General features: G+C 69.0%; 36 protein-coding genes. 24 read left to right on the forward strand and 12 right to left on the reverse strand.

All coding sequences use genetic code 11. From position 1 onward, the window contains the following. From ACAM49_RS03630 to ACAM49_RS03645, 4 genes are all read left to right on the forward strand, one after another. Nucleotides 1-12,833: amino acid adenylation domain-containing protein (locus ACAM49_RS03630; protein WP_369634021.1), on the forward strand; the 12,833-nt coding region annotated here is incomplete at its 5' end. Then, entirely contained in the window at nucleotides 12,826-13,044 is a 219-nt protein-coding gene (locus ACAM49_RS03635) for an MbtH family protein (protein ID WP_040813122.1), read from the forward strand. The genes ACAM49_RS03630 and ACAM49_RS03635, both read left to right, overlap by 8 nt. Before the next feature lie 69 nt (nucleotides 13,045-13,113). Next, entirely contained in the window at nucleotides 13,114-13,260 is a 147-nt protein-coding gene (locus tag ACAM49_RS03640; RefSeq protein ID WP_157514241.1) for a hypothetical protein, read from the forward strand. A 58-nt stretch (nucleotides 13,261-13,318) separates the two neighbouring features. Beyond that, nucleotides 13,319-13,441 (forward strand): hypothetical protein, encoded by a 123-nt coding sequence (locus tag ACAM49_RS03645; RefSeq protein WP_369634022.1) that lies wholly within the window; start codon nucleotides 13,319-13,321, stop codon nucleotides 13,439-13,441. A 167-nt stretch (nucleotides 13,442-13,608) separates the two neighbouring features. Here ACAM49_RS03645 and ACAM49_RS03650 read toward each other — a convergent pair whose 3' ends face one another. Further along, nucleotides 13,609-14,088 carry an ester cyclase gene (locus tag ACAM49_RS03650; protein WP_369634023.1) on the reverse strand — a complete coding sequence of 160 codons (480 nt, stop codon included), beginning with the start codon at nucleotides 14,086-14,088 and terminating at the stop codon, nucleotides 13,609-13,611. Between the two features lie 102 nt (nucleotides 14,089-14,190). On the opposite strand from ACAM49_RS03650, the gene ACAM49_RS03655 reads away from it, so the two are divergent. Both ACAM49_RS03655 and ACAM49_RS03660 read left to right on the forward strand, forming a co-directional pair. Continuing rightward, a complete protein-coding gene (locus ACAM49_RS03655; RefSeq protein ID WP_369634024.1) occupies nucleotides 14,191-14,838 on the forward strand; it encodes a TetR/AcrR family transcriptional regulator C-terminal domain-containing protein in 648 nt (215 codons plus the stop codon). Nucleotides 14,839-14,920: 82 nt separating this feature from the next. Next, the gene (locus ACAM49_RS03660; protein WP_369634025.1) at nucleotides 14,921-16,363 is read left to right on the forward strand and encodes a DUF222 domain-containing protein; all 1,443 of its coding nucleotides are present in this window, start codon (nucleotides 14,921-14,923) and stop codon (nucleotides 16,361-16,363) included. 10 nt (nucleotides 16,364-16,373) lie between these two features. Here ACAM49_RS03660 and ACAM49_RS03665 read toward each other — a convergent pair whose 3' ends face one another. Then, nucleotides 16,374-18,146, reverse strand: coding sequence for an FAD-dependent oxidoreductase (locus tag ACAM49_RS03665; protein ID WP_369634026.1), 1,773 nt, complete (start codon nucleotides 18,144-18,146; stop codon nucleotides 16,374-16,376). A 117-nt stretch (nucleotides 18,147-18,263) separates the two neighbouring features. Then, nucleotides 18,264-19,106 (reverse strand): esterase/lipase family protein, encoded by an 843-nt coding sequence (locus ACAM49_RS03670; protein ID WP_369634027.1) that lies wholly within the window; start codon nucleotides 19,104-19,106, stop codon nucleotides 18,264-18,266. Nucleotides 19,107-19,247: 141 nt separating this feature from the next. Between ACAM49_RS03670 and ACAM49_RS03675 the strand changes: the two genes are divergently transcribed. Continuing rightward, nucleotides 19,248-19,454, forward strand: coding sequence for a hypothetical protein (locus tag ACAM49_RS03675; RefSeq protein ID WP_157514240.1), 207 nt, complete (start codon nucleotides 19,248-19,250; stop codon nucleotides 19,452-19,454). Here the strand turns inward: ACAM49_RS03675 and ACAM49_RS03680 are convergent. Then, the gene (locus ACAM49_RS03680) at nucleotides 19,423-20,640 is read right to left on the reverse strand and encodes a TetR/AcrR family transcriptional regulator (protein WP_369634028.1); all 1,218 of its coding nucleotides are present in this window, start codon (nucleotides 20,638-20,640) and stop codon (nucleotides 19,423-19,425) included. The two genes, ACAM49_RS03675 and ACAM49_RS03680, sit on opposite strands and share 32 nt — an antisense overlap. A gap of 108 nt (nucleotides 20,641-20,748) precedes the next feature. Here ACAM49_RS03680 and ACAM49_RS03685 point away from each other — a divergent pair, with 108 nt between their 5' ends. Together ACAM49_RS03685 and ACAM49_RS03690 are read left to right on the forward strand one after the other, a co-directional pair. After that, nucleotides 20,749-21,192, forward strand: coding sequence for an SRPBCC family protein (locus ACAM49_RS03685; protein ID WP_369634029.1), 444 nt, complete (start codon nucleotides 20,749-20,751; stop codon nucleotides 21,190-21,192). A gap of 20 nt (nucleotides 21,193-21,212) precedes the next feature. After that, the gene (locus tag ACAM49_RS03690; protein ID WP_369634030.1) at nucleotides 21,213-21,974 is read left to right on the forward strand and encodes an enoyl-CoA hydratase; all 762 of its coding nucleotides are present in this window, start codon (nucleotides 21,213-21,215) and stop codon (nucleotides 21,972-21,974) included. Here the strand turns inward: ACAM49_RS03690 and ACAM49_RS03695 are convergent. Further along, nucleotides 21,971-22,573: a TetR/AcrR family transcriptional regulator gene (locus ACAM49_RS03695; protein WP_369634031.1), complete on the reverse strand. Its 603-nt coding sequence runs from the start codon at nucleotides 22,571-22,573 to the stop codon at nucleotides 21,971-21,973. The two genes, ACAM49_RS03690 and ACAM49_RS03695, sit on opposite strands and share 4 nt — an antisense overlap. 88 nt (nucleotides 22,574-22,661) lie before the next feature. Between ACAM49_RS03695 and ACAM49_RS03700 the strand changes: the two genes are divergently transcribed. From ACAM49_RS03700 to ACAM49_RS03725, 6 genes are read left to right on the forward strand one after another with little or no spacing between them, the layout of a single operon-like run. Further along, nucleotides 22,662-24,224, forward strand: a complete 1,563-nt coding sequence (locus tag ACAM49_RS03700; RefSeq protein WP_369634032.1) for a carboxyl transferase domain-containing protein — start codon at nucleotides 22,662-22,664, stop codon at nucleotides 24,222-24,224. A gap of 8 nt (nucleotides 24,225-24,232) precedes the next feature. Continuing rightward, nucleotides 24,233-26,236: a biotin carboxylase N-terminal domain-containing protein gene (locus ACAM49_RS03705; protein WP_369634033.1), complete on the forward strand. Its 2,004-nt coding sequence runs from the start codon at nucleotides 24,233-24,235 to the stop codon at nucleotides 26,234-26,236. Then, nucleotides 26,233-27,393 (forward strand): acyl-CoA dehydrogenase family protein, encoded by a 1,161-nt coding sequence (locus ACAM49_RS03710; protein WP_369634034.1) that lies wholly within the window; start codon nucleotides 26,233-26,235, stop codon nucleotides 27,391-27,393. Before ACAM49_RS03705 ends, ACAM49_RS03710 begins: the two co-directional genes overlap by 4 nt. Beyond that, nucleotides 27,390-27,890, forward strand: coding sequence for a MaoC family dehydratase (locus ACAM49_RS03715; protein ID WP_369634035.1), 501 nt, complete (start codon nucleotides 27,390-27,392; stop codon nucleotides 27,888-27,890). The genes ACAM49_RS03710 and ACAM49_RS03715 overlap by 4 nt, the downstream gene beginning before the upstream one ends. Continuing rightward, nucleotides 27,887-28,720: a CoA ester lyase gene (locus tag ACAM49_RS03720; protein WP_369634036.1), complete on the forward strand. Its 834-nt coding sequence runs from the start codon at nucleotides 27,887-27,889 to the stop codon at nucleotides 28,718-28,720. The genes ACAM49_RS03715 and ACAM49_RS03720 overlap by 4 nt, the downstream gene beginning before the upstream one ends. A gap of 11 nt (nucleotides 28,721-28,731) precedes the next feature. Continuing rightward, nucleotides 28,732-30,678: an acetoacetate--CoA ligase gene (locus tag ACAM49_RS03725; protein ID WP_369634037.1), complete on the forward strand. Its 1,947-nt coding sequence runs from the start codon at nucleotides 28,732-28,734 to the stop codon at nucleotides 30,676-30,678. Here the strand turns inward: ACAM49_RS03725 and ACAM49_RS03730 are convergent. The 4 genes from ACAM49_RS03730 to ACAM49_RS03745 form a co-directional block, all read right to left on the reverse strand. After that, nucleotides 30,672-31,097, reverse strand: coding sequence for a DUF4254 domain-containing protein (locus ACAM49_RS03730; protein ID WP_369634038.1), 426 nt, complete (start codon nucleotides 31,095-31,097; stop codon nucleotides 30,672-30,674). The two genes, ACAM49_RS03725 and ACAM49_RS03730, sit on opposite strands and share 7 nt — an antisense overlap. A 149-nt stretch (nucleotides 31,098-31,246) precedes the next feature. Next, a complete protein-coding gene (locus tag ACAM49_RS03735) occupies nucleotides 31,247-32,008 on the reverse strand; it encodes an SDR family NAD(P)-dependent oxidoreductase (RefSeq protein ID WP_369634039.1) in 762 nt (253 codons plus the stop codon). A gap of 80 nt (nucleotides 32,009-32,088) precedes the next feature. Beyond that, nucleotides 32,089-32,670, reverse strand: a complete 582-nt coding sequence (locus tag ACAM49_RS03740; protein ID WP_369634040.1) for a TetR/AcrR family transcriptional regulator — start codon at nucleotides 32,668-32,670, stop codon at nucleotides 32,089-32,091. Nucleotides 32,671-32,716: 46 nt separating this feature from the next. Then, complete coding sequence (locus ACAM49_RS03745; RefSeq protein WP_369634041.1) at nucleotides 32,717-33,826, reverse strand: epoxide hydrolase family protein; 1,110 nt, start codon at nucleotides 33,824-33,826, stop codon at nucleotides 32,717-32,719. A gap of 62 nt (nucleotides 33,827-33,888) precedes the next feature. Here ACAM49_RS03745 and ACAM49_RS03750 point away from each other — a divergent pair, with 62 nt between their 5' ends. Beyond that, nucleotides 33,889-34,848 (forward strand): helix-turn-helix transcriptional regulator, encoded by a 960-nt coding sequence (locus tag ACAM49_RS03750; protein ID WP_369634042.1) that lies wholly within the window; start codon nucleotides 33,889-33,891, stop codon nucleotides 34,846-34,848. On the opposite strand, the gene ACAM49_RS03755 is transcribed toward ACAM49_RS03750, so the two are convergent. Both ACAM49_RS03755 and ACAM49_RS03760 read right to left on the reverse strand, forming a co-directional pair. Further along, nucleotides 34,841-35,476, reverse strand: coding sequence for a response regulator transcription factor (locus ACAM49_RS03755; RefSeq protein ID WP_040813000.1), 636 nt, complete (start codon nucleotides 35,474-35,476; stop codon nucleotides 34,841-34,843). The two genes, ACAM49_RS03750 and ACAM49_RS03755, sit on opposite strands and share 8 nt — an antisense overlap. Next, on the reverse strand, nucleotides 35,473-36,627 hold the full coding sequence (locus tag ACAM49_RS03760) for a sensor histidine kinase (RefSeq protein WP_369634043.1): 1,155 nt from the start codon (nucleotides 36,625-36,627) through the stop codon (nucleotides 35,473-35,475). Before ACAM49_RS03760 ends, ACAM49_RS03755 begins: the two co-directional genes overlap by 4 nt. 129 nt (nucleotides 36,628-36,756) lie before the next feature. Here ACAM49_RS03760 and ACAM49_RS03765 point away from each other — a divergent pair, with 129 nt between their 5' ends. Further along, complete coding sequence (locus ACAM49_RS03765; protein WP_369634044.1) at nucleotides 36,757-37,806, forward strand: ABC transporter permease; 1,050 nt, start codon at nucleotides 36,757-36,759, stop codon at nucleotides 37,804-37,806. Nucleotides 37,807-37,844: 38 nt separating this feature from the next. Beyond that, entirely contained in the window at nucleotides 37,845-38,570 is a 726-nt protein-coding gene (locus ACAM49_RS03770; protein WP_369634045.1) for an ABC transporter ATP-binding protein, read from the forward strand. A 5-nt stretch (nucleotides 38,571-38,575) separates the two neighbouring features. On the opposite strand, the gene ACAM49_RS03775 is transcribed toward ACAM49_RS03770, so the two are convergent. Further along, a complete protein-coding gene (locus tag ACAM49_RS03775; RefSeq protein WP_369634052.1) occupies nucleotides 38,576-39,178 on the reverse strand; it encodes a Uma2 family endonuclease in 603 nt (200 codons plus the stop codon). Between the two features lie 22 nt (nucleotides 39,179-39,200). Between ACAM49_RS03775 and ACAM49_RS03780 the strand changes: the two genes are divergently transcribed. The 6 genes from ACAM49_RS03780 to ACAM49_RS03805 all read left to right on the forward strand — a co-directional run. After that, on the forward strand, nucleotides 39,201-39,626 hold the full coding sequence (locus ACAM49_RS03780) for a PPOX class F420-dependent oxidoreductase (protein WP_369634046.1): 426 nt from the start codon (nucleotides 39,201-39,203) through the stop codon (nucleotides 39,624-39,626). A gap of 88 nt (nucleotides 39,627-39,714) precedes the next feature. Beyond that, the gene (locus ACAM49_RS03785; protein ID WP_369634047.1) at nucleotides 39,715-40,284 is read left to right on the forward strand and encodes a TetR/AcrR family transcriptional regulator; all 570 of its coding nucleotides are present in this window, start codon (nucleotides 39,715-39,717) and stop codon (nucleotides 40,282-40,284) included. Then, the gene (locus ACAM49_RS03790) at nucleotides 40,281-40,637 is read left to right on the forward strand and encodes a DoxX family protein (protein WP_369634048.1); all 357 of its coding nucleotides are present in this window, start codon (nucleotides 40,281-40,283) and stop codon (nucleotides 40,635-40,637) included. The genes ACAM49_RS03785 and ACAM49_RS03790 overlap by 4 nt, the downstream gene beginning before the upstream one ends. 22 nt (nucleotides 40,638-40,659) lie before the next feature. After that, on the forward strand, nucleotides 40,660-41,418 hold the full coding sequence (cobM, locus tag ACAM49_RS03795; protein ID WP_369634049.1) for a precorrin-4 C(11)-methyltransferase: 759 nt from the start codon (nucleotides 40,660-40,662) through the stop codon (nucleotides 41,416-41,418). A 298-nt stretch (nucleotides 41,419-41,716) separates the two neighbouring features. Further along, on the forward strand, nucleotides 41,717-85,417 hold the full coding sequence (locus ACAM49_RS03800) for a non-ribosomal peptide synthase/polyketide synthase (RefSeq protein ID WP_369634050.1): 43,701 nt from the start codon (nucleotides 41,717-41,719) through the stop codon (nucleotides 85,415-85,417). A gap of 173 nt (nucleotides 85,418-85,590) precedes the next feature. Beyond that, nucleotides 85,591-86,418: family 1 glycosylhydrolase (locus ACAM49_RS03805; protein ID WP_369634051.1), on the forward strand; the 828-nt coding region annotated here is incomplete at its 3' end.

The raw sequence follows: 86,418 nt of genomic DNA on the forward strand, positions 1-86,418 counted from the left end.
GCCCCCGCCCCGCCGTCCCCACCAATGCCGGTGCGTCCGTGCCGCTCTCGATCGACCCGGCCGTCGCCGCCGGACTGCGGGAGCTGGCGCGCGCCCACGGCGTCACCATGTTCATGGTCGTGCACGCCGCCTTCGCCGCCCTGCTGGCGCGCAGCACCGGCACCGCCGACATCGCGATCGGCTCCCCGATCGGCGGCCGCGGTGAACGCGAACTCGACGCCCTGATCGGCATGTTCGTCAATACGCTGGTCCTGCGCAGCCGGGTCGAGCCGGACCAGTCCTTCGCGGACCTGCTGGCCCGGGTGCGCGCCGCCGACCTGGCCGCCTTCGCCCACGCGGAGATGCCGTTCGAGCGCATCGTCGACGCCTCGGCCGTGGATCGCACCACCGGCGCGCCCCCGCTCGCGCAGGTCATGCTGACCTACACCGACGCGGTCCGCATGGGCGGCGCCGACACCTTCGCCCTGCCCGGGTTGACGGTGAGCGCGATCGAGATCGACGACCCCACCGTGAAATTCGACCTGCACCTGGTGGTCGGCGACCTGGGCGCGGAGGCGGGCCTGTCCGGGAGTCTGCGCTACGCGACCGAACTGTTCGACCCCGCCACGGCGGCCGAGCTCGGCGAGCGCTTCTGCCGGGTGCTGGCCGCCATGGCCGCCGATGCCACCACCAAGGTCGGCGACCTCGACCTGCTCGATGCCGACGAGCGATCCCGGATCCTGCACGAGTGGAACGAGACCGGTGTCGTGCTGAACACCGCGTCGACCCTGGTATCGCTGTTCGACGCGCAGGCCGAGCGCACCCCCGGCGCGACCGCGATCACCTTCGAGGGGACCGGTCTGTACTACGCCGAGTTCGCGGGCCGGGTGCGGCGGCTCGCGCGTTGGCTGGTCTCCGAGGGCGTCGGTCCGGGTTCGCTGGTGGCGCTGGGCATGCGGCGTTCACTCGACCTCGTCGTCGGCATGTACGCCGTGGTCACGGCGGGGGCCGCCTACGTTCCGCTCGACCCGGACCATCCGGCCGAGCGCACCGAATACATTCTCGCGACGGCCGATCCGGTGACCGTGCTGACCTCCGGTGAGGATCTGCTGGTCGACACCGCGCAGGTGCGGATCGATCTGCTGGACCTGGACGCCTTCTCCGATGACCCGCTGACCGACGCGGACCGCGTCGCGCCGTTGCGGGAGTCGAACCACGCGTACGTGATCTTCACCTCCGGTTCCACCGGCCGTCCGAAGGGCGTGGCGGTGCCGCACTCGGCCATCGTCAACCGCCTGGTGTGGATGCAGTCCGAATACCGGCTGACCGCCGACGACCGCGTCCTGCAGAAGACACCGGCCACCTTCGACGTGTCGGTGTGGGAGTTCTTCTGGCCGTTGCTGATCGGCGCGCGCCTGGTCGTGGCGCGCCCGGACGCCCACCGCGATCCGGCCGAGCTCGCCGAGGTGATCAGCCGCGAGGGCATCACGGTCACGCACTTCGTGCCCTCCATGCTGGAGGTGTTCGTGGCGGCGGATCGGGAATCCGGGGTGGCGGCGGCCGCGCGGTGCACCGGCCTGCGCCAGGTCTTCGCATCGGGCGAGGCGCTGTCCCCGCGGTCGGCGCATCGACTCCGCGAGTTGACCGGCGCCGAACTGCACAACCTCTACGGACCCACCGAGGCCGCGGTCGACGTCACCTATCACGAGGTCACCGATGCCGACGTCGACACGGTGCCGATCGGCCGCCCGGTCTTCAATACCCGGGTGTACGTGCTGGATTCGCGGCTGCGGCCGGTGCCGGCGGGTGTCGCGGGTGAGCTGTACCTGGCCGGTGACCAGCTCGCGACCGGCTATGTGGCTCGTCCGGACCTGACCGCGGATCGCTTCGTGGCCAACCCGTTCGGGACCTCCGAACGCATGTACCGCACCGGTGACCTGGTCAAGTGGAACCGGGCCGGGGAACTGGAATATCTGGGTCGCACCGACTTCCAGGTGAAGTTGCGCGGCCTGCGGATCGAGCTCGGCGAGATCGAATCCGCGCTCACCGCACTGGACTCCGTCGCCCAGGCGGTGGTCCTGGTCCGCGGCGCCAATCCCCAGCTGGTCGCCTACCTGGTGCCCGCCCCCGGCGCGGAGGTTTCCACCGGTGCGGTGAAAAAGGCACTGTCCCAGCGTATTCCGGCCTACATGGTGCCCGCGGTCTACCTGTGGCTGGACGCCCTCCCGCTCAATGCCTCCGGCAAGCTCGACCGCGCCGCCTTGCCCGCGCCGACCGCCGCGACCGCGTTGCGGGCGCCCACCGGTCCCGAGGAGCGGATCGTCGCGGAGGTGTTCTCCGCCCTGCTCGGCGTGGAGCGGGTCGGTGCGGACGACGACTTCTTCGCCCTCGGCGGCAATTCGCTCATCGCCACCCAGTTGATGGCGCGCCTGGGCAAGGTCGCGGGCGTGCGCCTGCCGCTGCGCGCGGTCTTCGACGACGCCACCGTCGCGGGTCTGGCGGCCCGGATCGCCGCGGCCGACGCCGAGTCCGTGGTGGAACTGCCGCCGGTCGTCGTGCAGCAGCGCGGCGAGCGCATTCCGCTGTCCATCGCCCAGCAGCGCATGTGGTTCCTCAACCGCTTCGACATTCGCGACGGCTACACCATCCCGTTCGCGCTGCGGCTCACCGGCGCGCTGAACCTCGAGGCGCTGCAGGCGGCCGTCGCCGATGTGGTCAACCGCCACGAGACCCTGCGCACCCTCTACCCCGAGCACGACGGCGAGGCCAGCCAGCTCATCCTGCCGGCCGGTACTCGCCTCATCGACCTGGTGCCCGAGCCGGTCTCGGCGGATCGGCTGCCCGGCCTGGTGGAATCGGTGGCGCGCACGGCCTTCGACGTCACCGCCGAGGTGCCGTTCCGGATCCGGCTGTTCGAGCTCACCGACGAACCCGGCACCCACCTGCTGGTCATGGTGGTGCACCACATCGCCGCCGACGGCTGGTCCTTCGGCCCGCTCACCCGCGATATCGCCAGCGCCTACGTGGCCCGCTGCGCGGGGGAGACCCCCAACCTCGCGCCACTGCCGGTGCAGTACGCCGATTTCGCGCTCTGGCAGCGCGAAGCGCTCGGCAGCGCCGACGACCCGGACTCGGTACTGGCCCGCCAGCTGACCTACTGGACGCGGCGCTTGCACGGAGTCCCGGATGTCCTGGCCTTGCCGACCGATCGTCCCCGCCCGGCGGTCGCCACCGGCCGCGGCGCAGGGTTCGAGACCCGCTTCGACGCCGAATTGCATTCGGCCATCCTCGATTTCGCCGCGGCGCGCCGGGTGTCGCCGTTCATGGTGCTGCACACCGCGCTCACGGTCACCCTGGCCCGGCTGTCCGGCACCGCCGACATCGTCGTGGGCACCCCGGTGGCCGGACGCGGTGACGAGGCCCTCGACGATCTGGTCGGCATGTTCGTCAACACCCTGGTGCTGCGCACCGAGGTGCGGCCGGACGCGCCGCTGGGCGAGCTGCTCACCCAGGTCCGCGACACCGACCTGGCGGCCTTCGATCACGCGGTGGTCCCGTTCGAGATGCTGGTCGAGGCCGTGAATCCGGTCCGCTCCCAATCGCATTCGCCGCTGTGCCAGGTCACCCTGACGCTGCAGAACCACAACCGTCCGAGTGTCCGGCTCAACCGGCTGTCCATCGAGGCGCTCACCGTCGAGGCCACCGCGGCCCAGTTCGATCTGGACTGGACCATGGCCGAGTCCACCGACGCCGAGGGCGCGCCCGGCGGCATCGAGGTCTACATCACCTACGCGACAGACCTTTTCGACGCGGGGACGGTCGGCGGCTTCCAGGCCGCCTACGAACGGGTGTTGCGTGCCCTGCTCGCGGACCCGCGCACGGCCGCCGGGGATGTGGATCTCATGTCGCGCGCCGAGCGCGGCGAGCTGCTGGTGAACCGGAACGCAACCGGTCGGAGCCTGCCGGTCGAGACACTGGCGGACCTGCTCGACGGCCGGGCGGCGGCGGACCCGGCCGTGGACGCGCTGTTCTTCGAGGACGAGCGGGTCACCTACGGCGAGCTGGCCCCGCGCGTGAATCGCCTGGCACGGCTGCTGATTTCGAAGGGCGTAGGCCCGGATGCCGTCGTCGGTGTCACCGCGCAGCGGTCGATCGACATGGTGGTCGCGCTGTACGCGGTCGTCGCCGCCGGTGCCGCCTATGTGCCGGTCGATCCCGCACATCCGGCCGATCGCCTGCGCCACATCCTCGACACCTCGGCGGTGTCGCTGGTGTTGTCCGTCGGCGGCGCGACGCTGCCGGAACTCGACGGCATCACTGTCCTTGATGTCGCCGAACTCGGTGCGCTGGAAGGTTTCTCGTCCGAGCCGGTCACCGACGCCGACCGCCTCGGCGACCTCCGCCCCGACAACCTCGCCTACGTCCTCTACACCTCCGGCTCCACCGGCCTCCCCAAGGGCGTGGCGACCAGCCACCGCGCCATCATGAACCAGCTCCGCTGGCTCGAGCACCGCTACGGCGTCACCTCGGCCGACCGCATCATGCAGCGCGCCCCGCTGGCCTTCGACGTCTCGGTCTGGGAATGCTTCCTGCCCGCCATGGTTGGTGCGCCCCTGGTGATTCCGCGCCCGGGCGGCCACCAGGACCTGGACTACCTGGCCGGTCTCATGCGCGACTTCGGCGTCACCATCGCCGAGCACGTCCCGTCCGTGCTGGCCGCGCTCATCGCGGAGGGCCACGGCGACGCCCTGGCCTCCTTCCGCCACCTGCACACCGGCGGCGAGGCGCTGCCCGTCGACCTGCTCGGCGAACTGCGGGAACTGGTCGGCGGCGCGGTGCACAACGCCTACGGCCCGACCGAGGCCGCGATCTCGACGATCTATCACGAATTCTCCGACGCCGACGCGGATTTCGAGGTCGCCATCGGCCGCCCGAACTGGAACACCCGCGCCTACGTGCTCGACTCCCGGCTGCGCCCGGTCCCGACCGGCGTCATCGGCGAGCTCTACCTGGCCGGTACCCAGCTGGCCCGCGGTTATCAGGGCCGCGGCGGACTCACCGCCGACCGATTCGTGGCCGACCCGTTCGGCGTCCCCGGCGCGCGCATGTACCGCACCGGCGACCTGGTCCGCTGGAACCGCACCGGCGACCTGGTGTACATGGGGCGCAACGACTTCCAGGTGAAGCTGCGCGGTCAGCGCATCGAGCTGGGGGAGATCGAATCCGCGCTGCTGTCGGCCGCGGGTGTCGCGAACGCGGTCGTGCTGCTGGCCAAGGACACCGCCGGGACGGATTGCCTGGTCGGCTACGTGTCGGGTCCGGACCTCGACGCCGATGCCGTGCTGGCCCACGCCCGCACCCAACTGCCCGCCTACATGGTCCCCGCGCACCTGGTGACCCTGGCCGAGATGCCGCTCACCAGCGTCGGCAAGCTCGACCGGAACGCCCTGCCCGCGGTCGAATTCACCGCCGCCACCGTCGCCTACCGCGCGCCCGCGGCGGGCACCGAGGCCGTACTGGCCGCATTGATCGGCGATCTGCTCGGCGGCGTCACCATCGGCGCGGACGACGACTTCTTCGCGCGCGGCGGCAATTCGCTGCTGGCCATGCGCCTGGTGGCCCGCGCCAATGCCGCACTCGGCGCGGACCTGACCGTGCGCCAGCTCTTCGACGCCCCGACCGTCGCCGAACTCGCGGCGCGGATCGGGAACGGCGGAACGGGTCTGCCGCTGCGGCGCATGCCGCGGCCGGAGCGAATCCCGCTGTCGCCGGCCCAGACCCGCATGTGGCTGCTCAACCGCCTGGACCCGGAATCGGCGTCCTACAACGTGCCCGCCGCCGTGCGGGTCACCGGCGAGATCGACACCGCGGTGCTGGAGGACGCCTTCGCGGATGTGGTCGCCCGCCACGAGACGCTGCGCACCATCTACCCGGCCGACGCGGACGGCATCGGCTACCAGTTGGTCCTGCCCGTCGAGGAGGCCCGGCCCACCCTCGAACTGCGGACCGGGGCCGACGCCGCGGACCTGAGCTGGATCGAGAGCTTCGTGGCGCGCGGGTTCGACGTCACCACCACGGTTCCGGTGCGGGCGACACTGATTCGCGAATCCGCGCACAGCCACGTGCTGGTCGTGGTGCTGCACCACATCGCCGGTGACGGGCAGTCGCAGGATCCGCTGCTGCGCGACACCATCGCCGCCTACCTGTCCCGCGCCGCGGGCCAGGCCCCGGTGTGGTCGGAACTGCCCGTGCAGTACGCCGACTACACGCTGTGGCAGCGGGCCACCCTGGAACAGTCCGGCGAGCGCGAACTGGCGTTCTGGAAGGAGACGCTGGCGGGACTCCCCGAGCTGCCGCTGCCCACCGACCGGCCCCGCCCGGCCGTGGCCTCCGGCGTCGGCGCGCGGGTCAAGGCCCGGCTGGACGGCGGCGGGCTGGCCGCCGCGATCAAGCGAATCGCCGAGGCGCACAATGTCACCCCGTTCATGGTGTGGCATGCCGCGCTGTCGGTGCTGCTGGCCCGGATGTCGGGCACGGACGATATCGCCATCGGCACCCCGCTCGAGGGGCGCGGCAATGCGGCGCTCGACGATCTGGTCGGCATGTTCGTCAATACGCTGACGCTGCGTACCCGGCCGGAGCCCGAGCTCGGGTTCGACGAGCTGCTGGCGCAGACCCGCGAGGTCGATCTGGCCGCCTTCGATCACGCTGTCGTCCCGTTCGATCAGGTCGTGGACGCGCTCGGCGTGCCGCGATCCGAGGCCCGCAATCCGCTGTTCACGGTGGCGCTGAGCTACATGAACCTGGGCTCGCAGACCTACGCGGTACCCGGACTGGTGCTCGAGGCGGTCGACTTCGAGCATCGGGTGGCGCGGTTCGATCTGCAGTTCACCGTGTCCGACGAGCCGGATGTCGACGGGCATCTGGCTCTCGAGTTGAACTACGCCACGGATCTTTTCGACGAGGCCACGGCGGCCGCGCTGCTGCGCCGCCTGGGCCGGGTGCTCGGCGCGGTGACGGCCGATGCCACCGTGCGGATCGGTGATATCGATCTGCTGTCGCCGTCGGAGCGGAATGCGCTGCTGGATCGCAGTGCGACACAGCCGGTTACGTTGCGTACCCTGGGCGACTACTTCGCCGAGGCCGCCGCGACGTACCCGGAGAATGTCGCCCTGCGCTACCGGGACCGCGAGCTCACCTACCGCGAACTCGATGCCGAATCCACCCGTCTGGCCCGGGTCCTCATCGATCGTGGCATCGGCGCGGAGGACTATGTCGCGCTGGCGATCCCGCGCTCGGACCTGACCCTGGTCGCGGTGTGGGCCATCACCAAGACGGGTGCGGCCTTCGTCCCGGTCGACCCGAACTACCCGGCCGACCGCATCGAGCATATGCTGTCCGACTCGGGCGCGACCTTCGGTCTGACGGTGGGCGAGAGCCGGGACCGGTTGCCCGGTGCGGCCGAGTGGCTGGTCATAGACGCACCCGAATTCATCGCGGCGACAAGTGAACTCGATGCGACTCCGCTCGCGCCGAGCGAGCTGGTCCGCCCGGTCCGCATCGCCCACCCGGCCTGGATGGTCTACACCTCCGGCTCCACCGGCCTGCCCAAGGGCGTCGTCGCCACCCACAGCGGTGTCGCCGGTGTCGCCGTCAGCCAGAAGGAGCGCTACCGGGTCGGCCCCGATGCCCGGGTGCTGCAGGTGTCCTCGCCGAGCTTCGACGCCTACCAGCTCGAGATCCTCATGGCCACGGCCGCGGGCGCCCGCCTGGTGATCGCACCGGCCGGGGTCTTCGGCGGCGCCGAACTCACCGACCTGATGGCGGCCGAGGGCGTCACCCACGCCTTCATCACCCCGGCGGTCCTGCAGACCCTGGACCCGGCGCGACTGCCGGAGTTCCGCGAATTGTCCGTCGGCGGTGAGGCTTACGGCCCGGAGCTGGTGGCACGCTGGGCGACCGGAACCCGCGCCGTGCACAACGGCTACGGCCCGACCGAGACCACCATCACCTCGAACATCAGCGCACCCATGCTGCCGGGCGAACCGGTCGAACTGGGCGCGCTGACCGACGGCATGACCGCGGTCGTGCTCGACTCCCGGCTGCGGCCGGTGCCGGTCGGGGTGACCGGCGAGCTGTACCTGAACGGTCCGGGCGTGGCCCGCGGATACCATGCGCGGCCGGGCCTTTCGGCCGAACGCTTCGTGGCCGACCCGTACGGTGCGCCCGGCGAGCGGCTCTACCGCACCGGTGACCTGGTGCGCTGGACCGCGCGGACCGACGGGCGGCGCGGGCTCGAATACGTCGGGCGCGCCGACTTCCAGGTGAAGGTGCGCGGCCTGCGCATCGAGCTCGGCGAGATCGACGCGGCGCTCATCGCACACGAGAGCGTCGAATTCGCGGTGACGCTCGGCCACACCGACGCCTCGGGCACGGTGTCGCTGGTGTCGTACGTGGTAGCCGCGCCCGGCCACACCGTCGATGTCGACGAACTGCTGGCGCACGCGGGCGGCTCGCTGGCGGCGTACATGGTGCCCGCCGCGATCATGGTGCTCGACAGCATCCCGCTCACGCCGGTCGGCAAGCTGGATCGAAAGGCGCTGCCGGAACCGGTCTTCCGCGCCGCCGAGTTCGTGGCACCGCGCACCGACGCCGAGCGCACGGTCGCGGAGATCGTCGCGGCGGTGCTGGGCACGGAAGGCCCGGTCGGCGTCGCGGACGACTTCTTCGGACTCGGCGGAAACTCACTCACCGCAACGCAGTTGGCCGCACGGCTGAGCGCCGCGTTCGGGGTGAGGGTGGCTGTCCGGACGGTCTTCGAGAACTCGACCGTCGAGGCACTGGCGGTGGCCGCGCTCGCGGGCGACCCGCAGGGTGCGGAACGTCCGGCCCTGCTGCCCCGCACCGGCGACGGTCCGGTCCCGGTTTCCCTTGCGCAGCAGCGCATGTGGTTCCTCAACCGCCTGGATCCGGATTCCACCGCCTACAACATCCCGCTGCCGATTCGCCTGACCGGCCCGCTGGACGTGGCGGCGCTGCACGCGGCCATCGCCGATGTCGTGCTCCGGCACGAGGTGCTGCGCACGGTCTACCCCGAGACCGAATCGGGCCCGGTACAGGTGGTGCTGCCCGCCACCGTAGCCACGGAACTCCCTGCGCTGGAGCCCATTCCGGTAACCGAGGAGACGGTGACCACCGCCGTCCTCGAGATCATCGACCAGGGCTTCGACGTCACCGCCACCGTGCCGCTGCGGGCCGCACTATTCGAACTGGCGCCCGAGGACCACGTCTTCGTCGTGGTCATGCATCACATCGCCGGTGACGGCAGCTCGCTGGCGCCGCTGGCCCGCGATGTCATGACGGCCTACGCGGCGCGCAAGTCCGGTGTCGCCCCGGCCTGGACGCCGCTGCCGGTGCAGTACGCCGATTACGCGGTCTGGCAGCGCGAACTGCTCGGCTCGGAGGACGATCCCGCCTCGCTGGTGTCCAAGCAGCTGAGCTTCTGGACCGAGACCCTGGCCGGACTGCCGCCGCTGCTCACCGTTCCGGCCGACCGGCCGCGACCGGTCGTCCTCGACACCACCGGCCGCCGCGTCGACTTCACCATCGACGCCGAAACCCACGCGGCCCTGGCCGAATTGGGGCGCGACAGCGGGGCCACGCTGTTCATGACGGTGCACGCCGCCTTCGCGGCACTGCTGTCGCGGCTCACCGGATCGACCGATATCGCGGTCGGCACGCCGGTCGCCGGGCGTGGCGAGGCGGCGCTGGACGACCTGGTCGGCATGTTCGTCAACACGCTCGTGCTGCGCACCGAGGTCGCCCCGGGCGAGAGCTTCGCCGATCTGGTCCGCCATGTCCGGGCCCGCGATGTCGCGGCCTTCGATCACGTGGACGTGCCGTTCGAGCGGCTGGTCGAGGTGCTCAACCCGGAGCGCTCCACCGCGCGGCACCCGCTGGTGCAGGTCGGGTTCTCCTTCCACAACCAGGATCAGGCGGCCTTCGACCTCGACGGGCTCGGGGTCGCGGCCTTCGAATTCGATACCGATGTCTCGCAGTTCGATCTGCACCTGGTCGTCATGGACCGTTATGACGCCGACGGCGCGCCCGCGGGCATGACCGCGACCATGACCTACGCCACCGCGCTGTTCGACGAGGCCACCGTGGCCGGATTCGCCGATCGGCTGCGGCGGCTGCTGGCCGGGGTCATCGCCGATCCGCAGGCGCCGGTCGGGGACGTGGACATCCTGGGGACGGCGGAATCCGCTCGCCTGCTGCGGGATTGGAACGCCACCGGACCCGCCTTCCCACGCAGCGGGCTGCTGGACGCCTTCGACGCGCAGGTGCGGCGCACGCCCTTCGCCATCGCGGTGGTCGAGCAGGGGCGGGCGCTGAGCTACCGCGACTTCGCCGAGCGGATCGACCGGCTGGCCCGGGTCCTCATCGGCGAGGGCGTGGGGCCGGAAACGCTGGTGGCGCTGGCGCTTCCGCGCAGCATCGAGCTCTTGACCGCCATGTACGCGGTGGTCCGGGCGGGCGGCGCATATGTGCCGCTGGATCCAGCGCATCCGCTCGAGCGCACGGCGATGGTGCTGGAGACGGCCGCGCCCAGCGTGGTGCTGACGAGTACGGCCCGGCCTATGGAATTGCCCGCTGTGCTGCCGGAAACGGCAACCGTGGTGGATGTTTCGGTGGCCGAGGATCAGACGCTGCCCGCCAACGCGATTCGCGATGACGAGCGGCACGCTCCGCCCTCGCCCGCCGATCCCGCCTACGTGATCTTCACGTCGGGTTCGACCGGCAAGCCCAAGGGCGTGTCCGTGCCGCAGGCGGCGGTCGCGCACCAGATGGATTGGATGCAGTCGGAATACCGTCTCGCCGAGGGCGATTCGGTGCTGTGGATGACATCCGCGGCCTTCGACCTGTCGGTGTGGGAACTCTGGTGGGCATTGCGCACCGGTTCCCGGATCGTGCTGGCTACCGAAGGCGCGCAACACGATCCAGAAGGACTGCTCGACCAGATCCGCCGGGAGTCCGTCACCACCCTGACCCTGGTTCCCTCGCTGCTGGGCATGCTGGTCGATGTCGCCGGGACGGACGGGCTGCCGGAGTCGCTACGCCGCCTGCTGGTGATCGGTGAGGCGCTGCCCGCGCGGACCCTGTCCCGCGCCAAGGCGGCGACCGGCGCGCGCATCGACAACCTGTACGGCCCGACCGAAGCGGCGGTATCGGTCACCCGATTCCGCACCGACACCGAGATCCGCCAGGCCGTGGTGCCGATCGGCACGCCGGAGGCGGGCAGCCGGGTGTACGTGCTCGACGACCGGCTGCGGCCGGTGCCGGTGGGCGTCACCGGCGAGCTGTACCTGGGCGGCGCGCAGCTGGCCCGCGGGTACCACGATCGGCCGGAGCTGACGGCGGAGCGGTTCGTGGCCGATCCGTTCGGACCGGCGGGGACCCGGCTCTACCGCACCGGCGACCTGGTGCGCTGGACTCGGGGAGCCGAAGAGGGCAGCGGTGTCCTGGAATTCGTGGAGCGCCGGGACTTCCAGGTGAAGGTGCGCGGGTACCGCATCGAGCCGGCCGAGATCGAGCACGCGTTGCGCTCGGCTCCGGGAATCACGGATGCCGTCGTCGTGGTCGACGGCGCCGCCGATGCGGCACGGCTGGTCGGATACTTCAGCGGCACAGATGATCTGGATCCGGCGCAGGTTCGTGCGCGCCTGGCCGGACTCCTACCCAGCTACATGGTGCCCGAGGCGCTCGTGGCGCTGGACGCGGTGCCGCGCAATGCCAATGGCAAGGTCGATCGCGCCGCGCTTCCGGAACCCGAATTCGCCGTCCGCGAATACCGCGCTCCCGCAACCGAAGTGGAGACCGCCGTGTGCGCCGTCTTCGCCGAGGTGCTGGGTGCCGAGCGAGTCGGCCTGGACGACAACTTCTTCGAGCTCGGCGGCAACTCGCTGCTCGCGGTCCGGCTGGCCACGCGGCTCGGCGAGACCCTCGGCCAGAAGGTTCCGGTCGTCCTCGTCTTCGCCGCGCCGACGCCCGCCGAGATGTCGGGACCGTTGAGCGCGCCGGGCGGCTTCGACGCCGACGCGGCGTTCTCGGTCCTGCTCCCGCTACGGCCGTCCGGCACGGGCGCACCGCTGTTCTGCGTCCACCCGGTCGGCGGCATCTCCTGGTCCTTCGCGGGCCTGGCCGCCCACCTGGACGAGGACCGGCCGATCTACGGCCTGCAGTCGCCCACCCTGATCGGCGATGCGCCGCTGCCGGATTCGATCGAGGACTGGGCCGCTCGCTATGTCCGCGAGATCCGCGCCGTGCAGCCGGAGGGGCCGTACCACCTGCTCGGCTGGTCGCTCGGCGGTGTGATCGCGCACGCCATGGCGGTGCAGTTGCAGGAGGAGGGCCAGGAGGTCGCGACCCTGGCCATGCTGGACAGCTCGCTGGAAAGCGATGTCGATCCGGACACCGCGGTCCCGGTGGCCGAACTGCTCGGCGAGGCGGCCGGACTGGTCGACGCCGAATCCGAGGTCGGCGCGGAACGCATGGCCCGGATCGTGGACAGCGCGCTGGCTTCATTCCCGCTGATCGGCGCCTACCAACCGCGCCGGTTCAAGGGCGATCTGCTGTATTTCCATGCCGCACTGGACGATCCGAGCGGCGCCTGGGGCGTCTCGAGCTGGACCGACGCCGTCGACGGCGTCCTCGAGAACCATGCCGTCCCGGCCACCCACTGGCAGATGACCTCGCCCGACGCGCTGGTGCACATCGCCCGCGCGATAAATGGCACGGCCCGCGCGCTGAACGCCACCACCCCACGGATTCAGAAAGGCAACTCGCATGAGTAATCCCTTCGATGACGAAGACGCCCAGTTCTACGTGCTCGTCAACGAGGAGGCCCAGCACTCGCTGTGGCCGGTGTTCGCCGCCATCCCGGGTGGCTGGACCGCCGCGCACGGTCCGGCCAAACGGCAGAGCTGCCTGGACTACGTCGAAGCGCACTGGACCGATATGCGGCCGGCCTCCCTGGTTCAGGCCATGGCGGTCGAGCCCGAATAGTTCCGCGGCACAAGACTTCCGCGCACCAGACCCGGGGTCGAATCGGCTCCGTCGAGAAAGGGAAAACACATGACCACCACTCCTCCCGACACTGGCGGCGGCACCACCGTCGACATCGGCGCCATCATCTCGCAGGTGCTGAAGTTCCTCGGTAGCGGTTCCACCACCAGCTACAACCCCAAGGGCCCGAAGCTCAAGAGCGACATCGCCAAGTAACAAGCACACCGCGAAGCAATTCGCGTAGCACGACACAATTCTCGAAAGGTTTCATCCCATGCCCGTGTACAGCGGCAGCGGTTTCACCGATCTGCTGGTGGCCATCGCCCACCTGGTGAGCTCCGGTTCCTCCACGTCGATCACCCAGCCCACCCCGCCGGCCACGACGCCGACCGTCTAGGAGGCCAGCATGTTCAGTGGCAGCGCTGTGAACGAACTGTTCGAAATGATGGCCAAGGCGCTGGGCACCGGCTCCTCGTACACCCTCCCGCCGTTCAACAACTGACGAGCGCGCAGGTGTGAAGGCCGCCAGGGCGATTCGTCCTGGCGGCCCCCAGGCCGGCGATTTCAGTCCGCGGTCGGCCAGTCCCAGCCCAACTGCAGAAACATGCCCAGCCGGTCGCTGACCGCGCGGATCTCGCTGATGCGCGAGTCGGCGAGGGTGAAGATCCAGATCTGCTCGACATCACAGGTGCGGCCGGTCGGCTCGGGCATGCGGGCGTGCGCGCCGGTGTGGCGGCCGATCACCCGCAGGCGGGCGACGATGCGATCGTCCTCGCCGATCAACTCCTGCACCAGGATTCCGCTCTGCTCGTCCTCGGTGGGGCTGAAGGCGGCGAGTTGCTGCCGGAAGCCCTCGATGGCCGCGCCGGGGGCGTCCTCCTCGCCGAAGATCACCTTGTTGTGGTCGATCACCTGCGGGGACAGGTAGTTCACCCAGTCGGTTCCGCCGTCGAGGCCGTGGTTCAGCGCGTCTACGAACGCGGTGATGACGGCCTTGTTGGCGGCGATTGCCGCCTTCTCGGTGGCGACTGCGGTGGTGTTCATGAGGTTCTCCCGATCTCGATAACTCTTACGTCGTAAGAGTTCGTGGCTGTGCACTATGCTCCACTTACGACGTAAGAGTTGTCAACACCGGAGGGAAACTCGATGGCAGCCAAGCGCACCCGCGCCGAACGGGCGGGGATCTCGCGGGAGCAGGTGCTGGACGCGGCGCTGGCCTTCGCGGACCGCGAAGGGGTGGCGGCGCTTTCCATGCGCAAGCTGGGGGCCGAGTTGGGTGTGGAGGCCATGACGCTGTACCACTACGTGCCCAACAAGGACGCGCTGCTGGACGGGATGGTGGAGCGCGTCATGTCTCAGGCCGACGCCGGATTCTCCGACGGGCCTTGGCAATCGGCGCTGTCAGATTACGCGCATGCGCTCCGCGCGGCCGTTCTCGGGCATCCGGGTGCCCTGCCGCTGATCGCGACCCGTCCGGCCGTCACGCCGCGGACATTGCGGACTGCCGAACGTGGCTTGAAGCTTCTGGTGGATGCCGGATTCGAACTGGGCACCGCACTAGATGCGCTGAATTCACTCACGCTATTCGTTGTGGCGCATGCCAATTCGGAGGCGCGGATCGCGCCGATCAACGAGGCGGGGGAGGCGGGCTCTGTCGAGTTCCTGAAAACGCTTGATCCCGAAGAGTTTCCGCTGATTCTGCGGGCCGCCGAGACCTCTGCTGGCACCGATGATCGGGCTCGGTTCGATTTTGCCATTGGGGCATTGATCAACGGGTTCGCCGCCGCGCTCTAATATGTTGGTAGCCAAGGATATACCCGGCATGTTGGGCTGATCATGGTTCCGTGTCGCGGAGATCGAAACTATTATCGAATGTATGGGTGAATTCGCTGATCGCTGGGCCAACACCTTCGAGGTGGTGGAACAGCTTCGCGTTGTGCACTCACGGATAGCTGCGTTGCAGGCTGAAGAGGCTGCGTTGATGACGCGGCTGTATGAGGCCCGCCGTGCGGAGCAGATCGACCTCGGGGTCGGGCTGCTCTACGCGGGGGAGAGCACCGCTACCGAAATCGGTGTCGCCCTGAAGATGTCACAGCGTTCCGCGGACAACCTGATCAATATCGGGCTCGATCTCGAGCACCGCCTCCCGACTACTGCGGAAGCCTTCGCTGCCGGGCGTATCGACCTGGCGCAGGTGCGTGCGATCCGGGAAACCCTCACCAACGTGCGTGGGGACCAGCTGGCGGAGTTGGAGCCGAAGATCGCCGCGTATGCGGAAAACGCTGACCCGCAGCGGGTTCGCCGCACCGCGCGCCGCTGGATCGCCGAGGCCGACCCTGAAGGCCAGGCCGTGCGCCGTAAAGAGGCCGAGGCCGAGCGGTATGTCAGTGTCAATGCGGCCGACAATGGCACCGCTGTCGTCGATGCGGTCCTGCCTGCCGCCGGGGGACGCACCCTCTACGAGAAGCTGCGCGAGATGGCTTGCACTCAGGTGTGCGGCGAAGATCCCCGCACGCAGAACCAGCGTCGCGCTGATGCTTTGGTCGCCCTCGCTGACGGCACCGGGCGTTTGACCTGCCAGTGCGGGCGTGCTGATTGCCCGCGCGCCCCCTTCGACGCGGTCGCGCCGATGCCGCGTAAGGCGTTGGTGCAGGTGGGTGTGTCGGCGGAAACCCTTGCGGGACTGCAGGACAACCCGGCGCTGCTGGCTGGGTTCGGGGCGATCGACGCCGATCTCGCGCGTCAGATCGCCCGCTACGCCCGGTTCCAGATCATCACCGACGCCGACACTGCGGTCGAGAAGGGCAGTGGCGTCAAGGAATTGACCTACCGGCCGACGGCTCGCGTCGCTGCCCGGGTGCGTGCCCTGGATGGGATCTGCCGTGCCCCCGGCTGCCAGGTGCCCGCCGCCGACACCGATCTCGACCACCAGGACCGCTTCGACCACGACAATCCCGACAACGGCGGCCCCACCACCGAACACAATCTCGGGGCGCGGTGTCGACGCCATCACCGGCTCAAGACCCTCGCCGACAACAATCGCAACGGCTGGAAAGTTGATCATCTCCCGGATCGAGAGGTGCATTGGACCACGCCCACCGGCGATTCGATCACCACCACCCCCGAAGGCACCCCATACCTGTTCCCCTCAGAACCCGTGCCACCGGTCACCGCCGCCGGTGTCCCCGACGCGGAAACCATTTCCCCGTTCATCGATGCGGGGCCGGTCATCGACGGCCTGATGGAGATGATGCACGTCTACTGCACGCCCTCCCAGCGCAAGGCGTACTGGCGGACCCGCCGGGCCAGCCTCACATAGAGCTCCGTTGTTACCGGACTGTGGGGTAGCGGCGGTCTATTAGGTCGAAGGCGTTGGGTTGGCCTGTGCGGTAGAGCTGTTGGTCGACTGCTTTCAAGGGTTCCCACAGGGGCATTCGGTAGCGGGGTGTGATTTGGGCGGCGGGTTGTGACGAGCCTGACGCATGGAGTACGGCGTTGGCTGCTAATCGGCCGCCCTCGTTGGCTCCTTCCATGCAGGCTACGTTCATTTGGGTCTTGATCCAGTCGCCGGCGAGGAAGAGGTTGTCCAGGTTGGTCCAGGCGTTGGGGCGGTCGTCCCAGGAGCCGGGGTTTTGGATGAAGATGGCGTCGTCGTAGTCGATGTCGGGGGTTCCGGCGGCGGTGAGGGCGGGGTCGATCAGCCAGGAGTGGAGCATGTCGTCGGTGAGTGGGTTGTCGCCGTCGTGATTCACGTGGGCCTTGATCTGGGCCCAGGTCTCCTGCGCCAATTCCTCAGGGCTGCACTGTTTGGCGGTCTTTCGATTGAATGTGCCCGGTTCGTCCCATTCGGAGATGATGGCCGACAGGACCTCCTGCACGCTGCCGTCTCCGTAGCTGCTGAGCGGTCGGTGCCAGAACTGCGCTTCGCTGATGGAGGTCAGCCCCCACGGCGCGTCGTTGTATCCGACGTGGCCGTTGGCGAGCGGTGCCGAACGGGTGAGGAAGAACTGGATGCCGACCATCCAGGCGGCTTGGAGGTTGCGGATGCGGTCCAGGGTCGGGTCGGCGGCGGTCAGGTCGTCGGTGAGGACGGCGGGGAATTTGTCCAAAGGGATTGCGGCCACGTAGTAGTCGGCGTCGACCGTGTGGCGTGCGCCGTTGGCGTCGGTGACCGTGGCGCCGGTGATGTGGCCGCCGTCGTTGGACAGGGCGGTGAGTTTGTAGCCCTGGTTGAAGGTGACGCCGATCGAGCGGAGGTAGGCGATCCACGGGTTGATCCAGGTTTCGCTGGTGGGGCCGTTCATGACCCGGTCGTTGCCCTTGCCGTCGCTGTCGTTGTTCAGGTTGAGCAGGGACCAGACGTATTCCTCGCCGACCAGGCCGATCGAATGGGCGCTGCAGTTGCGGGATTTCGTGGCCACCAGTTCCCGGATGAAGCCGTCGCCCAGGAAGCGGTTGTATTCGGGGGAGGAGTTGTCCAGGCGGGCGAAGTCGGTCCAGGTCATCTTCTCCCACTGGCCGAGTTTGCGTTCGTCGCAGCTGGAGACGTAGACCGCCAGGCGTTCCGCGGCGAAGATCGCCTCGTGCGGTGGGAGGCGGAAGAGGGTTTCGAATACCGCGACGATGGTGTCGACGAACTGTTTGGGGGTCTCGGGGAACTGGCTGAACGGGAGTGGGAACGGGAGCGGGACGGTCAGGTTGTGGCGTCCCATGCCCGCGATCATGGCGGCGTTCAGGCGGGTCAGGTTGTCCCACACGCCGTGCGGGTTGCCGGGGAACGGTATGCGGCGCAACGTATCCGGCAGGTTGTGATAGAAGCCGAAGAAGCTGCGGAAGCCGTGTTCGCCGGGTAGCCCGTCGGGTGTGTAGATGCTGCGGGTCTTACCGCCGAAGTCGGCGAGCTTCTCGAAAACCGTGACGGCGAAGCCCCTTTCGGCCAGCTCGTGCGCCACCGTTAGGCCGGCCGGTCCGGCGCCGAAGACCGCCACCGTGCGGCCGGGGTCCGCGTGGGCCCGGCCGCCGGTGGGTGCGAGGGTCAGCGCCGCCGCGACCCCGCCCGCCTTGGCTGCCGTCTGGATGAACTGTCGTCTGGTCCGGCGCATGGGAGCCTCCGCCCGTTGGGTTCCAACTGGCGGCTATGTTAATAACAATTCTCGGTTGGAATTGGCGGTTTCTCAGGATCTTTCGGCGCTAAGTCGATGGATATTCTTGTTGATGTGTCAGCGCTGAAGTTGCTGGAGAACCCATCCGGCGGTGTTGTCGCTGGAGCGGATCAGGGAGTGGTCGACGGGGGCCGCGCCGGGGAACAGGTCCTCGTAGACCGCGTTCACCACGCCGGGCTCGTCGAGGGTGGAGCAGGCGGGGGCGGGGGTGGCGATCTGGTCGTTGCGGGTTGCGATGAGCGAATAGGTGACGCCGGGCTGGGCCACCGTGGTGTCGAAGATGGACCGATAGACCGGGGAGGCGGGTGTCATCTGCATTGCGGTCGCCATTTCCGGTGAGCTCGCGGCCATTACAGTCGCGAGGAACGGCAGGGCGGTGATCAGCTGCAGCGGTGTGACGGGCGGGTTCTTGATTCCGAGCACCCCGGCCCCGTCGCAGCCGCGGACTTCGGGGGTGATGAAGACGGCGTGGCTCACGGTCGGCGCTCCGCCGAGCAGCTTCAGGTAGTAGTTGGTCACGATGGTTCCCGCGGAATGCGCGACGATCTCGACCTTGTCGGTCCCTGTGGTCTGCCGGACCTTCGCGATGAAGTCGCCGACTTGCTTTGCCTCGCCGGGGATGTCGCCGTTCCAGCGCTTGTCGTTCACGATGCCGCCCTGGAAGAGGACAGTGCAGGAGCCCGCGCCACGCAGTGTGCCGAGCATGGTTGCCCACTGCGCGTCGGTCTGCTCGGGGCTGCCGTCGCCGCCGGGCAGGACGACCACCGGATACGGATGCGCGCTGCTCGGCACGCAATCGATTGACGGCTCGATGGTGGTGCCCGCTGTCAGCGTCTGCGAACCCGACCCCGAATCCGGTGCGGCCTGCGCCGTTGCGGTGGAGGCCAGTGCCCCGATCACGACGGCGGCGATTGTTGCGGTGATTCCCCTGTGTGCCAAAAGCCTTCAATTCGACTCGCGCCCTCTGCTTCCTGCATGGGCGAATGTTTGCCAAATATATTTGCTCTGAAAATACCTTTCGTCCCGACCGAGAGGAATGTCATGAGCCGGAGTGATACGGCCGAACCGCGCATCATCGGACTCTATTGGGATCGCGATGGCGATGTCTGGCAGCGGGAGGATGGTGGTTGGCGGCTCATTCTGCAGAGCGGCGTGGCCGTCGATCCGATTTCGCTGTGGGAGTGGGACAACGGGCATGTGCGCGATTACGCGCCGTTCACTCCGATGGAGGTGCTCCGAACAGGGTAGCTTCCATCAGCCGGATCACCCGGGGCTGCGGGCAGATCGACGGATGCCCGCCGAACTCCCGGCCCAGGTCCACCACCAGGCCGAATCCGGCCTGCACCAGGATCCGCGCCTCGCCCTCGGACAATTCCGGGCGCACCGCCACGAGTAGCCGCACCCATTCGGCGACGATGAGCCGCTGCACATTGCGGAGCATGGTGCGCTCCTCGGCGGAAACATGGCCGAATTCGGCGTAGTAGACGAAAGTCAGCTCGCGTTCGGCGAAGGATCCGGCTACATACAGGTCGATCAATTTGCTCAGCGCTTCCGCCGGACTCGATGACGAGGCCACGGCGGGGCCGATCGCGCCCGATACCCGATCCGCCGCCCGGCGGAATGCGGCGGCCAGCAGATCGCCCTTGCTGCGGTAATAGCGGTAGACCGCCGAGGCCGCCGACAGATCGGCGGCCGAGGCGATGTCCTCCACGCTGACATTGGGGTAGCCGCGGTCGTGGAAGAGTTCCACGGCCTTCTTCAGCAGTAACTCGTGCTTGAACGACTGCGGGATCTCGGCCGCGCGCGGCGGCAGGGCCGCGGCGCCCTCCGGCGGCAGGTCGACGGCGAGGATGGCGGCGCAGGCCGAATGGAGCTGGGCGGTCAGGGATTTCGCGGGCAGGGTGGCGTGGTGGTCGCCGATGCTGGAGATCACGCTCAGGATGGAGACCGCGCGCACGGCGCGATCGTGGCCGTCGAGCTCGGGGCGGACATCGCCGATCAGCGCGCGCAGGGTGGTGAGCGCGGCGGTGAACTGGTCCTCGAGGGTCTGGCGGTCGGCCTCGTCGAGGTAGCGGCGCTCCCAGCGGACCAGGGTCACCGTGGAGCGGTTGGCGATGGTCTCGGCGATCATCCGGTCCAGCACCCGGTCCAGCCGCTCGCGCGGGGACAGGCCCTCGGTCTCGTCGGGCGGGGTGGCCGATTCCGCGGTAATTGCCGCCAGGCGCAGCAATTCCTCGCGGAACAGGGAGTATTTACTCGGATAATGCCGATACAGTGCGGCCGAGGAAATTCCGAGCCGAGCCGCGATGTCCTCCATGCTCACACCGTGATATCCCAGCGAACCGAAGGCGGCGGCCGAGGTGGCGGCGATCTGGGCGCGCCGGTTCTTCGGGCGGCGGCGGATCACGCGCTGCGGCTGCTCCTCGACGGTCATAGCGCAATGGTAATCACCAGCGATAATCGTGTCGGCACCGTGATCGACCTCGCGCCGCCGATCTCGTAGGCTGCCCGGAGGATCCGCGTCCATAGAACGGAGTCCGGCATGCGCACGGTCGATGTCGAACGCACCATCCCGGCTCCCGCGCCCGATGTGTTCGACTGGCTCACCGATGTCGCCAATTATCAACGGGTTCCATTGGTTCGGCGGGTCACGCTGGTCCGGCCGGGCGATACCGCGGGCAATGGCGCGGGTGCGGTGCGGCTGGTGGTAACCCCGCTATTGCGGCTCACCGAGGAGATCGTGGAATACGATCCGCCCCGGCTCATGCGCTATCGATTGCTGAAATCCGTTCCGCCGCTGCGGCATCAGGAGGGGCACATCAGCTTCGAGCCGGTCGCCGCCGGGACCCGGGTGCGCTGGTCGTCGACGTTCGAGATCGCCGCGCCCTTTCTCGCACCGATGTGGACGCGGATGTTCCTGCCGGTAGTGCGGGGCGGGTTCATCATGGTGTTGCGTACGGCCGAGCGCGAACTGCGGGGCGGGTGAGCGAGCTACCATCTCTGGCCATGGCGGAGATCAAGGTGGAGCGCCGCGGCTCGGTGGCGCTCGTGACGGTGCACGACCCCGACAAGCGGAATGCGTTGACGCTGGACCTGTCCGCCGATCTCGCGGACGCGGTGGCCGACGCCGAGGCCGATGAATCGGTACACGCCCTCGTGGTGACCGGTACGCCCCCGGCGTTCTGCGCGGGCGCGAATCTCACCGCGCTGGGCGAGGCCAAGGAGGAGGGCCTGCGGGCCATCTACGAAGGCTTCCTCGCGGTGTCGCGCTGCAAGCTGCCGACCGTCGCGGCCGTGGGCGGGCAGGCCGTCGGCGCCGGTCTCAACCTGGCGCTGGCCGCGGACATCCGGTTCGCGAATCCCAAGGCGCGCTTCGACGCTCGCTTCTTGAAGCTGGGCATCCACCCCGGCGGCGGCATGACCTGGATGCTGCAGCGCGCCGTCGGGCCGCAGCAGGCGGCAGCCATGACCCTGTTCAGTGAGATCCTCGACGCGATCGCCGCCGAAAAGGCGGGCCTGGTTCACCGCGTCGTCGACGGCGACCACGACGCGCTGGTCGACGCGGCGGTCGAATTCGCCTCCGGCACCGCCGATGTTCCTCGCGACCTGCTCATCACCACCAAGCGCACCATGCGCGCCACCCGGGCCTTGCCCGCGCACGCCGAAGCCGTCAGCACCGAGGTGGTCCCGCAGTTGGCCTCGCTGGAATCGCCGGAGTTCGTGGCCCGGCTGGCCGCGATGCAGGCGCGAATCAGCGGTTCCGCCTAGGGCTTTCCGCTGAGCGCGGCCAGCGCCATCTGCCGCAGAATCGGCCTCGCCCGGGAGGCGAGGGTGGCCGGGGCGCTGTGGGGGGTGGAGTTGATGAGGCCGAAGGTCGCGTGCGCCTGGACGCGCGCGGCCGGCTCCGGCAACTCCGGGTGGAGGTCGCGCAGGACGGCGACCCACACCTCGACGTATTGACGCTGGGTGCGGCGGACCTGGCGGCGGGCCGATTCGGGGAGGTTCTCGAGGTCTCGGTCCTGGATGCGGATGAGTTCGGGCTCGCCGAGGGCGAAGTCGAGGTGGAAGTCGACCAGGCCGTGGAGGGCCGCCTCGGGGGACTCCGCTTTTTCGGCGACGGCCCGGCCGCCGTCCAGTAGTCGCTGACTGATGCCGACCAGCAATTCGACCAGCAGCGCTTCCTTGTTGGGGAAGTGGCGATAGACCGCCGGGCCGCTGATGCCCACCGCCGCGCCCAGATCGTCCAGCCGCATGCCGAGGAACCCGCGGTCCGCGATGAGCCGTGCTCCGGCGTCCAGCAGTTGTTCCCGCCGCTGCGCCTTGAGCTGTTCTCGACGGGTAGGCGTGACGGCTTCCGTGCTGCTCACCGTGGCTCCCTTCGTCGATGCTGGACAACTCAGTTAGTGAAGATTATCTTATTTTCCAGTTATTGGTGACTAACCGAGCGGGGAGCGAATGACGCTGACCGAGGACACCCGGACCCCCAACCGGGTCGCGCACCAGGCATTGGTCGGCGAGCTGCGCGAGCGGCTGGCCGTCAGCGCCCTGGGCGGGCCCGAGAAGAGCCGGGAACGGCACCTGGCCCGCGGCAAGCTGCTGCCGCGCCAGCGGGTGGACCAGCTGTTGGACACCGGCAGCCCGTTCCTGGAACTGTCGCCGCTGGCGGCCAACGGCATGTACGACGACGAATGCCCGGGCGCGGGCGTGATCGGCGGCATCGGCCGGGTGTCGGGGCGTGAATGCGTGATCATCGCCAATGACGCCACGGTCAAGGGCGGCACCTACTACCCGATGACGGTGAAGAAGCACCTGCGCGCGCAGGAAGTCGCGCTGCAGAACAATCTGCCGTGCATCTACCTGGTCGATTCCGGCGGCGCCTACCTGCCGCGGCAGGACGAGGTATTCCCGGACCGCGAGCACTTCGGGCGGATCTTCTACAACCAGGCGACCATGAGCGCCAAGGGAATCGCGCAGATCTCCGCGGTGCTCGGCTCATGCACCGCCGGCGGCGCGTACGTGCCCGCCATGAGCGACGAGACCGTCATCGTGCGCAATCAGGGGACGATCTTCCTGGGCGGCCCGCCGCTGGTGAAGGCCGCGACCGGTGAGGTGGTGACCGCCGAGGAGCTGGGCGGCGGCGACTTGCATTCGCGCACTTCGGGTGTCACCGATCATCTGGCCGAGAGTGATCAGGACGCGCTGCGGATCGTGCGCAATATCGTGGCCACGCTGGGGCCGAAGACGCCGACACCGTGGGATGTCGCGCCGACCGTGGATCCGATCGCGCCGCAGGACGAGCTGTACGACGTGGTGCCGGTGGATCTGCGGACGCCCTATGACGTGCGGGAGGTCATCACCCGCATGGTCGACGGCGGCGAATTCCATGAATTCAAGGCCGAATACGGCAAGACGCTGGTGACCGGGTTCGCCCGGATTCACGGCCACCCGGTCGGGATCGTCGCCAACAACGGCGTCCTGTTCGCCGAATCCGCCATGAAGGGCGCGCATTTCATCGAACTGTGCGACAAGCGCAAGACCCCGCTGTTGTTCCTGCAGAACATCACCGGCTTCATGGTCGGCCGCGACTACGAGGCGGGCGGCATCGCCAAGCACGGCGCGAAGATGGTGACCGCCGTGGCCTGCGCGCGGGTGCCCAAGCTGACCGTCGTCATCGGCGGCTCCTACGGCGCGGGCAACTACTCCATGTGCGGGCGCGCGTATTCGCCGCGCTTCCTGTGGATGTGGCCCAATGCCCGCATCTCCGTCATGGGCGGCGAGCAGGCGGCCTCGGTGCTGGCCACCGTGCGCGGCGACCAGTCCGAGGCGGATCTGGAGGCGTTCAAGGCCCCGATCCGCGAGCAGTACGAGGCGCAGGGCAATCCCTACTACTCGACCGCGCGGCTCTGGGACGATGGCGTGATCGACCCGGCCGATACCAGAACGGTTGTCGGCCTGGCACTTTCGGTCTGCGCGCAGGCCCCGCTCGAGCCCGTCTCCTACGGCGTCTTCCGGATGTGATGACCTTGATGAACAAAGCGCAACTCGTCGCCTTCGATACTGTGCTGGTCGCCAATCGCGGCGAGATCGCGGTGCGGGTGATTCGCACCTTGCGGGCCATGAGAATTCGATCGGTCGCGGTGTACAGCGACGCCGACGCGGATGCCCGCCATGTGCGGGAGGCGGATACGGCGGTCCGGTTGGGACCGGCACCGGCTCGGGAGTCGTACCTGAACATCGAGAAGGTCGTCGCGGCCGCCGTGCGGTCCGGGGCGCAGGCCGTACACCCCGGATACGGCTTCCTGTCGGAGAATTCGGCCTTCGCGGCGGCGCTCGAAGACGCCGGCATTGCATTCCTGGGGCCGTCGGCGCGGGCCATCGAGGTCATGGGCGACAAGATCACCGCCAAGAACGCGGTGGCCGAATATGGGGTGCCGGTGGTGCCCGGCATCGCCAAGCCCGGGCTCACCGATGCCGAATTGATCGACGCGGCAACCGAGATCGGGTATCCGGTGTTGGTCAAGCCATCGGCCGGTGGCGGCGGTAAGGGCATGCGGCGGGTGGACGACCCGGCCGATCTGCCTGCCGCGCTGGTGAGTGCGCGTCGTGAGGCCGGGGCGGCGTTCGGGGACGACACGCTGTTCCTGGAACGGTTCGTCACCCGGCCCCGGCATATCGAGGTGCAGATTCTGGCCGACCAGTTCGGGCATGTGCTGCATCTGGGTGAGCGCGAGTGCAGTTTGCAGCGGCGGCATCAGAAGGTGATCGAGGAAGCGCCGTCGCCCTTGCTGGACGCGCGGACTCGGGCCCGGATCGGTGCGGCGGCCTGCAATACCGCGCGCAGTGTGGATTACGTGGGCGCGGGGACCGTGGAATTCATTGTGTCCGCGGATGCTCCGGACGAGTTCTTCTTCATGGAGATGAATACCCGGCTCCAGGTGGAACACCCGGTGACCGAGCTGGTGACCGGCGTCGATCTGGTGGAATGCCAGGTGCGCATCGCGGCCGGGCAGAAGCTGGCGGCCGCGCAGGAGGATATCCGGCTGACCGGGCACGCCATCGAGGCGCGGGTGTACGCGGAGGATCCGGGGCGCGACTTCCTGCCGACCGGTGGCACCGTGCTGGCCTTGTCGGAGCCGGAAGGGCCCGGCGTGCGGGTGGATTCGGGGCTGCGGGCGGGGACCGTGGTCGGGACCGACTACGACCCGATGCTGTCGAAGGTCATCGCGCATGCGTCGGATCGGGCCGCTGCCATCGCCAAATTGGATGGGGCGCTGCGGGATACGCAGATTCTGGGGGTGCGGACGAATATTGATTTCGCGCGGTTCCTGCTCGCGGATCCGGATGTGGTGGCGGGTCGGCTGGATACGGGCCTGTTGGATCGGCGAGCGGTGGACTTCACGCCTGCCGCTGTCACGGACGAGCAGTTCATCGCGGCCGCCGCGCAGCTGTGGGTGGGTCGTTTTCCGGACGGTCCGGCCGATCCGTGGCAGCAGCCGAGCGGTTGGCGGGTCGGGGAGCACGTGCCTGTCGGGGTCCGGCTGACCGGAGGCGACCGGACCGCGCACGTGTACATCGAAGGGACCCCGAAGGCGGCCACCGCCTGGGTCGAGGGCGGCGAAAAGCATTCGCTGACCGTTGATTCCGAGGGTTCCACGCTGACGGTGACCCTTGACGGCCTCCGGAACGCCTTCCGCGTCGCCACCCAGCCCGGCCAGATCTGGGTCGCCGACCGGACCGGCACCGCCCTGCTCCGCGAGGTGGCCGAGCTCGACGTCCGGGCCGGTGACGCGCACGTCGGCGACGCCGAAATCCAAAGCCCCATGCCGGGTTCCGTCATCGCCACCCCCGTCGCCGACGGCGCGCACGTCGAGGCGGGCACGGCCATCGTGGTCGTGGAGGCCATGAAGATGGAACACGCCCTCACCGCCCCAATTGCCGGCCGCGTCGAGCTGCTGGTCGAAGCGGGTGCGCAAGTAAAGCTCGAACAGCCGCTCGCCCGCATCATTGCCGAGGAGAACACCCAGTCATGACCGACTTCCTGTCCACCGGAACCCTGCCGGACGAGTACCGCCAGCTCGCGCTCACCGTCCGCGATTTCGCCAACCAGGTGGTGGCCCCGGTCGCCGCCAAGCACGATGCCGAGCACAGCTTCCCGTACGAGGTCGTGGCGGGCATGGCCGATATGGGCCTGTTCGGCCTGCCGTTCCCGGAGGAGTTCGGCGGCATGGGCGGGGATTACTTCGCGCTGTGCCTGGCGCTGGAGGAACTGGGCAAGGTCGACCAGAGTGTGGCCATCACCCTCGAGGCCGGTGTTTCGCTGGGGGCCATGCCGATCTACCGGTTCGGCAATGACAAGCAGAAGGCCGAGTGGCTGCCGCTGCTGGCGTCCGGCCGCGCGCTGGGCGCGTTCGGGCTGACCGAGCCGGGCGCGGGCAGTGACGCGGGCGGCACCCGGACCACCGCCGTGCTGGATGGCGACAGCTGGATCATCAACGGCTCCAAGCAGTTCATCACCAACTCGGGCACCGATATCACCCGGCTGGTGACGGTGACCGCGGTGACTGGCAGCACCGATGGCAAGAAGGAAATCTCCACCATCATCGTGCCGACCGACACCCCCGGGTTCACGGCCGAGCCTGCCTACAACAAGGTCGGGTGGAACGCGTCGGATACCCATCCGCTGTCGTTCGACGATGTCCGGGTGCCCGCGGAGAACCTGCTGGGTGAGCGCGGCCGCGGGTATGCGAACTTCCTGCGGATTCTCGACGAGGGCCGAATCGCCATTGCCGCGCTGTCCGTCGGCGCCGCCCAGGGTTGTGTCGACGAGAGCGTGCGCTACGCCAAGGAGCGGGAAGCGTTCGGCCGCACCATCGGCGCCAACCAGGCCATCGCCTTCAAGATCGCCCGCATGGAGGCGCGCGCCCACATGGCCCGCACCGCCTATTACGACGCGGCCGCGCTCATGCTGTCCGGCAAGCCCTTCAAGAAGCAGGCCGCCATCGCCAAGCTGGTCGCCAGCGAGGCCGCCATGGACAATGCCCGCGACGCCACGCAGATCTTCGGCGGCTACGGCTTCATGAACGAATATGCTGTGGCCCGGCACTATCGCGACAGCAAGATCCTGGAAATCGGTGAGGGCACCACGGAGGTGCAGTTGATGCTGATCGGGCGGGAGCTCGGCTTGTGACCGACCCCGATGCACTTCGTGACGCCGTGAAACGAGTCGTTCAGCGCGGCTTGTGGTTCGACGAGTTCGAAACCGGTGTGGTCTACGAGCACCGGCCGGGCCGCACCATCACCGAGGCCGACAATGTGCTGTTCACGACGCTGACCATGAACACCCAGGCGCTGCATCTGGATGCCGCGTTCTCGGACGCGCTGCCGCCTTTCCATCAGCGGCTGGTGAATTCGATGTTCACGCTGTCCACGCTGGTGGGCCTGTCGGTGGCGCAGCTGACCCAGGGCACCATCGTGGCGAATCTGGGCTTCTCCGATATCGCCTTCCCCAAACCGCTTTTCCACGGCGACACCCTGTACGCGGAGACCGTGGTCACCGACCTGCGGGAGTCCAAGAGCCGGCCGGGCGAGGGGATCGTCACCTTCGCGCACACCGGGCGCAATCAGAACGGTGAGGTCGTGGCCACGGCCGTCCGGAAGACCCTAGTCAGAAAGAAGCCCGCATGAGCTGGGAAATGCCCGGTCCCGCTTGGCTTTTCTGCCCCGCCGACCGGCCGGAGCGTTATGGCAAGGCGCTCGACGCGGCCGATGTGGTGATCATCGATCTGGAAGACGGTGTCGCCGAGGCGGACAAGGCCGCGGCCCGTGAGGCTCTGATCGCCAACCCGTTGGACCCCGAACGCACCGTGGTGCGGGTGAACGCGGCGGGCACGCTCGAGCACATGCTCGACCTCGACGCGCTGGTGCGCACCGAGTATCGGCGCATCATGCTGCCGAAATGCGAATCGGCCGAGCAGATCACGCGGATGTCCGACTACGAGGTGATCGCGCTCATCGAATCTCCGCTGGGCGCGCTCGCGGTCGGCCGGGCGGTCATGGTGCGCAATGCCATCGGCGTCATGTGGGGCGCGGAGGATCTGGTCGCGGCGCTGGGCGGGAATTCCTCGCGGCATGCCGACGGCGGGTATCGGGATGTGGCGCGGCATGTACGGTCGCAGTCGCTGCTGGCGGCCAAGGCGTACGGGAAGTTCGCGCTGGATTCGGTGTATCTGGATATTCCGGATCTGTCCGGTCTGGCGGCCGAATCGGCGGATGCGGTGGCCATCGGGTTCGACGCGAAGGTGGCCATCCACCCTAGCCAGGTACCGGTGATCCGGACCGCGTACGCGCCGGGTGTCGACGAGGTGGACTGGGCGCGCAGACTACTGGCGGAAGCACCGAACCATCGGGGTGTCTTCACCTTCGAGGGGCGGATGGTGGACATGCCGGTCATCCGGCATGCCGAGCGAATCGTGCAGCGCGCGGCCACGGCCGGCAGCGCGGGATTCGCGTCTTAGAACGAACTTCGATGGGGTATGGCGTGGAACCACAGTGGGTGCCGGACGAGGCGGATATCGCCGAGGCGCAGGTGACCAGCTTCGCGCTGTTCGCGGAGAAGCGGACGGGGCTGTCGCTGCCGGACTATCAGGCCTTGTGGCGGTGGTCGATCGAGGATCTGGCCGGGTTCTGGGGCGCGGTCTGGGACTACTTCGATGTGGGCGAGCGGTCCGACGAGGTGCTCGGGTCGAGGGAAATGCCCGGCGCGCAGTGGTTTCCGGGGACCACGCTGAACTACGTGGATCAGATCGTGCGCCAGGTCCGCGACGACCGGCCCGCGATCCTGTCCGTCGACGAGACCGGTGAGATCACCGAAATCTCCTGGGCCGCACTGATAGCCACTGCTGCAGCCTTCGCCGATACCTTGCGTGAGCTCGGTGTCGGGCCCGGTGATCGGGTGGCCGGATATCTGCCGAACATCCCCGAGGCGGTCATCGCCTTCCTCGGCACTGCCAGTATCGGAGCCATCTGGAGTGCTTGCGGCCAGGACTATTCCGCGCAGGCGGCATTGGACCGGCTCGGGCAATTGGAGCCCAAGGTGCTCGTCACCGCCGACGGGTACCGGTTCGGCGGGAAGGCGCACGACAAGACGGCCGATATCGAGGCGCTGCGGGCCGGGCTGCCATCGCTGGCGGCGACCGTGCTGGTGTCGCGGCTCGGCGGTTCGGTCCCCGATGCTCGGGCCTGGCAGCATGTCGAGCCCGGCGACGACGATGTCGATATCGACACCACCGCGGTGGATTTCGCGCATCCGCTGTGGGTCCTGTACTCCTCCGGGACCACCGGCAAGCCCAAGGGCATCGTGCACGGGCACGGCGGCGTGCTGCTCGAGCATCTGAAAGCCGTTGCGCTGCAATCCGATATCGGGCCGGACGACACCTTCTTCTGGTACACCAGCCCGAGCTGGATGATGTGGAACTTCCAGATCGCCGGGCTGCTGGTGGGCGCGACCATCGTCTGTTACGACGGCAGCCCGGCCGCGCCGACCCCGGATGCGCTGTGGCGGTTGGCCGCCCGGACCGGCGCGACCGTGCTCGGCACCAGTCCCGGCTACGTGCTGGCCAGTGCCAAGGCGGGTGCGGTGCCGCGCACCGATCACGATCTGTCGGCGCTGCGGCTGGTCGGCATCACCGGCTCGTCGCTGCCGCCCTCGTCCTCGCTGTGGCTGCGTGACAATGTCGGCGCGGACGTGCCGGTGGCCTCGATCAGCGGCGGCACCGATGTGGTGTCCGCCTTCATCGGCGGGGTCCGCACGGTGCCGGTCTGGCCGGGCGAGCTCTCCGCGCCGTATCTCGGTGTGGCACTGGACGCCTGGGACGAGCGGGGCAATCCGGTGCGCGAGGAGGTCGGCGAACTGGTGATCACCGCGCCGATGCCGTCCATGCCGGTGTCGTTCTGGAATGATCCGGACGGCTCGCGGTACCGGGAAGCGTATTTCGAGATGTTCCCCGGCGTTTGGCGGCACGGCGACTGGATCACCATTACCGAGCGCGGCAGCATCGTCGTGCACGGCCGCTCGGATTCCACCCTGAACCGGCAGGGCATTCGGATGGGCAGCGCCGATATCTACCAAGCGGTGGAACGCATTCCAGAAATTGCCGAGGCGCTGGTGATCGGCGCGGAACAGCCCGACGGCGGGTATTGGATGCCGTTGTTCGTGGTGCTGGCCGGGGACGCGGAATTGAACGACGAGTTGCGATCGCGCATCAATGCCACCATTCGCGCCGAAGTCTCGCCGCGGCATGTGCCGGACGAAATCATTGCCGCGCCAGGCATTCCGCATACCCGCACCGGCAAGAAACTGGAAGTCCCGATCAAGAAGCTGTTCCAGGGGGCGGAGGTGTCGACCGTGGTCGCACCCACCGCCGTGGATGCCCCGGAACTGCTCGAGTGGTACGCGGCGCGGAAGCCTCAGTGAGTTCCCGGTAAACGGCGACGCCCGGTACTCACTTCCGACGCCAAATCCTCGTAGCCGACCGCCAATTCGGCCAGGTGCTCCCACGCCATGGTGAGTTCCACGCCGGATTCGCGGGCGAGCGCGGCATAGGCGGCGGCCGTGAGCCGGGCCAGCCGGTCGATGACCGCGCCCAATGTTTCGGTGTGCACCCGGGCCGCGCCGTGCGACGGGGGCAACTGCGCGGTCACCCAGCAGTCGATCTCGTGCACCAAATCCATTCGGAGAGTGTCGAGTTTGACCAATTCGTCCGGTTCTGCGGCCAGTAATCGCTCGTGTAGCGAGGTCAGATCGTGAGCGGCGCGTAGTAGTGGATGCCTGGGTTGACCGGTCCCTCGACAAGCTTGAAGGACTTGGTTCTTGGAAGGCAGTGTGTCCCTCATCGCGACTGCTCCTAATACCGCGAACTGCGAATTCCCAGCACATTAGTCAGCGCAGATGACAGGGGAATGACTGCCGGTTCAACAACCCACTTCGATTCTGCTATTGAAAGTTCGCAGCGCCCGGCGGTCGGCTGTGAGGAATCGCGGGATCAGGCGGTGGCGCCGCCGTCGATGACGAGATCGTGCCCGATGACGAAACTGGATTCGGGGGAGGCCAGCCACACCACGGCCGCCGCGATCTCGGCGGGATCGCCGACCCGGCCGAGCGGAATCGCGGTGGCCACGCGGGCATCGCGATCCTCGCGGGTTTCGCCGGGGCGGAAGGACATTCGGGTATCGGTCGCGCCCGGGCTGATCGCATTGATGCGAATGCCCTCGCCGATATGATCGCGGGCGGCGGTCTGGCTCAGCACGCTCACGGCGGCCTTGGACGCGGCATAGGCGGCCAATCCCGGACGACGGCCGTGCGAGCCGATATTCGACGCCATATTCACGATGACGCCGCCGCCATTGCCGCGCATATGGGCGATCTCGTGCTTCATGGACAGGAAAACGCCGTTCAGATTGACATCCAGCACCCGGTGCCAGTCGTTGTCGTCCATATCGCCGACCGGCGCGGGGGTGCCCAGGATTCCGGCATTGTTGAAGGCCACGTCCAGGCGGCCGTGGCGGCGCACCACCTCCTCGACCATGGCCGCGACCTGGTAGGCATCGGTCACGTCGGCGACCACCCAGTCCAGTTTGCCGCCGTCGGCGTGGATTTCCGCGGCGGTTTTCGCGAGCTGCTCGGCATTCCGGCCCGCGAGCACCACGGTGGCTCCACGTTCGGCGAAGGCCTGCGCGGTCGCCGTCGCGATGGTGCCGGCGCCGCCGGTGATGAGGACAACTTTTTCGTCGAATCGGGCGCTCATGGGGATCAGCAACTCCTATCTAGAACGATCGGTCTTGAATTTGGACGGCCGGGAAGACTGTGGATGAATCGGAAACCCGTTCAGGCGAGCAGGGATACGGCTGTCTTGGCCGCATCGCGCAGGCGCGCAGCCGAATCCGGCGCGCGCTCGAGTACGCGGACTCCTTGGAAGAAGACCAGTAGGAATCGGGCAAGTGCGCGCGGATCGGAATCCGCGGACAATTCGCCCTGTGCGCGGGCGCGCAGCAGGGCCGATGTCAGGGTCGTTTCGAAGTGGGTCCAGCTGGACTCGACCAGCCTCGCGACGGCCTCGTCGCGGTGCGCCATCTCGACGGCGCTGTTGACCACCATACAGCCCAAATAGCTGTTGGGATTGGAGGCTTCGCGAATAAAGCGCTCCGCCAGCGTCCGCACCGCGGGCAGGACCGGACCCGGCTGCGACAGCTCGGTCATGATCACCGGATCGGTGGTGTCGAGATAGCGCTGCAGGGCCTTCAGGAACAGCTCGCGCTTGCCTCCGAAGGTGGCGTAGATGCTCGCCTTGGCAATCCCAAGATGCTCAACCAGATCCGACATCGACGTCGCGTCGTAGCCGCGCTCCCAGAACAATTCGAGAGCGCGGCGCAGGACGGTGTCGGGATCGAACTCCTTGGTCCTTGCCATGGCGAGAACCCTACGTCTATCTAGACCGATTGGTCAAGAATGGGTGTCAGCGGAGCTTCGCGAAGAAGGTCTGGATGTCGGCGGCGTGGGCCTCCGGGACGTCCATGGCCAGGAAGTGGTTGCCGGTATTGCCCTCGGGCCAGTGCACGATGGTGTTGTCGCGGTCGGCCAGGCGGCGCATGAGCGCGGAGCCGCCCGCGTAGACGCCGACCGGGACCAGTTTCTGGCCGGCGGGCCAGGCGAAACCGTCGTCGCCCAGGCCGTTGTACATGGGCCAGGACGAGGTGGCGGCGGTATTGGTGAACCAGTAGATGCTGACATTGGTCAGCAGATGATCGCGGTCGACAGCCTCTTCGAGATGCGCTGCCAGCGGCGAGAATTCGTTGAACTTGTGGACCAGCCAGGCCAGCAGGCCGACGGGGGAGTCGGTCCAGGCGTGGGCGAAGGTCTGCGGGGCCTGGCGCAGCAGGACATGGTGATTCACGCCCGAATGCCACTTCTGCATGAGGTCCCACTCGGCGAGTTCCTCGGCGTTCATGGTGGGAACGTCGGCCGCGGTCGGCAGGCCGATGCCGCCGTCGATTTGCACGCCCACAATGTGTTCCGGATAGGCGATCGCCATCTCCTGAACCACGTACGCGCCCAGATCGCCGCCCTGCACGCCGTAGCGGTCGTAGCCGAGCCGGGCCATGAGTTCCACCCACATGCGAGCCACCCGCTGCGGCTTCATACCCACCTCGGTGGGCGCCTGCGAGAACCCGAAGCCGGGCACCGACGGGATCACCAGATGGAACGACTTCGTCAGCAGCGGAATGGTTTTGGTGAATTCGACGAAGGTGTTCGGCCAGCCGTGGGTGAGGATCAGGGGCAGTGCGTCCGGGTCCTGTGAATGGATGTGGAGAAAGTGCACATCCAGCCCGTCGATCTCGGTCAGGAACTGCGGGTGGGCGTTCAGCGCCGCCTCCTGTGCGCGCCAGTCGAATTCGCTACGCCAGTATTCCGCCAGTTCGCGCAGGTAGTCGACCGGCACCCCGCGCTCCCAATCCTGGCCGGGCAGCTGGGCCGACCAGCGGGCGCGGGCCAGGCGACCGTGGAGGTCGTCCAGGTCGGACTGCGGGATGTCGATGCGGAACGGGCGGATCGCTGTGCTGTTCATATGTCCACTGTATGAAGCATCTAGGACTATTCTCGTCCTATTTCCGGCGGAGGATGGAGGACATGAGCGATACACCGGCACGGCTGCTACGGCTGCTGTCCCTGCTGCAGACGCCGCGCGAATGGCCGGGCAGTGAACTGGCCGAACGCCTCGGCGTCACCGACCGCACCGTCCGCCGCGATATCGACCGCCTGCGCGAACTCGGCTATCCCGTCGAGGCCACCATGGGCGCCACCGGCGGCTACCGCCTGGTGGCCGGGGCCGCCATGCCGCCGCTGCTGGTGGATGACGAGGAGGCCGTCGCGATCGCCGTCGGCCTGCGCGCCGCGGCGGGCTCGTCCATCGCGGGCATCGAGGAGGCCTCGGTCCGGGCCCTCACCAAACTCGAACAGGTGCTGCCCACCAAGCTCCGCCGCCGTGTGCGCGTCCTCGGCGCCGCCACCACCGCCCCCGGCGCCTCCAGCACCCCGATCGACCCGGAACTGCTCACCGCCCTCGCCGCCGCCGTAACCAACAGGGAGAGAGTCCGTTTCGCGTACCTCTCCGCCGACGGCACCGAATCCCGCCGCAATATCGAGCCGGTCGGCCTGGTCCCGTACAAACAACGCTGGTACCTGGTCGGCTACGACCTCGACCGCGACGACTGGCGCAGCTTCCGCGCCGACCGCATCGACCGCGTCCACGCCACCGGCGCCCGCTTCGCCCCCCGCGACCTCCCCGCCGCCGACCCGGCCGCCTTCGTCGTCGGCGCCCGAACCGACTGGGGCACACCGTCCTTGCGCTACCTGGTCGATATCAATGGCCCGGCGGAGAAGGTAGTCGGTCGACTGGGCGAAGCGCCGGGCGACGTGGTCCCCCGGTCCGACGACACCTGTGTCCTGGACATGCGCCGCGACGACGACCCCGGCTGGGTGGCCCACCGACTACTGGAGCTCGGCTTCGACCTCCAGGTCCACGCCCCCGCCGAACTGGCCGACGAGATCCGAAAGATCGCCGACCGAGCCCGCCGAGCCGTCAAATAGCGCCGCGCTCGCGGGCCCGGGCTACCGCTGAGGTCCGGGATTTGACGCCGAGCTTCGAGTAGATGTGGACCAGGTGGGATTTGACGGTTGTCTCGGAGAGGAACAGTCGCTTGCCTATTTCCCGGTTGGAATGGCCGTCGGCCACCAGGCGGAGGACCTCGATTTCGCGGGGGCTCAGCGTGGTGTCGGGCTTGCGGACTCGGGTCATCAGGCGGGACGCCACCGACGGGGACAGCACGCTTTCGCCTTCGGCGGCCGAGCGGACCGCGGCCAGAAGTTCGGCGGGTGGGGTGTCCTTGAGGATGTAGCCGACCGCGCCCGCTTCGATGGCGCCGAGGATATCGGCGTCGGTGTCGTAGTTGGTGACTACCAAGACATTCGGCGGGTTGGGGAGGGCCCGGAGGGCGGCGGTGGCTTCGGCGCCGGATTTGCCGGGGCCGAAGCGGAGGTCCATGAGCACCAGGTCGACGGGCGTGGTGGAGCAGAAGGACACGGAGTCCTCGGCCGTCGCCACTTCGCCGACGACTTCGATGTCGTCGGAATCGGTTTCGGCGAGCCCGGAGTCGAGCAGGGCGCGCAGGCCCGCGCGGACGATGGCGTGGTCGTCGGCCAGGAGGATGCGGATCACTGGTCCTCCAAGGGGAACGAGACGGTGACGGCGGTGTGGCCGGGTTCGGATTCGACGTCCATGGTTCCACCCTGCTGTTCCACACGATTGCGCATGGCATTGAGACCGAAACTGCCGGAAGGGGATTCGGCCAGTACCGCGGGCTCGATGCCGATACCGTCGTCGACCACGTCCAGGTGCACGGCGTCATCGGCGTAGGTGAGGGTGATGCGCATGCGCTGAGCCCGCGCGTGCCGCACCACATTCGAGACCGCGCCCTGGGTGATGCGCACCAGCGCGGCCTCGATGGGCATGGGCAGCCGTTGCGGGTCGCCCTCCACGAGCACCTGGGTGTCCAGGCCGGGCGCGGCGGCCCGCTCGGCGACGCGGGTGAGCGCCCCGGCCAGCGACTGGCCCTCCAACGGTGCGGGCGTGAGTTCGGCGATGAGATGGCGGGTTTCGACGAGACTGTCCGCGGCGGTCTCGCGCGCCAGCCGGATCTTCTCCAGCGCCGGATGATCCGGCGCGGCGCGCTCCACGGCGTGCAGCAGCAGCTGAATGCTGCTGAGCCCCTGGGCGACCGTGTCGTGGATCTCCTGGGCCAGCCGTTCCCGCTCGGCCATCTTGCCCGCGGTGCGCTCCTGCTCGGCGAGAGTGTTTCTGGTGGCGAGCAATTCGTCGATGAGCCGCTGCCGCTCGGCGGCCTCGCGGAACAGCGCCCCGTACCCGAGTCCGATGGCGACCGCGACCAGCGCGCCCAGCATGGGCCCGATCACCCCGGCCAGCGTCCAGCCGCGATGCGCGGCGAACCCGACCACCGCGACGACGGTCGCGGCGGCCACCGCGACCAGGCCCCAATAGCGCGGCAGCAGATGCAGATAGAGGAAGAACAATCCGAAGACCAGATAGACGGCCAAGGGCGCGACGGTCACCAACCCGAGCCAGAGGACCGTCAGCAGCGCCAGCCATACTCGTGCGCCGACCAGATCGTGGCGGAAGCGGCCGCCCGCGAAATAGACGCCGAGGAAGAGCCCGGCCAGCACGATGACCACCGCCGTGTGCGACCCGGCGACGACCTCCTGCACGGCCACCACCACGGTCAATGCCACCACCAAGGCGTGCAGCCCGAGCTGCAGGGCGGAGAAGACCGGGGTGAGGGGCGAGCGATGCACGCGACCAGCTTATGCCCGGCTATTGGCCCGGCATCCATCGAAAGTAGGAAACGCCGCCGTGCCGTTGGCGGAGCGGGATTCGTTCGGCGGCGCGATGGCCGGAAGGGGTTTCGCCGACAGGGTGTAGGTATGTTCGTCGCACTCCGGGATCTGCGGGCCGCCCGCGGCCGCTTCCTGCTCATCTCCCTGGTGGTCACGCTGGTCGCGCTGCTGGTCAGCTTTCTCAGCGGCCTGACGGCCGGTCTGGCGCACCAGAACATTTCCGCCATCCAGGCCTTGAACACCGATACGGTCGTCTTCTCCGACACCGGCTCGTCGCCGTCCTTCGACGCCTCGACGCTCACCTCGGAGCAGGTGCAGACCTGGCAGCGGTCCGGCGGCACCGTCGACCCGATCGGCATCAGCCGCACCCGTGCCACCGTCGATGGTGCGTCGCCCACCCAGGTGGCTCTGTTCGGCGTCCAGGGAACCCCTTTCGGCAAGCGTGTGGCTACCGATTCGGGCTCGGTCATCCTGTCCAAGGCGGCCGCCAAGGATCTGAACGCGACGACCGGTGACACGGTCGAACTGGGCTCGGCTAGCTACACCGTCAAGGGGGTGACCGACGACGACTGGTACGCGCACACCCCCGTGGTGTGGATGACCTTGTCCGACTGGCAAACCCTCAACCCTCACTCGGGTGCGGCCACCATCCTGGCCGTCTCCGGCGTGAGCGATGAGATGGCGGTCAACGCCTCCGCGCACACGACGACGACCAGCTCCGAGGACTCGCTGTCCGCCATGGCCTCCTACCAGGCCGAGAACGGTTCGCTGACGCTCATGACCGTCATGCTGTTCGCCATCTCGGCCCTGGTGATCGGCGCGTTCTTCACGGTGTGGACGGTGCAGCGGCAGCCGGACATCGCGACCCTCAAGGCGCTGGGCGCGACCACCGGCTCCCTGATCCGAGATGCGTTGAGCCAGGCCCTGATCGTGCTGCTGCTCGGTGTCGATGTCGGCGTCGGTATCACGGTCGTCGCGGGCCTGTTCATGGGCGGCGCGGTGCCGTTCATTCTCAGCGTGAGTACCACGCTGTTCCCCGCCGCGGCCCTGATCGTCCTCGGTTTGCTGGGCGCGGCCTTCGCCCTGCGCTTCCTGGTCACCACCGACCCGCTGACCGCCCTCAACCAAGCCCGCTGATGACCACTCCATTTCCCTTGTCTCCCAGGAGCATTGCGATGACCAACGCACTCACCGTCTCCGATCTGACCCTCACCTTCCCCGACGGCGCGGATCGCATCACCGCCCTCGACCACGTGAACCTGCGCGTGGCGGGCGGCGAGATCGCGGCCATCACCGGCCCCTCCGGCTCCGGCAAGTCGACGCTGCTGGCCACCGTCTCGACCCTGCTGCGCCCGGACTCGGGCCGGGTGGATCTCGAAACTGCATCCGGCACAGTCGATCTCACCTCGCTGAGCCGCGGCGACGCCGCCACCCTGCGCCGCGACTCGATCGGCATCGTCTTCCAACAGTCCAACCTGGTCCCGGCCCTGACCGCCCTCGAACAGCTCGAGGCCATGGTCCACCTCGGCCAGAGCTGGTTCGTCTCACCCGGCAAGCGCCGCGAAGCCCGTTCCCGCGCAAGGGATCTCCTAGCGGCCGTCGGCCTCACCGGTCACGAGAACAAGCGCCCCGCCCAACTCTCCGGCGGCCAGCGCCAGCGCGTCAATATCGCCCGCGCCCTCATGAACAACCCGTCCCTGCTGGTCATCGACGAGCCCACCAGCGCCCTCGACCAGGAACGCGGCGCCGCCATCATCGACCTGATCGTCGGCATCGTCCGCGACCACGGCGCCGCCACCCTCCTGGTCACCCACGACCTGTCCCACCTGGACCAAATGGATTCCGTCTACCGCATGGTCGACGGCGTCCTCACTCACCAGGAAACCGCCCTGGCGGCCTGACCCCCTCAGTCGACCCAGTCTTGAAGTGGCGCGGTGTCGATGGTCAGGTCCAGCGGTACCGGCACGCGGACCTGCAAGCCGAAGGCGTATTGGCAAACCTGTTGGTACACCTCGCCATTCGAGTTGGAGTACACGACGACCTCAGTGTTGTCGCGATCTATCAGCAAGTAGATGGGAATGCCACTCTGCGCAAAGGCCCGTGGCTTCTCGATGCGATCCCGCCGGTTGGTTTCGGAGTCTCGGGAGGTGACTTCGACCACCGTGATCACCTGATCCGAGGGTGCCCATTTGCTGGTGCCCACGAAGGCCTCGAGTGGCGCGAGCACGCCGTCCGGTCGGGCGCGGCCGCAACGGTCGGACTCGACCATCAGGCCCTGGTTCTGGTGCAGGAACAGGCCCGGGCTTCTGGGCATCGAGAGCAGAAGCAGCCAGATGACGATGCGATTGTGGTTGCCATCCGGCAGGGCCTTCATGGTCATTCGCCCATCGATGAATTCGAGCCGCACGCCTTCGGTTTCACGCTCAGTGATGCGGGCTATGGTTTCGAACTCGTCGGTGTCGATTTCGGGCTCCCGGTGATTCCCGTGTGGTTGGCGGCCGCCTGGTATTCGGAGCCGTACGGTGTGGCGTATGGCGACACTGTCTGATCAGCGGGTACGCGAGTTTTTGAGCGAGGGCACCCGGACCGGGAAGTTGGCGTTCGTTGCCGCCGATGGGCGGCCTTTGGTGGCGCCTATCTGGTTCGTGCTCGAGGGGGACGAGATCGTTTTCAATACCGGGAAGGAGACTGCCAAGGGGCGATCGATTTTGCGGGATGGGCGGTTGAGTCTGGTTGTGGATGTGGCTGAACCGCCGTATGCGTTCGTTCAGGTTCAGGGGGTGGCCGAGGTTTCGGAGGACCTGGGTGAGTTGGTGCGTACTGCTACCGAGATCGGTGCTCGCTACATGGGTCGGGACCGGGCGGAAGAGTTCGGGAAGCGCAATGGCGTGCCGGGGGAGCTTGTGGTGCGGTTGCGGCCGACGAAGGTGATCGCGGACTTCAAGGTCAGCGACTGAGATTCGATTTACGGAACCGTTGGTTTCGTTATGTGTTAGATTCGGAACTGTGAGTTCCGTATCTGAGGGGGCGCGGCCGGGGCGGCCTATGTCGGGGGAGACCGATGCGGCGGTGAGGCGGGCTACGCAGGAGTTGCTGGCCGAGGTGGGGTATGCGGGGCTGCGGGTGCAGGATGTGGCTACTCGGGCCGGGGTGGGGAAGGCGGCGCTGTATCGGCGGTGGCCGTCGAAGGCGGCTCTGGCGCTGCATCATCTGATCGGGGATCTGCGGCCGCGGGAGTATCGCGACAGTGGGAGTCTGCGTGGGGATTTGGCGGAGGTCGCGGCGGATTTCGTTGAGCGGATGGCGCATCCGCGGGTGCGGGCCGTGTTGCCGGAGATGATGGCGGATCTGCTGCACGACGGGGCGTTGCAGAGCGTGTTCGAGCAGGTCTGTCTGTTGCCGGAGCAGGAGCTCATCAAGGCCGTGGCCGAGCGTGCGGTCGAGCGCGGGGAGCTGGCTCAACTGCCCGACTTGCGTTGGGCGCATGCGCAATTCGCGGGGCCCGTGTTCTTGTGGCTGACCATGCTCGGCGGGGACGGGGACCAGGCGCTCATTGATCGCGTCGCGGATTCGGTTGCCGCGAGCTGGATGTACGAAAAGGGAAGAAACGCATGAACACTTGGCTGTGGGTCGGGCAGATCGTGCTCGCGGTGTCGTTCGTGCTGGGTGGTGTCGCCAAGGCGGCGATGCCGAAGGACAAGCTGCGCGGCGGGATGCCCTGGGTGGATGACCTGTCGCAGGCACAGGTGCGGGGGATCGGGGCGGTGGAGATCGCGGGCGGGGCCGGCGTGGTGCTGCCGTGGGCCACCGGGATCGCGCCCGTGCTGACGCCGATCGCGGCGGTCGGGCTGGCGCTGGTCATGGTCGGCGGGTTCGTCACACACATTCGGCGCGACGAGTACGGCCGCTCGATGTCGAACGTGGTGCTTTTCGTCATCGCCGTCCTGGTGGCCGCCGGGCGGTTCTGAGGGGGTGTGCGAGACTCGGTCGGTGACAGTGCACTTCATCGGGGCCGGGCCGGGGGCGGCGGATCTGCTGACCTTGCGGGCGGTCGGGCTGCTGCGGCGGTCGCCGGTGTGTTTGTACGCGGGGACTTATCTGGATCCGGAGGTGCTGGCGCACTGTGCGCCGGATGCCGAGTTGATCGATACGCAGAAGCTGGATCTGGACGAGATCATCGGGCACTGCGCGCGGGCGCACGCGGCGGGTATGGACGTCGCGCGGCTGTGTTCGGGGGATCCCTCCTTATATTCAGCGCTCACCGAGCAGAAGGCCCGGCTCGACGCCCTGGGTATTCCGTGGGATGTGACGCCGGGTGTGCCCGCCTATGCGGCGGCCGCGGCGCTGCTGGGTGCGGAGCTGACCGTGCCGGAGCAGGTGCAGTCGGTGGTGTTGACTCGGACACACGCCCGCTCGACCGTTATGCCCGAATCGGAGTCGCTGGCCAACTTCGCGCGGACCCGGGCGACTTTGATCCTGCATCTGGCCATCACCCGGATCCGGATCCTGGCAGAGGAGTTGACACCGGATTACGGGGCCGACTGCCCGGTGGCCGTCGTCTACCGCGCGACCCAGCCTGAACAGCAGGTTTTGCGGGGCACCCTGGCCGATATCGCCGATCGCGTGGAGGCCGCCGGACTGCGGCAGGCGGCGGTGATTCTGGTGGGCGGAGCGCTGGCGGAATCGGTCAACTGCGCGCAGTCGCACCTGTACGATCCTGCTCGCGATAGGTCGCAGATCACTGGCTGAACGGCCGAAATGCGATGATAGCTAAGGGCTATGGCCCTTTCTGGTTGCGGCTTGCACCCTGACGGTAGATTGGACCGAGTGTCCGTCACCAAGATTGCGACTGTGGCCCGGCAAACGCCGGTGGGTGTGGTCGCGCCCATGTAACAAGATCGGCCAGCTGGGGGGATACCCCAGGGAGTCTCAATTTACGGTGAAGTGAGCCCCGAGCACTGGACGCCACGCTGAAGCGGTTGGCGTCCTGTTCGGGTTTATGGCGGGGAACGCTGCCCAGTGCGGTGTTCCGGAAGCGAGGTTTGGGTTGAACCGGCTGGATTTCGGCGGCAACGGCGACGCTGGCAGCGAAATCGCACCGGGAACGGGCGAGCTTTTCCCGTTGTCGCCCGCGCAGCTCGGTATCTGGTACTCCCAGCACCTGGACCCGCAGGTACCGATCAATATCGCCCAGTACGTGGAGCTGCGCGGCGAACTCGACATCGAGTTGCTCGAACGCGCCATGGTGCACGGCTCCGAGGAGTTCGGCTCGGGCTTCCTGCGCATTGTCGAACGTGACGGCGAACCCATGCAGATGGTGGACCACTCGCTGGACCGCACCATCTACCACGAGGACTTCACCGCCGAGGCCGATCCCGCCGCGGCCGCCCACGCCTGGATGCGCGCCGACTACAGCGCCCCGCTGGAGCTGACCCGCGACCGCCTCATCAAGACGGCCATGCTGAAGCTGGCCGACGGCCATTACTACTGGTACGCCCGCATTCACCACATCGTGCTGGACGGCTTCGGCGCGGTGACCTACCTGACCCGCGTCGCCGAGCTGTACACCGCGTTCGTGAAGGGCGTCGAGCCCGCGCCGCACAAGCTCACCGATCTGCCCACCCTGGTCGAGCAGGAATTCGCCTACCGCGACTCCAGCCGCTTCAAGTCCGACAAGGAGTACTGGGCCGAGCGGGTCGCCGGGCTCGAGGACGGCACCAGCCTGGTCGGCCGCTCCGCGCCGCCGGCCGCCGTCAACCGGATCGCCACCGGTGCGCTCACCGGCGAACAGAACACCCTGCTGGAAGAGGCCCTCGCCCGCCACGAGTCCTCGCCCGCCGGTCTGCTCATCGCCGCGTTCGCCGCCTACCTCGCGCAGTGGACCGGCAACGAGGACGTCATCCTCTCGCTGCCGGTGACCGCTCGTACCACCGCGATCATGCGCCGCTCCGGTGGCGCGGCGTCCAATATCGTTCCGCTGCGCCTGCGTATCGCCCACGGCACCACCGTGTCCGAACTGCTCAAGCAGGTGACGGTCGAGGTCTCGGGCGCGCTGCGCCACCAGCGCTACCGGGCCGAGGACATTCGCCGCGACAGCGCGGGCGATTTCACCGGCGGCGAGGTCGGGTCCCAGTTCTTCGGCCCGTGGGTCAACATCATGTTGTTCCACAACGAGGTTGTGCTCGGCGACATCACCGGTGAATACAGCGTTCTCTCAACGGGTTCCATCGAGGACCTGGGCGTCAACTTCTACCAGTCGGTGAAGGGCACCCGGAACCACATCGACTTCGAGACCAACCCGAACCTGTACTCCGAGGACGAGACCCAGCGCCACCACGCGCGGTTCCTGGAGTTCTTCGACCGCTTCCTGGCGGCGGGGGAGGGCCAGGCCGTCTGGAGCCTGCCCATCACCACGGCTTCCGAGCGCACCCGCACGCTGGTCGAGTGGAACGAATCGGCGCACGAGGTGCCGGTCACGACCCTTCCGGCGTTGCTGGACAAGCAGATTCCGCTGCACGCCGATCGGGTCGCCGTCGAATTCGAGGGCGAGCAGCTGACCTATGCCGAGTTCGGTGAGCGCGTCAACCGCCTGGCGCGCTTCCTGATCGCGGACGGGGTCGGGCCGGAATCGCTGGTGGCCCTGGGCATGCGGCGCTCGCTGGACCTGGTGGTCGGCATGCACGCCGTGCTGCGCGCCGGTGGCGCGTACGTGCCGATCGACCCGGATCACCCGGCCGATCGCACCGCCTACATCCTGGAGTCCGCGGGACCGGTCTGCGTGCTGACCACCGCCCGCGACGAGCTCGAGCTGCCGGAGTCCGTGCGGCGCTTGGAGATCGACACCCTCGACGTGTCGGCGTACTCCGCCGAGCCGGTGACCGATGCCGACCGCATCGCCCCGCTGCGCCCGGACAACACCGCCTACGTCATCTACACCTCGGGTTCCACCGGCCGGCCCAAGGGCGTCGCGGTCACCCACCACGCCATCGTCAACCAGGAACTCTGGATGCTCGACGAGTATCCGATGACCGCCGACGACGTCTACCTGCAGAAGACCGCCACCACCTTCGACGTGTCGCTGTGGGGCTACTTCATGCCGCTGCTGGTCGGCGCGAAGCTGATCGTGGCCACCCCCGACGGCCACCGCGATCCGCTGTACGTGGCCGAGATGATCGAGCGCCACGGCGTGACGGTGACCGACTTCGTGCCGTCCATGCTGACGGTCTTCGTCTCGCACGCCACGCGGGCCCAATGTGCCTCGCTGCGCTACGTTTTCGTGATCGGTGAGGCGCTGCCGCCGGAGACCGGCGCGGGCTTCCGCGCGATCTCGGGCGCAGGTCTGCACAACCTGTACGGCCCCACCGAGGCCGCGGTCTCGGTCACCTACTGGGAGAACACCGAGGCCGACACCGTCACGGTGCCGATCGGCCTGCCCGAGTGGAATGTCGAAGTCTACGTTCTGGATTCGCGCCTGCGCCCGGCCGCGATCGGTGCATCGGGTGAGCTCTACCTCGCGGGCCGTCAGCTGGCGCGCGGCTACAAGGGCCGTCCGGATCTGACCTCGGATCGCTTCGTGGCCAACCCGTTTGCCGTTGCTGAGCGCATGTACCGCACCGGTGACCTGGTGCGGTGGAACGAGTCCGGCGCGCTGGAGTACATCGGCCGCACCGACTTCCAGGTCAAGTTCCGCGGCCAGCGCATCGAGCTGGGCGAGATCGAGACCGATCTGCTCGCGCACCCGGCCGTGAGCCAGGCCGCCGTGCTGGTCATGGACACCGCGACCGGTCAGCAGCTGGTCGCCTACGTGGTGCCGATGCCCGGCCTCACCGTGGACCCGGCCGAACTGACCCGCTTCGTCGCCGAGAAGCTGCCGACCTACATGGTCCCGGCGGCGATCATGGTGCTGGATGCCTTCCCGCTCAACACGTCCGGCAAGCTGGACCGCAAGGCCCTGCCGGAGCCGGTGTTCAGCGCGGACGCCGCCGGTTACCGCGCACCCCGCACCGCCGCCGAGGAGATCGTGGCGGGCGTGTTCGCCGATGTGCTCGGCCACGAACGCGTCGGCGTCGACGACAACTTCTTCGATCTGGGCGGCAACTCGCTGGTCGCCACCCAGGTGGTCGCGCGCATCTCGGCCGCGTTCTCGACGCGACTCGGTGTGCGTGCGCTGTTCGAGACCCCGACGGTCGCGGGTCTCGCCGCGCGCGTGGAAGCCGCTGGCCCGTCGGAGCTTTCGCGTCCGCCGCTGGTCGCGCAGGAGCGTCCGGAGCGGGTGCCGCTGTCGCTGGCGCAGCAGCGCATGTGGTTCCTCAACCAGTTCGACCCGACCGTCCCGACCTACAACCTGCCGTTCGTGGTGCGGATGCGCGGGCAGGTCGATATCGAGGCGCTGCAGCTGGCGCTGGGCGATGTGGTCGCGCGCCAGGAATCGCTGCGCACCATCTTCCCCGAGTCCGGCGACGGCGGCTTCCAGCGGGTGCTGCCGGTGGACGAGGTCGATCTGGGCATCGAGATCGTCGACCTCGCCGAGGCCGAACTACCCTCGGCGCTGGCGGAATTCGCCTCGGCGGGCTTCGATGTCTCGACCCAGCTGCCGATCCGCGTGCGGGTGTTCCGCGTCGCCGACGAACCCGACGACGTCGATCTGGCCGTCGCGTTCGTCGTGCACCACATCGCCGCCGACGGCTTCTCGTTCGGCCCGCTCTCGCGCGATATGACCGCCGCCTACCTGGCGCGCATGTCCGGCCAGGCGCCCGCCTGGACGCCGCTGCCGGTGCAGTACCAGGACTTCAGCATCTGGCAGCGCGAGCTGCTCGGCTCGGAGTCGGATGCCGAATCCATGGCCGCCCGCCAGATCGCCTACTGGCGTGAGACTTTGGCGGGCCTGCCGGACCAGCTGGACCTGCCCTCGGACCGCCCGCGCCCGGCCGAACCGACCTTCGCCGGTGATCGGGTGCGCTTCGAGATCGACGCCGATCTGCATCGGCGCCTGGTCGAGCTGGCCCGCGCCAACGGCGTCAGCCTCTTCATGGTCATGCACGCCTCGATCGCGGTGCTGCTGGCCCGCCTGAGCGGCTCCACCGACATCTCGATGGGCACCCCGATCGCGGGCCGCGGCGAGCAGGCACTCGACGATCTGATCGGCATGTTCGTCAACACCCTGGTGCTGCGCTCCGAGGTGGACGGCGACGAGCGCTTCGCCGACTTCCTGCGCCGCACACGGGAATCCGATCTCTCGGCCTTCGCACACGCCGACGTGCCCTTCGAGCGACTGGTCGAGGTGCTCAACCCGGCGCGCTCGCAGTCGCGGCACCCGCTGTTCCAGGTCATGCTGTCGTTCCAGGAGATGTCGCACGCCGCGGTCGAGCTGCCGGGGCTTTCGGTCAGCGCCGACGAGGTCGACGTCGACATCGCCAAGTTCGACCTGCAGTGGACGCTCACCGAAAAGCGCGGCGCCCAGGGCGATCTGCGCGGCATCGAGGCCGTCGCGCAGTACGCGAGCGATCTGTTCGACAAGGCCACCGTCGAGTCCTTCACGACGCGACTGCTGCGCATCCTGGAGACGGTCACCGCCGATCCGGAAGCCGTCATCGGCGATATCGACCTGCTCGACGACGCCGAACTTGCGCTGGTCACCGGCGAATGGATCTCGGCGGGACCGGATTCCGGCCGCGAGCTCACCCTGGTCGACCTGTTCGAGACCGCGGTGGCCGAGCACGCCGACCGCACCGCCGTCGTCTTCGACGGCGAGCGCCTGACCTACAGCGAGCTCGACGAGCGCGCGAATCAGCTGGCGCGCGCCCTGATCGAGGCCGGGGCGCGCCCCGACACCCTGGTCGCGGTGGCCCTGCCGCGCTCGGCCGATCTGGTCGTGGCACTGCTGGCGGTGCTCAAGGCGGGCGCGGGCTATCTGCCGGTCGACCCGACCTATCCGGCCGAGCGCATCGCGTTCATGCTCTCCGACGCCGATCCCATCTGCGTGGTGACCACCGCCCGGCACGAATTGCAGCTGCCCGCAGCGGTTCCCGTGCTCACCGTGGACGATCCGGCTGTCGCGGAACTGGATTCGTCACCGCTGACCGACGCCGATCGCCGCGGCACCCTGCGCCCGGCCGATATCGCGTACGTCATCTACACCTCGGGCTCCACCGGCCGCCCCAAGGGCGTGCTGATCCCGCACCGAAACGTGGTGCGGCTCTTCGACAACACCGATGCCTGGTTCCATTTCGACGAGAACGACGTGTGGACCATGTTCCACTCCTACGCGTTCGACTTCTCGGTGTGGGAGCTGTGGGGTCCGCTGCTGTTCGGCGGCACCCTGGTCGTTGTCGACTACTTCACCTCGCGCTCGCCCGAGCAGTTCCTGGAGCTGCTGCGCGAAGAGCGCGTGACGGTGCTCAACCAGACCCCGTCGGCGTTCTACCAGCTGGCCGAGATGGATCGGATCGCCGGCAAGTCCGCGGATCCGCTGTCGCTGCGCTATGTCGTGTACGGCGGTGAGGCGCTGGAGCTCCGGCGTCTCAACGACTGGTACAAGCGGCACGAGGACGACGCGCCGCGCCTGATCAACATGTACGGCATCACCGAGACCACGGTGCACGTCACCTACCGTGCGCTCGACAAGGCCGCGGTGGCCGCCGCCAACGGCAGCCTCATCGGCCAGGCCATCCCGGGCCTGCGGGTCTACCTGCTCGACACCCGGCTGCGTCCCGTTCCGGTCGGCGTGCCCGGTGAGATCTATGTCGCCGGTGAGCAATTGGCGCGCGGCTACCTGGGCCGCCCGGACCTGTCCGCGGCCCGCTTCGTGGCCAGCCCGTTCGACGGCGAGTCCGGCGCTCGGCTGTACCGCTCCGGCGATATGGCCAAGTGGAGCGCCGAGGGCGACCTGGTCTACCTCGGCCGCGCCGACGACCAGGTCAAGGTGCGCGGCTTCCGCATCGAGCTCGGCGAGATCGAGGCGGCCGTGCTGGCGCGCCCGCAGGTCAGCCAGGCCGCGGTGATCGTGCGCTCGGACGACCGGCTCGGCGACCAGATCGTCGCGTACCTGGTTCCGGCCAGCGGCGTGATCGATCTGGACGCGGTGAAGGCCGGTGTGCAGCGCAACCTGCCGGCCTACATGGTGCCGTCGGCTTACGTTGTGCTGCACGAGATCCCGCTGACGCCCAACGGCAAGCTGGACCGCCGCGCCCTGCCCGCGCCCGCCTTCGAGGTGCGCGAGTTCCAGGCGCCCGCGACCCCCATCGAGGAGATCGTCGCCCAGGTCTTCGCCGAGGTGCTGGAACTCGGTTCCGATCACCGCGTCGGCGCGCACGACGACTTCTTCACCCTCGGCGGCAACTCGCTGATCGCCACCCAGGTGGCGGCCCGGCTGGGCACCGCGCTGGACACCAAGGTGCCGGTGCGCATGCTGTTCGAGGCGCCGACCGTCGCCGCGCTGGCCGCCCGCGTGGAATCGCAGGTCGGCGCGGGTGCGCGCAAGGCCCTGGTGGCCCGCGACCGTCCCGCAGATGTGCCGCTTTCCCTTGCGCAGCAGCGCATGTGGTTCCTCAACCGCTTCGACACCGCCTCGGCGGTGAACAACATCCCGGTCGCCATCCGGCTGACCGGTGAGCTCGATATCGCGGCCCTGCAGGTCGCGGTCATCGACGTCATCGACCGCCACGAGTCGCTGCGCACCGTCTTCCCGGAGACCGCGCACGGCCCGGTCCAGCAGATCCTGGACGCCGCGCAGATCGTGCCCGACCTGACGCCGGTGCCGGTCACCGAGGCCAACCTCATCGACCACCTGGTCGAGCTGGCCACCACGGCCTTCGACGTCACCGACGAAGTGCCCTTGCACGCGGCGCTTTTCGAGATCAGCGAGTCCGAGTACATCCTCGGCATGGTGGTCCACCACATCAGCGCGGACGGCTGGTCCATGGGCCCGCTGGCCCGCGACGTGATGGTCGCCTACGCCGCCCGCACCTCGTGGGAGGCCCCGGCCTGGGCGGAACTGCCGGTGCAGTACGCCGACTACGCGCTGTGGCAGCGCGAGGTGCTGGGTTCGGAGAGCGACCCGGAGTCGTTGATCTCCAAGCAGATCCGGTACTGGACCGACGCGCTGGCCGATCTGCCCGACGAGCTGGTGCTGCCCTCGGATCGGCCGCGTCCGGCGGTGGCCAGCTACCAGGGCGGCACCTACCCGTTCGCCATCTCCGCCGAAACCCAGCAGGCGCTGGTGGAATTGGGCCGCAGCCACAATGCCTCGCTGTTCATGGTCATGCACTCCGCGCTCGCGGTGCTGCTGGCCCGGTTGTCGGGTACCTCCGATATCGCGATCGGCACCCCGGTGCACGGCCGCGGTGAGGCCGCCCTCGACGATCTGATCGGCATGTTCGTCAACACCCTGGTGCTGCGCACCGAGGTGGACGGCTCCGAGACGTTCGCCGATCTGCTGGCCCGCTCCCGCGACGCCGACCTGCACGCCTTCGCGCACGCGGACGTGCCGTTCGAGCGCCTGGTCGAGGTCATCAACCCGGCGCGTTCGCAGGCCCGGCATCCGCTGTTCCAGGTCATGCTGACCTTCCAGAACACCCGCCAGGCCAGCCTGGAACTGCCCGGCCTGTCGGTCAACGGCATCGACTACGACGCCCGCCTGGCCAAGTTCGACCTGCAGCTGACCCTGCAGGAGGCCCAGGACGACCACGGTGAGAACGCGGGCATGTCCGCCGAGATCTCCTACGCGCTGGACCTTTTCGACGAGCCGACCATCGAGGCGTTCGCGCGGCGACTGGATCTGATCCTGGCCGCCGTGGTCGAGAACCCGGAGCTGCCGCTCGGCGATATCGACCTGCTCGTCGGCGACGAGGGCGCGCGCGTCCTGCGCGACTGGAACGAGACCGCGCACGAGATCGAACCGGCCACACTGGTTTCGCTGTTCGAGGCACAGGCTCTGACCAGCCCCGATGCGCCCGCCGTGGAGTTCGAGGGGACAAGTCTGTCCTACGCCGAGTTCTCGGCGCGGGTGCACAAGCTGGCCCGCAAGCTCATCGCCCAGGGCGTCGGCGCGGAATCGCATGTGGCGCTGGCCATCCGGCGTTCGCTGGATCTGGTCGTGGCCATGTACGCCGTGCTGGAGGCCGGCGGCGCGTACGTGCCGCTGGACCCCGACCAGCCGGACGAGCGCATCGACTATGTGCTCGACACCGCGCGCCCCGCCGCCATCCTGACGACCAGCCGCGACGACTTCGTCACCGGCCGCAATGTGCCGGTCCTCGAGGTCGACACCCTCAACCTGGACGCCTACTCCGACGCACCGATCACGGACGCCGAACGGGGACAGGCGATCCGGCCCGAGCACACCGCGTACGTCATCTTCACCTCCGGTTCGACCGGCCGCCCCAAGGGTGTGGCCGTCGAGCACGGCGCGATCGTGAACCGCCTGCTGTGGATGCAGCACGAGTACCCGATCGACGCCGATGACGCTGTGCTGCAGAAGACTCCGGCGACCTTCGACGTGTCGGTGTGGGAGTTCTTCTGGCCGTTGCAGACCGGTGCGCGGCTGGTGGTCGCCAAGCCGGACGGGCATCGCGATCCGGTGTACCTGGCGCAGATCATCGCCGACGCGGGCATCACGACCGCGCACTTCGTGCCGTCGATGCTGTCGGTGTTCGTGGCCACGCTCGGCAACGAGAGCGGCGATTCCGCCATTGCCGCACCGCGTTTGCGGCAGGTCTTCGCCTCGGGTGAGGCGCTGCCCGCGCCGACCGCGCAGAAGCTGCGCGAGCTGACCGGTGCGCGCCTGCACAACCTGTACGGCCCGACCGAGGCGGCCGTCGACGTCACCTACCACGAGGTCGTGGACGCCGACACCGTGTTCGTGCCGATCGGCCGCCCGGTGTGGAACACCCGGACCTACGTGCTCGACTCGCGCCTGAACCCGGTCGCGCCGGGTGTCGCGGGTGAGCTCTATCTCGCGGGCGATCAGCTGGCCCGCGGCTACCTGAGCCGCCCGGACCTGTCCGCGGATCGGTTCGTGGCCAACCCGTTCGGCAACGGCGAGCGCATGTACCGCACCGGTGACCTCGTCTCCTGGACCGCCGATGGCGAGCTGAACTACCTGGGCCGCACGGACTTCCAGGTGAAGCTGCGCGGTCTGCGCATCGAGCTGGGTGAGATCGAGGCGGCGTTGCTGGCGCAGCCGTCGGTGGCACAGTCGGTCGTGGTGGTCCGCACCGACGCGCACGCCGGTGATCAGCTCGTCGGTTACGTTGTCCGCGAGCCGGATTCGGTCGTCGATATCGATGCCGTCAAGGCGTCGCTGAGCGGTTCCCTGCCCGCCTACATGGTTCCGGCCGCGATCGTGGTGCTGGATGCCTTCCCGGTGAACGCCTCCGGCAAGCTGGACCGCAAGGCGCTGCCCGCTCCGGTGTTCGAGGCCAAGCGTTTCCGCGCCCCCTCGACCCCGATCGAGGAGATCATCGCGCAGATCTTCGCCGACCTGCTCGGCATCTCCGGACCGGAGAATGGCACCGGGCGCGTGGGCGTGGACGACGACTTCTTCGAGCTGGGCGGCAACTCGCTGGTCGCCACCCAGGTGGTGGCCCGACTGTCGGCCGCGCTGAACGCCGAGATCGGCGTGCGCGTGCTCTTCGAGGCCCCGACCGTGGCGGCGCTGGCCGCCCGCGTGGAATCGCACGCGGGAACCGGTGTGCGCCAGGCGCTCACGGTGCAGACCCGGCCCGAGTACCCGCCGCTGTCGCTGGCGCAGCAGCGCATGTGGTTCCTCAACCGGTTCGATCCGGAGTCGGCCGCCAACAACATCCCGGCGGCCGTAAGGCTCACCGGCGCACTGGATCTCGACGCCATGCGCGGCGCGATCGCCGATGTGATCGCCCGCCACGAATCGCTGCGCACCATCTACCCGTCGCACGAGGGCGTCGCCTACCAGAAGGTGCTGCCCACCGGCCGCGCCGTGCCGGAGCTCGAGGTCATGGACGTGACCGAGGGCGAGCTGTACGCCGCGGTGTACGCCTTCGCGGCGCAGGGCTTCGACGTAACCGCCGAGACCGCGGTGCGCCTGCGCGCCTACCGCCTGGCCGCGGACGATCACGTGCTGGTGTTGGTGGCCCACCACATCGCCGCCGACGGTTTCTCGATGAACCCGCTGGTGCGCGACCTGATGACCGCCTACATCGCGCGCAGCCACGGCGAGACCCCGGGCTGGACCGATCTGCCGGTGCAGTACGCGGATTACGCGCTGTGGCAGCGGGAGACGCTGGGCTCGGAGGAGGATCCGCGCTCGCTCATCACCGAGCAGCTGGACTACTGGCGGGAGACGCTGTCCGGGCTGCCGGACGAGCTGCGGCTCTCGGCCAAGCCGCGCCCGGCCGTCGCCTCCTACGACGCGGGCACCCACCGCTTCCAGGTGCCGGGCGAGCTCATCGCCGGGCTGAACCGGGTGGCGCAGACCAATGGCACCACTCTGTTCATGGTGGTGCACAGCGCTTTCGCCGCGCTGCTGGCCCGCCTGAGCGGCACCGATGACATCGCCATCGGTATCCCGGTGGCCGGTCGTGGCGAGCAGGCACTCGACGATCTCGTCGGCATGTTCGTCAACACCCTGGTGTTGCGTTCGCCGGTGGACACCGGCGCGAGCTTCACCGACCTGCTGAAGACCGTGCGCGAGCGCGACCTGCAGGCCTTCGCGCACGCGGACGTGCCGTTCGAGCGGCTGGTCGAGGTGCTCAACCCGGCGCGCTCGCAGGCGCGGCACCCGCTGTTCCAGGTCATGCTGTCGTTCCAGAACCTGGGCCGCACCTCGCTGGAGCTGCCGGGTCTGAGCGTGTCCGAGCTGGCCATCGATCAGCAGTCGGCCAAGTTCGACCTGCAGATGACCTTGAGCGAGGTCGTGGACGGTGACTCGGCCATGGATGCCGAACTCGTCTACACCACAGACCTTTTCGACGCCCAGTACGCCGATGTCTTCGCGCAGCGTTTCGTCGCCATGCTCACCGCCGTGGCGGCCGATCCGACCCAGCTGGTCGGCGAGGTCGAGCTGCTCAGCGACTGCGAGCGCCGCAAGCTGCTGCTCGGCTGGAACGAGACCGCGTTCGAGCTCGACACCGCGCTGCCGGAGGTCACCGAAGGCGCCGCGGCGACGCTGGTTTCGCTGTTCGAGGCGCAGGTCGCGCTGACTCCCGAAGCGACCGCCGTCACCTTCGAGGGGACAAGTCTGTCCTACGCCGAGTTCGCGGCGCGCGTCCGCAAGCTCGCGCGCTGGCTGATCGCCGAGGGCGTCGGGCCGGAATCGTTTGTGGCGCTGGGCATGCGCCGCTCCATCGATCTGGTCGCGGGCATGTACGCGGTCACCGTGGCCGGTGGCGCGTACGTGCCGCTGGACCCGGATCATCCGGCCGAGCGCACCCAGTACATCCTCGACACCGCGCGGCCGGTCTGCGTGCTCACCTCCGGTGACGACCTGGAAGGCCTCGAGGCGCGCCAGGTCCGGATCGACGAGCTGGATCTCGACGCGTTCGCCGACACCCCGGTCACCGATGCCGAGCGCATCGCACCGCTGCGTCCGGAGAACACCGCGTACGTGATCTTCACGTCGGGTTCGACCGGCCGCCCCAAGGGCGTCGCGGTCTCGCACGCCGCCATCGTGAACCGCCTGGTGTGGATGCACGCCCAGTACGGGCTGGCCGCCTACGACGTGGTGCTGCAGAAGACCCCCGCGACCTTCGACGTGTCGGTGTGGGAGTTCTTCTGGCCCTTGCAGGTCGGCGCGCGCCTGGTGGTCGCCAAGCCGGACGGCCACCGCGATCCGGCCTACCTGGCCGAGATCATCGTGCGCGAGGGCGTCACGGTCACCCACTTCGTGCCGTCCATGCTGGCGGTCTTCGTGGCCGAGCCCACGGCGGCCGAATGCGTCAGCCTCACCAATGTTTTCGCTTCCGGTGAGGGTCTGCCCGCGCCGACCGCGCAGAAGCTGCGCGAACTGACCGGCGCCCGCCTGCACAACCTGTACGGCCCGACCGAGGCCGCGGTCGACGTGACCTTCCACGAGGTCACCGATGCCGACCTCACCTCGGTGCCGATCGGTGCGCCGGTCTTCAACACCCAGGTGTACGTGCTGGATTCGCGTCTGAAGCCGGTTCCGGTGGGTGTCGCGGGTGAGCTCTACCTGGCGGGCGATCAGCTCGCCACCGGGTATGTCGCCCGCCCCGATCTGACCGCGGATCGCTTCGTGGCCAACCCGTTCGGTGACGGCAAGCGCATGTACCGCACGGGTGACCTCGTCACCTGGACCGGCAACGGCGAGCTGGAGTACCTGGGTCGCACCGACTTCCAGGTGAAGCTGCGCGGTCTGCGCATCGAGCTGGGCGAGATCGAGTCGGCGCTGGTCGCGCTGCCGTCGGTTGCCCAGTCGGTGGTCGTGGTCCGCCACGACGAGCGCACCGGCGATCAGCTGGTCGCCTACCTGATCGCCGCCGACGGCCATCTCGACGTGGATGTCGTGAAGGACTCTGTCGCCGAACAGCTTCCGGCCTACATGGTCCCGGCCGCGTTCATGGTGCTCGACGCCTTCCCGCTCAACGCCTCCGGCAAGCTGGACCGCAAGCAGCTGCCCGCGCCGACCTTCGCCGTGCGCGCCTTCCGCGCGCCGGAGACCCCGGTGCAGCAGACCGTGGCCGGCACCATCGCCGATGTGCTCGGCCTGGACCGGGTCGGCCTGGACGACGACTTCTTCGAGCTCGGCGGCAACTCGCTGATCGCCACCCAGGTGATCGCGCGCCTGTCGGCCGCGCTGGACGCCGACATCCCGCTGCGCACGCTGTTCGAGGCCACCACGGTGGCTTCGCTTGCCGCGCAGCTGGAATCGCGCGTCGGCACCGGGGCGCGCGCCGCCCTGGTCGCCCAGGAGCGCCCGGAGCTGGTGCCGCTGTCGCTCGCGCAGCAGCGCATGTGGTTCCTGAACCGCTTCGACAACCGCACCGCGGTCAACAACATCCCGGTGGCGCTGAAGCTCACCGGCGCGGTGGATCTGGACGCCTTCACCGCCGCCATCGGCGATGTGCTGGCCCGCCACGAATCGCTGCGGACCATCTATCCCGAGGTCGAAGGCGATGGCTACCAGCGCATTCTGCCGCTATCGGAGGTCGAGTTCGAGGTAGCCGCCCAGACGGTCACCGAGGCCGAACTGACCTCGCGCATCGTGCAGCTCGCCAGCGTCCACTTCGACGTCACCCGCGAGCTGCCGTTCCGCGCCACCGTGCTCAGCCTGAGCGAGACCGAGCACGTGGTCGTGCTGGTGCTGCACCACATCAGCGCCGACGGCGCCTCGCTGCGGCCGCTGCTGCGGGATGTGGTGGGCGCGTACCTGTCCCGCGCGAACGGCGAGGCCCCGGCCTGGGCGCCGCTGCCGGTGCAGTACGCCGATTACACGCTGTGGCAGCGCGAGATCCTCGGCGCGGAAACCGATCCCGAGTCGGTGGCCGCCGCGCAGATCGCCTACTGGACCAACCAGCTGGCCGACCTGCCCGAGCAGATCGAGCTGCCCGCCGATCGGCCGCGGCCGGAGGTCGCCACCAATGCCGGTGGCATCTACGACTTCTCGATCGACGCCGAGCTGCACCGCGCCCTGACGAGCGTGGCCCGCGAGCACGACGTCACCCTGTTCATGCTGGTCCACGCCGCCGTGGCGGCCTGGGCAGCGCGCCTGTCGCGCGCCACCGATATCGCCATCGGCACCCCGATCGCCGGCCGCGGCGAGCGGGCGGTCGACGACCTGGTCGGCATGTTCGTCAACACCCTGGTGCTGCGCAGCGAGGTTCGCCCGGACGCCGCGTTCCGCGACCTGCTCGCGCAGGTGCGCCGCACCGACCTGGCCGCCTTCGCGCACGCCGACGTGCCGTTCGAGCGGCTGGTGGACGTGCTCAGCCCGGTGCGCTCGCAGGCGCATCACCCGCTGTTCCAGGTGGCGCTGACCTTCGAGGCCGCCAGCGCCAAGGACGCGCAGACCGTCGAGCTGCCGGGCCTGGAGCTCGAGGTCGTCGAATTCGACGCGGGCACCGCCAAGTTCGACGTGCAGCTCACCGTGAGCGAGCGCGCCGACGGCTCGCTGGGCCTGTCCTGGAACTACGCCACCGATCTGTTCGACGCCGAGACCGTCGCCTCCTTCGCCGACCGCCTGGTGCGCGTGCTGCGCGCGGTCGCCGAGGACCCGGCCGCGCTCATCGGCGATATCGACCTGCTCGGTGAGGCCGAGCGCCACGATGTGGCCGAGAACTGGGTCTCCGCGGGCGAGGATGTCGGGGCCACCGCCTCGACCCTGTCCAGCCTGTTCGACGCCGCCGTGGCCGCGAACGCCGACCGCGTCGCCGTGCGCTTCGGCGACGAGGAGCTCACCTACAACGAGCTCGACCGGCGCGCGAATGTGCTGGCGCGCAGGCTGATCGGCGAGGGCGCGGGACCGGAATCGCTGGTCGCGGTGCTGCTGCCGCGTTCGGCCGATCTGGTGGTGGCGCTGCTGGCCGTGATCAAGACCGGTGCGGGCTACGTGCCGATCGATCCGACCTATCCGGCCGATCGCATCGCCTACGTGCTCTCGGACGCCAAGCCCACCAGCGTGGTCACCGACTCGACCGTGCAGGTCGAGCTGCCCGCGGGGCTGAACACCGTGCTGCTGGACGGCTTCTCGCTGGAGGCGGGCGATATCGAGGACGCGGCCGACGCGCCCGTCACCGATGCCGACCGCCTCGCCGCGCTGCGCCCGGACCACGTCGCCTACGTCATCTACACCTCCGGCTCCACCGGCCGCCCCAAGGGCGTGGCCGTGGCGCACCGGAACGTGGTGCGGCTCATGGCCAATACCGATCGCGAGTTCGGCTTCGGGCCCGAGGACGTGTGGACGCTGTTCCACTCCTACGCCTTCGACTTCTCGGTGTGGGAGCTGTGGGGCCCGCTGCTCTACGGCGGCAAGCTGGTCGTGGTCGACTACTACGTCTCCCGCTCGCCCGAGCAGTTCCTGGAACTGCTGCGCCGCGAACAGGTCACGGTGCTCAACCAGACCCCGTCGGCGTTCTACCAGCTGGCCGAGGCCGACCGCATCGCCGGTGACCAGCAGGCGCTGGCCCTGCGCTACGTGATCTTCGGCGGTGAGGCGCTCGAGCTGCGCCGTCTGTCGGATTGGGTTGCCCGCCACGGTGATTCGTCGCCGTACCTGGTGAACATGTACGGCATCACCGAGACCACCGTGCACGTGTCGGTGCGGGTCCTCGATGCCGAGACCATTGCCGCCGCAACCGGTTCCATCGTGGGCCGGGCCATCGCGGGTCTGCGCGTGTATGTCCTCGATGACCGCCTGCACCCGGTGCCGGTGGGCGTCGCGGGCGAAATGTACGTGGCCGGACCGCAATTGGCGCGCGGCTACCTGGGCCGCCCCGACCTGTCGGCGGCGCGCTTCGTGGCCAGCCCGTTCGGCACGCCGGGCGAGCGCCTGTACCGGTCCGGTGACGTGGCGCGCTGGAACCGCCGCGGCGAGCTCGAATACCTGGGCCGCGCCGACGATCAGGTCAAGGTGCGCGGCTTCCGCATCGAGCTCGGCGAGATCGAATCCGCCGTGCTCGCGCAGGCCGGTGTCGCGCAGGCCGCGGTCATCGTGCGCGAGGACCAGCCGGGCGATCAGCGCATCGTGGCCTACGTGGTGCCCGCCGAGGGCGTCGCGCCCGCAGTGGACGCCGTGCGCGACGGCGCGGCCGAGCTGCTGCCGTCCTACATGGTCCCGTCCGCCATCGTGGTGCTGGACCGGATTCCGCTGACCGTCAACGGCAAGCTGGACCGCCGCGCGCTCCCGGCCCCGGCCGTGCAGGCGCGGGCATTCCGCGCTCCGGAGACCCCGGTGCAGGAGACCGTCGCCGCGGTCTTCGCCGAGGTCCTCGACCTGCCGCGGGTCGGCCTGGACGACGACTTCTTCGACCTGGGCGGCAACTCGCTCATCGCGACCCGCGTGGTCTCGCGCATCGGCTCGGCCCTGGACACCACGGTCGCGGTGCGCACCCTGTTCGAGGCCACCACGGTCGAGGCCCTCGCGGCCCGCATCGAATCGCACGCCGACGGTGCTTCCCGCGCCAAGCTGGTGGCCCGCACGCAGGCTCCGGGTGAGCTGGTGCCGCTGTCGTTCGCGCAGCAGCGCATGTGGTTCCTGAACCAGTACGACACCTCGTCGGCGGCCTACAACCTGCCGCTGGCCATCCGTCTGACCGGCGAACTCGACACCGCCGCACTGGAACTCGCGGTCGCGGACGTGGTCCGCCGCCACGAGTCGCTGCGCACCCGGTACCCGGAGCACGGCGGCACGCCGATGCAGCTGGTCGTCCCGGCCGAGGAGATCGCCCTGGATCTGCGGCCGGTCGCGGTCGCGGCCGAGGATCTGACCGCTACCGTCACGGCCTTCGCCACCCTGGGCTTCAATGTCGCGGAACAGGTTCCGCTGCGCGCCCGACTCTTCCGCGTGGGCGCCGAAGAGGCCGCCGAGCACGTGCTCATGGTGGTCGTGCACCACATCGCCGGTGACGGCTTCTCCATGTCGCCGCTGGCCCGCGACGTCATGGTCGCCTACACCGCCCGCACCCAGGGCGCGGTGCCCGGCTGGGCCCCGCTGTCCGTGCAGTACGCCGACTTCGCGCTCTGGCAGCGCGAAGTGCTGGGCTCGGAAGAGGATTCGTCCTCGATCATGGCCCGCCAGGTCGCCTACTGGCAGCGCGTGCTCGGCGGCGTGCCCGACGAGCTGGCGCTGCCGACCGACCGCCCGCGCCCGGCCATCGCCTCGCACCGCGGCGCGACGCTGCAGCGGACGCTGTCGCCCGAGCTGATCGGCAAGCTGGAAGACGTTGCCCGCCAGCGTGGTTCGTCGCTGTTCATGGTCATGCACAGCGCCCTCGCGGTGCTGCTGGCCCGCCTGTCCGGCGGCGACGATATCGCCGTCGGCACCCCGGTCGCCGGTCGCGGTGAGGCCGCGCTCGACGACCTGGTCGGCATGTTCGTCAACACGCTGGTGCTGCGCACCGGCATCGACCCGGCCGAATCGTTCACCGATCTGCTGGATCGCGTGCGCCATACCGACCTCGACGCCTTCGGCAATGCCGACGTGCCGTTCGAGCGGCTGGTGGAACTGCTCGCGCCCGAGCGCTCGCAGGCCCGCAACCCGCTGTTCCAGGTCATGCTGGCGTTCCAGAACCTGGACCGCGCCAGCCTGGAACTGCCGGGGCTGACTGTCTCGACGCTGGATCTCGACGAGAACATCTCGCGCTTCGACCTGCAGTTCACCTTGTCGGAGAACAACTCCGGGATGCTGCTGGCCCTGACCTACGCCACCGATCTGTTCGACGAGGCCACCGCGGCCGGATTCGCGCAGCGCTGGCTGCGCGTGCTCGAGGCCATCGCCGCCAACCCGGAGATCGGTGTCGGCGCGATCGACATTCTGGATCAGGACGAGCGCGCCGATCTGGTGGCTCGCTTCGGTCTGCCCGCCGTCCCGGCGCGCACCCTGCCGGAGCTCATCGCCGACGCCGTCGCCATCAACCCCGACGCCCCGGCCGTCGTGTTCCAGGGGACGAGTCTGTCCTACGGCGAACTCGACTCCCGCTCGAACCGCCTGGCGCGCTTGCTCATCGAGCGCGGCATCGGCACCGAGGATCTGGTCGCCGTCGCCGTCCCGCGGTCGGATCAGTCGTACTTCGCCGAATGGGCGGTGTCCAAGACCGGTGCGGCCTTCGTGCCGGTGGACCCGAGCTACCCGGCCGACCGCATCGCCCACATGGTCACCGACTCCGGTTCGCCGGTCGGCCTCACCGTGGCCTCGGTGCGCGCGGACATGCCGGACTCGGTCGAATGGCTCGTTCTCGACGAGTTGGAGCTGAATGCGTTCGCGGACACCGCGATCGCCGATGCCGAGCGGGTGCGCCCGCTGCGTCCGGAGCACCCGGCCTACGTCATCTACACCTCCGGCTCCACCGGCGTCCCCAAGGGCGTCGTGGTCAGCCACGCCGGTCTGGCCAACTTCACCGTCGAGCAGGCCGAGCGCTACGCGCTGGACTCCGATTCGCGCGCACTGCATTTCGCATCGCCGTCGTTCGACGCGTCCATGCTGGAATTCCTGCTCGCCATCGGCAAGGGCGGCACCCTGGTGGTCGTCCCGCCGGGCACCTACGGCGGCGAGGAGCTCTCCGAGCTGATCCGCGCCGAGCGCGCCACCCACGCGTTCATCACCCCGGCCGCGCTGTCCACCTTCGGACCGGCGGGCCTGGACTCGCTGCGCGTACTGGTCGCCGGTGGTGAAGCCGTTCCGGCCGATCTGGTCGAGAAGTGGGCGGTTCCGTTGGCGGACGGCACGATTCGTGCCTTCCACAACGGCTACGGCCCGACCGAGACCACCATCATGACCAACATCAGCGACGCGCTGGTGCCGGGCGACCTGGTCACCATCGGCGGGGCCATCCGGGGCATGCAGTCGCTGATCCTGGACAACCGTCTGCGGCCCGTTCCGGTGGGCGTCGCGGGTGAGCTGTACCTGTCGGGCATCCAGCTGGCGCGCGGCTACCACGCGCGGCCGGGCCTGACCGCCGAGCGGTTCGTCGCCAACCCGTATGTGGACGGCGCGCGCATGTACCGCACCGGCGACGTGGTGCGCTGGACCGCGGACGGCCTGGTCGAATACGTCGGCCGCTCCGACTTCCAGGTCAAGGTGCGCGGTTTCCGCATCGAGCTGGGCGAGATCGACGCCGCGCTGGCCTCGCACGAGAGCGTCGACTTCGCGGTCACCGTGGGCCACAAGAACGCCGCGGGCGCGACCGCACTGGTGTCGTACGTCGTTGCCACGCCGGGTCATTCGATCGATGTGGCGGCCGTGACCGCGCACGTCGAGGGCCGACTGCCCGCCTACATGGTGCCGTCCTCCGTGATGGTCATCGACCGGGTGCCGCTGACCCCGGTCGGCAAGCTGGACCGCCGCGCCCTGCCCGAGCCGGTCTTCGCCACCGAGGTGGTCTTCCGGGCCGCGCGCAATGCGCTCGAGCAGACCATCGCCGAGGTGTTCGCCGAGGTGCTGGGCCTGGAGCGGGTCGGTATCGACGACTCGTTCTTCGCGCTCGGCGGCGACTCCATCGTCTCCATCCAGCTGGTGTCGCGGGCCAAGGCACGCGGCGTGGTGTTCTCGCCGCGCGACGTGTTCGAGCAGCGCACGGTCTCCGGTCTTGCCGCTGTCGCGGAAATCGCCGACGCCCAGGGCGATTCGGCCCCGCAGCTGACCGAGCTGCCGGGCGGTGGCGTGGGTGTCATGCCGCTGACGCCGGTGGTGCGCTTCATGGCGGGACGGCCGGGCGAGTTCGGCCGGTTCAACCAGACCATGGCGCTCGAACTGCCGATCGGCATCGATCGCGCGGGCATCGCCGCCACCGTCGGCGCGGTAATCGACCGCCACGACATGCTGCGGGCGCGCCTGCGCCGGGTGCCGGACGCCGACTGGATCGTCGAAACCGGCGCTCCCGGAACCGTGGACGCCGATGCGCTCATCGACCGCACCGAGTTCGATGCGAGCGCCACCGACGAGCAGCTGCTCGAGATCGCCACCGCCGCACTGGATGCCACGCTCGACAAGCTGGATCCGGCCGCGGGTGTTGTGATCCGGTTCGTGTGGCTCGAGCCCTCGGACAACTCCCGTGCCGGACGCCTCGTCGTCGCCGCCCACCACCTGGTGGTCGACGGTGTCACCTGGCGAATCCTGGTGCCGGACTTCGTGACCGCGTGGGGCCAGATCTCCGCCGGACAAACCCCCGAGCTGGTCGCCCCGGCGACTTCCATGCGCACCTGGGCGCACGCCCTCGAGCGGGAGGCCGCCACCGAGGAGCGGGTCGCCGAGCTCGACTTCTGGCGCAATGTCGTCGAGGGCCCGGATCCGCTGCTCACCGAGCGCGCCATGGATCCGGCCGTGGACGTCACCGCCACCGTCGCCAAGCACCGCGTCGAGCTGTCGGCCGAGGCCACCAAGGCCCTGCTGACCACCGTGCCCGCGCTGTTCCACGGCGGCGTCAACGACGGCCTGCTGACCGCACTCGCGTTGGCGGTGGCCAAGTTCCGCGCCGCCAAGGGACTGGGGGAGAAGTCTGCCCTCATCCGCCTGGAGGGCCACGGCCGCGAGGAAGAGGTCGTGCCGGGCGCGGATCTGTCGCGCACGGTCGGCTGGTTCACCGCCATCTTCCCGGTGCGCTTCGACCTGACCGGTCTCGACGTGGACGCCGCGCTCACCGGCGGACCCGCCATGGGCCGGGCCATCAAGGCCGTCAAGGAGCAGCTGCTTTCGGTGCCCGACAAGGGCATCGGCTATGGCCTGCTGCGCTACATGAACTCCGACACCGCCGCGCAGCTGCCCAAGCAGACGCCGGGTCAGGTCAGCTTCAACTATCTGGGCCGGGTCGGCGACGGCGATGTGCCCGAGGCGCTGCGCGGCTTCGGCTGGATTCCGGCGCCCGAGCTGGCGGATCTGGCCGGCGCCTACGACGCCGACATGCCCGCCATGGCCCCGATCGACATCAACGCGATCGTGGTCGGCGAGAAGCTCATCACGAACATCGGCTACCCGAGCACGCTGCTCGGGGCCGAGGAGATCGCGGAATTCGCCGCGCTGTGGACCAGTGCGCTGGAAGCCGTTGCGCGGCACGCGGAATCGGCGCAGGCGGGCGGCCACACGCCGTCCGACTTCGGCCTCGTCCGCGTCACCCAGCACGATATCGACGGCTGGGAGCAGCAGTACGGGCAGCTGAGCCAGGTGTGGCCGCTGTCCGCGCTGCAGGCCGGTCTGCTCTTCCACGCGCAACTGGCCGCCACCTCCGTGGACGTGTACACCGCGCAGGCGGTGCTCACCCTCGAGGGTCGCGTCGACGCGGACCGGCTGCGGTCGGCCGCGCAGGCGCTGCTCGAGCGGCACGAGATCCTGCGCACGGCATACGTGAACGACGCGTCCGGTGTTCCGGTGCAGGTGGTTCTCGACGGTGTGCGGGTGGCGTGGGCCAACCACGACCTCAGCGATGCCGCCGATGCCGAGGCCCGCGCCGCGGAGATCATCGCGGCCGACCGGATCCAGCGCTTCGATCTGACCGAGCCGCCGCTCATCCGCTTCACGCTGGTGCGCACCGGTCCGGCCGCCTACCGCCTGGCCGTGGCCAATCACCACATCCTGCTCGACGGCTGGTCCATGCCGCTGCTCATGCAGGACCTGCTGGTGCTCTACGCCACGCACTCCGACACCGCGGTGCTGCCGCCGGTGCGGTCCTACCGCTACTTCCTGGAATGGGTTGCCGCGCAGGATCGTTCGGCCTCGCTGGCCGCCTGGCAGCGGTCGCTGAGCGGCGTCTCCGAGCCGACCCTGCTGACCCGCCCGGACCCCAGCCACGAGATCACGGCGCTGTCCGGCGAGTACTTCTTCGACCTGGACGAGGCCGCCACCGCGCGCCTGACCGCCCTGGCCGCCGAGCTCGGCGTCACGCCGAACACCGTGCTCCAGGTGGCGTGGGGTCTGCTGCTGGGCCGCCTCACGAGCCGCGACGATGTGCTGTTCGGCACCACCGTTTCCGGTCGCCCGGCGCAGCTGTCCGGTGTCGAGTCCATGGTGGGTCTGTTCATCAACACCGTCCCGGTGCGGGTCGCCTTCGATCCGGCCGAGTCGGCGCGCTCGCTGCTCACCCGCACCCAGGGCGAGCAGGCCGACCTGCTCGACCACCACTACGTGGGCCTGGCCGACATCCAGTCGGCCGCGGGCATCGGCGGACTCTTCGACACCCTGGTGGTGTTCGAGTCGTATCCCGTTGACGCCGAAGGCATCCGGTCCCAGGCCGCCGATATCGACGGCATGGCCGTCACCGGCCTGGACGCCGCCGACGCGACGCACTACCCCCTGACCCTCATCGCCCAGCTCGACACCCGCCTGCGCATCCGCGCGGGTTACCTGCGCGACCTGTTCGACGAGGACACCGTCCATCGCATCGCCGATCGCCTGGTGCGCGTGCTGACCGCCATCACCACCGAACCGGCCGCGGCCGTCGGCGATATCGAACTCGTCGATGCCGCCGAGCGCGAGCAGGTCGTGACCGCGTGGAACCGGACCGGATTCGAGCTGGAGCCGGTGCTGGCCGACCGCACTGCCGCCGACGAGACCGGCACCGCCGCCGCGACGCTGGTCGCGATGTTCGAGGCCCAGGCCGCGCGGACGCCCGACGCGACCGCGGTCAGCTTCGAGGGGACGAGTCTGTCCTACGCCGAGTTCGGCGAGCGGGTGCACCGCCTGGCGCGCTGGCTCATCGAGCGCGGCGTCGGCGCGGAATCGTTTGTGGCGCTGGGTATGCGGCGCTCCCTCGATCTGGTTGTGGGCATGTACGCCGTCGCCGCCACCGGCGCCGCGTACGTGCCGCTGGACCCGGATCACCCGGCCGAGCGCACCGAGTACATTCTCGAGACCGCCGACCCGGTGACCGTGCTGACCTCCGGTGAGGATCTGCCGATCAACACCGCGCAGGTGCGCATCGACCTGCTGGACCTGTCGAGCTACTCGGCGGCCCCGCTGACCGATGCGGATCGCCGTGCGCCGCTGCGGGATTCGAACGTCGCGTACGTGATCTTCACCTCCGGTTCGACCGGCCGCCCGAAGGGTGTGGCCGTGCCGCACTCGGCGATCGTCAACCGTCTCATCTGGATGCAGGCCGAGTACGGTCTGACCGCCGATGACGTGGTGCTGCAGAAGACCCCGGCCACCTTCGACGTGTCGGTCTGGGAGTTCTTCTGGCCGCTGCAGATCGGCGCCAAGCTGGTCGTCGCCAAGCCGGACGGCCACCGCGATCCGGCCTACCTCGCCGATCTCATTGCCCGCGAAGGCGTCACGGTCACCCACTTCGTGCCGTCCATGCTGGCCGTGTTCGTCGCCGAGGAGGCCGCGGCGCGCTGCACCAGCCTGCGCATGGTCTTCGCCTCCGGTGAGGCGCTCTCGCCCAAGCCCTCGCACAAGCTGCGCGAGCTGACCGGCACCGAGCTGCACAACCTGTACGGCCCGACCGAAGCCGCGGTCGACGTCACCTACCACGAGGTCGTCGACGCCGACGTGGACTCGGTGCCGATCGGCCGCCCGGTCTTCAACACCCAGGTGTACGTGCTGGATTCGCGACTGCGGCCGGTGCCGGTCGGCGTCGCGGGCGAGCTGTACCTGGCGGGCACCCAGCTGGCGCGCGGCTACGTCGCGCGACCGGACCTGAGCTCGGATCGCTTCGTGGCCAACCCGTTCGCCGACGGCGAGCGCATGTACCGCACCGGTGACCTCGTCACCTGGACCGCGGACGGCGAGCTGGAGTACATCGGCCGCACCGACTTCCAGGTCAAGCTGCGCGGTCTGCGCATCGAGCTCGGCGAGATCGAATCCGCGCTCACCGCACTGGATTCCGTCGCGCAGTCGGTGGTCGTGGTCCGCAATGACCCGCACGCCGGTGACCAGCTGGTCGGCTACGTCATCCCCGCACCGGGCCGGACCGTCGACGTCGAGGCCGTGCGCGCCGAGATCGGCGAGAGCCTGCCCGCGTACATGGTGCCGTCGATCCTGATGGTGCTGGACGAGTTCCCGCTCAACGCCTCCGGCAAGCTGGACCGCAAGGCGCTGCCCGCGCCGGTGTTCGAGGCCGCGGTCTTCCGCGCCCCCGTCACCCCGGTCGAGCAGATCGTCGCCGGTGTGTTCGCCGAGATCCTCGGCCTGGAGCGGGTCGGCCTGGACGACGACTTCTTCGCGCTCGGCGGCAACTCGCTCATCGCCACCCAGGTGGCGGCGCGCCTGTCCGCCGCGCTGGACACCCACCTGGGCGTCCGCGAGATCTTCGAGTCCTCCACCGTGGCCGCGCTGGCCGCCAAGGCCGAAACCCATTCCGGCGCAGGGACTCGCCAGCCGCTGGTCGCGCAGGAGCGGCCCGAGCGGCTGCCGCTGTCGCTGGCCCAGCAGCGCATGTGGTTCCTCAACCGGTTCGATCCCGAATCGGCCACCGAGAACATTCCGGCGGCCGTGCGCCTGTCGGGTCTGGTGGACCGCCAGGCCCTGCAGATCGCCGTGGCCGACGTGCTGGCCCGCCACGAGTCGCTGCGCACCCGGTTCCCGGAGATCGACGGCCAGGCGTTCCAGGAGATCGTGCCGACCGGCCAGGTCATTCCGGACCTGACCCCGGTCGAGGTCACCGAAGCCGAACTGCCGCAGGCGCTCTCGGCGCTGGTGCTGCGGGGCTTCGACGTCACCGTCGATGTGCCGTTCCGCGCCAGCCTGTTCGAGGTCAGCCCGACCGAGCACGTGCTGGCCCTGGTGGTGCACCACATCTCCGCCGACGGCTTCTCCATGGGCCCGCTGACCCGGGACATCATGACCGCCTACGGCGCGCGCGTGGCCGGCGGCGAACCCGAATGGCAGCCGCTGGAGATCCAGTACGCCGACTTCGCGCTGTGGCAGCGCGAGGTGCTCGGCGACGAGAACGACCCGGAATCGGTGATCGCCCAGCAGATCTCGTACTGGCGCGACGCGCTGGCCGGGCTACCCGACCAGCTCGACCTGCCCTCGGACCGGCCGCGTCCGGCCGTCGCCTCGGGCCGCGGCGCCACCCACCTCTTCGAGGTGGACGCCGAAACCCACGCCGCCCTGGCCGAACTCGCCCGCACCCGCGGCGCGACGCTGTTCATGGTTATGCACTCGGCGCTGGCCGTGCTGCTCTCGCGCCTGTCGGGTGAGCGGGACATCGCCATCGGCACCGCCATCGCGGGCCGTGGCGAGCGCGCCCTCGACGACCTGATCGGCATGTTCGTCAACACCCTGGTGCTGCGCACCGAGGTGGACGGCGGCCAGGGCTTCACCGAACTCCTGGAAACGGTGCGCGCCACCGACATCCAGGCCTTCGGCCGCGCCGACCTGCCCTTCGAGCGCCTGGTGGAGATCCTCAACCCGGCCCGCTCGCAGGCGCGGCACCCGCTGTTCCAGGTCATGCTGTCGTTCCAGAACACCGGCGTCACCGAACTGGAACTGCCGGGCCTGACCGTCAGCGGTGTCGATCTGCCGCTCGACACGGCCAAGTTCGACCTCCAGTTGGTCCTGACCGAGCAGCAGGGCGCGAGTGATGTGTCCGGCAACGGCCACGGTCCCGCCCTGTCCGGCATGACCGCCGAGCTGATCTACGCCACCGACCTGTTCGACGCGGCCACCATGGCGCGCTTCGCCGAGCGGTTCAACCTGCTGCTGAAGGCCATTGCCGCGCAGCCGGATCGGGCCGTCGGCGATCTCGGGATGCTGGTTTCGGGCGAGCGTTCCCGCGTGCTGCTCGACTGGAACCAGACCACGGTGGACTACGAGCCCACCGAAACCCTGGTCGCGCAGTTCGAGGCCCAGGCCGCGGCCACCCCGGACGCGACCGCGGTCAGCTTCGAGGGGACGAGTCTGTCCTACGGCGAGTTCGCCGCCCGCGTGAACAAGCTGGCGCGTCGCCTCATCGAGGCGGGCGTCGGCCCGGAATCCCTGGTCGCCCTGCACATCCGGCGTTCCATCGACTTCGTGGCCGCCGCCTACGCGGTGGTCACCGCCGGTGGCGCGTACGTGCCGGTGGATCCGGACCAGCCCGCCGAGCGCATCGGCCACGTGCTCGATACGGCGAACCCGGTGTGCGTGCTGACCACCTCGAGCTCGCGTTTCGAGGCCGAGGGCTACTCGATTCTCGAGGTCGACACCATCGACCTGTCGGAGTACTCGGCCGATCCGATCGTGGATGCCGACCGCGTGGCTCCGCTGCACCCGCAGCACCCGGCGTACGTCATCTTCACCTCCGGCTCGACCGGAAAGCCCAAGGGCGTCAGCGTCTCCCACGCCGCCATCGTCAACCAGGTCGACTGGATGCAGGCGGAGTACCAGCTGACGGCCGAGGACATCTACCTGCAGAAGACGCCCAGCACCTTCGACGTGTCGCTGTGGGGCTACTTCATGCCGCTGCGCGTCGGCGCGGAGCTGCTGCTGGCCACCCCGGACGGGCATCGCGATCCCGCGTACCTGACCGACCTCATCGAGCAGCGCGGCGTCACGGTCACCGACTTCGTGCCGTCGATGCTGAGTGTGTTTGCCGCGCAGGGTGATCCGGAGCGGCTGCGCAGCGCGCTGCGGACGCTTCGCCAGGTGTACGTGATCGGTGAGGCCCTGCCCGCCGAGACCGTGCGCGCCTTCGGCGAGGTGAGCGCAGCCGAGCTGCACAACCTGTACGGACCCACCGAGGCCGCGGTGTCCATCACCTACCGCGACGTCACCGGTGAGGTCGACCGCATCGTCATGCCGATCGGCCGCCCCGAGTGGAACAGCCGTGTCTACGTGCTGGATTCGCGCCTGCACCCGACCCCGCCGGGTGTCGCGGGTGAGCTGTACCTGGCCGGTGTCCAGCTGGCCCGCGGCTACGTCGCGCGCCCGGACCTCACCTCGGACCGCTTCGTCGCCAACCCGTTCGACGCGCCCGGTGAGCGCATGTACCGCACCGGTGACCTCGTGCGCTGGGACGACAGCGGCGACACCGCCGAACTGGTCTACCTGGGCCGCACCGACTTCCAGGTGAAGTTCCGCGGCCAGCGCATCGAACTCGGCGAGATCGAGGCCGCGCTCACCGCGCACCCGTCGGTCAGCCAGTCCGTGGTCGTCCTGCACACCGCCGAGCACACCGGCGACATGCTGGCCGCCTACGTGGTGCCCGCCGCCGGCCCGATCGACCAGGAGGCGCTGCGGGCGCACCTGGCCGACCGACTGCCGTCCTACATGGTCCCGGCCGCGCTGGTGGAGCTGGAAGCCTTCCCGCTCAACACCTCCGGCAAGTTGGACCGCAAGGCGCTGCCCGCGCCGACCTTCGAGACGCGGGAATTCCGCGCCCCGGTGTCCTCGGCCGAGCAGACCGTCGCGGCCGTCTTCACCGAGGTCCTCGGCCTCGAGCACCCGGTCGGCCTGGACGACGACTTCTTCGCCCTGGGCGGCAACTCGCTGGTCGCCACCCAGGTGGCCGCCCGCCTCGGCGCGGCCCTCGACACCCGCATCCCGGTCCGCACCCTGTTCGAGGCGCCGACCGTGGCCGCCCTCGCCGCCCGCGTGGACGCGCAGGCCGGTACGGGTGCGCGTGCCGAACTGGTGGCCCAGCAGCGGCCGGACGAGATTCCGCTGTCGCTGGCCCAGCAGCGCATGTGGTTCCTCAACCGCTTCGACACCGCCTCGGCCGTCAACAACATCCCGCTGGCCGTCCGCCTCACCGGCGACCTGGACACGGATGCCCTGCTGGCCGCCGTCCGCGATGTGCTCGAGCGCCACGAGGTGCTGCGCACCGTCTACCCGGAGAACGCGGAAGGCCGTGGCGTGCAGGTGATCCTGCCCGCCGACCAGGTCCACCTGGACGCCGCCGCGATCGACGTTCCGGAGGCGGAGCTGCGTGATCGCGTCGCCGAGCTGGTGCTGACCGGCTTCGACGTAACCGTCGCACCGCCGGTGCGCGCGGCTCTGTTCCGCGTCGCCGACGCTGAACAGCCCACCTACGTCCTGGTTTTCGTGGTCCACCACATCTCCGGTGACGGCTGGTCGGTGCGCCCGCTGGCCCGCGACGTCATGGTCGCCTACGCCTCACGCGCCAATGGCGAAGCGCCGCAGTGGGCGCCGCTGCCGGTGCAGTACGCCGACTTCGCGCTGTGGCAGCGCGAGACCCTCGGCGACGAGGACGACGCCGACTCCCGGATCGCGCAGCAGGTCTCCTACTGGAGCAACGCGCTGGCCGGACTGCCCGACCAGATCGACCTGCCCGCGGACCGCCCGCGCCTGGCCGTCGCCTCCAATGCCGGTGGGGTGCACGAGTTCTCGATCGACGCCGAGCTGCTGACCGGGCTCAACGCCCTGGCCCGCGAGCACGGGGCCTCGCTGTTCATGGTCGTGCACGCGGCCTTCGCGGCACTGCTGGCACGCCTGTCCAACGGCGACGACATCGCCATCGGCACCGCGGTCGCCGGTCGTGGCGAGCAGGAGCTCGACGACGCCATCGGCATGTTCGTCAACACCCTGGTGCTGCGCACGGCCGTCGACTCGGGCGAGAAGTTCACCGAACTGCTGGCCCGCACCAAGGACACTGACCTGGCCGCCTTCGGCCACGCCGACCTGCCCTTCGAGCGCCTGGTGGAGATCCTCAACCCGGCCCGCTCGCAGGCCCGGCACCCGCTGTTCCAGGTCATGCTGTCGTTCCAGAACACCGGCGCGGCCAGCTTCACGCTGCCCGGCCTGGAAGTCGCCGGCGTGCCGCTGGACGTGCTCACCGCCAAGTTCGACCTGCACCTCAACCTCACCGAACGCGCGGACGGCAGCGGCATGCTCGCCGAATTCGCCTACGCCACCGACATCTTCGACGCGGACACCGTCGAGGGATTCGGCGAGCGCCTGGTGCGGATGCTGTCGGCCGTGGTCGCGACCCCGACCGCGCTGGTCGGCGATATCGAGCTGCTGAACGCCGCCGAGCGCCGCCAGGTGCTGCGCGGCTGGAACGCCACCGAGTACGACGTCAAGCGGGTCGCGCTGGGCGGCAAGAAGATCGACGCCGAGGTCACCCTGGCGTCCATGTTCGAGGCCCAGGCCAAGCAGACCCCCGACCTCACCGCGCTGGTGTTCGAGGGTGAGAGCCTGACCTACGGCGAGTTCGCTTCCCGCGCGCATCGACTGGCCCGCCACCTCATCGCCGAGGGCGTCGGCCCGGATTCGTATGTTGCCCTGGGCATGCGGCGCTCCTTCGAGCTGCTGGTCGGCATGTACGCGGTCACCCTCGCCGGTGGCGCGTACGTGCCGCTGGACCCGGACCACCCGGCCGAGCGCAACCAGTACGTGCTCGACATCGCGCAGCCCGTCTGCGTGCTCAGCACCGTCCGTGACGGCTTCGAAACCGCCACGCGCACACTGCTGATCGACGAGCTGGACGTGTCCGGCTACTCCGATGCCCCGATCACCGACGCCGATCGCGTCGCCCCGCTGCGCGGCGACAACACCGCGTACGTGATCTTCACGTCGGGCTCGACCGGCCGCCCGAAGGGCGTGGGCGTCACCCACAGCGCCATCGTCAACCGTCTCGTCTGGATGCAGACCGAATACGGGCTGTTCGACGACGACGTGGTGCTGCAGAAGACCCCCGCCACCTTCGACGTGTCGGTGTGGGAGTTCTTCTGGCCCTTGCAGATCGGCGCCAGCCTGGTCATCGCCAAGCCGGACGGCCACCGCGACCCGGGCTACCTGGCCGAGCTCATCATCGAGACCGGTGTCACCACCGCGCACTTCGTGCCCTCGATGATGTCGGTGTTCGTGGCCGAGGAGAAGGCCGCCGAGTGCACCTCGCTGCACCAGGTGTTCGCCTCCGGTGAGGCGCTGCCCGCGCCGACCGCGCAGAAGCTGCGCGAACTCACCGGCGCCCGCCTGCACAACCTGTACGGCCCCACCGAAGCCGCCGTCGACGTCACCTACCACGAGGTCGAGGACACCGACACGCTGTCGGTGCCGATCGGCGCGCCGGTCTTCAACACCCGTGTCTACGTGCTGGATTCGCGTCTGCACCCGGTCGCCCCGGGTGTCGCGGGTGAGCTGTACCTGTCCGGCGTCCAGCTGGCCCGCGGCTATGTCGCGCGCCCGGACCTGACCGCCGATCGCTTCGTCGCCGATCCGTTCCACGACGGCGAGCGCATGTACCGCACCGGCGACCTGGTCAAGTGGACCGGCTGCGGCGAGCTGGAATACCTGGGCCGCACCGACTTCCAGGTCAAGCTGCGCGGTCTGCGCATCGAGCTCGGCGAGATCGAAGCCGCGCTCACCGCCATCGACGCCATCGCCCAGTCGGTGGTCGTGGTCCGCTCCGACGAGCGCCTCGGCGAGCAGCTGGTCGGCTACCTGGTCCCGACCGTGGGCCACACCGTCGACCTCGAGGCCGTGCGCACCGAACTGCAGGACGGCCTGCCCGGCTACATGGTGCCGACCGCCTACGTGGTGCTGGACGCCTTCCCGCTCAACGCCTCCGGCAAGCTGGACCGCAAGCAGCTGCCCGCGCCGGTGTTCGAGGCCAAGGTCTTCCGCGCCCCGTCCACCCCGATCGAGGAGATCGTGGCGGGCACCTTCTCCGACGTCCTCGGCGTCGGCCGGGTCGGCCTCGACGACGACTTCTTCGAACTCGGCGGCAACTCGCTGATCGCCACCCAGGTCACCGCCCGCCTCGGCGCGGCCCTCGACACCCAGCTCGCGGTGCGCGACCTGTTCGAGGCGTCCACCGTGGCGGCGCTGGCCACCCGGGTGGAGCGCAATGCCGGATCCGGTGCGCGCCCGCGCCTGGTCGCCGCCGAGCGGCCCGCGCACGTGCCGCTGTCCCCGGCGCAGCAGCGCTACTGGTTCCTCAACCAGTTCGACACCAGCATCTCCGCGGTCGACAACATTCCGCTGGCCGTCCGCTTCACCGGCGCACTGGACCTGTACGCCATGCGGCAGGCCATCGGCGACGTCATCGCCCGCCACGAGATCATGCGCACGGTCTACCCGCGGTCGGCCGAGGGCCCGCACCAGGTGATCCTGCCCGCCGCGCAGATCGACCTGACGCTGGTGCCGGAGGAGGTGACCGAGGCCGAACTCCTCGGCAAGGTCATCGAATTCGCCATGACCACCTTCGACGTCACCGTCGAGGTGCCGCTGGCGGTCAAGCTCTTCCACATCTCCGACAGCGAGACCACCCAGCACGTGCTGGCCTTCACCGTCCACCACGTCTCCGCCGACGGCTCCTCCATGGGCCCGATGGCGCGCGACATCATGGCCGCCTACCTGGCGCGCGTGAACGGCGATGTGCCGCAATGGGCTCCGCTGCCGGTGCAGTACGCCGACTACGCGCTGTGGCAGCGCGAGGTGCTCGGCTCCGAGGACGATCCGGAATCCCTCGCCGCCAAGCAGGTCGCCTACTGGAAGCGCGCCCTGGCCGGTCTGCCCGACCAGCTCGAGCTGCCCACCGACCGCCCGGCGCCCCCGGCGCAGTCCTTCCACGGCAAGGCGCTGCGCTTCAATATCGACGCCGAACGCCACGGCAAGCTGCACGAACTGGCGCGGGCCAACAACGCGTCGCTGTTCATGGTCGTCCACGCCGCTCTCGCGGTGCTGCTGGCGCGGCTCTCGGGCACCGACGACATCGCGGTCGGCACCCCGATCGCGGGCCGCGGTGAACGCGAACTCGACGATCTGATCGGCATGTTCGTCAACACCCTGGTGTTCCGCACCCAGGTGGACGGCGACGCCCGCTTCGCCGACCTGCTCTCCGAGGTCCGCGAACGCGACCTGGAGGCCTTCGCCAACGCCGACGTGCCGTTCGAGCGACTGGTCGAGGTGCTCAACCCGGTCCGCTCCACCGCGCGCAACCCGCTGTTCCAGGTCGGCCTCTCGTTCCAGAACCTGGCCGAGACCGCCTTCGAACTGCCGGGCCTGCACGTGGCCGCGGTCGAATTCGAATCGCAGCTGGCCAAGACCAGCCTGCAGGTCACGCTCTACGACCGGTACACCGAGGACGGCACCCCCGCCGAGATCTTCACCGAATTCGGTTACGCCACCGACCTGTTCGACGAACCGACGGTGCGCTCCTTCGCCGACCGGTTCGTGCGGATCCTCGACGCCATCACGGCCGATCCGACCGTCGCCGTCGGCGACATCGACCTGCTCGACGCGGACGAGAACACGCGAATCCTGAAGCGGTGGAACAGCACCGAGCAGGACATCGACGCGGTGTTCCCGGGCGCGGGCGAGGCGACCCTGGTGTCGCTGCTCGACAAGTCCGTGGCCGAGGACCCGAAGGCCGTGGCCATCGTCACCGACACCCCCGACGGGACCGAGTCGCTGACCTACGCCGAGCTCGACGCCCGCGTCAACCGGCTCGCCCGCGAGCTCATCGCGCGCGGCATCGGCGCGGAAGACCGTGTGGCGCTGGCTATTCGCCGCTCCACCGAACTGGTCGTGGCCATGTACGCGGTGGCCAAGTCCGGTGCCGCCTACGTGCCGATCGATCCGGATCAGCCCGCCGAGCGCGTCGGCTACATCCTGGAGACCTCGGCGCCCAAGGCCGTACTCACCACGGCGGCGGTCGGTTTCGAGACCGAGTTGGCCGACGTGCTGCGCATCGACGAGCTGGACCTGTCCGGTCACTCGGACAAGCCGATCGCCGACGGCGAACGGGTGCGCGCGCTGACCGCCGCGAACACCGCGTACGTCATCTTCACCTCGGGTTCCACCGGTCGCCCCAAGGGTGTGGCGCTGCCGCACGGTGCGGTCGTGAACCAGTTGCTGTGGAAGGTCACCGAATTCGGGCTCGATCCGGCGGATGCGGTGCTGCTCAAGACCGCCGCCACCTTCGACCTCTCGGTGTGGGAGTTCTGGTCCGGTGTGGCCTGCGGTGGCCGCCTGGTCATCGCCGCGCCCGACGGGCACAAGGATCCGGCGTACCTCAACGAGCTGATGGCCCGCGAATGGGTGACCACCCTGCACGTGGTGCCGTCCATGCTGGACGCGCTGCTCACCAACGGCCTGCCGGACTCGCTGTGGCGGATCCTGGCCATCGGTGAGGCGCTGCCCGGGCCGCTGGCGCAGCGGGTGCTGCGCGAGCACCCGCGCACCGAGCTGTTCAACCTGTACGGCCCGACCGAGGCCGCGGTTTCCATCACCAACCACCGGGTCACCGAACGCGACGAGCTGTCGGTGTCCATCGGCTCGCCCGAATGGAACTCCCAGGTGTACGTGCTGGATTCGCGCCTGCGGCCGGTGCCGGTGGGCGTGTCCGGCGAGCTGTACCTGGCCGGTGCGCAGCTGGCCCGCGGCTACTTCGGCCGCCCGGACCTGACCTCGGACCGGTTCGTGGCGAACCCGTTCGCGGACAACGGTTCCCGCATGTACCGCACCGGCGACCTGGTGGCCTGGCAGGCCAACGGCGAGCTGGAGTACCGGGGCCGCACCGACTTCCAGGTGAAGATCCGCGGCTTCCGCATCGAGCTCGGCGATATCGAATCGGCGCTGCTGCGCCTGGACGCCGTCGCCTCCGCGGCCGTGGTGGCCCACACCGATCCGGTGCTGGGCGACCGCCTGGTGGCCTACGTGGTCGGCACCGACGGCGAACCCGACAAGCGCGAACTGCAGTCGGCGCTGGCCGCCGAACTGCCGTCGTACATGATTCCGTCGGTCTTCATGGCGCTGGACGCGTTGCCGCTCAACGCCAACGGCAAGCTGGACCGCAAGGAACTGCCGCAGCCCACCTTCGAGAAGGCGGTCTTCCGCGCACCCGTCAGCCCGATCGAGCAGATCGTGGCGGGCGTGTTCGCCGAGGTGCTGCGCGTGGAGTCCGGGCGCATCGGCCTGGATGACGACTTCTTCCAGTGGGGCGGCAACTCGCTGCTCGCCACCCAGGTGGCCGCGCGCCTCGGCGAGGCGCTCAACACCCGGGTGCCGGTGCGACTGATGTTCGAGGCGTCCACGGTGGCGGCGCTGGCCGCCCGCGTGGAACGCGACGCCGGGGCGGGCCGCAAGGCGCTGACCGCGGTCGCGCGCCCGGACAACATCCCGCTGTCGCTGGCCCAGCAGCGCATGTGGTTCCTCAACCGCTTCGACACCCAGTCCGCGGCCTACAACGTGCCGGTCGCGGTGCGGCTGTCGGGCGCGCTGGACGAGGACGCGCTGCGTGCGGCGATCGCGGATGTGGTTGCCCGCCACGAGATCCTGCGCACCATCTACCCGCAGACCGAGAACGGCGCGGTGCAGGTCATCCTGCCGCCGGCGCAGGCCGTGCCCGAGCTGCAGGTGCGGACGGTGAGCGCCGACGAGGTGGTCGGCGCGGTGGTCGAGCTGACCACCACCTCCTTCGACGTGACCGTCGAGGTACCGATCAAGGTGGCGCTGTTCAAGATCGAGGGCAGCGACGCCGTCGTGGCCACGCCTTCCGAGGCGGCGGCGCATGCGGCGGCCTACACCTTCGATTTCGCGGACACCGAGCCCACCGGCCAGTACCAGGTCGTGGATCCGAACGCCCCGGTGAGCGCGGAATACGTGCTGGCCCTGGTGATTCACCACATCTCCGGTGACGGCTCCTCGGTGGCCCCGCTGACCCGGGACCTGATGACCGCCTACGCGGCGCGTTCCATCAAGCAGAAGCCGGGCTGGGCGCCGCTGGCGGTGCAGTACGCGGACTACTCCATCTGGCAGCGTGAACTGCTCGGTGACGAGAGCGATCCGGAGTCCCTCGCCGCCAAGCAGGTCGCCTACTGGAAGCAGGCCCTCGCCGGGCTGCCGGATCAGCTGGACCTCCCGGCCGACCGGCCGCGTCCGGCGGTGCAGTCCTTCCACGGCGGCAAGATCGACATCCGCATCGATGCCGAATTGCACACGGCGCTGGTCGAATTGGCCCGCACCGAGGGTGCGACGCTGTTCATGGTCGTGCACACCGCGCTCGCGGTGCTGCTGTCGCGACTGTCGGGCTCCGACGACATCGCCATCGGTACCCCGATGGCCGGTCGTGGCGAGGCCGTCCTCGACGACCTGATCGGCATGTTCGTCAACACCCTGGTGTTCCGCACGCAGGTCGACGGCGGGCAGCCGTTCGCCGAGCTGCTGGCGCGTCAGCGTGAGACCGACATCCAGGCCTACGCCAACGCGGATGTGCCGTTCGAGCGACTCGTCGAGGTGCTCAACCCGGCGCGCTCCACGGCGCGGCATCCGCTGTTCCAGGTGGGTCTGTCATTCCAGAACCTGACCCGCTCCACCCTGGAACTGCCGGGGTTGACCGTGTCCGGCCTGGATGTGGACACCGAGCTGTCGCAGTTCGACCTGCACCTGATCGTGTCCGACCTGTACTCGGAAGACGGTGCGGCCGAAGGCATCACCGGCATCCTGACCTACGCCACGGACATCTTCGACCGGGAGACCGTGGTCGGATTCGCCGACCGGTTCGTGCACCTGCTGCGCGAGATCGTGGCCGCCCCGCGCACCGCGGTCGGAGCGATCGAGCTGCTGGCCCCGGCCGAGCGGGCCGAGATCCTGGGCGCGCGCAACAACACCGCGCACCAGGTGGATACGGCCGCGACGCTGGTGTCGATGCTCGACGCGACGGTGGCGGCCAAGCCGACCGCCATCGCGCTCATCGGGCCGGACGGCCAGACCCTGACCTACGCCGAACTCGGCGCGCGGGTCAACAGCCTTGCCCGCCACCTGATCTCGCTGGGCGTGGGCCCGGAGGCGCGGGTCGCGCTGGCGCTGCGGCGCTCGGTCGACCTGGTCGTGGGCATGTACGCGGTATCGGTCGCCGGTGGCGCGTACGTGCCGGTGGATCCGGACCAGCCGGCCGAGCGGACCGGGTACATCCTGGAGACCGCCGCACCGGTGTGCGTGCTGACCAATGCCGCCGCCGAGTTCTCGACCGATATCGCTCCGCTGGTGCGGATGGACGAGATCGCGCTCGCCGGTGTGGATTCCGCGCCGGTGACCGATGCCGAGCGGGTCGCGCCGCTGCGGCCGGAGAACACCGCCTACGTCATCTTCACCTCCGGTTCCACCGGCCGCCCGAAGGGTGTGGCGCTGCCGCACGCGGCCATCGCGAACCAGTTGCAGTGGAAGACGGCGGAATTCGGGCTGGGCGCGGATGACGCGGTGCTGCTCAAGACCGCCGCCACCTTCGACCTCTCGGTGTGGGAGTTCTGGTCGGCCGCCGTATCCGGTGGGCGACTGGTGATCGCGGCGCCCGACGGGCACCGGGATCCGGCCTACCTGAACGAGCTCATGGCTCGCGAGCGGGTCACCACGCTGCACGTGGTGCCGTCCATGCTGGACGCGCTGCTCACGGCTTCCGAAGGCACGCTGAACGATTCGCTGCGGCGAGTGCTGGCCATCGGTGAGGCGCTGCCCGCCTCGGTGGCGCAGCGCTTCCGGGCCGCAAACCCGGACGCGTCGCTGTTCAACCTGTACGGCCCGACCGAGGCCGCGGTGTCCATCACCACGCACCTGGTCACCGACGCCGATCAGGGCGCGGTGTCCATCGGTGTGCCGGAATGGAACTCGCGGGTGTACGTCCTCGACGCGCGCCTCAACCCGGTGCCCGACGGCGTCTCCGGTGAGCTCTACCTCGCCGGTGCGCAGCTGGCGCGCGGCTACTTCGCGCAGCCGAACCTGACCGCGGATCGCTTCGTGGCCAACCCGTTCGCGGTCGGCGAGCGCATGTACCGAACCGGTGACCTGGTGGCCTGGTCGGCCGACGGGGAGCTGGAGTACCGGGGCCGCACCGACTTCCAGGTGAAGATCCGCGGCTTCCGCATCGAGCTCGGCGAGATCGAGGCCGCGCTGCTGGCTCTGCCGGAGATCGCGCAGACCGCGGTGCTGGCCAAGCGGGACGAGCGCACCGGTGACCGCCTGGTCGCCTACCTGGTGCCGACCGGCTCGGGTATCGATGTGCCGCTGGTGAAGTCGGCCCTGAACGCGGCGCTGCCGTCGTACATGGTGCCGTCGGCGTTCGTGGTGCTGGACGCCCTGCCGCTCAATGTGAACGGCAAGCTGGACCGCAAGGCGCTGCCCGAGCCCGAGTTCGAGACCACGGCGTTCCGTGCGCCGTCCACCCCGATCGAGGAGATCGTGGCGGGCGTCATCGCGGAGGTCCTCGGTGTCGAGCGCGTGGGCGCGGACGACGACTTCTTCGCGCTCGGCGGCAACTCGCTGCTCGCGACCCAGGTCGCCGCGCGGATCGGTGCGGCGCTGGACGCGCGGGTGCCGGTGCGCGCGGTGTTCGAGGCGTCGACCGTCGCCGGTCTGGCCGCCAAGGTCGAGCAGCACGCCGGTGCGGGGGATCGCAAGGCGCTCACCGCCGTTGAGCGTCCGGCGAACGTGCCGCTGTCGCTGGCGCAGCAGCGCATGTGGTTCCTCAACCAGTTCGATACCGCGTCGGCCGCGTACAACGTGCCCGTGGCGGTGCGCCTGACGGGCGCGCTGGATGTGGAGGCGCTGCGGCAGGCGGTCACCGATGTGATCGGACGCCACGAGACGCTGCGGACCGTGTACCCGCAGGTCGACGGTGCGGCCGCGCAGGTGATCGTGCCGGTGGCACAGGCGATTCCGGATCTGACCCCGGTGGTCGTGTCCGCCGAGTCGGTGACCGAGCGCATCGCCGCTCTGATCACCACCGGTTTCGACGTCACCACCGAGGTGCCGGTGCATGCCGCGCTGTTCCGTGTCGAGGGTGCCGAAGAGATCGAGCACGTGCTCGTCTTCGTCACCCACCACATCGCGGCCGACGGCTGGTCCATGGGCCCGCTCACCCGCGACGTCATGGTGGCCTACGCCTCCCGCGCCGCCGGGGTGCAGCCGAGCTGGGCTCCGCTGCCTGTCCAGTACGCGGACTACTCGCTGTGGCAGCGCGAGGTACTCGGCTCCGAAGACGATCCGACCAGTCTGATCGCCTCGCAGGCCGAATTCTGGCGCACCGCACTGGCGGATCTGCCCGACGAGCTGAACCTGCCCTCGGATCGGCCGCGCCCCAATGCGCAGTCCTTCCGCGGCGGCCGGGTGCTGTTCCCGATCGGCAACGACCTGCACCGCGGACTGCAGCAGATCGCGCGCACCAACAACGCGACCATGTTCATGGTCGTGCACACCGCGCTCGCGGTGTTCCTGGCGCGCCTGTCGGGGACCTCGGACATCGCCATCGGCGCGCCCATCGCGGGCCGCGGCGAGGCCGAGCTGGACAACCTGATCGGCATGTTCGTCAACACCCTGGTGCTGCGCACCGAGGTGAGCGGGCAGGCCGGGTTCACCGAACTGCTGGCTCAGGCCAAGGACAGCGACCTGGCCGCGTTCGCGCACGCGGACATTCCGTTCGAGCGGCTCGTCGAGCTGCTCAACCCGGAACGCTCCACCGCGCGGCACCCGCTGTTCCAGGTGGCGCTGTCGTTCGAGAACCTGCCGGAGAGCTCCTTCGAGCTGCCCGGGCTGCGGGCCTCCGCGGTCGAGTTCGAGAACGAGATCGCCAAGTTCGACCTCATGCTCACGCTCACCGAGGCTCCGGCCGACGCGGACGCGGGCATGTACGCCGAATTCGGTTACGCCCGTGACCTGTTCGACCAGTCGACGGTCGAGGGCTTCGCGGACCGGTTCCTGCGACTGCTCGGCGAGATCGTCGCCGCGCCGCGCAAGGCCGTCGGCGATCTGGAGATCCTGGCCGCCGACGAGCGCGCCGACCTGACCACCCGCACGGGCGGTCCGGCCATCGCGCCGCGGACGCTGCCCGAGCTGCTGGCCGATGCCGTGGCCAATAACCCGCTCGGCGAGGCGGTCGCCTTCGACGGCCAGGCCCTGGGTTACGCCGAGCTGGACGCGGCCTCCTCGCGCCTGGCGCGGGTGCTCATCGAGCGCGGCGCCGGACCGGAAACCCGTGTCGCCGTGGCCATTCGCCGCTCGTTCGAATCGGTGCTGGCCATCTGGGCCGTCGCCAAGTCGGGCGCGGCGTTCGTGCCGGTCGATCCGTCCTACCCGGCGGACCGCATCGCGCACATGGTCAACGACTCCGGGGCGGTGCTCGGCCTGACGGTCGACGCCGAGGTCGAGGGGCTGCCGCCGGTCAAGAGCCTGGCGGGCTGGATCTCGCTCGACGATCCGATGGTGCAGGCCGAAATCGGTTCGCACTCCGCGGAACCCGTCACCGACACCGAGCGCTGGGGCGTCATCCGGCCCGAGCACGTGGCGTACGTGATCTACACGTCCGGCACCACGGGCATGCCGAAGGGCGTCGTGGTCACCCACGCCGGTCTGGCCAACTTCGCGACCGAGCAGATCGTGCGCTACCACCTCGACTCCGGTTCGCGCGCACTGCACTTCGCGTCGCCGTCGTTCGACGCGTCGGTGCTGGAGTACCTGCTCGCCATCGGCGCGGGCGGCACCCTCGTGGTGGTGCCGCCGGGCGTCTACGGCGGCGAGGAACTGGCCGAGGTGATCAAGCGCGAGCGGGCCACGCACGCGTTCATCACTCCGGCGGCGCTGGCGACGCTGGATCCGAAGGGGCTGGATTCGCTGCGGGTGCTGGTCGCCGGTGGTGAAGCCGTTCCGGCCGATCTGGTGGAGAAGTGGGCTATTCCGTTGGAGAACCGCACTGTTCGTGCGTTCCACAACGGTTACGGTCCGACCGAGACCACGATCATGACGAACATCAGCGATGCGCTGACGCCGGGCGATCTGGTCACCATCGGTGGTCCGATCCGCGGTATGCAGGCGCTGATCCTGGATGCGCGACTGCGGCCGGTGCCGGTGGGTGTCGCGGGTGAGCTGTACCTGTCGGGTATCCAGCTGTCCCGCGGCTACCACGACCGGCCGGGCCTGAGCGCCGAGCGGTTCGTCGCGAATCCGTTCGTGGCGGGCGAGCGCATGTACCGCTCCGGTGACGTGGTCCGCTGGACCCTCACCGGCGAGGTGGAATACGTGGGCCGCAACGACTTCCAGGTCAAGGTGCGCGGCTTCCGTATCGAGCTCGGTGAGATCGACGCGGCGCTGGCCTCGCACGAGACCGTGGACTTCGCGGTCACCGTGGGTCACAAGACCGAGGCCGGGGCCACCATCCTGGCGGCCTACGTGCTGCCGGTGGCCGGTCGCTCCATCGACATCGCCGCGCTGACCGAGCATGTCGCGGGTCGACTGCCGGAATACATGGTGCCGACGGCGATTACGGTCCTCGACGCCATCCCGCTGACCCCGGTCGGCAAGCTGGATCGGCGGGCGCTGCCCGAGCCGGTGTTCACCGCGCGCGACTTCCGTGCGCCGGTCACCGAGGTCGAAGCCGCCATCGCCGAGGTGTTCGCCGATGTGCTCGGGGTCGAGCAGGTGGGCGCGGACGACTCGTTCTTCGCGCTCGGCGGTGACTCGATTCTGTCGATTCAGCTGGTCTCGCGGGCGAAGGCGCGCGGCATCGTGTTCTCGCCGCGCGACGTGTTCGAACAGCGGACCGTCGCGGGGCTGGCCGAGGTCGCCAAGCTGGGCGGTGACACCACGACGCAGAAGCTGGCGGAACTGCCGGGCGGCGGGGTCGGCGATATCCCGCTGACGCCGATCATGCACGCGATTCTGTCGAGCGGGTCGTCGTACCAGCGGTTCTCGCAGTCCATGCCGCTGCGTTTGCCGGACGGGATCACCCGCGAGGTGCTCGTCGGTGCCATCTCGGCGCTGTACGACCACCACGATGTGCTGCGGTCGCGTCTGCGCGGGAACGCCACGGAGGGCTTCGAATTCGAGGCGCTGCCGAAGGGCGCCGTCGATGTGGATGCCCTGGTGCACCGGGTCGAGCTGGCCGGGGATGTCTCCGATGAGGAGCTGACCAGGGTCGGCAGCATCGAATTCGATGCCGCACTCGGCCGTTTGGATCCGGCGAATGCGGCCATGGTGCAGTTCGTTTGGTTCGCCTTCGCACCCGAGGGGTCCGACGAGGCGCGCGTCCGCCGCGACGTGCTGCTCATCGTCGCGCACCACATGGTCGTGGACGGCGTGTCCTGGCGCATCCTGATTCCGGACCTGGGTCTGGCGTGGTCGCAGGTGGCGTTCGAGCAGCCGATCGCGCTGCCCGAGACCGGCACCTCCATGCGGCGCTGGGCGCACGCACTGGTCGAGGAGTCGCGTTCGGAGGCTCGGGTCGCGGAGCTGCCGTTCTGGCAGCGGGTCATCGAGACTCCGGATCCGCTGCTCGGGTCGCGCGCCTTCGATCCGAAGGTCGACACCTTCGACACCGTGGAGCGGGTCGAGGTCAGCGTGCCCGCGTCGGTCACCGAGGCCGTGCTCACCTCCGTGCCGGGTCTGTACCGGGGCGGTGTGAACGACGGTCTGCTGTCGGCGCTGGCCATGGCGGTCGCACGCTGGCGCGGGGAGACCGCGGGCGGGTCGGCGCTGATCAAGCTCGAGGGTCACGGCCGCGAAGAGGAAATCGTTGCGGGCGCGGATCTTTCGCGCACGGTCGGCTGGTTCACCGCCGCGTTCCCGGTCCGTTTGGACCTGAACGGCGCGGACCTCAGCGATGCCTTCGAGGGCGGAAACGCCCTGGGCGACATCGTGAAATCGGTCAAGGAGCAGCTGCTGGCGCTGCCCGACAAGGGTCTGGGCTGGGGTCTGCTGCGGCACCTCAACCCCGAAACCTCCACGCAGCTGCGGGATGTCGGCCAGATCAGCTTCAACTACCTGGGCCGGGTCTCCGCGGGCGAGGTGCCCGAGGGCATGGCCGAGCTGGGCTGGGTGCCGGTCGACGATCTGGGCCGCCTCGACGGCGACATGGACGCCGACATGCCCGCCAACGCGACGCTCGACATCAACGCCATCGTCACCGACGGCGAGGACGGGCCGCAGCTGGGCGCGGCGTTCTCCTACCCGAGCGGGCTGCTCGAGCGGGAACGCGTGCAGGAGTTCGCGGATCTGTTCGTGGCGGCGCTGACCGCGCTGGCCGAACACGCCAAGCGGCCCGACGCCGGTGGCTTCACGCCGTCGGATCTGGCGCTGGTCAAGGTCGAGCAGTCCGATATCGAGGTGTGGGAGCAGGCATATCCGGCGCTGTCGGATGTATGGCCGCTCTCGCCGCTGCAGTCGGGTCTGCTGTTCCACGCGATGCTCACCCAGAACACGGTGGATGTCTACACCATTCAGACCGTGCTCGACCTGAGCGGAGTGGTGGACATCGACCGGCTGAAGGTGGCCGCGCAGGCCATCCTCGACCGGTACCCGAGCCTGCGGACCGCGTTCGTCACCGACGCCGACGGTCAGGCTCACCAGGTGGTGCTGGACCGGGTGGAAGCGCCGTTCCGGGTCATCGACCTGACGGATCTGCCCGAGGCCGAACGCAATCCGCGCATGCGGGAGATGATCGAGGCCGATCGCGCCGATCACTTCGATCTGTCGGCGGCTCCGCTCATGCGGTTCAACGTGTTCCGGATCAGCGATGAGCTGGTGCACCTGGTGATCACCACCCACCACATCCTGGTGGACGGCTGGTCGATGCCGCTGCTCATGCGGGATCTGCTGGTGCTGTACGCGGTGCGCGGCGATCTGTCCGCGCTGCCGCGGGTGGCCTCGTTCCGCAACTACCTGGCCTGGCTGGCCGGGCGGAACCGGGACGAGTCGCTCGAGGCATGGAAGCGCGCCCTGGCCGGCGTCAGCGAGCCCACCCAGCTCGCGCCCGCCGCGACCCGGGACGAGACCTACGAGATCGGCCGCCACAGCCTGGAGATCGACGCCGAGCGCACCCGCGCGCTGACCAAGCGCGCCGGGGAGCTCAATGTCACGCTGAACACGCTGATCCAGACCTCCTGGGCGGTGCTGGTCGGACGGCTCACGGGCCGCAGCGACGTGGTGTTCGGCGCGACCGTGTCCGGCCGCCCCGGCGACCTGCCGGGCGTGGAGTCCATGGTGGGTCTGTTCATCAACACGGTGCCGGTGCGCATCCGCGTCGATGACCGGCTGACCATCGCGGGCCTGCTGCAGCGGGTCCAGCGCGATCAGGCCGACCTGCTCGAGCACCACCACATCGGGCTCACCGAGATCCTGCAATTGGCCGGTGCCGGAGCGGAATTCGACACCATGATGGCGTTCGAGTCCTACCCGGTCGACAAGGACGCCATCGCGGCGGCCAGCTCCATCGACGGCATGTCGGTGAGCGGTGTGGGCATCAACGACAACACGCACTACCCGATGTCGCTGGTGATCATGGCGGGCGAGACCATCGACATCAATATGCGCTACCTCGACAGCCGCTTCAGCGCGGACGAGGTCGCCACGCTGGCCGCGCGGTTCACCCGGATTCTGGACGCCCTCCTGGGCGATCCGGATGGGTTGGTCGGTGACATCGACATCCTCGATGCCTCCGAGCGGGCGCGCATCCTCGCCGAAAGCGCCGTCACCCCGGCGGATTCGGCGGCGGAGCCGGCGCGGGTGGGTACCGCCACGGTCGCGAACGTGCTGGCCGAGGTCGTCGAAGAGGATCCGCAGGCTCCGGCGCTGCTGTCCGACGGCCAGGAGATCGCCTACCACGTGCTGGACCGGCGCAGCTCGCAGCTGGCGCGACTGCTCATCGACCGCGGCGCGGGCCCCGGCGATATCGTCGCCGTCGCCCTGCCGCATACGGTCGACGCGGTGGTCGCGGTCTGGGCCATCCAGAAGGCCGGTGCCGCGGCGCTGTTCGCGAACGGGCTGTCGTTCGGTGAGATCCTCGCCGCCGGAGCCGGTTTCGGGATCGCGCAGGAACCGGCCGCCAGCTCGGTGCGCTGGCTGGTGCCCTCGGATCCGAAGGTGCAGGCGGATCTGGCGGCGCGCCCGGCCCACCCGGTGTCCTACACCGACCGGGTCCGGCCGCTGTCGGAAACCGATCCGGCGTTCGTGTACCGCGAGGGCGAGACCTGGGCCACGCTGACCCAGGCCGAGGCGCTCGATCGTGCAGCGAACCTGCGTTCGGAATACGAGCTGGACTACGAATCGACCACGTACACAACCGGTTCCACCGGTCGTGCCGCGATCGACGAGTTCCTGGCCTCGTCCACCGCGGGTGCCCTGTCCGTGCTCCCGGGCGACGATATCGCCGCCGATCTGGAGGACGGCGAGGTCACCCACTGGTTCACCGTCGAGGGTGACCCGGTCGAGGAAGCGGGCGCGGAAATCCGCACCATCGGCTAGACGCGAATCGCCGGTGGCAGACGATCCATCTCGTCTGTCACCGGCGAGTTCGTAATGTGAGGCTCTCGTGCCAAACCACTATCGAGCTGGCATATTTCCGCAATCAATGTCAGCTATCCAGGAGTAAGTAGTCCTTTTCACTCATTTCGAGTGCTGCTCCTGGAGAAGTGCTGATGCGCACTCGATTCCGCTGCGTCGTCGCGTCCTGGCTCGTCGCGGCCGCCACCCTGCTCCTGGTCCCCGCCGCCGCCCGCACCGCCCCCGAAACTCACGGCGGCATACTCGGCGACGGATTCCTCTGGGGCGTGGCCGCTTCCGGCTTCCAATCCGAAGGCCAGTCACCCGACAGCAATTGGACCCGCTATATCGAGGCCAATCCCGCCTGGGACCGCCTCGGCGATTCCGTGGACTTCCGCACCCGATACCGCTCCGACATCACCCTGGCGAAGAACCTGGGCGTCAAGGTATTCCGCATCGGCCTCGAATGGGCCCGCCTACAGCCCCAACCGGACACCTGGGACCCGGCGGCCTTCGCCTACTACGACGACGTAATCTCCGCCATCGAAGCGGCGGGTATGCGCCCCATGCTCACCCTCGACCACTGGGTCTACCCCGGCTGGGAATCCGACCGAGGCGGCTGGTCCAACCCCACCATGGTCACCGACTGGCTCACGAATATGCGCAAGGTCGTAGACCGCTACGCCTCTCACAACCCGATCTGGGTAACCATCAACGAGCCGGTCGCCTACATCATGCACGAACTCCACCAGAACGGCACCAACCCCGACCAAATGCTGGACCGAGTAGCCCAGGCGCACAACACCATCTACGCCTACATCCACCAGGTACAACCAAATGCCTTGGTAACCAGCAACGTCGGCTACGTAGCCGGAGCCGAATCACAAGTAAACGGCCCCCTGATGTCCCGCATCTCCGCCAACCTCGATTTCATCGGCATCGACTACTACTTCGGCTACGAACCCCCACAACTAGCCGCCACC

Source organism: Nocardia sp. JMUB6875, from assembly GCF_041154655.1.
GTDB lineage: Bacteria > Actinomycetota > Actinomycetes > Mycobacteriales > Mycobacteriaceae > Nocardia.

Bases quoted from the DNA above. Each gene is read 5' to 3' on its own strand.
- ACAM49_RS03680 (WP_369634028.1), bottom strand. From the start codon at position 20,640: ATGACCGTCGAGGAGCAGCCGCAGCGCGTGATCCGCCGCCGCCCGAAG.
- ACAM49_RS03725 (WP_369634037.1), top strand. From the start codon at position 28,732: ATGGGGTATGGCGTGGAACCACAGTGGGTGCCGGACGAGGCGGATATC.
- ACAM49_RS03710 (WP_369634034.1), top strand. From the start codon at position 26,233: ATGACCGACTTCCTGTCCACCGGAACCCTGCCGGACGAGTACCGCCAG.
- ACAM49_RS03700 (WP_369634032.1), top strand. From the start codon at position 22,662: ATGACGCTGACCGAGGACACCCGGACCCCCAACCGGGTCGCGCACCAG.
- ACAM49_RS03635 (WP_040813122.1), top strand. From the start codon at position 12,826: ATGAGTAATCCCTTCGATGACGAAGACGCCCAGTTCTACGTGCTCGTC.
- ACAM49_RS03660 (WP_369634025.1), top strand. From the start codon at position 14,921: ATGGGTGAATTCGCTGATCGCTGGGCCAACACCTTCGAGGTGGTGGAA.
- ACAM49_RS03750 (WP_369634042.1), top strand. From the start codon at position 33,889: ATGAGCGATACACCGGCACGGCTGCTACGGCTGCTGTCCCTGCTGCAG.
- ACAM49_RS03740 (WP_369634040.1), bottom strand. From the start codon at position 32,670: ATGGCAAGGACCAAGGAGTTCGATCCCGACACCGTCCTGCGCCGCGCT.
- ACAM49_RS03645 (WP_369634022.1), top strand. From the start codon at position 13,319: ATGCCCGTGTACAGCGGCAGCGGTTTCACCGATCTGCTGGTGGCCATC.
- ACAM49_RS03705 (WP_369634033.1), top strand. From the start codon at position 24,233: ATGAACAAAGCGCAACTCGTCGCCTTCGATACTGTGCTGGTCGCCAAT.
- ACAM49_RS03780 (WP_369634046.1), top strand. From the start codon at position 39,201: ATGGCGACACTGTCTGATCAGCGGGTACGCGAGTTTTTGAGCGAGGGC.
- ACAM49_RS03655 (WP_369634024.1), top strand. From the start codon at position 14,191: ATGGCAGCCAAGCGCACCCGCGCCGAACGGGCGGGGATCTCGCGGGAG.
- ACAM49_RS03640 (WP_157514241.1), top strand. From the start codon at position 13,114: ATGACCACCACTCCTCCCGACACTGGCGGCGGCACCACCGTCGACATC.
- ACAM49_RS03765 (WP_369634044.1), top strand. From the start codon at position 36,757: ATGTTCGTCGCACTCCGGGATCTGCGGGCCGCCCGCGGCCGCTTCCTG.
- ACAM49_RS03790 (WP_369634048.1), top strand. From the start codon at position 40,281: ATGAACACTTGGCTGTGGGTCGGGCAGATCGTGCTCGCGGTGTCGTTC.
- ACAM49_RS03675 (WP_157514240.1), top strand. From the start codon at position 19,248: ATGAGCCGGAGTGATACGGCCGAACCGCGCATCATCGGACTCTATTGG.
- ACAM49_RS03730 (WP_369634038.1), bottom strand. From the start codon at position 31,097: ATGAGGGACACACTGCCTTCCAAGAACCAAGTCCTTCAAGCTTGTCGA.
- ACAM49_RS03770 (WP_369634045.1), top strand. From the start codon at position 37,845: ATGACCAACGCACTCACCGTCTCCGATCTGACCCTCACCTTCCCCGAC.
- ACAM49_RS03720 (WP_369634036.1), top strand. From the start codon at position 27,887: ATGAGCTGGGAAATGCCCGGTCCCGCTTGGCTTTTCTGCCCCGCCGAC.
- ACAM49_RS03690 (WP_369634030.1), top strand. From the start codon at position 21,213: ATGGCGGAGATCAAGGTGGAGCGCCGCGGCTCGGTGGCGCTCGTGACG.
- ACAM49_RS03665 (WP_369634026.1), bottom strand. From the start codon at position 18,146: ATGCGCCGGACCAGACGACAGTTCATCCAGACGGCAGCCAAGGCGGGC.
- ACAM49_RS03650 (WP_369634023.1), bottom strand. From the start codon at position 14,088: ATGAACACCACCGCAGTCGCCACCGAGAAGGCGGCAATCGCCGCCAAC.
- ACAM49_RS03745 (WP_369634041.1), bottom strand. From the start codon at position 33,826: ATGAACAGCACAGCGATCCGCCCGTTCCGCATCGACATCCCGCAGTCC.
- ACAM49_RS03785 (WP_369634047.1), top strand. From the start codon at position 39,715: ATGTCGGGGGAGACCGATGCGGCGGTGAGGCGGGCTACGCAGGAGTTG.
- ACAM49_RS03685 (WP_369634029.1), top strand. From the start codon at position 20,749: ATGCGCACGGTCGATGTCGAACGCACCATCCCGGCTCCCGCGCCCGAT.
- ACAM49_RS03735 (WP_369634039.1), bottom strand. From the start codon at position 32,008: ATGAGCGCCCGATTCGACGAAAAAGTTGTCCTCATCACCGGCGGCGCC.